The 114285-nt window shown below is 55.8% G+C and carries 102 protein-coding genes, 1 tRNA gene, 2 pseudogenes and 1 riboswitch (1 of these 106 only partly in view); of the genes and pseudogenes, 34 read left to right on the top strand and 71 right to left on the bottom strand.

Annotated elements, in window-relative coordinates:
* A protein-coding gene (locus VQ830_RS21065) for a KpsF/GutQ family sugar-phosphate isomerase (protein WP_337270115.1) crosses the window boundary here: on the top strand, positions 1–893 show its 3' portion. Its footprint begins 103 nt before the window's first position; only the last 893 of its 996 coding nucleotides appear in the window; the start codon falls outside the window, past its left edge; the stop codon is at positions 891–893.
* Positions 894–912: 19 nt separating this feature from the next.
* On the opposite strand, the gene VQ830_RS21060 is transcribed toward VQ830_RS21065, so the two are convergent.
* Both VQ830_RS21060 and VQ830_RS21055 read right to left on the bottom strand, forming a co-directional pair.
* On the bottom strand, positions 913–1368 hold the full coding sequence (locus VQ830_RS21060; RefSeq protein ID WP_337270114.1) for an NfeD family protein: 456 nt from the start codon (positions 1366–1368) through the stop codon (positions 913–915).
* Positions 1365–2420: an SPFH domain-containing protein gene (locus VQ830_RS21055; protein WP_337270113.1), complete on the bottom strand. Its 1056-nt coding sequence runs from the start codon at positions 2418–2420 to the stop codon at positions 1365–1367. Before VQ830_RS21055 ends, VQ830_RS21060 begins: the two co-directional genes overlap by 4 nt.
* Before the next feature lie 277 nt (positions 2421–2697).
* Between VQ830_RS21055 and queC the strand changes: the two genes are divergently transcribed.
* The gene (gene queC / locus VQ830_RS21050; RefSeq protein ID WP_337270112.1) at positions 2698–3417 is read left to right on the top strand and encodes a 7-cyano-7-deazaguanine synthase QueC; all 720 of its coding nucleotides are present in this window, start codon (positions 2698–2700) and stop codon (positions 3415–3417) included.
* A 4-nt stretch (positions 3418–3421) separates the two neighbouring features.
* Here queC and VQ830_RS21045 read toward each other — a convergent pair whose 3' ends face one another.
* The 3 genes from VQ830_RS21045 to rhtA are packed head-to-tail and all read right to left on the bottom strand — an operon-like array spanning position 3422 to position 7811.
* Positions 3422–4474: a siderophore-interacting protein gene (locus VQ830_RS21045; protein ID WP_337270111.1), complete on the bottom strand. Its 1053-nt coding sequence runs from the start codon at positions 4472–4474 to the stop codon at positions 3422–3424.
* Positions 4471–5559 carry a GNAT family N-acetyltransferase gene (locus VQ830_RS21040; RefSeq protein WP_337270110.1) on the bottom strand — a complete coding sequence of 363 codons (1089 nt, stop codon included), beginning with the start codon at positions 5557–5559 and terminating at the stop codon, positions 4471–4473. Before VQ830_RS21040 ends, VQ830_RS21045 begins: the two co-directional genes overlap by 4 nt.
* On the bottom strand, positions 5559–7811 hold the full coding sequence (rhtA, locus tag VQ830_RS21035) for a TonB-dependent siderophore receptor RhtA (RefSeq protein ID WP_337270109.1): 2253 nt from the start codon (positions 7809–7811) through the stop codon (positions 5559–5561). The genes VQ830_RS21040 and rhtA overlap by 1 nt, the downstream gene beginning before the upstream one ends.
* A 167-nt stretch (positions 7812–7978) precedes the next feature.
* Here rhtA and rhrA point away from each other — a divergent pair, with 167 nt between their 5' ends.
* Both rhrA and VQ830_RS21025 read left to right on the top strand, forming a co-directional pair.
* On the top strand, positions 7979–8926 hold the full coding sequence (gene rhrA, locus VQ830_RS21030; protein ID WP_337270108.1) for a rhizobactin biosynthesis transcriptional regulator RhrA: 948 nt from the start codon (positions 7979–7981) through the stop codon (positions 8924–8926).
* A 142-nt stretch (positions 8927–9068) separates the two neighbouring features.
* Positions 9069–10376, top strand: a complete 1308-nt coding sequence (locus VQ830_RS21025; protein ID WP_438618398.1) for a peptidoglycan L,D-endopeptidase MepK — start codon at positions 9069–9071, stop codon at positions 10374–10376.
* 77 nt (positions 10377–10453) lie between these two features.
* Here VQ830_RS21025 and VQ830_RS21020 read toward each other — a convergent pair whose 3' ends face one another.
* The 9 genes from VQ830_RS21020 to VQ830_RS20980 form a co-directional block, all read right to left on the bottom strand.
* Positions 10454–12262 carry an IucA/IucC family protein gene (locus VQ830_RS21020; protein WP_337270106.1) on the bottom strand — a complete coding sequence of 603 codons (1809 nt, stop codon included), beginning with the start codon at positions 12260–12262 and terminating at the stop codon, positions 10454–10456.
* Positions 12246–13586 carry a rhizobactin siderophore biosynthesis protein RhbE gene (rhbE, locus tag VQ830_RS21015; protein WP_337270105.1) on the bottom strand — a complete coding sequence of 447 codons (1341 nt, stop codon included), beginning with the start codon at positions 13584–13586 and terminating at the stop codon, positions 12246–12248. The genes VQ830_RS21020 and rhbE overlap by 17 nt, the downstream gene beginning before the upstream one ends.
* Before the next feature lie 2 nt (positions 13587–13588).
* Positions 13589–14176 carry a rhizobactin siderophore biosynthesis protein RhbD gene (gene rhbD, locus VQ830_RS21010; RefSeq protein WP_337270104.1) on the bottom strand — a complete coding sequence of 196 codons (588 nt, stop codon included), beginning with the start codon at positions 14174–14176 and terminating at the stop codon, positions 13589–13591.
* Positions 14169–15923, bottom strand: coding sequence for an IucA/IucC family protein (locus VQ830_RS21005; protein WP_337270103.1), 1755 nt, complete (start codon positions 15921–15923; stop codon positions 14169–14171). The genes rhbD and VQ830_RS21005 overlap by 8 nt, the downstream gene beginning before the upstream one ends.
* A complete protein-coding gene (gene rhbB, locus VQ830_RS21000; RefSeq protein WP_337270102.1) occupies positions 15913–17394 on the bottom strand; it encodes an L-2,4-diaminobutyrate decarboxylase in 1482 nt (493 codons plus the stop codon). The genes VQ830_RS21005 and rhbB overlap by 11 nt, the downstream gene beginning before the upstream one ends.
* The gene (gene rhbA, locus VQ830_RS20995) at positions 17391–18746 is read right to left on the bottom strand and encodes a diaminobutyrate--2-oxoglutarate transaminase (protein ID WP_337270101.1); all 1356 of its coding nucleotides are present in this window, start codon (positions 18744–18746) and stop codon (positions 17391–17393) included. Before rhbA ends, rhbB begins: the two co-directional genes overlap by 4 nt.
* A 41-nt stretch (positions 18747–18787) precedes the next feature.
* Positions 18788–20044 carry a RhtX/FptX family siderophore transporter gene (locus tag VQ830_RS20990; RefSeq protein ID WP_337270100.1) on the bottom strand — a complete coding sequence of 419 codons (1257 nt, stop codon included), beginning with the start codon at positions 20042–20044 and terminating at the stop codon, positions 18788–18790.
* Positions 20045–20224: 180 nt separating this feature from the next.
* Positions 20225–21862: an ATP-binding cassette domain-containing protein gene (locus VQ830_RS20985; RefSeq protein WP_337270099.1), complete on the bottom strand. Its 1638-nt coding sequence runs from the start codon at positions 21860–21862 to the stop codon at positions 20225–20227.
* Positions 21859–23271: an ATP-binding cassette domain-containing protein gene (locus tag VQ830_RS20980; RefSeq protein ID WP_337270098.1), complete on the bottom strand. Its 1413-nt coding sequence runs from the start codon at positions 23269–23271 to the stop codon at positions 21859–21861. Before VQ830_RS20980 ends, VQ830_RS20985 begins: the two co-directional genes overlap by 4 nt.
* A 276-nt stretch (positions 23272–23547) precedes the next feature.
* On the opposite strand from VQ830_RS20980, the gene VQ830_RS20975 reads away from it, so the two are divergent.
* The 3 genes from VQ830_RS20975 to cydX all read left to right on the top strand — a co-directional run bounded on the left by VQ830_RS20975 (position 23548) and on the right by cydX (position 26494).
* Positions 23548–25110, top strand: a complete 1563-nt coding sequence (locus tag VQ830_RS20975) for a cytochrome ubiquinol oxidase subunit I (protein WP_337270097.1) — start codon at positions 23548–23550, stop codon at positions 25108–25110.
* A 21-nt stretch (positions 25111–25131) separates the two neighbouring features.
* Positions 25132–26286, top strand: coding sequence for a cytochrome d ubiquinol oxidase subunit II (cydB, locus tag VQ830_RS20970; protein ID WP_337270096.1), 1155 nt, complete (start codon positions 25132–25134; stop codon positions 26284–26286).
* Positions 26287–26362: 76 nt separating this feature from the next.
* Positions 26363–26494 carry a cytochrome bd-I oxidase subunit CydX gene (gene cydX, locus VQ830_RS20965; RefSeq protein WP_337270095.1) on the top strand — a complete coding sequence of 44 codons (132 nt, stop codon included), beginning with the start codon at positions 26363–26365 and terminating at the stop codon, positions 26492–26494.
* Between the two features lie 38 nt (positions 26495–26532).
* Here cydX and VQ830_RS20960 read toward each other — a convergent pair whose 3' ends face one another.
* On the bottom strand, positions 26533–27270 hold the full coding sequence (locus tag VQ830_RS20960) for a response regulator (protein ID WP_337270094.1): 738 nt from the start codon (positions 27268–27270) through the stop codon (positions 26533–26535).
* 127 nt (positions 27271–27397) lie between these two features.
* Here VQ830_RS20960 and VQ830_RS20955 point away from each other — a divergent pair, with 127 nt between their 5' ends.
* The gene (locus VQ830_RS20955) at positions 27398–28138 is read left to right on the top strand and encodes a Crp/Fnr family transcriptional regulator (protein ID WP_337270134.1); all 741 of its coding nucleotides are present in this window, start codon (positions 27398–27400) and stop codon (positions 28136–28138) included.
* A 175-nt stretch (positions 28139–28313) separates the two neighbouring features.
* Here the strand turns inward: VQ830_RS20955 and VQ830_RS20950 are convergent, their stop codons facing one another.
* From VQ830_RS20950 to VQ830_RS20935, 4 genes are all read right to left on the bottom strand, one after another.
* Positions 28314–28796, bottom strand: a complete 483-nt coding sequence (locus VQ830_RS20950) for an Hsp20 family protein (RefSeq protein ID WP_337270093.1) — start codon at positions 28794–28796, stop codon at positions 28314–28316.
* Positions 28797–28952: 156 nt separating this feature from the next.
* Positions 28953–29831 (bottom strand): copper homeostasis membrane protein CopD, encoded by an 879-nt coding sequence (gene copD, locus VQ830_RS20945; RefSeq protein ID WP_337270092.1) that lies wholly within the window; start codon positions 29829–29831, stop codon positions 28953–28955.
* Complete coding sequence (gene copC, locus VQ830_RS20940; RefSeq protein WP_337270091.1) at positions 29828–30193, bottom strand: copper homeostasis periplasmic binding protein CopC; 366 nt, start codon at positions 30191–30193, stop codon at positions 29828–29830. The genes copD and copC overlap by 4 nt, the downstream gene beginning before the upstream one ends.
* 121 nt (positions 30194–30314) lie before the next feature.
* Positions 30315–30713, bottom strand: coding sequence for a hypothetical protein (locus VQ830_RS20935; protein WP_337270090.1), 399 nt, complete (start codon positions 30711–30713; stop codon positions 30315–30317).
* A 194-nt stretch (positions 30714–30907) separates the two neighbouring features.
* Between VQ830_RS20935 and VQ830_RS20930 the strand changes: the two genes are divergently transcribed.
* Positions 30908–33211, top strand: coding sequence for an FdhF/YdeP family oxidoreductase (locus VQ830_RS20930; protein ID WP_337270089.1), 2304 nt, complete (start codon positions 30908–30910; stop codon positions 33209–33211).
* 114 nt (positions 33212–33325) lie between these two features.
* Here the strand turns inward: VQ830_RS20930 and VQ830_RS20925 are convergent, their stop codons facing one another.
* Complete coding sequence (locus VQ830_RS20925; RefSeq protein WP_337270088.1) at positions 33326–34432, bottom strand: NADH:flavin oxidoreductase/NADH oxidase; 1107 nt, start codon at positions 34430–34432, stop codon at positions 33326–33328.
* A 301-nt stretch (positions 34433–34733) separates the two neighbouring features.
* Here VQ830_RS20925 and purU point away from each other — a divergent pair, with 301 nt between their 5' ends.
* The 3 genes from purU to VQ830_RS20910 all read left to right on the top strand — a co-directional run bounded on the left by purU (position 34734) and on the right by VQ830_RS20910 (position 37763).
* Positions 34734–35621, top strand: coding sequence for a formyltetrahydrofolate deformylase (gene purU / locus VQ830_RS20920; protein WP_337270087.1), 888 nt, complete (start codon positions 34734–34736; stop codon positions 35619–35621).
* Positions 35622–35796: 175 nt separating this feature from the next.
* Positions 35797–36942, top strand: a complete 1146-nt coding sequence (locus VQ830_RS20915) for a LysM peptidoglycan-binding domain-containing protein (protein WP_337270086.1) — start codon at positions 35797–35799, stop codon at positions 36940–36942.
* 11 nt (positions 36943–36953) lie between these two features.
* Complete coding sequence (locus VQ830_RS20910) at positions 36954–37763, top strand: hypothetical protein (RefSeq protein ID WP_337270085.1); 810 nt, start codon at positions 36954–36956, stop codon at positions 37761–37763.
* Between the two features lie 30 nt (positions 37764–37793).
* Here the strand turns inward: VQ830_RS20910 and VQ830_RS20905 are convergent, their stop codons facing one another.
* The 5 genes from VQ830_RS20905 to VQ830_RS20885 all read right to left on the bottom strand — a co-directional run bounded on the left by VQ830_RS20905 (position 37794) and on the right by VQ830_RS20885 (position 43170).
* Positions 37794–38705, bottom strand: coding sequence for an SMP-30/gluconolactonase/LRE family protein (locus VQ830_RS20905; RefSeq protein WP_337270084.1), 912 nt, complete (start codon positions 38703–38705; stop codon positions 37794–37796).
* Between the two features lie 14 nt (positions 38706–38719).
* Positions 38720–39667, bottom strand: coding sequence for an ABC transporter permease (locus VQ830_RS20900; protein WP_337270083.1), 948 nt, complete (start codon positions 39665–39667; stop codon positions 38720–38722).
* Positions 39664–40611 carry an ABC transporter permease gene (locus VQ830_RS20895; protein ID WP_337270082.1) on the bottom strand — a complete coding sequence of 316 codons (948 nt, stop codon included), beginning with the start codon at positions 40609–40611 and terminating at the stop codon, positions 39664–39666. Before VQ830_RS20895 ends, VQ830_RS20900 begins: the two co-directional genes overlap by 4 nt.
* Entirely contained in the window at positions 40608–42080 is a 1473-nt protein-coding gene (locus VQ830_RS20890; protein WP_337270081.1) for an ATP-binding cassette domain-containing protein, read from the bottom strand. The genes VQ830_RS20895 and VQ830_RS20890 overlap by 4 nt, the downstream gene beginning before the upstream one ends.
* A gap of 73 nt (positions 42081–42153) precedes the next feature.
* On the bottom strand, positions 42154–43170 hold the full coding sequence (locus VQ830_RS20885) for an ABC transporter substrate-binding protein (RefSeq protein WP_337270080.1): 1017 nt from the start codon (positions 43168–43170) through the stop codon (positions 42154–42156).
* Between the two features lie 249 nt (positions 43171–43419).
* On the opposite strand from VQ830_RS20885, the gene VQ830_RS20880 reads away from it, so the two are divergent.
* The 3 genes from VQ830_RS20880 to VQ830_RS20870 all read left to right on the top strand — a co-directional run bounded on the left by VQ830_RS20880 (position 43420) and on the right by VQ830_RS20870 (position 46684).
* Positions 43420–44667: a GAF domain-containing sensor histidine kinase gene (locus VQ830_RS20880; RefSeq protein WP_337270079.1), complete on the top strand. Its 1248-nt coding sequence runs from the start codon at positions 43420–43422 to the stop codon at positions 44665–44667.
* Positions 44664–45386 (top strand): response regulator, encoded by a 723-nt coding sequence (locus tag VQ830_RS20875; protein WP_337270078.1) that lies wholly within the window; start codon positions 44664–44666, stop codon positions 45384–45386. The genes VQ830_RS20880 and VQ830_RS20875 overlap by 4 nt, the downstream gene beginning before the upstream one ends.
* A 197-nt stretch (positions 45387–45583) precedes the next feature.
* A complete protein-coding gene (locus VQ830_RS20870; protein ID WP_337270077.1) occupies positions 45584–46684 on the top strand; it encodes a bifunctional transcriptional activator/DNA repair enzyme AdaA in 1101 nt (366 codons plus the stop codon).
* Between the two features lie 117 nt (positions 46685–46801).
* Here the strand turns inward: VQ830_RS20870 and VQ830_RS20865 are convergent, their stop codons facing one another.
* The 17 genes from VQ830_RS20865 to VQ830_RS20785 form a co-directional block, all read right to left on the bottom strand.
* Complete coding sequence (locus VQ830_RS20865; protein ID WP_337270076.1) at positions 46802–47488, bottom strand: CDP-diacylglycerol diphosphatase; 687 nt, start codon at positions 47486–47488, stop codon at positions 46802–46804.
* 208 nt (positions 47489–47696) lie between these two features.
* A complete protein-coding gene (locus VQ830_RS20860) occupies positions 47697–47984 on the bottom strand; it encodes a hypothetical protein (RefSeq protein ID WP_337270075.1) in 288 nt (95 codons plus the stop codon).
* A 799-nt stretch (positions 47985–48783) separates the two neighbouring features.
* A tRNA-Val gene (locus VQ830_RS20855) sits at positions 48784–48859 on the bottom strand.
* Positions 48860–49149: 290 nt separating this feature from the next.
* A complete protein-coding gene (locus tag VQ830_RS20850; protein WP_337270074.1) occupies positions 49150–50373 on the bottom strand; it encodes a DUF1501 domain-containing protein in 1224 nt (407 codons plus the stop codon).
* A gap of 2 nt (positions 50374–50375) precedes the next feature.
* The gene (locus VQ830_RS20845; protein ID WP_337270073.1) at positions 50376–51974 is read right to left on the bottom strand and encodes a DUF1800 domain-containing protein; all 1599 of its coding nucleotides are present in this window, start codon (positions 51972–51974) and stop codon (positions 50376–50378) included.
* A gap of 75 nt (positions 51975–52049) precedes the next feature.
* A complete protein-coding gene (locus VQ830_RS20840) occupies positions 52050–52499 on the bottom strand; it encodes a periplasmic heavy metal sensor (protein WP_337270072.1) in 450 nt (149 codons plus the stop codon).
* The gene (locus VQ830_RS20835; protein WP_337270071.1) at positions 52496–52930 is read right to left on the bottom strand and encodes a hypothetical protein; all 435 of its coding nucleotides are present in this window, start codon (positions 52928–52930) and stop codon (positions 52496–52498) included. Before VQ830_RS20835 ends, VQ830_RS20840 begins: the two co-directional genes overlap by 4 nt.
* A complete protein-coding gene (locus VQ830_RS20830) occupies positions 52927–53472 on the bottom strand; it encodes an RNA polymerase sigma factor (RefSeq protein WP_337270070.1) in 546 nt (181 codons plus the stop codon). The genes VQ830_RS20835 and VQ830_RS20830 overlap by 4 nt, the downstream gene beginning before the upstream one ends.
* 253 nt (positions 53473–53725) lie before the next feature.
* Entirely contained in the window at positions 53726–54196 is a 471-nt protein-coding gene (locus VQ830_RS20825; RefSeq protein ID WP_337270069.1) for a 6,7-dimethyl-8-ribityllumazine synthase, read from the bottom strand.
* A 119-nt stretch (positions 54197–54315) separates the two neighbouring features.
* A riboswitch (FMN riboswitch) is annotated at positions 54316–54464 on the bottom strand.
* Between the two features lie 54 nt (positions 54465–54518).
* Positions 54519–56237 carry a glycerol-3-phosphate dehydrogenase/oxidase gene (locus tag VQ830_RS20820; RefSeq protein ID WP_337270068.1) on the bottom strand — a complete coding sequence of 573 codons (1719 nt, stop codon included), beginning with the start codon at positions 56235–56237 and terminating at the stop codon, positions 54519–54521.
* On the bottom strand, positions 56234–57007 hold the full coding sequence (locus tag VQ830_RS20815) for a DeoR/GlpR family DNA-binding transcription regulator (RefSeq protein ID WP_337270067.1): 774 nt from the start codon (positions 57005–57007) through the stop codon (positions 56234–56236). The genes VQ830_RS20820 and VQ830_RS20815 overlap by 4 nt, the downstream gene beginning before the upstream one ends.
* A 3-nt stretch (positions 57008–57010) precedes the next feature.
* Positions 57011–58537: an FGGY-family carbohydrate kinase gene (locus VQ830_RS20810; protein ID WP_337270066.1), complete on the bottom strand. Its 1527-nt coding sequence runs from the start codon at positions 58535–58537 to the stop codon at positions 57011–57013.
* 343 nt (positions 58538–58880) lie between these two features.
* Positions 58881–59702, bottom strand: a complete 822-nt coding sequence (locus VQ830_RS20805; RefSeq protein ID WP_337270133.1) for a DeoR/GlpR family DNA-binding transcription regulator — start codon at positions 59700–59702, stop codon at positions 58881–58883.
* 199 nt (positions 59703–59901) lie between these two features.
* Entirely contained in the window at positions 59902–60855 is a 954-nt protein-coding gene (locus tag VQ830_RS20800; protein WP_337270065.1) for a D-ribose ABC transporter substrate-binding protein, read from the bottom strand.
* Positions 60856–60891: 36 nt separating this feature from the next.
* Positions 60892–62028, bottom strand: coding sequence for an ABC transporter permease (locus VQ830_RS20795; RefSeq protein ID WP_337270064.1), 1137 nt, complete (start codon positions 62026–62028; stop codon positions 60892–60894).
* Between the two features lie 23 nt (positions 62029–62051).
* Positions 62052–63593: a sugar ABC transporter ATP-binding protein gene (locus VQ830_RS20790; protein WP_337270063.1), complete on the bottom strand. Its 1542-nt coding sequence runs from the start codon at positions 63591–63593 to the stop codon at positions 62052–62054.
* On the bottom strand, positions 63590–64246 hold the full coding sequence (locus VQ830_RS20785) for a DUF2291 family protein (RefSeq protein WP_337270062.1): 657 nt from the start codon (positions 64244–64246) through the stop codon (positions 63590–63592). Before VQ830_RS20785 ends, VQ830_RS20790 begins: the two co-directional genes overlap by 4 nt.
* A gap of 593 nt (positions 64247–64839) precedes the next feature.
* Here VQ830_RS20785 and VQ830_RS20780 point away from each other — a divergent pair.
* The 6 genes from VQ830_RS20780 to derI all read left to right on the top strand — a co-directional run bounded on the left by VQ830_RS20780 (position 64840) and on the right by derI (position 71376).
* Entirely contained in the window at positions 64840–65793 is a 954-nt protein-coding gene (locus VQ830_RS20780) for a sugar-binding transcriptional regulator (RefSeq protein ID WP_337270132.1), read from the top strand.
* A gap of 117 nt (positions 65794–65910) precedes the next feature.
* Positions 65911–67530: an FGGY-family carbohydrate kinase gene (locus VQ830_RS20775; RefSeq protein WP_337270131.1), complete on the top strand. Its 1620-nt coding sequence runs from the start codon at positions 65911–65913 to the stop codon at positions 67528–67530.
* A gap of 2 nt (positions 67531–67532) precedes the next feature.
* On the top strand, positions 67533–69041 hold the full coding sequence (locus VQ830_RS20770; RefSeq protein ID WP_337270061.1) for a glycerol-3-phosphate dehydrogenase: 1509 nt from the start codon (positions 67533–67535) through the stop codon (positions 69039–69041).
* A 7-nt stretch (positions 69042–69048) separates the two neighbouring features.
* Complete coding sequence (locus tag VQ830_RS20765; RefSeq protein ID WP_337270060.1) at positions 69049–69981, top strand: sugar phosphate isomerase/epimerase family protein; 933 nt, start codon at positions 69049–69051, stop codon at positions 69979–69981.
* Positions 69982–70031: 50 nt separating this feature from the next.
* Positions 70032–70799 (top strand): triose-phosphate isomerase, encoded by a 768-nt coding sequence (locus tag VQ830_RS20760; RefSeq protein ID WP_337270059.1) that lies wholly within the window; start codon positions 70032–70034, stop codon positions 70797–70799.
* Between the two features lie 121 nt (positions 70800–70920).
* On the top strand, positions 70921–71376 hold the full coding sequence (gene derI, locus VQ830_RS20755; RefSeq protein ID WP_337270058.1) for a D-erythrulose-4-phosphate isomerase: 456 nt from the start codon (positions 70921–70923) through the stop codon (positions 71374–71376).
* Positions 71377–71569: 193 nt separating this feature from the next.
* Here derI and VQ830_RS20750 read toward each other — a convergent pair whose 3' ends face one another.
* The 4 genes from VQ830_RS20750 to VQ830_RS20735 all read right to left on the bottom strand — a co-directional run bounded on the left by VQ830_RS20750 (position 71570) and on the right by VQ830_RS20735 (position 73558).
* Positions 71570–71788: a hypothetical protein gene (locus VQ830_RS20750; protein WP_337270057.1), complete on the bottom strand. Its 219-nt coding sequence runs from the start codon at positions 71786–71788 to the stop codon at positions 71570–71572.
* 193 nt (positions 71789–71981) lie between these two features.
* A complete protein-coding gene (locus tag VQ830_RS20745; protein WP_438618370.1) occupies positions 71982–72239 on the bottom strand; it encodes a DUF2312 domain-containing protein in 258 nt (85 codons plus the stop codon).
* A 204-nt stretch (positions 72240–72443) separates the two neighbouring features.
* Positions 72444–72749: a DUF1244 domain-containing protein gene (locus tag VQ830_RS20740; protein ID WP_337270056.1), complete on the bottom strand. Its 306-nt coding sequence runs from the start codon at positions 72747–72749 to the stop codon at positions 72444–72446.
* Positions 72746–73558, bottom strand: coding sequence for an N-formylglutamate amidohydrolase (locus VQ830_RS20735; RefSeq protein WP_337270055.1), 813 nt, complete (start codon positions 73556–73558; stop codon positions 72746–72748). Before VQ830_RS20735 ends, VQ830_RS20740 begins: the two co-directional genes overlap by 4 nt.
* 182 nt (positions 73559–73740) lie before the next feature.
* Between VQ830_RS20735 and VQ830_RS20730 the strand changes: the two genes are divergently transcribed.
* Complete coding sequence (locus VQ830_RS20730; RefSeq protein ID WP_337270054.1) at positions 73741–74229, top strand: DUF1036 domain-containing protein; 489 nt, start codon at positions 73741–73743, stop codon at positions 74227–74229.
* Positions 74229–75668 carry a pyruvate kinase gene (pyk, locus tag VQ830_RS20725; RefSeq protein WP_337270053.1) on the top strand — a complete coding sequence of 480 codons (1440 nt, stop codon included), beginning with the start codon at positions 74229–74231 and terminating at the stop codon, positions 75666–75668. Before VQ830_RS20730 ends, pyk begins: the two co-directional genes overlap by 1 nt.
* Before the next feature lie 144 nt (positions 75669–75812).
* Here pyk and VQ830_RS20720 read toward each other — a convergent pair whose 3' ends face one another.
* The 8 genes from VQ830_RS20720 to VQ830_RS20685 form a co-directional block, all read right to left on the bottom strand.
* Positions 75813–76268: a TspO/MBR family protein gene (locus VQ830_RS20720; RefSeq protein WP_337270052.1), complete on the bottom strand. Its 456-nt coding sequence runs from the start codon at positions 76266–76268 to the stop codon at positions 75813–75815.
* Positions 76269–76355: 87 nt separating this feature from the next.
* Complete coding sequence (locus VQ830_RS20715) at positions 76356–77330, bottom strand: threonine ammonia-lyase (RefSeq protein ID WP_337270051.1); 975 nt, start codon at positions 77328–77330, stop codon at positions 76356–76358.
* Between the two features lie 251 nt (positions 77331–77581).
* Positions 77582–78658, bottom strand: a complete 1077-nt coding sequence (locus tag VQ830_RS20710) for an alpha/beta fold hydrolase (protein WP_337270050.1) — start codon at positions 78656–78658, stop codon at positions 77582–77584.
* A gap of 204 nt (positions 78659–78862) precedes the next feature.
* Positions 78863–79474 (bottom strand): tetratricopeptide repeat protein, encoded by a 612-nt coding sequence (locus VQ830_RS20705; protein WP_438618395.1) that lies wholly within the window; start codon positions 79472–79474, stop codon positions 78863–78865.
* Between the two features lie 86 nt (positions 79475–79560).
* Positions 79561–79686: a type B 50S ribosomal protein L36 gene (gene ykgO, locus VQ830_RS20700; RefSeq protein WP_337270048.1), complete on the bottom strand. Its 126-nt coding sequence runs from the start codon at positions 79684–79686 to the stop codon at positions 79561–79563.
* A 121-nt stretch (positions 79687–79807) separates the two neighbouring features.
* Positions 79808–80890 carry a 5-(carboxyamino)imidazole ribonucleotide synthase gene (locus tag VQ830_RS20695; RefSeq protein ID WP_337270047.1) on the bottom strand — a complete coding sequence of 361 codons (1083 nt, stop codon included), beginning with the start codon at positions 80888–80890 and terminating at the stop codon, positions 79808–79810.
* Positions 80887–81381, bottom strand: coding sequence for a 5-(carboxyamino)imidazole ribonucleotide mutase (purE, locus tag VQ830_RS20690; protein WP_337270046.1), 495 nt, complete (start codon positions 81379–81381; stop codon positions 80887–80889). Before purE ends, VQ830_RS20695 begins: the two co-directional genes overlap by 4 nt.
* A gap of 14 nt (positions 81382–81395) precedes the next feature.
* Positions 81396–81599, bottom strand: a complete 204-nt coding sequence (locus VQ830_RS20685) for a YdcH family protein (RefSeq protein WP_337270045.1) — start codon at positions 81597–81599, stop codon at positions 81396–81398.
* A gap of 232 nt (positions 81600–81831) precedes the next feature.
* Between VQ830_RS20685 and VQ830_RS20680 the strand changes: the two genes are divergently transcribed.
* A complete protein-coding gene (locus VQ830_RS20680) occupies positions 81832–82005 on the top strand; it encodes a YdcH family protein (protein ID WP_337270044.1) in 174 nt (57 codons plus the stop codon).
* A 186-nt stretch (positions 82006–82191) separates the two neighbouring features.
* Here the strand turns inward: VQ830_RS20680 and hemH are convergent, their stop codons facing one another.
* From hemH to VQ830_RS20655, 5 genes are all read right to left on the bottom strand, one after another.
* The gene (hemH, locus tag VQ830_RS20675; RefSeq protein WP_337270043.1) at positions 82192–83229 is read right to left on the bottom strand and encodes a ferrochelatase; all 1038 of its coding nucleotides are present in this window, start codon (positions 83227–83229) and stop codon (positions 82192–82194) included.
* A 352-nt stretch (positions 83230–83581) separates the two neighbouring features.
* Positions 83582–85528: a 5'-nucleotidase C-terminal domain-containing protein gene (locus tag VQ830_RS20670; RefSeq protein ID WP_337270042.1), complete on the bottom strand. Its 1947-nt coding sequence runs from the start codon at positions 85526–85528 to the stop codon at positions 83582–83584.
* A 212-nt stretch (positions 85529–85740) separates the two neighbouring features.
* Positions 85741–86121 (bottom strand): outer membrane lipoprotein Omp10, encoded by a 381-nt coding sequence (omp10, locus tag VQ830_RS20665; RefSeq protein ID WP_337270041.1) that lies wholly within the window; start codon positions 86119–86121, stop codon positions 85741–85743.
* A 191-nt stretch (positions 86122–86312) separates the two neighbouring features.
* Positions 86313–87764 carry a homospermidine synthase gene (locus VQ830_RS20660; protein ID WP_337270040.1) on the bottom strand — a complete coding sequence of 484 codons (1452 nt, stop codon included), beginning with the start codon at positions 87762–87764 and terminating at the stop codon, positions 86313–86315.
* Between the two features lie 347 nt (positions 87765–88111).
* The gene (locus tag VQ830_RS20655) at positions 88112–89005 is read right to left on the bottom strand and encodes an NAD-dependent epimerase/dehydratase family protein (RefSeq protein ID WP_337270039.1); all 894 of its coding nucleotides are present in this window, start codon (positions 89003–89005) and stop codon (positions 88112–88114) included.
* 224 nt (positions 89006–89229) lie between these two features.
* On the opposite strand from VQ830_RS20655, the gene VQ830_RS20650 reads away from it, so the two are divergent.
* Complete coding sequence (locus tag VQ830_RS20650) at positions 89230–90201, top strand: DMT family transporter (RefSeq protein ID WP_438618364.1); 972 nt, start codon at positions 89230–89232, stop codon at positions 90199–90201.
* Positions 90202–90347: 146 nt separating this feature from the next.
* Complete coding sequence (locus VQ830_RS20645; RefSeq protein ID WP_337270037.1) at positions 90348–91184, top strand: SDR family NAD(P)-dependent oxidoreductase; 837 nt, start codon at positions 90348–90350, stop codon at positions 91182–91184.
* Between the two features lie 618 nt (positions 91185–91802).
* Here VQ830_RS20645 and VQ830_RS20640 read toward each other — a convergent pair.
* The 3 genes from VQ830_RS20640 to VQ830_RS20630 are packed head-to-tail and all read right to left on the bottom strand — an operon-like array spanning position 91803 to position 95138.
* Positions 91803–92087 carry a YciI family protein gene (locus VQ830_RS20640; protein ID WP_337270036.1) on the bottom strand — a complete coding sequence of 95 codons (285 nt, stop codon included), beginning with the start codon at positions 92085–92087 and terminating at the stop codon, positions 91803–91805.
* Positions 92081–93292 carry an aminodeoxychorismate synthase component I gene (locus tag VQ830_RS20635; protein WP_337270035.1) on the bottom strand — a complete coding sequence of 404 codons (1212 nt, stop codon included), beginning with the start codon at positions 93290–93292 and terminating at the stop codon, positions 92081–92083. The genes VQ830_RS20640 and VQ830_RS20635 overlap by 7 nt, the downstream gene beginning before the upstream one ends.
* The gene (locus tag VQ830_RS20630; RefSeq protein WP_337270034.1) at positions 93276–95138 is read right to left on the bottom strand and encodes a M3 family oligoendopeptidase; all 1863 of its coding nucleotides are present in this window, start codon (positions 95136–95138) and stop codon (positions 93276–93278) included. Before VQ830_RS20630 ends, VQ830_RS20635 begins: the two co-directional genes overlap by 17 nt.
* 198 nt (positions 95139–95336) lie before the next feature.
* Here VQ830_RS20630 and VQ830_RS20625 point away from each other — a divergent pair.
* From VQ830_RS20625 to VQ830_RS20620, 3 genes and pseudogenes are all read left to right on the top strand, one after another.
* Positions 95337–96600, top strand: a pseudogene (locus VQ830_RS20625) (sigma-54-dependent transcriptional regulator); the annotation flags it as partial.
* A gap of 68 nt (positions 96601–96668) precedes the next feature.
* A pseudogene (locus tag VQ830_RS28840) lies at positions 96669–96887 on the top strand (helix-turn-helix domain-containing protein); the annotation flags it as partial.
* Between the two features lie 242 nt (positions 96888–97129).
* Positions 97130–99046 (top strand): peptidoglycan L,D-endopeptidase MepK, encoded by a 1917-nt coding sequence (locus VQ830_RS20620; protein WP_337270032.1) that lies wholly within the window; start codon positions 97130–97132, stop codon positions 99044–99046.
* A gap of 194 nt (positions 99047–99240) precedes the next feature.
* On the opposite strand, the gene VQ830_RS20615 is transcribed toward VQ830_RS20620, so the two are convergent.
* Positions 99241–100188: an HD-GYP domain-containing protein gene (locus VQ830_RS20615; protein ID WP_337270031.1), complete on the bottom strand. Its 948-nt coding sequence runs from the start codon at positions 100186–100188 to the stop codon at positions 99241–99243.
* Between the two features lie 663 nt (positions 100189–100851).
* A complete protein-coding gene (locus VQ830_RS20610) occupies positions 100852–101097 on the bottom strand; it encodes a DUF2934 domain-containing protein (RefSeq protein ID WP_337270030.1) in 246 nt (81 codons plus the stop codon).
* 480 nt (positions 101098–101577) lie between these two features.
* Here VQ830_RS20610 and VQ830_RS20605 point away from each other — a divergent pair, with 480 nt between their 5' ends.
* Positions 101578–103041 carry a phospholipase D-like domain-containing protein gene (locus VQ830_RS20605; RefSeq protein ID WP_337270029.1) on the top strand — a complete coding sequence of 488 codons (1464 nt, stop codon included), beginning with the start codon at positions 101578–101580 and terminating at the stop codon, positions 103039–103041.
* A 137-nt stretch (positions 103042–103178) separates the two neighbouring features.
* Positions 103179–104012: an endonuclease/exonuclease/phosphatase family protein gene (locus tag VQ830_RS20600; RefSeq protein WP_337270028.1), complete on the top strand. Its 834-nt coding sequence runs from the start codon at positions 103179–103181 to the stop codon at positions 104010–104012.
* A gap of 35 nt (positions 104013–104047) precedes the next feature.
* On the opposite strand, the gene VQ830_RS20595 is transcribed toward VQ830_RS20600, so the two are convergent.
* The 6 genes from VQ830_RS20595 to VQ830_RS20570 form a co-directional block, all read right to left on the bottom strand.
* Entirely contained in the window at positions 104048–105088 is a 1041-nt protein-coding gene (locus VQ830_RS20595; protein ID WP_337270027.1) for a sulfate/molybdate ABC transporter ATP-binding protein, read from the bottom strand.
* A gap of 10 nt (positions 105089–105098) precedes the next feature.
* A complete protein-coding gene (cysW, locus tag VQ830_RS20590) occupies positions 105099–105962 on the bottom strand; it encodes a sulfate ABC transporter permease subunit CysW (RefSeq protein WP_337270026.1) in 864 nt (287 codons plus the stop codon).
* Positions 105952–106809: a sulfate ABC transporter permease subunit CysT gene (cysT, locus tag VQ830_RS20585; protein ID WP_337270025.1), complete on the bottom strand. Its 858-nt coding sequence runs from the start codon at positions 106807–106809 to the stop codon at positions 105952–105954. The genes cysW and cysT overlap by 11 nt, the downstream gene beginning before the upstream one ends.
* An 8-nt stretch (positions 106810–106817) precedes the next feature.
* Positions 106818–107843, bottom strand: a complete 1026-nt coding sequence (locus tag VQ830_RS20580) for a sulfate ABC transporter substrate-binding protein (RefSeq protein WP_337270024.1) — start codon at positions 107841–107843, stop codon at positions 106818–106820.
* Positions 107844–108015: 172 nt separating this feature from the next.
* On the bottom strand, positions 108016–108657 hold the full coding sequence (locus tag VQ830_RS20575; RefSeq protein WP_337270023.1) for a response regulator transcription factor: 642 nt from the start codon (positions 108655–108657) through the stop codon (positions 108016–108018).
* Between the two features lie 5 nt (positions 108658–108662).
* On the bottom strand, positions 108663–109739 hold the full coding sequence (locus VQ830_RS20570; protein WP_337270022.1) for a sensor histidine kinase: 1077 nt from the start codon (positions 109737–109739) through the stop codon (positions 108663–108665).
* A 372-nt stretch (positions 109740–110111) separates the two neighbouring features.
* Here VQ830_RS20570 and VQ830_RS20565 point away from each other — a divergent pair, with 372 nt between their 5' ends.
* The 3 genes from VQ830_RS20565 (at position 110112) to VQ830_RS20555 (ending at position 113818) form a co-directional block, all read left to right on the top strand.
* Entirely contained in the window at positions 110112–111845 is a 1734-nt protein-coding gene (locus tag VQ830_RS20565; RefSeq protein WP_337270021.1) for an ABC transporter permease, read from the top strand.
* Positions 111846–111877: 32 nt separating this feature from the next.
* Positions 111878–113188, top strand: a complete 1311-nt coding sequence (locus VQ830_RS20560; protein WP_337270020.1) for an ABC transporter ATP-binding protein — start codon at positions 111878–111880, stop codon at positions 113186–113188.
* A 291-nt stretch (positions 113189–113479) separates the two neighbouring features.
* Positions 113480–113818: a hypothetical protein gene (locus VQ830_RS20555; RefSeq protein ID WP_337270019.1), complete on the top strand. Its 339-nt coding sequence runs from the start codon at positions 113480–113482 to the stop codon at positions 113816–113818.
* Positions 113819–113896: 78 nt separating this feature from the next.
* Here the strand turns inward: VQ830_RS20555 and VQ830_RS20550 are convergent.
* On the bottom strand, positions 113897–114285 hold a 389-nt coding region (locus VQ830_RS20550), incomplete at its 5' end, for a UDP binding domain-containing protein (RefSeq protein WP_337270018.1).

Here is a 114285-nt window from a genome sequence, read left to right as displayed (position 1 = left end):
TTGGCGATGAGCTTTCGGAAGGCTTTCTAAAAGCCGTCGAGGTGATCGGACGAATTCGCGGCCGTCTGATTGTAACCGGTGTGGGAAAAAGCGGACATATCGGCGTTAAGATTGCCGCGACAATGGCTTCCACGGGAACGCCGGCGTTTTTCGTGCATGCTGCGGAGGCCAATCACGGCGACCTCGGTATGATTGGCCTTGATGACGCCGTCCTTGCTTTATCAAAAGGTGGCGAAAGCGCAGAACTGCGCAGCATCACCGCTTATACCCGCCGCTTTTCCATCCCCCTGATCAGTGTGACGGCGAATGCCAGGTCGTCGCTTGCTCAGGCGTCGGATATCTCGCTGGTTCTACCGGACGAGGAAGAGGCTTGCCCTCACGGGCTTGCACCCACTACCTCTGCATTGATGACGCTCGCGCTTGGGGATGCCCTTGCGATCGCTCTTCTGGAAGCAAGAGGCTTTACGGCAACCGATTTTCATGTCTTCCATCCTGGCGGCAAACTGGGAGCGAGCTTAACGCGTGTGGCAGAAATTATGCACAAGGGCGACCGGTTGCCCCTTGTTCCACGCGGTACTCCGCTGCCAGAGGCAATCAGTGTCTTGTCGCGCAAGCACTTTGGTTGCGTCGGCGTTCAAGACGGGGAGGGTAGGCTGTGCGGGATCGTCACGGAAGGCGATATGGCACGTAACCTCGATCGGAACCTCAGCCTTCTTTGCGTTGACGACATCATGACGGAAAAGCCAAAGACGATTAAACCAACGGCTTTCGCAAGCAGTGCGCTTGCCTTGATCAACAAACACAATATTGGCGCCTTGATCGTCGTGGACGACGACAATTACCCCGTGGGACTTATTCACTTCCACGACCTTTTGCGCATCGGCGTTGCGTGAGCGAATGCTAAGGCGGTGATCAGGCCGCCTCTACCGTCAGGTCCCTGCCATGCGAGGCGATGATCCTGACCTGCGCGCCGGCCGGCAGGTTGGGACCCATGACCTGCCAAGTCGTATCGTCTAGACGGATGCGGCCTTTTCCATTCGTGATCGGCTCGACGAGAATGGCAGTTCGTCCCACCAGGCTTGCTCCCCGATCGTTCAAAAAGGGCTCGTCCGACAGTTTGTTTGCGCCTGTCCATCTTCGCCCGATCATGATGGCGGCAACAGACAAGGCCGCAAAGGCGAGGGCCTGCACTTGCCATGCCCAAATCGGCGTCTCCCATAAAAGCAGAGAGAGAGCACCGACGGCCAGGGCAGCGAGACCAATCCAGAACAGGAAAAAGCCAGGCACGACAATTTCGAAGGCGAGCAACGTCAAACCCAGCACCCACCAGCCCCACAGTCCAAGCTGGTTTATTGTGGATATGATCATTGCTCTTGCCCGTCCCGGGGAACCTGATAGGCAATGCCTTCCGGTGTCGATCGAATGTCGGAACTTGGACGCACTTCAGGCGTGGAGCGCTTCGGGCCTTGACGCTGCGGCTTGATCGGGGCGGAATTTGGGCCGTCGCCAAACACATCCCGCGCGATGGCGCCGATCCCTCCAAGCGAGCCGAGGATCGAGGATGCTTCCATCGGCATCAGAACGATCTTGGCATTTGTTGCGCTACCGATCGCAGTGAGAGCTTCGGTGTATTTCTGTGCAACGAAGTAGTTGATTGCCTGCACATCACCGGCAGCAATGGCTTCCGATACGACTTTGGTGGCTTTCGCTTCGGCTTCGGCAAGGCGTTCGCGAGCTTCAGCTTCACGGAAGGCCGCTTCCCGCTGGCCTTCTGCCTGCAGAATCGCTGATTGCTTCGCGCCTTCTGCGCGCAGAACCTGCGCGCTTCTAGAGCCTTCAGCCTCAAGAATTTGGGCGCGCTTTTCGCGCTCCGCCTTCATTTGGCGGGCCATGGCCTCCACCAGGGCCGGCGGTGGGCGAATGTCCTTGATCTCGATGCGCGTTACCTTGATACCCCAGGGATGTACGGCATCGTCGACCACGCGCAGCAGACGATCATTGATCGCGTCGCGGTTCGACAGAAGTTCGTCAAGATCCATCGATCCCATGACCGAACGAATATTCGTCATAGTGAGATTGAGGATAGCGTTTTCGAGGTTCGAGACCTGGTAGGCCGCCTGCGCAGCATTCAAAACCTGATAAAAGACGACGGCGTCAGCGGCGACCGATGCGTTGTCCTTGGTAATGACTTCCTGGGTCGGGACGTCAAGTACTTGTTCCATCATGTTCATGCGCGCGCCGACCCGCTCGATGAAGGGCACGATGAGATTGAGGCCGGGGTCAAGGGTGCTCGTGTACCGCCCAAAACGCTCGATTGTGTAGCGATAGCCTTGTGGTACCGTCTTGATGCCCGCTGCCATGACGATGAGCACGAAGATCACCAGAACGATGATCACTAAGCTGAAGCCATCTAATCCCATAATACCCCCATGAGTAGAAGTCTGCCGCACCATACCAGAACGGAACGGAAACACCAGAGGTCTCAAAAGCCGGGTAGGCGCAGTTCGAGATGGATGTTAACTCAACCGAGGCACGGCGGCGCCGAGCGTTCGTCAGCCCGTCTAAGCATCCAGAAATAAGTGAGAGTAGCTGCGCCTCACACGGCTGACCCTACGGAAATCAATTTCGTTTCGCCTGTCGATGCGATAGAAGTTTACCTCCGGTCGCAGCCCACCCGGTCAAAACAAGGGAAGTAATATGAAAACTGTTGTCGTATGTTCCGGCGGTCTCGATTCCGTATCGCTCGCGCATCGGATCGCTGCAGACCATGATTTGGTTCTGCTCCTGTCTTTCAATTATGGCCAGCGACATGTCCGCGAGCTTGACTACGCGGCAGCCTGCGCGGCGCGGCTTGGCGTTCCGCATGAAGTTATCGATATGCGCAACATCGGTAACCGGCTCACGGGCTCAGCCTTGACGGATGATGTCGATGTACCCGACGGCCATTATGCCGAGGAGACCATGAAATCAACGGTTGTTCCTAACAGAAATGCGATCATGCTGACGATCGCGTTCGGGATTGCGGCTGCCCGCAAGGCCGATAACGTCGCAATCGCGGTTCATGGCGGCGATCACTTTATCTATCCCGATTGTCGGCCCGACTTCATTGACGCGTTCCAAGCGATGCAGAACCGCGCGCTTGACGGTTATGCATCGGTGCGGTTGCTCGCCCCATACGTCAACCAAACAAAGGCAGATATTGTCGCTGACGGTGCAAGGCATCATACGCCCTTTGCCGAGACTTGGTCGTGCTACAAAGGCGGTCAGCACCACTGCGGGCGTTGTGGGACTTGCGTCGAACGGCGAGAGGCCTTTCACCTTGCCGGGGTGGAAGACCCGACGGAATACGAGGACCCTGATTTCTGGAAGGCAGTGACCGAGGATTTCGATAGAAGGGAAAATGAGACAAGCCGATAATGTTTTACGCTGGCTCCTTATGCCAATAGGAGAAAATGCGGAGGTTTCGAAAGCTATGGTCAATGCCCTGCAACTGCCTTCGAAGCGCTTTTGCTTCTCCGGCTTCACAGGCTACCCAGAGGCCTGTAAAATTCCTGTTCTTCTCTGCTTCTGAGAAAACATGATCGGCAAGCCTGCTTTGCCGACCGTTTCTGAGCAGCCAGTTGACCTCGACCTCTGCACGGCTAGGCATTGCCAGTATATCCGCCTCGGTTTCAGCTTCGCAGATCACCTTTACCGAGGCCTCTGGATCAAGGGACGCTAAGATGCGGGCGATTGCGGGAAGAGCGGTTTCGTCGCCCGCAATAAGAGCTGTATCAGAATGGCTGTAGCCGCCACCGCATGGGCCTGCAGCCCCGAGACATTCCCCGATCAATGCGCGCTTTGCCCATTCAGTGCCGGCGCCATCTTCGTCATGAAGAACGAAATCGACGACGAGGGTCGACGTCTGTTCATCGAATTGTCGAACCGTGTAAACACGCCAGATCGGTTTGATGGGACAGCCTGATTGGGACGCTTGCGACACCTCATTAAAGTTCATGAGAAGCCGAAGATGCATCTGCTCCATTGTGTTAAAGCGATGCACATGACGCGTTAGGAAGCTTATTCTGCGCAGGCGCGGGCTTATGTCTTCGGTGGACGCAACTGTTAAAATACAGAAACTTGGAGGCATGCCGGTGAGGGTGTGATCGTCCCATAAGATCTCAGCGACATCAGCTCCGCCAGCTTCCTGGATCGCTTCATCGAGCCAGACTTTCGTAAAATAAAGCCGTTCCAGATCCGCACTAGCGAGATCTATGCGAATGCCGTCATGCGCGGTGATTAAGCGCGCAGAGAGATCGGGAAGATCAACATTGAGGCCAGTTTTGTCTCTTCGCGCCACGATCTCATGGTCTTGAAGATGCCGGGAAAGACGGTCCAGAAGGAAGTCCCGCTCAAGCACGGGAATGGTTCCGTATAGATGGTGCGCGCCGAGTTCGCTCGCCTGATCACGGTTCTTAGTTACGAGCTTTTTCATGGCGAGCCCCTGTCAGCGGGATGCCACAACCTGCTGGAGAAAAAATGTTGTCGCGTTATCGACATGATGGCCGCCCGCTTCCCTGGCAGCTCGGCGGTGCGGATATGAGAAAACCCGGAGAGCTGTAGGTTCTTCAGTTGGCGATGATGCGAGGCGCTCGGCTCCTGCACCACCGCCTGGGTTCGCGGATCGGATAGAAACATGAGATGCAAGAGCGAGGGGAGCCAAGCGGTAAACCATTGCCTTCCGCGAAAACGCTCTTCACCCACGATGACGTGACAGCCACGATCATAATCACGGGCGCTGCAGTAAGGACCGATTATATCTTCCTTCGCCCAATAAATTTCAAAATAGGAGAAGGCTTCGTCTTCAAAGCGGCCTATCAGCGGGATCACATGCGGGTCCTCGATCATCCGCGTGAGATAGCGCTCGTGATCGGCAAGACTGCCGGCTTCATTCCAGAACTCATTGACGCGCGATTGATTGAGCCAGCCATGAAGACATGAAAGATCGTCCAGCGTGGCGACGTCAAACGACAAGCTACCATGCAGCCATGGGATATAGCGCTGGTAGAGCAGGCCCCTTGGTTTTGGTGGGCGTATCGGATGTTCGATCTGCCCCGTCACGATGTCCAAACGCGGATAGGGGGAGGATATGGCGGGCATCCACAAGGCCGCATGCTGCCAGAACATTTCAGCAAGTACACGCGCCACCGTACCGTCTCTTGACGGCGGAAGGGCAAGACCTGCTTCCAGCAGATGCGGAAGAAGAGCGTGCCAGCCCGACCCCAACAATGTCAGGCACCGAAGGTCTCTTTGCGTGGCAAACAGCGCTTCGATTACCCCGCAAGCCATGTGCAAAAGCAGATCGTCATTTGTGTCTTCGTCGATGAGAGCAAGCCCGTCATCGACGCGTTCGAATATCGCAGAGTTACCCTTGCCGGCAGAGACATGGATCATCCTTTCCGAAAGGCTGACCTCCACCGGCCCATCTGGATGGCGCAGCATGGCGCGAAAATGCGCTTGCGCCTTATCATCCAGCGTGTCCGGGCGATCCGTCGCCTGCCTTTGCAACGAGCGATCCATCAGAAGACCTTGGAAACCGAGATGGCAAAGGTCCGTCCGCGCCCCTTGTAGTCAAACACGGCTTCATTGGCGAGCGCACCGTACAGCGCTTTGGCGCGGGACCCCCAGATGGTGGTATATTCGGTATCGAAGAGGTTCTGAATGCCGAAATTCACCGTCGTATCGGTATTGTCGAAGGTGTAGCTGCCGGTAAGATCAAAAAGCGTATAGCCGTCGATCTTAAAATTATCGGCATCGGTGAGGTCAAAGACATGCTGGCCGGAAAGCTTTAGGCTAAGCGCGTCATTGGTCCAGCCCACATAGCCGCCGAGCTTCGAAACGCTGGCCGTTGCAATGGAACCTTTTTCCCATCCGTCAGACCCTTTGACGTCTGTGCGGACCCACTGGCCGAGAACACCGACATCGAAGCCGTGATCGAGTTTCATGCCGGCTTTGCCCTCAATCCCATAGACGCGACGATCCTGATTGACGACATCGATTGTCAGGTTCTGGCGGTTGAGGTTGATGGATTTATCGGACAGGGAATAATAGGCGGCGCTTTCCAGGTTGTAGGTGCCGTCGTCAAAGCGATAGCCGATCTCGAACGAATTTGTCTTGATCGCCTGCAATGCCGATTGGCTGACATTCACGCTGTCCAAGAGAGTATAGCGGCCACCGGAAAGCGAATAGACGCCCACCCCATAATATTTGGCCGGGTCGGGCAGTTCAAAGCCTTGGCTAAAATTTGCGTAAACCTGTTGGGTCGGTGTCAGTTCATAACTTACGCCTGCATTGAAGAGCGCATCGTCGTAGCTGACGCTGCCCCCTGGGATTGCATCCGCGGACTGAGCCCGTCCTTGCAGGATTGCCACCTGCTGTGCAGCCCCAACGAAGTCGGAGACCTCCGTGTGAACGAACTGATAACGGACCCCGCCGCTCAACGTCAGTTTATCGGTTGCCTCATAGGATGCTTCAGCAAAGCCTGCCACGGTCGAGACGTCGATGCCGGGATAAAGTCCGGTGATGCCCATCGTCTCGAATTTCATGCCGCCGGTGCGCGCCGCGGTCGCCATGTCGAACACATTTTGGCTGGAAGAGAATGAATCGTAGTCTGCGTCAATGCCGTATGTAATTTTGAGCCTATCGGTCGGCTCGGCAACAAGCGCTGCCTTGATGGCGTAGTAATCGGTATCTTGGGAGCTTCCGGCAAAATAGCTGCCTGATGGGAACGGGTTGAATTGAAGCCGCTCACTGCGGAACGAGCCTTGCAAGAGGAGTTGCTGGCCCAGAACATCTTCGTCTGTATAGGTGGCATTGATCATCGAGCGGCGCGTCGATGGATTGAAGTCGGACTCGTAGCCATCGCGCGTTTCGAAGAGTCTCGGATTGGTCAGCGCGGCGAAATTGGGTCCATAGTATAGGCCGTAATCGGAATCTTGCTTACTGTCGAAATACTGGCCCGTCAGTTCGAGTCGACGCTGATCGTCAAACTGCAAGCCGACCGATCCCATGAGGTCAAGCCGCTTGTTAAATGCCGTCGACGTTTGGGTAATATCAGGGATGAGCATAGTGCCGTTGCCATCATAATAAGCACCGGTATTTTGCGCTGCGATCGAAAACCGGCCGTCCCAGTTTTCTCCCTTGTAGGTCATCGCTCCCGCTACGTTACGATCGAAGTCTTTATGACCGGCAAAGCCGCTGCCTGCTCCAGCAGTCACCTCGGTATGAAAGCCATCGCCTGCATCCTTACCCTTCTTCGTTATAATATTGATGATCCCGCCCGTTGCGTTGCCGCCGTAGATCGCCGTTGCGCCAGACAGGACTTCAACGCGTTCGATGTTGAAAGGATCGATCGCATCGAACTGGCGGCTTAGACCGCGGGCCGAATTCATTGAAACGCCATCAATCAAGACAAGCGCACTGCGGCCGCGAAGATTTTGCCCGTAAGAGGTTCTCGCGCCTTCACTTGCGGGATCAAAGCTCGGCACCTTATCGGCAAGGATCTGCTGGAGGTTCTTTCCAGAACGCGCTTCTGCCTCGATCTCCTTGCTGTCGACGACGTAAATCGTTTTGGCGGTCTCGGAAATCTGCTGCGGCGCGCGCCCGCCCGTCACAACAATGGCATCCAGGCTGGTCGGGGACTGCGTGCTTCCGTCGTTTCCGCGTTTTGCAGGCTCTGAACTGCCTGTATCCTGCGCTTCAACGCCGGTGCTTACCAATGCTGCCAATGTCAGCGCAAACAAACCTGCGCCGCGACTTCCCGATCTACCCATAATGCCCCCTGACACAAAAACCGCACGGCAGCTTTGTCGACCGACGCGATTCACAAATACAAGACTATTTAAGTCATGTTTTATGAGGTAAGGAGCAACGTCCGCTTGGAGAAATGCGAACTCGATTTGGACAGATGCGAACGTCCACGGGAAACGGAGGTCACAGAATGGGAATGGTCAGACCGATGAAGTTTGGGGCACTTTCCCTTCCCGATCGCGAAAGCCGTATGGTTTGCCGCAGCATCTTGCTCGACATGCTTGGTGAAGCGACACTTAACGTGATGGACGGCGATCTCACAGGTGTGACGGGTCTGTTCTGGAAATATATTTCACTTTCCTTGACGACCATCTATTTTCCAAAATCCGCACTTCATCTGTCGGCGAGCGGCGTCAACAGCGCTGATATTGTCATTTTAAGAGCGATCGATGGGCCGCTTTCCGTACGCCATCGGAAGGTATTGGCGCAATTGCAGCCGCGTGATGTGATCTTCGTTCCGGCTGACGCTGCCTGCGAGATCACGCTGTCCAACGGCGGACGGCTGGATCTGGCGCATCTTCCAGGCTATGCGATGGGTGCGATCCGTGACCGCTTGAAACCCTTATGCATGCAGATTTTGCCGGCGGATTGCCTGCCGCTCGGGCTTTTGACGAACTATGCCGGCTATCTCCTGCGCCAAGAATATCAGAGCGAGCGCGAGGCTGCGATGATGGTGGCGCATTTCTACGATCTTCTTCCGATCCTGATCCGCCAGATCAGTTCTGATTCTCTCGAAAATTTACCGCAGGGTCGTCTTTCGTCGATCAAATCGATCATTGAAGCGAATATGGCAAGATCCGGCTTTTCCATCTCGGATGTCGCCGATGCGCAAGGAATCACGACACGCGCTGTGCAGAAATTCTTCAGTCGGGAAGGAACAACCTTTTCCAGATATGTGCTCGAGCGGCGTTTGGAGCTCGCAAAATCCATGATGCTGACGGAGGGCGGCAGCCTTTCCATCAGTCAGATCGCTTACAGCGTGGGTTTCAACGACCTCTCTTACTTCAATCGCACATTCCGATCACGCTACGGCGTGCGCCCCTCTGATCTGCGCCGCGCCGCAGCCTCGCAACTTTAGGAAGCATGCCTAACCGCTCATCAACGTCCTGTTAACGGTTCATTGACCATAATCACCGCAACCGCCCCGCATCCTAACAGTAACGGATGTTTGTTTTTCCTGCCGAGAACGGGTTTTTGTGGTGTCTGATTGTGCGATGAATATGTCCGGAATGAAGGCGTTTGCGGAAACGGCGGCCTCACTCTTCAATTCGCTTCGGCAGCGTGTAGCGCAAGCGGCGTTGACCCTTCTCTGTGCGGCTGCTGTATGTCTCGGTTCCACCGAACTCGCCTCTGCCGAAGAGAGAGCCTTGAAGCTCTTCTTCACTCATACCGGTGAGAAGGCCACGATCACCTTCAAGCGGGACGGACGTTTCGACCCGCGCGGCCTTACCCAGATCAATCGGTTTCTGCGCGACTGGCGCAAAAACGAGCCGGCGCGCATGGATCCACGCCTTCTCGATCTCGTCTGGGAGGTTTACCGCCGTAGCGGCGGGACAGACTATATTCATATCGTCTCGGCCTACCGCTCGCCGTCTACAAACAACATGTTGCGCTCGCGCTCACGAAACACGGGCGTTGCCAAGAACAGCCAGCACACGCTCGGCAAAGCGATGGATTTCTATATTCCAGGCGTGAAGCTGTCTACGTTGCGCGCCATCGCCATGCAGATGCAGGTTGGCGGCGTCGGATTTTACCCGCGCTCTGGATCGCCCTTCGTGCATCTTGATGTCGGTAATGTGCGAGCCTGGCCTCGCATGTCGCGTCAGGAACTGGCGCAGCTTTTTCCCAATGGACGCACGCTTCATCTGCCGGCTGCTGGCGGACCTTTGCCGGGTTACGAGCAAGCAGTCGCCGCTTCCAGAAAGCGCGGCGCTCGCTCGGCGATCGAGATTGCACGGGTGGACGATGCGGATGAAGATGATGCGTCCGCGACCGAGCGTCCGCGCCTCGGCCTTGCTACCGCGCTCCTTCCCGTCCCAGGAAATCGTAACCAGGCATTGAGTGAGGTCAATCGACAGTCGATCGTAAAAACAATGCCGACGGAAACAAAGCCAGACTTTGCCGTTCCCTTGCCATCCATGCGACCATCAGGTCTGACTGCAGTGCTCGAACCGGACAAGGCGCTCGTGACGGCGTCGATTGCACCAGTGACGGTTAAGCCTGAGTTCAACGATCTTGCAAAAGCTCGAAGCCAATGGGGCGCAACGCCTCGCAGCGCGACGCGCTCACCGCTTCACAAGCCCGAGATGATCGCCTTTCTGCCGAGCGCGCGGGCCGTAGAGGTTGATGGCGGCGTCGGCGATATCTCGGACAAGGCGCTGAAGAGTTGGGCCTTGCATAAGCAGGGCGCTGCCATCGGTCTGCGCGCCCCTCGTTTCTGGCGGGTTCATAAAAATCTGATCGAGACCCCTTCCAGCGGAACGACTGGAACCGCGCCCGCATCCTTCAAAATCGAGCGCTTCGGCTAAACGCCACCGCCGGCTAGACGGCGTTACGTTCCATCTTGAGCGCGGCGCGTTTGGCAGAAGGCGCCGCGCATCAAGCCTTAGGCTGCGTCGCTGCGCCGTTCAAAGGCGAGAAGGGGGTTTCTGACGACACCCTGAAAATCTGGGACCGGGCGCTCGTCATCATCAGCATAGCCATGGGTGAAGAGCCGGACGCGGTTGAGGCAAAGGCGCGGGTAATCTTCTCCAAACAAGTCGAAGATCGCAAATCGTTCCGATAGATCCGGAAAGCGAGCTTGATAGCGCAGGACGCTGTCTCTGGCGAGCGACCAGAATTGCGCTTCCGTCAGCCCGCAGCGCTGATCCAGAAGCACCGAAATATAGCGGAACACGCAAATGAAGAGCGTGGTTTGGATGAAATGGATCACAAAGTCGGCGGGCAAGCGCAAGAGAACCTTACTGACCTGCGGTGGCAGGGAGGCCGTTTCCGGAAAATCTTCGTCGCAGACGATCACGTCGTCGATGAAATCGCGCAGTGCCAGCCGTTGCGGAACGCCGTTCTTCAGGACCAGGATGGCGTTTTGACCGTGCGCCGAGAAGGCAAGACCGTGACGGGCCAGAAGATGATAGACGGGCGGAATGACGGTATCGAAGAATGCCTGCATCCAGTCAGAGAGCGAAAGCCCGGATTTTTCCGCCAGAGCCTGGACGACGGGTTTGCCGTCGACGCCCTTATGCAGCAATCCAGCAAGCGGCATGCCCATTTCACCCTCGCAGAGATGTGGGGTCAGGCTGTCACGCCACAGGCATCCGAGCATCTCGTTGAATTGGTAGGGTGCTCCATCGATCTGCGCATATTGCGGGTGAGCATAATGCATTCCCGCTCGTTCGCCGAGGAGAATGAGACCGCACTTTTCCGACAGGTAACGATCTTTCACCAGAAGCTCGTCGAGCCAAGTCGTCAATGGCGCGGCAGTCAGCGCTCGTTTGCCGGGGATGCCGCGATAGACTGCAGTGTTCAAGATCGTCATGCACAGCTTCAGCGTCGACTTTTCGGGATGCGTTGCATTCGAGAGCGTGCGAATGGATTGCTGCGGAAGATAAAGATCATCTCCCAATCCCAGCGGCACGATCTGACCGCTCGCGATGTCGGCAGCAAAATGCGGCACGATCATATGATCCCATTGCCAAGGATGGACTGGCATCATGAAATGGCTGGTTGTGGATCCGCCTTGTTGTTCAAGCTTTCCAACGAAAGCTTTGAAGCGTTCCGCACCGAGAGCCTCTCGAGCCAATCCGTCGTTCGACAGACCAGCCTCTGCTACGAATTTCGCTCTATCCTTGGAGACGCCGATCCAGAAAATCTGCGTTGGTGTCCGGTTTTCGGGCGTATAGGCAAGGTAGTCGGCATAGCCAAGGCCAATACGACCCTTGCTGACCGTGACCCAGGGATGGCCGGTCGTTTCGCCTTCCATGTGGGTATCATCGAGATGGGTCAGGGCACTTGCCGTTTTGTCGGCACGCGCCGCTATGTGAGCATCTGACAAGAGCGTATTGCCGAGCTCCTTAATGAAATGCGCGACGGTCATGGGTTTAACGCCTAGATGGGGCAGGATCTCCGCGCAAAAAGCAAGCGGATCGGCGATGGGTTGCTCCCCAGAACTGTCGGTTTTTCTGATGCTGTCAGGCTCGACCACGAGATTGTCGAAGACGTAGGCTTTCGCTCTGAAGCGATAGGATAAAGGACCGACATCAAAACGATAAAGTCCGGGCCGTTCAGTCTTCACATCGAAAACCCGCTCATAGGCAAATTCCTCGATCGTCTTGGCCAGCAGCTGCGCGGAAACCGTTCTCCAAAGCTCGGGTTTAAACGCTGCAGCGAGGAGTGTTGTGTCAGGACGCTTGTGCATAGAGATCTCCTTTCTGGGCCGGCAAGCCGAAGTTCTGGAACGACATGGACGTATCGACGCGGTAATGCGCGCGGCCCAGCAGCTGATTGAGGATGACCGCGTTGCGGAATGCGCCAAGACCAAGATCGGGCGCGCCGACACCATGGTGGAAGGTTTCGGCATTTTGGATGAAGACGTTGGCTTTGCCCTGCGTCCGACGCTTGGCGCGGAAGTCGGCATCCACGATGAGGTCGCCCCTGTCGCAGGTTTGCAAGAGGTCCTGTTTCAACCCCTCGATCCATGAGGGCCAGGCGTGACGGTAGCCGGTGGCTGCGATCACGGCATCCGTCTCAACCGTTGTACGCTGGTCGAGATGCCGGTGATGAAGGCCAAGCCGCAGGCTGCCGGCCGTCGTGGTCTCCAGCGTCTCTACGGCGCAGTTCGACACAAGCGAGAGACCTGGGTCCCGACCACCGACCGAGCGCTCGTACAGCAGATCAAAAATCTGGCCGATCGTGCCAAAGCTGATGCCTTTATACAGCAGGCCCTGATTGGCGACGATGCTGCGCCGCGCTTCTGGGGCAATATCGTGGAAGTGACGCATGTAATCGGGTGTGAAATACTCCAGACCAAGCTTGGAATATTCCATCGGGAAGAAACCCGGTGAACGGGTGATCCATTGAAGCGAGGCGCCTGCTGCAACAAGCTCAGGTGTCAATTCATTGAAGATCGACAGAACGCATTCGGCCGCGCTCTGACCCGAGCCAATAACGGTTATCCGCCGCCGCTTTCCCAGCTCACCGCGACGATTGGCAAATTCAGCAGAATGGAAGACAGGCGCATTCGTCTTGATCTTTGCCCATTCAGGCAGCCAAGGTGCTGTGCCGATCCCGACTGCAATATGTCGGGCGTGGTAGCGATGTGGCTGCCCCGCCGGCCCATGGCTCTCAATCGTGAACACATCATTGTTTGCGTCATAGTCGACGTGCTTAACCTCCTCGCCGAAGCGGCATGAAGAAAGACGCTGCGAAGCCCAACGGCAGTAATGATCATATTCCTCTCGCGGGATCATGAAGTTCTCGTAAAAATAGAACTTATAGAGACGGTCATGGACCGCAAGATAATTCAGGAAGCTGAGAGGGTGGGTTGGGTCCGCCATGGTGACGAGATCAGCCATGAACGGCACTTGAAGTGTCGTGCCGGGCAAGATCATGCCCTCATGCCAGCGGAAGGCCGGTTTGCGCTCAAGGAAGACGCCGTTCAAAGCGGCGTGCGATGACATCAACGCGGCGAGACCGAGATTGAAAGGTCCAATGCCGATACCGGCAAGGTCATAATGGATCATGATTAAAGTCCGAATTGTTCGATAAAGCGGTCGCGGTAGCAGAACATCAGCTTGGCGCGCTTGTCCGGCAGGTCGATTTCACCTTGCTCTTCGAAGCCGCACACAGGTGCGTAACGGAGCAAGCGACGTGCTTTAACGCTCGGCTCGCCTACCACCTTCTTGGTTCCAAGATCATCGAGGAAAAGATAGCGGGTGAAGGCACGAATAAGGGCAGGGGCAATACCCCGTCCGAAAAAGTCCGGCTCGCCGACCAGCATGTGCCAGCCGCGATCCTTTTCCTCCGCTGGATAATAGCGGCCCAAAATGTCGTCTTTGGCCCAATAGGCCTCCCAATAACTCATCGGGATACCATCGATCATGCCGATGTAAGGGTCCTGATGTGGATCCTTCAGGTTTGTATCGATGTAGGTGCCAATCTCTTCGATTGGCTTTGCCATCTTCCATTGCGGGACGACATGAGGGCGGTTCATCCAACGCCATAGAAGCTCAAGGTCGCGCTCTTTGTCGAGCAGCCGAAAGCTGATGGTTTTTCCAATATCAGCATCGAACCGCCGATAGGCGAGCCTGGCGCTGCCGCTGACGTCAAGCATTGGCAAGGACCTTTTCGCTTTGATAAAGGGGATTGCCGATTTCCAGGTACACAGATTGTGTTTCAAGCGGCCCCACCAGTTCGTCCATTTTGGCAAGTCGTGTGCGAAGGTTGGCTTTGCACTGGAGGACAGGGGCGAGCATCTTGCGGACGAGATGAGAGTTTGCGCCCTCAAGCGCTTCGAGGCGCAGGAGTTCCTCACGCAGCATGTCGAGCAGCTTTTCTTCTGCAATAAGGTGTTCACGGCCGATCGCACCGATCATTCCGAAAACCGAATTGATGAAGCCGTAATAGAGGAGGCGCTCGTCAACGGCCTCTTCGCCAAACACGGACTCGCTGCGATCACCAATTCCAGGCAAGTGCTCGACCAGCATTTTGTGGGCACGATCATGATGGAAAAAGCCCTGGTTGTCGCGATAGAACACGCCGAGCGGATACCCGTTTTCGATTTCCACCAGCGTATTTTGCTGGTGTGCCTCCGTTGCGATGCCAAAGCGCAAATAGATGCCGAAGACCGGCCGAACGAAAACCTTCAGAAAACGAGCGAACCAATCCTGCGCGACCGCGTCGGTCAGCCGTCCCTCTTGATAAGCTTTGCTGCGAATAAGTGCGCCCACCCTGCTGCCTCTACCAGGCAGGTGTTCGCAAAGCGCAGCCAGCAGGGTAACATTGCGACTGGCGTCGGCTCCGACGAACGGATTTTCGCGGAAGGACACGGAAAGCCCGTCAACGACCTCGCCATCGATTTTTACGCCCATGAAGGCAGGGTCTGGGATAAATGTCAGTCCAGGATATGACGAGGAGAACTCCTGCCAGATGCGATGACGGCGGAAGCGGTACATATCGTCGCCGCGATGCAGTTCTCGTGCGAGATTGATGCGCACAGAATTCGTGATTCCGATCCCAAGCGAGAGCTTCAGCATAAAGGGCGCGTCAGCACGATAGAGCGTGCGCACGGATGATGTCGCAAGCCAAGGTTTCCCAGCTTCGCCGCAGTCGACAAGATTTCCCGCCTGGGCGAGCGCAGCGATGGCCGGATCTTTCAGCATTTCCTCTGCCTGCCAGGGATGCACTGGCAGGAGCGCAAAATCACCCTTAGGAAGCCGTGCTTTTACGCTTTCCAGCTCCGACCCCAAACTTTCCGCTAGCCAATCTTCGGGGGATGGCGCGCCGCTGGAGTGACCGCTGTGGACGTAGCTGCGTTCAACAGCAAACCAACGCAGCGGAAAAGCGCCGCAAAATTCCGGCGAGTAACGCCTTGCTTGTGCATCCGTCATACCGTCGCGGCTCTTGGGGCAAGGGTGAATACCGTGACCTGCTATCAATCCTTGCTCTGCCGCGATGAAAGAAACTTCTTCGCCGATAAGTGCCTCGAGGTCCGTCGCCCGCCCTTCCAGCGCAGCGCTGATATTCCGCCGGCTTTCATGGGCGCGCCGAAGCATGTCGTCCTTGCCGCTACGGGCCTCGGCGGCGGGTTCCAACTCTTCAATCAGGATATCAATGGCGTCCGCAGCAGATAGATTCTCTTGACCGCGCGGCCCATGGAGGCGGACCGGCGCGCCGAAGAGGTGATGGCCTGTCTTCGAGCGATAAAGGATGGGAACCTCCATCTTGCCGCCGCTGGCAAAGTCGATGGTGAGGAGGTCGCCGGAGGATATCTTCGTCCAGCGGATTTGCTGCGCATATTCACGCGCCACGCAATTAAGAAGCGAACGAAGTGCAAGAACGGCAGCAGTTTCAGAATGCATGATGGGTCTCCAGATCGTGCAGGATGGTTTCCAGCGCGTCCAGCACGCCGGCAACGACCTCCAAGGTCGAGTTCGGGTTCAACATCGTCAGTTTGAAATGAACTCGCCCATCAAGGACCGTTGTGGCAATTGCAGCTATGCCATTTTGGAATAGGCGTGCTCTCGCCTTGAGGCTGAGCCCATCGGCGCGAACAGGACCGGCGGGCGACAGATACCGAAAGACGACGGTGGAAAGCTGCGGTGTCACGGCAAGCGCAAAACAACGGCGCTTTGAAATAGCCTCGGCTGCGTCTTTCGCGTTCTCCAGCGTCCTTGAAATCAGCCGATCAAGACCATTTCTCCCTAAGGAGCGGGCGGTGATAAGCAATTTCAGCGCATCGCTGCGTCGCGTTGTCTGAATGGAGCGTTCGACTAGATTGGGTGCATCCGCAAAAACGGGATCTTCGGGGTTCAGGTAATCGGCTTTGGTGGCAAGCGGCGCAAAGCTTGCACCGTCGGCCACGAGCAAGGCGCCGCAGCTGATGGGTTGGAAGAGCATTTTATGGAAGTCGAGTGCGACGGACTGTGCGCGATGAAGTCCGGATAATTTGTCACGATGCCTGGAGAAAAGAAGTCCGCCTCCATAGGCCGCATCGACATGCATCCAGATCCCGAAGCGGTCTGCAACATCAGCTATATCAGCGATGGGATCAATGGTGCCGAGGTCTGTTGTCCCGGCGGTTGCAGCAATAGCGACCGGCAAGCGGCCACTGTCCAATGCGGTGGCTATGGCTTTCGCAAGCGCCTCCACCCGCATACGTCCTTCTTCATCTGTTTCCACCTTCACGACGGCATCCGCCGGCATGCCAATGATGGATGCCCCTTTGGCAATGCTGAAATGCGAATGCTCTGAGGTGAAGATAACGCCTTTGCGCCGGGCCTCGGGGCCGCTTTTTTCTGCTGCCAGATGAAGTGCGGTCAGGTTGGACTGGCTGCCGCCGCTGGTAAAGCTTCCGCTGGCTTGCGACGGCAGGCCGGCCAGACCAACGAGCCAGTTGATCACATGGTCTTCGACAAGGGTTGCAAAGGGCGACTGATCCCATGAATCCAGCGACTGGTTCGTGGCAGTGATGAGAACCTCGGCCGCCAGGGCGGGGATGGCGACGGGGCAATGAAGATGCGCCATCGCGGCCGGATGGCCGACGTCAAGGCTATGGGCGATCGCCGCTGGCCCGATCTCCGCCAACGCCGCTTCCGTCCCGATACCGATCTCAGGCATTGGATCGAGTTCGCCGATAAAATAGCTTAGTGCAGGAATATCGGCGCCTGAATAAGGGCTTGTGGAGGTACTCGTCGCAGCTACGAGATCGGCGGCCAACAGAACGGCTTTGCGAAACGCGCGCCGGGAAATGTTGTCCTTGCTAAGGACTTGAAGCGCAAACCCCTCATGAGCGTCTTCCGCTATCCGCGATATGGCCAAATTAGTGCTCATGCTGCCTTGCGCTCCAGGCGCTGGAAGGCTGAGCCCAGGATGTCGACGACAAGGCCGAGGTCTTCGTCCGAAATTGTCAGTGGTGGCAGAAGGCGCAGCACGCTTCCATGACGCCCACCTGCTTCGATGATCAGCCCTTTGCGGAACGCATCCGCCTGCACGGCACGAGCAAATTGCGGCCCGAACGGAGGATGTCCGAGACCATCTGGCGCGCCATAGGGATCGACGACTTCAATCCCCAGCATCAATCCTTCGCCACGAACCTCACCGATGAACGGCGAGTAGGCTGCGATCCGTTCCAGCTCACTGCGAAGACGTCCGCCGGCCTCTGCTGCGCGCTCCACCAAGCCGGATTGGCGAATGACGTCGAAGGTTTTGGAACCTGCGGCCATCGCCATCTGGTTGCCGCGGAACGTGCCTGCATGAGCGCCCGGTTTCCAGGTGTCGAGCTCATCGCGATAGACGATGACGGCCAGCGGCAGACCACCGCCGATCGCCTTTGACAGAACCAGGATATCAGGAATGATGCCAGCCTTCTGGAAGGCATAGAATCTTCCGGTACGCCCGATGCCACTTTGTACCTCGTCGATGATCAGGGGAATGCCAAGGTCCTTGGTAACGCGCCGGATTGTGCGCAGCCATTCCACTGGTGCAGGGATGACGCCGCCTTCACCTTGAATAGCCTCAAGAATAACAGCCGCCGGCTTGTTGATGCCGCCTTCAGGATCCGTCAAGGCACGCTCGAAATAGTCCGCAGCAAGCTTTGCCGTTTCCTCCCCGCCTCGGCCGAACGGGCACCGATAGGCATAGGGGTAGGGGAAGAAATGCGTTCCGCCCAACAACTGACCGACAGCTTCCTTTGGCCCGAGTGACCCCATCAGCGAGAGGGAGCCCTGCGACATACCGTGATAGGCGCCGCGGAAGCTGACGATATCATTTCGGCCTGTTGCGGTCTTTGCGAGCTTGATGGCCGCTTCTACGGCATCGGTCCCACTCGGCGAGCAAAACTGAATTTTTGCACCAGCACGCAGTCCTGCCGGCAATGTGTCGAGAAGATCTGCGATAAAGCGGTCTTTGACGGGTGTCGTAAGATCCAGCGTATGGAGCGGAAGTCCGGACCGCAGTACATCTTGAAGAGTCGCGATGATCTCTGGATGATTATGTCCAAGCGCGAGCGTTCCTGCGCCGGCAAGGCAATCGAGGTAGCTATTGCCTTCGACATCGATCAAACGACTGCCCAAAGCTGATTTGAGCGCCAGCGGAAAACGGCGTGGATAGCTGCGTGCATTTGATTCAAATTGCGACTGTCGGTTGAGGTAGAAGTCGTTGCTTGTCGTTACGAAAGCATCCATGGGAAGCTCCTCACGTGTTGACCGGATTGTCGTATTCGGTGTCAGGCGGCTGCGGGCACAGGCGTCCTGGCCTTGATCATGCCCAGAAACCAAATTGAAATTCCCACCCCGACAAGGGAGATGATGGAAGCGAGACTGAACAGAGCTGAATACCCTGCGAGATCAGCCAGATAGCCAGCGACGGACGCGCCAATCAGGTAGATCACGAGTTCAGCGCAGGTCAGAATGGTAAAGTCAGTGCCGGGCTGGTCGCTGGAGGCAGATTTCATGAAGAAGGAGTAGATGGCGACCAGTTCCATGTAGCGGATCAGTGTCTGGAATGCCGAAGCGCTCATCGCCACGGCCACTCCGGGCCATATGCCAAAGGCATTCATTGTGAAGGCGACAAAGCACAGTGTTCTCAGCCCACCGAGAAGGACGAGCGTTGCCATCAACCCCATCTTGCGGATGGTCAGAGCGGCGAGCGCGACGCCTAGGAGGCCGGCCGTCGCCGCCGCTGCGCCCGATAGATAGCCGATCAAGTCGGTCGGGACCTTAATGTCGACGAGATAAGCGCCTTCCATGCCACGCACGAGACCTTCGCTGGCGCGATAGGTAAGGGCAAATCCCAGGATCATCCAGGCATTCGGCCGGCGGAAAAAGCGCTTCAGACTGGGCTTCTCACGCCGGTCCTGCGGCTCTTGGTCCTTGTTCGTTTCCTGCATCCAGAGCGTCGCCAATACTGGTAGCAAGGCAAAGAAGGCGACAATCAAGATGGTCGGACGCCAGCCGATATGATGGAATAGAACAAGCGCCAGCGTGCCGCCGACGATAACGCCGAGCGCGACGGCACCGGCCTGCACGGCATTGCCGAGGGACCTGTTGGCATCGGTCAGGTGGCGCACAGCATAGCCGTCCGTTGCAATATCCTGAACCGAAGACAGGATTGTGATGGCAAGGCAGATCGTAAAAAGTAGGCTTGCCTGCTGCGGTTCGACGAATGCCAGCGAGGCAATGCCGCCCGCCACCAACAGTTGAGTCGGCGCAATCCAGCCGCGCCTGTGACCAAGTCTCGGTATCAGCGACCAGCGATCAACAAGCGGCGCGACGGCAAATTTCAATACGAGCGGCAGCATCAAAAGTGAAAAGAGGCCGATCGCGGTACGCGATGCCCCGCTTTCGCGCATGATCGGCGGAAGGGCGACGAGCAGGAGATAATTCGGAATCCCCTGTCCAAGATAAAGAGCGCCCAAGACCGAAAGAAGCTTTGCTCCGCCATTGGCTTCGCGTGAGGCCGTTGTGCTGCGGATATCCATCATGAGGCTGCCAATCCATCATTTGCGACGCCCCTGACGGGGCTCGTCTTAAACAAGAGTATTTTTATCATGTTTAAGCGCATGTCATTACGATGGCTTGGAGAAATGCGAACCAGAATTGGACTGTTGCGAACCCTCGGCTGCACCCCTTGGGATAGGTAAGCCGGATGCAGACATATCGTCCTAGAGCCGAATTGTGCGCAATGCGTGATCTTTCGAAAGCAGCTGATGGCTCGAAAATATCAGGATTTGTCGATCAAAATGCTGGATAATCCTGCCGATGATCCTCTCGACCTGGTCTTGATCAAGATGTTCGCAAGGTTCATCCATGACGATGATCGGCCGCCTCGCTAAAAATGCGCGTGCCAGATTGAGCCTTTGTGCCTCACCGAGCGAGAGCATGTCCTGTTGGATCCAGGCATCAAGGCCGCCTGCGTCTTTGATCCGCTCGTCAAGTTCCACCTTTTGGAGCACTTCCCAACATTCACTATCACTGGCTGAGGGTGCGAATAGATTTTCACGGACGGTGTCAGAGAGGATGGCGGCATCATGGAGGGAAAAGTGCACAAGCGCGCGACGTTCCTTGCCAGATAAAGGCTGGCCATCGATTAGGATCCTGTCGTTCCCCTCTGTTTCAAACCAGCCTGAAAGCTGTTTGAGAAGCGATGTCTTGCCGCAGCCGCTGGCGCCTGTGATGACGATGGGGCGTCCTGTCCGCGCGCCGAAGGTCAGGCGTTTGCCGAGGCGCCGGCCATTCGGTGCGCAAAGCGGGAGATCATTGACTTCTATTTCCGATATTGCCTTGCCGGCAGCGCTCGGCGGCTCTTCATAGTCCAGAGCTTCTGCCGGCCAATCTTGAAGTTCCTCACTGGCAGCCTCCTTACGAATCCGCGCTAGCAGGATGCGTGAGCCACTTTGAAGGGCTTCGCCTGCGGCAATCCATAAAAAGGCAGTGAAGGCAGCAGGCAGTAGGCTTTCTGCGCGCAGTCCGTCAAACCATGCCGATGCCAGAACGCTGAAGGCGGCAAGAGGGCCTAGTGCCCCGGTCATGAGATCGAGCACTGCCAGCTGGCGACGCAAATTGAGCATCTGCTGTTCGCTTGCGACAAGATCGATGGACGCATCACCCAGCACGGCGCCCCAGACGCCTTCTGCTCGCAGGGCCGCAATAGAGCCAAGACAGGCGCCGAGCTCGCGACCCGCTCTGCGATGGAGCTTGCGTGACAGATGCCAAATCGCCGCACTGTGCGGCAGCAAAGCGAAGGCATAAAAAAGCGCCGTAGCGGCGATCGGTATAATCGCCAAAAGTGCTGCCGGTGCGATGAAGGCCGTTATGACGCAAAGCGCGATGAACCCAACGATCATGACCGTAAAGGGAAGATTTATGCGCAGCCGCGCATAATCCAAATCTTCAACATCGTCGATGAAGTCGGCCAGCTTGTCCTGATCGCCTAACTGCCATCCGAGTCGTCGGACAGCAGGCGAAAATGCCATGCCGGCAAACAAGCTCGTTCTGCGCTCAACTTGATCAAGCAGAGCAGCTTTATGACCGGAAACGCGCTCTCCATACTTTGTTGTCGTGCGCAGGATGGCAAAGAGCCGGATGAGCGCTGCTGGAATATGGAAGTTGAAGCTATAGGCTGCGCCGGCTGAGCCGGCGAGCGCGACGCTTCCCAACAGCCACACCGATGTGCCCGTCAGAGAGATCGTCGATGCAAAGGCAAGGAGTGTGAAGAGCATGGTCAAGCGCCACAGTCCGCCTGTGCCAGATGGTTGCTTATCTTGCTCCACAACAGGTTCCTTTGAGGTCGAAGCCGTCATAGCGTGTTTTCCTTCACCGGCACGTCGCTTTGTTCAAGATCTATGACTTGTGAAGCCATAGCTGCCAGTTGCCGATCGTGTGTGGCAACCACAACCAGACGCTCTCGTGCGCTGTCCGCCAGCGCGAGCCTGACGCGTTCGGCATTACAGGGATCAAGTTTTGCAGTCGGCTCGTCTGCAAAAATGTTACGATCAGATAACAGGCTTCGGGCAACGGAAAGCCGTAGTCTCTGTCCGCCGGAGAGATTAAGTCCTCCCGCCTCGATCCTGCTGTTAAGGCCCTCCGGGAGACTTGCATCATCGAGGAGGCCAACGCGGCTGGCAACCAGCAGGAGCCGTGTGGGACACACTTTCCCGCGATTCCAACCGATAGCTGATGCCAGCGTGCCCGCAGAAATATAAGTGTCTGTCGATAGCCAATCGACGGACTGTGGGTACGTCTCATTCCCACCTTCAAGACCGCACAAATGGCGAAGCAAGGTCGATTTGCCGATGCCACTGCGGCCAACGATGGCAACGAGGCCCTTCGGCGGTAGTTTCAGGGTCATGCTCGAAATGGACATGGATGAAACCGATGGCCTTTGCGCATCGGTCTCGAAAAGCAGCTTATCGAGGGTTTGCGCTGCGGCATGTCCCTCTGCCTTGGTGTGATACTGTTCCGCATAGCGGCGAAAAGGCGCAAAGAATTCCGGTGCCAGCATCAGGATCATCAGACTCTGCCATAGTGCGATATCAGAAAAACCGGGAAGAGCGATCAGTTTCAAATGCCCAAGGCCGAGGAACACCGCCAGCACTGCAATGGAGAGAGAGGCGAAGAAGTCGATCACGCCGGCATTCAAGAACGCTATCTTGAGAACGGCAACAGTGCTGTTGGCATAGGCTCCCATGCGCGCGTCAAGGCTTTCGCTTTGCCGCTTCAGCCCGTGGGAAGCGACAATGGTCGGTAAGGTCCGGACGCGGTCCTCGAACTGCGCAGCTAACCGGCCCAATGCCTTTTCCTGCTGAGACGCTCTGGCATGAATGACGCTGCCGAACAAAATAAAAAACGCAATCAGGACCGGACTTGCCAGACACAGCAAGAGAGCAGCTTGCCATGAGAATGGGGCGATGACGACCGCGGCGGCCAGCGGGCCGACAAAAAGCATGATCGATGCAAGCTTATTGCCCACCGCAAGCGCTGCAATAGCGCGCGGATGACGTTGCAGTGCTGTAATCAACGCTCCTGAGGGGATGGCCTGGAGAGCGCCAAGCGGGAGTCGCTCAAGCTGCTCGAACGTATTTTTCCAGATTTTCTCGGCGACGATCATTTCTGCTTCGGCCTGACGCCGCTCTGCGAAGAAGCCGATGACAAGAAGTAGCAGAAGGCTCGCGGCGCAGGCTGCTATGCCGCCAGGCGATAGCTTCGACATTTCGATCATGCAGCCAGTGACTACTGAAAGCGAGGCCGCAAGGCCGAGCCGCGCTAAGTGCCGGGCTGTGTGAAGCGCCGTTAAAGACCGCAAGAGCGGGACTGCGGCGTCTTGGGCAAAGGCGAGCATGCAACTTGATGGTCTCGGATTCGGAATTTTGCGATCTGATCTGGTCATGGTGATCCTATGCCATGTTCGCGACGAACAGCATTTGACCTGGATCAAGGACCCGACCGGGTGTTGCTCCTACACAGGCTTCATTGAAAGGAGCCAGTCATGGTCGATCCATTACTTGTTGAACTGTCGCGTCTCCAATTTGCGCTGACGGCTATGTATCATTTTCTCTTTGTGCCGCTCACGCTCGGCCTTTCCATCATGATCGCCATGATGGAAACCGTTTATGTCATGACGGGACGCGTCATCTGGCGCGAAATGACGAAATTTTGGGGCTTGCTGTTCGGCATCAACTTCGCGCTTGGCGTTGCCACCGGGATCACCATGGAGTTCCAGTTCGGGATGAACTGGGCTTATTATTCCCATTATGTCGGGGACGTTTTCGGTGCGCCGCTCGCCATTGAGGGGCTGATGGCGTTTTTCCTCGAGGCGACCTTTGTCGGCCTCTTCTTCTTCGGTTGGGAAAAGTTGTCGCCCCGTGCCCACCTTGTCGTGACATGGTTGACGGCGCTCGGCACCAATTTCTCAGCCTTGTGGATCCTGATTGCCAACGGATGGATGCAGAATCCGGTCGGCTCCTCCTTCAACCCCGATACGATGCGTATGGAAGTAACGAACTTTGCGGCGGTAATTTTCAATCCGGTCGCCCAAGCGAAGTTCGTCCATACCGTTTCGGCAGGCTATGTCTGCGGGGCAGCCTTCGTTCTTGGTATTTCAGCTTTCTATCTTCTCCGCGGACGGCATGTCGAACTTGCCAAGCGGTCTTTCGTCATCGCCGCGGCTTTTGGTGTTGCGTCCTCCTTGTCCGTGATCGTGCTTGGAGATGAAAGCGGATATGAAATCACCGACAACCAGAAAATGAAGCTCGCTGCCATGGAAGCCATGTGGGAAACCGAGCCAGCCCCAGCCTCGTTCACGGCCATCGGCCTTCCCGACATGGAGAGCAAGACAACCAAATATTCGATCCAGATCCCTTGGGTCATGGGACTGATTGGTACGCGCTCGTTTGAACAGCAGATCCCTGGTGTCTTCGATCTCGTCAAAAAGGCGGAAGGCCGCATCCGCAATGGTCTCATTGCTTACGATGCGCTGGAAGCGATTAAGGCGGACCGCAACAATGCGGAGGCACGGATTCGGTTCAATACTGCGCAAAGCGACCTTGGCTATGCGCTGCTGTTGAAGCGCTACATCGAAGATCCGCGTCGAGCGACGGAGGCGCAAATCAAAGAGGCTGCCTGGTCTACCGTTCCGACGGTGCCTGCGATCTTCTTCACTTTTCGTCTGATGGTTCTCTGCGGTTTCTTGCTGCTTGCGGTTTTCCTCGTCGCGCTGTGGTTCACGACAAGGGAGCGGCAGGCACCACGCTGGCTTTTTCAAATTGCGCTTTTGGCGATGCCGCTTCCCTGGCTTGGCGTAGAGTTCGGATGGTTCGTTGCCGAGTTCGGCCGGCAGCCCTGGATCATCGAGGGCGTTCTGCCGACATTCCTGGCGACATCTTCGCTCGGCGTGACGGATCTGTTGATTACGATCCTGGGCTTCACGCTTGTCTACGGAGCGCTCGCCGTCGTTGAAGTTAAACTCATGCTTCAGGCGATCAGCCATGGTCCGTCAGGCCTTCATCAAGAGCCTGAAGGCATGAGCATCAGCCTCGTTCCTGCCGAATAATTCCGAAGAGGGATGAATGAAATGATCGATTTTCTTTTTGACTATGCGACGCTGAGGTTGATCTGGTGGGTGCTGCTCGGTGTCCTTCTCATTGGCTTTGCTGTCATGGACGGTTTTGACATGGGCGTCGGCGCGTTGTTGCCATTCGTCGCTAAGACCGACATGGAGCGGCGGGTCGCGATCAACACAGTAGGTCCTGTCTGGGAAGGCAACCAGGTATGGTTCATCCTTGGCGGCGGCGCTATTTTTGCGGCTTGGCCGGCGCTCTACGCGCTGAGCTTTTCGGGCTTTTACCTCGCCATGTTCCTTGTTCTCTTTGCGCTTATCCTAAGGCCAGTCGGCTTTAAGTATCGCTCCAAGCGGGAAAGTGCGCGCTGGCGTTCGAATTGGGACCTTGCGCTTTTCGTGGGCGGCGCGATACCCGCCCTTATCTTTGGCGTTGCTGTTGGGAATGCACTGCTTGGTGTACCCTTCCACTTCACGAACGATCTACGCCCCATTTATGAGGGCAATCTTTTCGGGCTCCTCAATCCTGCAGCGCTCTTCTGCGGCCTTGTGTCCCTCACAATGCTTTTAATGCACGGAGCTGCATGGCTTGCTTTTAAGGCCGATGGTGTCGTTGCGGACCGGGCGGCCCTTGTCGGTCAGAAGATCTCGGTTCTTGCTGCTTTGCTCTTTGCTCTTGGCGGTGTGCTGGTCAAGATGGGCTTTCTTGGCGGCTATGAAGTTACGAGCGACATTGTCTGGGACGGCCCGTCTAACCCAGTGGGCAAAATGGTGAGCGCAAATGCCGGTGCTTGGATGCAAAATTTCCACCATTATCCGGTGCTGTGGATCGTGCCCGCCCTTGGCGTCATCCTGCCTCTTTTCGTATCAGTCGGGTTCCGCATGAGGAAGGAGGGGCTGACCTTCATCGTCTCCCAGCTGTCAGTCGCCTGCATCATCGGTACGGTCGGCCTTTCGATGTTTCCAGTTCTCCTGCCTTCCAGCAGCAATCCAGGACACTCGCTCATGATCTTTGACGCATCGTCGAGCCGCGCGACGCTACGCAACATGCTGGTTGCCACCGTGATCTTTCTGCCGATGATCCTTGCTTATACGGCCTGGGTTTACCGTGTGCTTTGGGGGAAAGTCGGTGAAGAGGACATCAGCAAGGCGGGGCACTCTGCCTATTAATCGAAGCGAAGCACAAAGCGATGATGGCTGCCCGATGCTTTCTGTCGGGTCAGTAGATGGGAAAGGATGAAAATCGATGTGGTATTTTTCTTGGATATTGGGACTTGGCCTTGCTGCGGCCGCCGGCATACTCAACGCCCTCTGGTACGAATTGCGCACGATGCGGCAGCAAGAGGAGGTTCGCCCGCCAACTTTGCCGACGCCATAATTTACGCCAGCACCTTTGGTCCGAGGCGCAATCCCCGGCTAGGCGAAAACTGGCTCCGGCTTGGCGGTGAAGACGTAGCCGACACCGCGCACCGATTTGATGAGCTGCGGCTTGCTGGGGTTCGCCTCGATCTTTTTCCGCAGGCGCACGATTTGTGAATCAATCGTTCTGTCAAAAGCTTCGAGCGTGCGATTACGGGTGAGATCCATCAGAAGGTCTCGAGATAGAACGCGGCCAGCATGCGCCACAAAGACATCAAGCATGTCGAACTCGCCGGTCGTCAGCTCGATCTCGATACCCTCGCCGTTCACCAGTTGGCGACGGGCTTTGTCCAGCCGCCATCCATCGAAGGTCACAACTTCCGGTGCGCTTGACGAGGCTGAAGGTCCGGAGGGTCGACGACGCAGGATGGTCTTGATCCGAGCATAGACCTCGCGCAAGTGAAAAGGCTTTGCGATGTAGTCATCGGCTCCAAATTCAAGGCCAACGACCCGATCGACGACATCGTCGCGGCCGGTGAGCATGATGACAGGAATGTCTGATGTCGACCTTAACTCGCGCAGGATATCAAGGCCATCCTGGCCCGGCAGCACCAGATCGAGCAGAATCATGTCGAATCTCTGCCGCGACAGCTTGGCGTGCATATCCTTCCCGTCGTCAGCGCATGTGACGCGACAGCCTTCGCCCTCAAGATAGCGAAAGAGCATCTGCTGGATGCGCGCATCATCGTCCACCACGAGGATATGCGTTGCTTGATTTGGTCCGTTTGATCCCAATTCTCATCCCCGACGTGCAGGCTGTTACAATCTGTCACAAACGCGCACCATCTTTGACGTGCGCAGCATTCCCACGTCACGTCGGTCTCGTCAATTGCGTCCATAGGACATATGAAGGACCGTGAATATGCTCGCAATCGATCTTCGTTCTGCTGCCAAATCTATACAGGAAGCCAAACTCGCAGCCGAAACATCAACATTGGCGTCCCTTTTCCAACGCCAGTCGGTCGAATATGCCGCATCCGGTCAGATCGTCTTTTTTCAAGGCGATCCTGCAAAACATGTTTTTACGGTCCTGCGTGGCACGTTAAGAATTTGTCGCATGCTGCCCGATGGCCGTCGCGTCATTAGCGGTTTTCTGCGCACCGGCGATATTGTGGGGATCTCTTTCAAAAGGCATTACGTCTACAGCGCCGAAGCCATCGGCGAAGTCGTATTCCGCCGCATGCCTCGCCGCGACTTTGATGAGGAGCTTGCGCTTTCGTCGCATCTTCATACGGAAATGGTCGCGCATCTGCGCGATGAGCTGGCCGCTGCACAAAATCAGATGGTGCTTTTATCTTGCAAGACGGCCGAACAACGCCTCTGCAGCTTTCTTCTTCAGGAGCTCAAGGCCTCCCGAAAGGAAGCCGCTGGCAATCTGATCCAATTGCCCATGAGCAGGCTGGATATCGCTGATTATCTCGGCCTTACGATCGAAACGGTATCGCGAACCATCACAAAGCTTTCACTCAAGAAAATCATCGCTTGCCGCGGACGTCACGGCATGAGCGTTCTTCAAGAACCCGCTCTTAAAGCCCATGCCGGCGATGGTGATGAGATTGACGAGATCGGTTTCTCAACAAGCTCCGCAAAGTGCCGTCATTGAAGACACAGCACGGCGTTTTGCGGATATTCACCGCTAATCTTGTGCGGCCCACGCCAGGGTGGGCCGCTTTTGACGAGCGCGCTGTATCTTCCGAGGGATGCATTGACGCGCCGCCATGGTGATTGTCCATCAGGCGTCACGACAATCCTGAAAGATTTTCACCTCACGCTGTCGTTCAAGCAGCGGTCTTTTCGCTCGAAATCTTCAGCGGTTCTGTCTGGCGATCCGCAAGAGCCTGATGCTTGTTGATTTCGATCCGACGCGGCTTCATTTCCTCGGGAATTTCGCGCTTCAGATCAATCGTCAGCAACCCATCAACGAGGTTCGCGCCGACAACTTTGACATGGTCGGCAAGCTCGAAGCGGCGCTGGAAGGAACGGCCCGATATGCCGCGATGCAGATATTGGCCGCCTTCATCCTGAGGGCGTTCACCCTGTACCACGAGCAGGTTCTGCTCCTGAGTCAAGCTCAGTTGATTTGCGGAAAACCCAGCAACAGCCATCGAGATTCGATAGCGATCATCGCCATCCTTGACGATATCGTAGGGTGGCCAGTTATCGATCGTATCGATGCGGCTTGCCGATTCCAAGGCACTCAACATGCGGTCAAAGCCGATGCTGGAGCGGAACAGCGGGGTGAAATCAAAATTTGTCCTCATAGCCATATCCTCAGTTAAGCAACATGGAAAGGAAGACGCCAAGAGCGCTTGGCGTCCTTGGTTCCGGCCCCACTTGGCGACCGGTACTCATCAGATAATTTTGCGATTTCTCTCGTTCAAGAGGCGCTAAAAATCGTGTTGCGATTTTTTCTAGGTTCATTCCGGCGGCAAGGTGCCAAACCAAGCGACCAAGCCGATGACAAAGCCTGCAATCAGTATTTCGGTCAGTGTGCCGAAGATCAGCGCCCGCTTCGCCCAGTTTTGCTCGACCATCTTAGCCACGAAGACATAGCGATTGGCAACCGCGAGACCGACCATCATCAAGACCAATGCGATCTTGAGGCAAAGCAGCAGCTGATATTGGCTGCTCCAGCGCAAGGGGAGGAAGCCTAGGACCAGAAATAGATTGATGACCCCCGTTGCGAGGACCAGCGCCACTGCGAAATGTCCGGCAGTCGAAAAGCGCGTCAGCGCCGTCTTTGCGGCGTGGTCGGAGCCACGGGTAGTCCGCAAAATGATGAAAACAGGCAAAAGCGAGCCAATCCAAGCACCGCCCGATAAAACATGCAGAACATCATTTGCCTGATGCGCAATTGCGATCCAGCCGTCATTCATAACGGCATGGCCCGTCAGCGAGAGGCTGATCAGCATCGAAGCGCTGCCGAAGGCTGTAACATAGATCTGTCTTGAAGCAGAAAGACGCAAAGAAACAAGCAACAAAGCCAATGCGAAAATTTGAAGAAGGAAGGCGGGACCCAGATTGGTGTCGGTGAGGACATCCCAGAGCATGTCCGGTCGAAGACCGTCGCCCCATCCACCACCGATATTGGCGGCCTGGGAGGCAAGCCCCGCCAATGTCGCGAAGATCAGGATTGGCAGAGCAACTGTGCGGACTTTCGAAAGGTGTGTCCATACCCGTCGCGACAAGTCATTGGGGACGAGGACCGACAGATAAGCCGCCGCGCCCCATAAAAAGAGAGCTGCCGCCGCGAAGAGCCAGCGGCAGCCGATAATAGCGGTCTCAGGACCGATCACGGCTTAACGGTGAAACTATAGCTGCCGTTTGTCTTATGCCCGTCTTTGGACAAGACATGCCATTCGATGGTATATTGCCCAGCCGGAAGTTTCTCATTGACCGGAGCCATCAACATTTTGTCGTCTTCCATGAGCATGGGCTCGCCGAGCTTGACGTCCTTGCTATCGGGACCGGTAAGCTTGATGCCGCTGAACTTCATGTTGATCGCCTCGCTGAAGCTGAGATCGATTTCTTCAGGTGAGCTGACCGTTTCCTTATCTGCCGGCATTGCAGCCTTTAGATGGGCATGAGCAAAGGCTTGGCCAGCAAGCGATAGGATAAAGCCGGTGACGACAAGCATGATGCGAAATGACTTTGACATCGCAGAACTTTCTATGAGTTAAAGGAAAGAGCGTCGATTGCCGCGCGAATGACCCATCCAAGATATCTGTTGCGGACGGGTAGGACCGAATGCAGAGCGAAACATCGACGTGAAAACGGCTTCAATACCCCTGAAGAGGCATCGGCGGGGCGCGAGGCCCTTTATGTGAAACAAGAAAACGCCCATCGCTTTGCCTGATCTCGGAAGAGAGCTTTTCCGAAACCGGCGGGCGGCCATAAAGTTCGCCGAATTCTGGAGGCGAGGGCAGCAGCGTCCCCGCCGCAATGCGGCATGCCTCGCATTTGTACAATCCCGAACCATCATGGCTATGCTGATGGTCGTGGATCTTTTCGGATCCGGTGATGCAAAGGCTCGGGACCGTGCCGTCCGGCAGGGAGATTTGCGTTGCTTCGGTCCCGGCGAATGCGGGCGGCTGATGGCCTAAGCCGAGCAACACCAACGCAAGGACGCACAGAAGCCGCGTTGCCCAGCGTGTTGCCATGCTTGAGAGATGCGTCAAAACCAAGCTCCCTTCCATCGCGTCACTGGTAGCTGGAATTGAACAGGGCCTCAATGCGTCATTTGTACCTGTTCATCATTGATTGATCGCGAAGATGTCTCGCCAGCGTTGACGGGGATTGCCTAACATCTAATTTAGGGGGTCTGGCTGCCCTATCTCCGGCAGCCGCGCCAACTGTAAGAAGGATGAGCGGCATGGCGAGAAAACGCCCCGAAGGAATAGAAACATACAAGGGGCCGGCCGGTGGCTGGGGCGCTCTCAAGGCCGTTGCCAAGACGCTTGCTCATCAGCAGATCGTGGCGCAGGGCAGTGCGACGCTGAGCAAAGCTAATCAGCCCGAAGGTTTTGATTGTCCCGGCTGCGCATGGCCTGATCCCCGCCACACATCCTCTTTCGAATTTTGTGAAAATGGCGCGAAGGCGATTACGTGGGAATCGACAGCAAAGCGCGTTCCGCCCAGCTTTTTTGAAGAACATCCCGTTTCAGAATTATGGACCTGGACCGACCATGCGCTTGAAGATGCAGGACGGCTGACGCATCCAATGCTCTATAATAAGCAGCGGGATCGTTACGAGGCAATTGACTGGGGCGACGCGTTCGGCCTCATTGGAGAAGAGCTCAACAAGCTCCAAAATCCGGATGAAGCGGAGTTCTATACATCTGGGCGTGCTTCCAATGAGGCAGCATTCCTCTATCAGCTTTTTGTACGGGCCTACGGCACGAACAATTTCCCTGACTGCTCGAACATGTGCCACGAGGCAACCAGCGTCGGTCTGCCAAAGTCTATCGGTGTTGGCAAAGGCACAGTGACGCTGGAGGATTTCGACCATACAGATGCGATCTTCAGCTTTGGGCATAACCCCGGGACAAACCATCCGCGCATGATGACCACTTTGCATGAGGCATCGCGCCGCGGCGTGCCGATCATTGTCTTCAATCCGCTGCGCGAGCGAGCGCTGGAGCGCTTTGCCGCCCCGCAAGACCCCATCGAGATGGCGACCCTTTCGTCAACGGCAATTGCGTCGGCCTATCACCAGGTCAAGCCCGGCGGAGATCTCGCTGTCTTGAAAGGCTTGATGAAAATTCTCTTCGAGCGGGATGATGCCGCGAAGGTGGCGGGTGAGCCGCCCGTCCTCGATCATACGTTCATTGCAGAACATACTATTGGGTTGGACGAGCTGCGCAGCGATATCGATGCCGCCTCTTGGAATGACATCTGCACGATATCAGGTCTGACGCGTGAGGCACTCGAAAGCGTTGCAGATATTTATATCAAGTCTGAAAGGGTCATCTTCTGCTACGGCATGGGCATTACCCAGCACAGCCGCGGCACCGAGAATGTCCAACAACTGGCCAATCTCCTGCTGTTGAGAGGCAATATGGGCCGGCAGGGCGCGGGGATTTGCCCATTGCGAGGCCATTCTAATGTTCAGGGCGATCGTACCGTCGGAATCACCGAGGTGCCTGGCGATTCTCTCAACCAAGGCATCGAGCGAGCGTTCGGCTTTCATCCGCCCAAGCACAAAGGCCACAACGCTGTTGAAGCCATTGAGGCGATGGTGGAGGGTCGCTCAAAAGCTTTGATTGCCTTGGGTGGCAATCTTCCCGTTGCCATGCCCGATCAGCAGGCCAGCTTCGCCGGCATGCGCAATCTCGATCTCGCCGTGCATATTGCCACCAAGCTTAATCGCTCGCATCTGCTGCTCGCCAAGACCTCTATCATTCTTCCTTGTCTTGGCAGAACAGACCTCGATATGCAGGAATCCGGGCCTCAGTCCGTCACTGTCGAAGACTCCATGTCGATGGTTCATGCCTCGCGCGGCTTTTTGAAGCCGCCCAGCTCAGCCCTTCGGTCCGAACCTGCCATTATTGCTGGCATTGCGAAAGCCACGCTCGGTGAACGCCACGGCATCGATTGGGATGGCATGATCGCTGACTACGATCGCATTCGCGAAAAGATTGAGGCAGTCTTTCCCATCTTTCACGATTTCAATCACCGGGTTCGCCAAAAAGGTGGGTTCCGGCTTCATATCGGTGCCTCTGAAAGACAATGGAACACGGAAAGCGGAAAGGCGACCTTCATTCCTGCGGCCGGCCTTCGCGAGGACCCGGCGCTTACGTCAGGAGAGGCCCTCGTGCTGACGACACTGCGCAGCCACGATCAATATAACACCACTATCTACGGCTTCGATGACCGCTATCGCGGCGTCTTCGGCCGGCGCGACGTTGTTTTCATGAACCGGCGAGATATGGAGGCAAGGGGGCTTGAAGAAGGCACATTGATCGACCTCGAAAGTGTACATGAGGTGCGCGGCTCGACCCGCATCGTGCGCGGCTTTACGGTCGTTGAATACGATATTCCCGCAGGCGCAGTCGCCGGATATTACCCGGAGCTGAACGCCGTGATAGCACTTTCCGACTATGACCGAAATTCCGGCACGCCCGCCTACAAGGGCGCTCCGGTCAAGATTAGCCGCTCAGCAGCTGCTGTTGCCTGACAGGATATCGAACCGATCCTCCATTTTTCAGCAAGGGTATCGCCGGTAAACATGGCCGACGATACCTTCCCGTTCGTGCCTCAGCTCAAGTTGCTCAAACGTAAAAAGCCATTGCTATTTGCTCTTGAACAATCCGCGAAATTGATGCGGCTGTGAGCGCAGATATTGAGGTGCAGCTTCGACTTGAGCGCCAAGGTGCGCGGCGGCGTGCCATGGCCAACGCGGATCGTAGAGTATGCCGCGTGCAAGGCCGATAAGATCTGCATCTCCCGTCGCGACAATGGCTTCGGCGTGATCATAGTTGGTGATCAAACCAACGGCGACCACGGGAATATTGCAAGCTTGCTTAACCGCGCGCGCCAGTGGGACCTGATAACCGGGGCTGGTGGGGATCGATTGACGAGGATCAAGGCCTCCGCTCGACATGTTGATCGCTGCACAACCGCGAGACTCCAGAGCCTTGCAAGGCGTAATGGTACTTTCGATATCCCATCCGCCATCGACCCAATCTGTCCCTGACAAGCGCATGGTAACTGGGCGATCGGCCGGAAACGCCGCGCGCACAGCATCGAAAACCTCAAGTGGAAACCGCATGCGGTTTTCCAGGCTGCCGCCATACTCATCCTCGCGTCGGTTCGAAAGCGGTGACAGGAACTGGTGCAATAAGTAGCCGTGCGCGCCATGGATCTGGATAAAGTCGAGCCCTAGCCGTGCTGCCCGCTTGGCGGCTGCGGCAAAGGCATTGCGGACCTCAATCAGCCGTTCTTTCGACATCTCAACCGGTGCGTCGTCACCTTCAGCAAAGGCAAGCGCCGACGGCGCTTCGGTTCGCCATCCATTCTGCCTGTCCGCGCTGATCTGCTTGCCGCCCAGCCATGGCTTTTCGGTTGAGGCCTTGCGACCGGCATGTGCAAGCTGAATGCCGATAGGCATATCCGACCAGGCGCGCACGCCGTTCAGCACACGCTCCATCGCCTTTTCCGAAGCATCGTCCCAAAGGCCGACATCGCCATAGGTAATACGGCCTTCCGGGACCACTGCGGTTGCTTCGATCGTCAAGAGCGCGGCTCCTGACAAGGCCAATTGACCGAGGTGGATCAAATGCCAATCGCTCATACAGCCGTTTTCGGCCGAATACTGGCACATTGGGGCTATCGTAATCCGATTGCGCAGCGTCATGCCGCCAAGTTCGAGTGGGCGGAAGAGGGCAGGCAGTGTCACAATGCGTCTCCTAAAAATCTGGACAAAGGTGGCGGGCGTTTCCGAAAGGCATGTCGTCGCCAGCGCAGTTTTGCTGCAGAACTCATGGCCGATTTAGAGCGTGCCGACGATCTCTCCAGGCCTTTTTGATGATCGTCCGTATTTTGCTGCTTCACACGAGATCCGCAGGCGGCGTCGAAGCAAATGCAGGATGTGACGGGAATGGACGAGCCAGCCGGTTGCTTCTGGGATAGGACGGCACTATCGCAGGAAGCAAGGCCGTATGCGCAGCGGCTGCTCGCCGGGCCAAGAGGAACGAACAATGACGAAGAACATCGTTTTGACAGTGACGTGCAAGTCGACCAAAGGGGTGGTCGCCGCCATTTCCGGCTATTTGACTAAGAAGGGCTGCAATATCGTTGACTCCTCCCAGTTCGACGACTTGGCCACCGGTAAATTCTTCATGCGTGTTTCCTTCATTTCCGAGGAAGGTGTATCGGAAGAGGAGATCGCAGATGATTTCGCCGCAATCGCGCCACCCTTCGAGATGGACTACCACTTTTATGGCGGCGACCACCGGATGAAAGTTTTGCTGATGGTCTCACGTTTTGGCCACTGCCTGAACGATCTGCTCTATCGCTGGCGCATCGGCGCTTTGCCGATCGATATTGTCGGCGTTGTCTCCAACCATTTCGATTATCAAAAGCAGGTGGTCAATCACGATATTCCTTTCCACCACATCAAGGTGACGAAGGACAACAAGCCGCAAGCGGAAGCTCAACTGCTCGACCTCGTCAAGCAAACCGGCACCGAACTCATCGTCCTGGCGCGTTATATGCAAGTCCTCTCGGACGATCTGTGCAGAGCAATGTCAGGCCGCATCATCAATATCCACCACTCCTTCCTCCCGAGCTTCAAGGGGGCCAATCCCTACAAACAGGCCTACGAGCGAGGTGTTAAGCTGATCGGCGCAACCGCCCATTATGTCACCGCCGATCTTGATGAAGGCCCGATCATCGAGCAGGACACGGTGCGCATTACCCATGCCCAATCGGCGGATGACTATGTTTCGCTGGGGCGCGACGTAGAGGCGCAAGTGCTGGCACGCGCGATCCACGCCCATATCCATCATCGTACCTTCATCAATGGGAACAAGACAATTGTCTTCCCGGCAAGCCCCGGCTCTTACGCGTCCGAACGCATGGGCTGAGGCACGCCGATAAAATTTCTGCTCGTTGTAGTAGGCATCTTCCCATTTTGGCAGACAACGCTAAGTTCGACGCCGTAACTGAGGCGGCCGGCATCTGTGGATGCGGGCCATAAGCGTAATGGAACGGTAAAGATGCGATGCGCCCTTTCGGCGCTCTGACAACGAGGAGGGAGTGATGGCTCAGCCCCGCCATACAGTGGTTTCTGGCGATACGCTGTGGGATATCAGCAAGGCCTATCTTGGGAATGCCAATGAGTGGCCAAGGATCTGGCGCTATAACAACAGACGCGATGTGATCGCTGTTACGGGTAGAGAAATCAAAAATCCCGACCTGATCTATCCCGGTCAAGTCATCCTCATTCCGGTCACTCAGGGCATCGGTGCTCACCGCGCGGTCTCGCCGAACAAGTCCACTGCGCCGCATAGACCGCCTCACCACGAGACGGCACCTGGAAAGCAGCAGGCATCGACACCAAGCCCTCAGCCCATGCGGACGAACGAGCCGCAGACGGCTCCCGCAGACGGTCCGCTCTCGCGGCAACTTCCTCATGTGAAGTCGCCAGTCGTTTTCAAGTACAAACTCGATGACATCAAGTTTCCGCCGATCGCCCAGCCCGGCGTCATCATCGAGATGAAGATGACCGGCAGCGTGCTTCTGTCGACAAAGGAAAATTATCCCGCCATCTATGTGACGCAGAGAGAGGTTGAGGTGGCCGTTACCCAGGCCGCAAACAACAGCTTCAATCAACTCGTTTCAAAAACCAATATGATTTACGAGCCTGGGCAAAATAAGCTGACATTGCGCAGCATGCTGGTCTCGCAAAGCAAGAATCCGAACTTGCCCACCTTTGCGGTGGGAACGCAGGTGGATTCGCATAGCCCGATGCCCAAGCTTCGCTTTGAGATCAAGTTGCCCAAGCTTGAAGGAACGATCGGCAACTTTCTCTATCTGGCAGAGGACGTGGCCTATGTCATCGAATTGACGCCACAGCCGACGGGTCCGCGCGGACCGTCTGCACAACCGGTCCGCAATGAGGGTACCAATTGGCAAAAAGTCATCGGTACGGGCTTGATCGTGGTTGCCGGCGCAATCGTGGTCGGCACCTTGATTGAAGATTTGAGCGGCGTTGGCATCGCCGATGATCCAGCTTCCTTTGCGGCTGCAGGGGCATCCTATGCGCGCGGTATATCCATGCTTCGCGGCTTATCCGGTGCGCGGATGGCTGGAACGGTCCTGCCGCGTGCGGCAATTCCAGCTGCCTTAAGGCTAGAATTGGTCTTCAAGGCAGGAGCGGGCGTGACGCCGGCTCTGGTTCACTGATAGAAGAACGAATGGCGCGATACCGCTATCTCTTTGCCGTATTGCTTTTAATTGCCGGGGGGCTGCTTCTTTATGGCAGGCTCCCGGCCTCGGAAAGCTCCAAAGAAGATGTCTCCGGACTTTTGGCGCAGATTGAAAAGCAAAGCGGCACGTCGATCCTGATTGGTGACCCAGCAGCCATGAAGGTGGGAGGCTCGCAACAGAGTGTCGCGAGCCTTCTTCCAGGTGTGAGTCTGGAACCAGTAAGTCGCGACCACTTGCAGCCGACGCTTGAGGGGATCGCAAAGTCGCTCTCGCTTTATCCAGACCATCTTTTCGCCCGGCTATGCCCGGCGATCATTCTCGCCAGTCACATCAAATTCGATGGCGTCGACGGTGGCGGAACGGACGGGCCTAACTTCATTGTTCTCGTCAGCAACGCGGATTATGATCAGAAAACGAATTTCGATACGGCGCGACTTGGCGTTCATCATGAGTTTTCGTCGATCATCTGGCAGCGCCAACCGACGATCGCCATGCGCTGGGGGCTTTTGATGCCGCCGGGATGGCAGCCCGACCCGACGGCTGCGGCTGCGATTGGTCAATATGGTAAGAGCGATCCAGCGCCAGAGACCGGGATCTTGACGGCCTATGGCGCGACCTCCACCGAAAACGACTTCAACACCTATGCCGAAACGACGGTTTCCGATCCTGAGCGCATGCGCAAGCTTGCGGCGGCAACCCCCATCGTCGCCACCAAGCTATCCCTTCTGATGGAAGCCTATATTGCAACCGATCCGGGATTTCGCGTCATGTTCGAAAAGCTCGGATATAAAACATAAAGCCCGCATCTTCACGCGCCGCGTCTTCGCTTATGGGCGCTGCGCGCCATTGGTCGCAAGATAGATCGAATAGATCGACTGCGTTGCGGCGATGAACAGCCGGTTGCGCCTTGTGCCGCCGAATGTGAGGTTAGCCACCGTTTGGGGCACCTTGATCTTGCCGATCAGAACGCCGTCTGGCGCAAAGCAATGCACACCATCTTGAGCGCTGCACCAAAGATTGCCGCTGACATCGAAACGAAATCCATCGGGAACGCCGCTGTCGATATGGCAGAACACCCGCCCGTTCAGGAGGCTGTCGCCTTCAACATCGAAGACGCGAATATGTCGTGGTGCAGATGGCGCGTGGCTCGCCCCGCTATCGGCGACGTAAAGTTTCGTCTCATCTGGTGAAAAGGCCAGACCGTTCGGCTGCAGAAAATCAGTAGCGACAGCCGTCAACGCACCAGTTCTTGGTTCCAGACGATAAACATTGCGGGTTTCCTGCTCGGGCTCGGCCTTATAACCCTCATAATCCGACATAATGCCGTAGGTGGGATCCGTGAACCAAATCGTATCATCGGAGCGAACAACGACATCGTTGGGCGAATTCAGGCGCTTTCCCTGATAGCTGTCTGCCAGCACGGTGATGCTGCCATCAGCTTCTGTCCGCGTGACGCGCCGTGTTCCGTGTTCGCAGGAAACCAGTCGTCCTTGGCGATCACGCGTATTGCCATTGCTAAAGTTCGACTGCGTGCGAAACACTGAGACACCGCCGTCGGGAACCCAGCGCATAATCCGCTGATTGGGAATGTCGCTCCAAAGCAGCTGCTGGGCGTCTTCGAACCAGACGGGGCCCTCTGCCCAGCGACATGTCGCGCAAAGTTCTTCGAGCCGCGCGCTGCCCACGATAAGGGAGGCAAAGCGCTGGTCATGAATTTCAAAAGGAGAAACGTCCTGCATGGAATGATCCGCAATTAATTGTTTTTAAGGCTGCGTCCGCCGGCAAGGATGATGACGGCGATGATGATGAGGCCAGTCATGACAAGGCGAATGCCTGCGCCAAAGCCATAGGTATTGAGCATTGACACAACGAGAAACATGAAGAGAGAAGCGCCCCAGATGCCCGGCACATTGGAATCTCCGCCTGCAACGGCCGTTCCACCGATGACCACGACGGCAATCGACATCAAAAGATATTCCTGTCCCATGTTCAGGGCAGCGCCGCCGGAAAAGCTGGCGAGCAGATAACCACAGACCGCCGCTAAAACCGCGCAAAGGACATAGGTGGTCAAACGAACGCCATCGACGGGAATGCCAGCCATTCTTGCCGCGTTGATGCTTTGCCCGATCGCGGCAATCCAACGCCCATAGACGCTTTTTTGCAGAAGGATGTAGGCCAGAACGGAAACCACCAGCGCGATGAAGGCAAGGTTCGGCATGCCGAAGGTCGTTGCAGTCGCGAACCCGCCAAGCGCATCCGGTGGCTTGATCCGCAAACCACGATTGGTCCAGATTGCCATCGACAAAACGATAAAGCTCATGGAGAGCGTCGCAATGATGGGTGGGATACGCAATAGCTTGATCAGCCCGTAGTTGCCGATCCCAACCGCAATGCCGATTGCGATCGCGACCAGCAGGCCTGGCAGGATCAGCGAGGCATCGCCATTCATGAATTTGAGCGCGATCGTGCCCGACAGGGTCATTGTGGCTGGTACACAAAGATCGATATTGCCGGGACCAAGCGTGATGACGAACATTTGGCCGATACCCACGAGGATCGAGAAGGCGGCAAAGGTGAGCGCCGCCTGCGTGAGGCCGATCGTACTTGCGCCGCCCGTGAACAAAATTGTGATAGCCCAGACGATCAACGCGGCGAGGAAAGCCCATATCCAGGGCTTGCGGAACAATCGTTGCAGGATCATGCGCGCTTCTGCCTCTTTTCCATACGGTTCAGAAGAAGCCTGAGACCGAGTACGATAATCAGGATTGCTCCTTGCGCCCCGATCTGCCAATCCGGTGAAATCCGCAGGAATGAAAGAAACGAGCCTGCGAGCGTCAGCGTCAATGCGCCGATGACAGCACCGATCGGCGAAACGCGCCCGCCCACGAATTCACCGCCGCCAAGGATCACACCGGCGATCGATAGCAAGGTATAGCGCAGTGCAATGTTGGCATCTGCCGATGTGGTCAGGCCGACAAGCGCAATGCCGGCCAAGATGGCGAAGAAGGCTGCCACGGCATAGGTTGCGGCACGCGCCGCAAGGATCGACCAGCCGGCGCGCTCGACGGAGCGAGCATTGCCGCCCACACCACGCAGGATGACGCCAAAAGATGAGCGCATGATCACGAAATGCGAAACTGTCGCGATGATGACGCTGGCGATGATCGCCATTGGGACGAAAGGAGGCCGTGCCGTCATGATGTCGCGCGCCCATTGCGGAGCCTGGCCACCGGGCGAGGGAAGAAGAAGAATGGCAAAGCCGCTCCAGACGAAGCTCATGCCCAGTGTAACGACGATCGATGGCAGATCGCGAAGATGGATCAAAACCCCCAAACCGGCATAGATCACGATCACGCCGATGAGGATGACTATTCCGAGCAGCGGATTGGACTGGAGGAAGGTCGCCGCGACACAGGCAATGAAGCTCACGAATGAACCCATCGAAAGATCAAGATCATTGACCGTCATGATGAGCATCTGCGCGATGGTTGCGAGCGCGATGGGAACCGCAAGGTTGAAGAGGAGGTTGAGGCCGAGATAGCTCATTGTTCTCGGCTGCAGATAGAACACCCAAAGGAGAAGAATCGTGAGCGAAAGGGCTGGAATAACGAGCCGGATAGTGTCGGAAGAAACGCGTATTTTCATGCCGCGGCTCCCATGAAGGAGGCGGCGAGGATGTTTTTTTCCGTGATTTCATCTCCCACGAGTTCGCGGACGATCACGCCTTCACTGAAAACATAGACACGGTCGCATAAGGTGACCTCGTCCATTTCCGTTGAGTACCAGACAAATGTGCGACCCTTTTCCGCTTCGGACCGAATAATGGCGTAGACCTCTTGCTTGGTGCCGATGTCGACGCCGCGCATTGGATCATCCATCAAAACGGCAGGCGCGGCAGTCGCCAATGCGCGCGCAAACAGCACCTTCTGTTGATTGCCGCCTGAAAGCGAAAGAATGCGGTTCGACATATCTTTCGTTCGGATTTCGATCCGCTCTTTCCAGTTGGCTGACAAAGCTCCTTCTTTTTCATCGCTCACAATCCCGCGACGCGACAGATCACCCAGATTCGCGATGGTGAGGTTCTTCATGATGCTCCAGAGAGGAAAAACCCCATTCAGCGACCTGTCTCCCGCGACAAAGGTGACGTCCGGTCGCGGCTGTTTTAACCAACTGCTGGTCTTCGATAGATAAAGATCCAGCAGAAGCTCGGTCTGGCCGTGGCCGCCAAGACCCGCCAGACCGATCAGTTCGCCGCGAAATGCGTTGAGGGCTAAGCCTTTTCCCTTGCGCGGGGAGGCGGTCAGGACCGGCTTGTCGTCGGCGTTCAGGTTGCGGCGCGAAACCGCATCGCGGCCCCGCACAACACTCCCCATCGCCGCAACAAGGCTGTGATGGTTGAAGTCCTCGGAAGGCTTTTCCGCAACGACCTTACCATCCTTCATGACGATGATCCGGTCCGTAGAGGATAGAATCTCGCTCAGAATATGCGAGATCAACAGGATGGAGCCGCCCTGCGCGACGAATTTGCGGACATAGGTCAGCAATTGAGATGCTAGTTTCGCATCGAGCGAGGAGGTCGGTTCATCGAGGATCACCAGTTTGACGGGGTTAGCCTGCGAAATAGTCGAAAAGGCCGTGGCAATCTCGACCATCTGCCGTTCGGCGATGGACAGATCGCCGACAGTCGCATCTGGAGAAATCGTGTTGCCGGGGAACATTTCGTTCAGCGTGCTTGAGATGATAGCGGCAGCCCGCCTTCTCCAACCCCAGCCTTGAAGCGCGCGATGCATGACCCGCGTGTTTTCGATCACCGTCAGATTGGGGCAGAGCGATAATTCCTGAAAAACACATCTTATGCCGGCTGCGCGAGCAGCGGTAATGCCATAGCGCTCTATGGGCTGGCCACCGCAAAAGATGGAGCCAGAATGTGCCGTCAGCCCGCCATTGATAACGTTGACAATTGTTGATTTTCCGGCGCCATTATGGCCAACGAGGCCGACACTTTCGCCAGGGCGGATGCTCATCGTAACGCCATCCAGGGCTTTGACGGCGCCGAAATGAACCTTGGCGTCAAGGACATCGATGACGGCTGGTGGTGCTGATCCGTGGGGCACGCTTGATCTCCCGCAGGCAAAAAGGCCGCCCGATCCCTATGATCGGGCGGCGTAGGGGCTTGGGAGCCTTCGACTATTTGCTCTCGGCAATGATTTTCTGTGCGTCGGCCTGGGTATACTCGACATTGGCGACACCGCCGGCCGGCGTATTGGCGAGGTTCGCCTCAAGGTTATCCTGGTTGATCTGCAGGAACGGAACGACCAGATCCTTCTTTACCGGCTTGCCATCGAGAATCTGCTGGGCGACCCAAAAGGCGAGCGTAGACACGCCGGGTGCGATCGATACCGACATCGTCTCGTAGTTGTTGGCGTCTTTCTGCTTCTTCCACCAGACCAGCTCGTCCTGGCGATTGCCCATGACGATGGTCGGTATCGGACGCTTGGCAGCTTCAAATGCCTGCGCGGCACCATAACCGTCACCGCCTTGCGTCACGACGGCTGCAATTTCCGGGAGGCTTGGCAGAATACCGGCAACAGCTTTTTGCGCCACGTCCTGAGCCCAGTCGCCATGAACAGAGCCAACGATCTTGAACTGCGGATACTTCTTGACGGCATCGTGAATGCCGGCGGAAATCTCGTCGTCGACGGACACGCCTGCAAGACCACGAATTTCAAGAAGGTTGCCACCCTTCGGCAGCTTCTTCGCAAGATACTCGACCTGGCTTGCGCCCATGCCCTTGAAGTCGACCGCAATGCGCCATGCGCACGGTTCGGTCACGATCCCATCGAATGACACGACCGTAATACCGGCGTCACAGGCTTCCTTGACGGCACCGTTGAGGGCTGTCGGCGAAGCAGCGTCGATGACGATGGCATCATAGCCTTGCAGGATCATGTTCTGGATCTGCGCTGCCTGCTCGGTCGCTTGGTTTTCAGCCGTCGTGAAAGGATCGGCAGCGGCAACTATGCCTGCCTTCACGGCGTCACCGGTAACCTTCTGCCAGCTCGTCAGCATCGCCTGACGCCAGGAGTTGCCCGCATAATTATTGGATAGCGCGATCTTTTTGCCAGACGTGTCGGCAAGGGCCGAAAAAGGCATGGCGGCACAGGCAACGGCGACCGATGCCAGAAGCATGGTTCTAAATTTCACTGTCTCTCTCCCTCTCGACCCCAATATCCCTCTTGGGCGGGTCTATGTTCTCAATGCTGAGATCCTCCTCTCAGCTTTTTCAGGATGTTCCAGACGGGATCATTTGTATAGTAAGAAAACAGCAGCGACGTTGCACTAACCCCTGTAAAAGATGCGGGATCACGCAAGACGCGGCGGTCCATGTCGGCGCTAACTGTGAAGGGAAGGCAGAGCCCGGCAAAGAGGCAAATCCGGCGGGAGGAGGATCACGTGCTCAAGATGGCGCCGTCGGCGCTGCTCGACCATTATCTCGGCATTTCGCGCCTGCTGGCAGGACAGCTGGAGTTCCGCTCCGCAATCCGCGCCGTGGCGGCCGAGATCGCGCACATTATTCCTCACGACCATCTCGACGTCTGCATCATCATGCATGGCGGCAAATACCATACCGCCTATGAAACGGGTATTGAAACTGCCTGGGGAAATGACCCTCCGGCGCTCGTTTCCAATAGTCCCATTCGCTCGCTGTTATGGGGTGAGACCTCTTACCTTCTGACCGATGACGCTTGCGCCGATCCGCGATTTGATTTCGAAGGCGCTTTCTTTCGGCCGATTTTCGAACAGGGGCTTCACAGCCGGATCCATGTGCCGCTGAAGGTACAGGGCGAGATCATCGGCGCCCTAAGCTGCTCCTCGCATCAGGTCGGGCTTTATAGTTTGGACGATGTTGCGAATGGTCAGGCGATCGCCGATTTGCTGGCGCCATACTTCTTTGCGCTCCGCACGGCCGAACAAGCTCAGCAATCGGCAATTGTTGAAGCTGAGGTGCGGGCGCGTGAAGAAGGGCTTCGTCTTGGAGCGCTGAAACTGACGGAGGCGCTGGAGGCAGAACGCCAGCGGATCGGCATGGATTTGCACGACCAGACCCTTGCCGATTTGACTCGCCTATCCCGTCGCTTGGAGCGCCTGACGCATGAGCCGGAATTGAGCGGTGAAGCGCTGGAGCCGCTTGCCCGCAGTCTGCAGCATTGCATGCAGGATCTTCGCCAGATCATCGAAGAGGCAAAGCCCTCCGTCTTGCAGCTATTCGGATTTGCAGAAGCCGTTGAAAACCATCTTGGACGCTCGATCCGAGACAGCGGCGCGACTATTGACGGGACGATTATCGACAAAACGCATGGCGTGATCGATCAATTGGAGCCTTCCGTTTCAGTCGCGTTGTTTCGCATTACGCAGGAAGCCATCAACAACGCGGTCCGTCATGCGCAGGCCGAGACGATCACGGTAAGTCTGTCAGACGCCCCAGACGGGGTTCTCATAGAGGTTGTTGATGACGGCATAGGCATCGATAAAGCGCGTCGACGACATGGCGGGGGTATCAACAACATGAAGACACGCGCAAGGCTGATCTCGGCTCGATTTTCGATTGCCGAAACGACGAGACGCGGAACGCGGATTAGCATCCATCTGCCGCGTGATTTGCATCCACAACCCCATATCACAATCGGCCAAGAGACATGAAAGTCCTGATCGTCGAAGACGACCCTCTCCATCGCTCCTTTCTGCGCGAAACCGTTTCGGCATCGTTGCCGGAATGCGACGTCGTAATCGAAGCAAAGAATGGTGAAGAAGGAGAAAAGCTAGCGCGCGATCATAAATCGGCGCATGTCGTGATGGACCTGCAAATGGCAAGCCGCAACGGCATCGAAGCTGCTCGCACCATCTGGAAGGAAAGACCGGATACGCGTATTCTTTTCTGGTCCAACTACTCGGATGAAGCCTATGTTCGTGGGGTCTCTAGGATCGTGCCGGATGGGGCAGCCTATGGCTATGTGCTAAAATCCGCATCCGAAGAGCGCCTGCGACTTGCGCTGCGCAGCATCTTTATCGAGGCGCAGTGCGTGATTGACCGGGAAGTCCGCGGCATGCAGCAAAAAAGCCTCGGCCAAACCAAGGGTTTCACCGACTCCGAATATGAGATCCTCATCGATATCGCACTTGGATTGACCGATCGCGCCATTGCCCGGCGAAGGCGTCTATCGCTGCGAAGCGTGCAGAACCGTCTGCAGCAGCTTTATGAAAAGCTCGATGTTTATCAAAGTGCTGGTGAAGACAACGAAGATGGACGCTTTAATTTGAGGGCGCGTGCCGTGACGGTGGCCATGCTGCGCAAGCTGTTAAACTACAGCGCTCTCGAGCGCGCCGAAGCCGAGCTTGCGGACTGGCTTGCCTCCCATTGAGCTTGGTTTGGTCCTGAACGTTCGGTTACGTGTGAGGCGATCAGTTTATAGCGTGTGAGTGATACCTATTAGCGCCTTGCCGATGGCGCCGATCACTGGAAATTGGTGTCGCTCATAGCAAACTGCACGTTATCTACTGTGAAATAGACGCCCGATTTTCGACGGACAAGCCGGAGCGGAATTGTTAGTGAAACAGCATGCTTTTCGATCTTCCAAACCACGACACACTTTACCGCGCGCTGCTCGACAGAGATGCACGCTTTGACGGACAAGCTTATGTCTGTGTTGCCTCAACCGGCATCTTTTGCCGATTGACCTGTCCTGCCCGCAAGCCACTGCGAGACAATTGCACCTTTCACGCGACAATCGGAGCATGCATTGAGGCGGGCTTTCGCCCTTGCAAGCGTTGCCATCCACTGCAGGCGGCAGCATCTGCCGATCCCACCATCGATCTTTTGCTGAAGGCACTGGACGCCCGGCCAGACTACCGATGGTCAGAGCAGGATATCGAGGCGCTGGGCTTGGATCTCTCCACCGTGCGACGCAGCTTCAAGCGCCATTTTGGGATGACGTTTTTGGAGATGGCGCGGCAAAGGCGGCTGCGCGAGGGGTTCGAGACGCTGTCGGCTGGCGGACAGGTGATTGCCGCGCAATATGAAGCTGGCTTTGAATCGCCGAGTGCGTTTCGGGCAGCCTTTTCCCGTATTCTCGGTTGCGCGCCGGCGGACCTCAAGAACGATAGTCTCCTGAAGGCAAATTGGGTCGCAACACCTCTCGGCGACATGATCGCAGTGGCGAGCGAGACGCACCTTCATCTTCTGGAATTTGTTGATCGCAAAGCGCTTCCGGCTGAGCTGCGCAAGCTTAGAACCTCAGCCAAAGGCGGCATCGGTGTCGGCGAAAACAAAGTGATCGAACACGCAAAAGCGGAATTGGGATCATTTTTCTCAGGTCGCTTGTCACGGTTTGAAACGCCGCTCTTTCAGGAGGGGAGTTCGTTCGCCCAAGCAGTTTGGTTGGAATTGAGATCAATTAAGCCAGGCACGACTCGAAGTTACGGTGAGATTGCGAGGCGGATCGGCAACGTGTCGGCCGTTCGCGCCGTTGCACGCGCCAATGGCGCCAACCAGATCGCGTTGATGGTGCCGTGCCATCGCGTCATTGGAGCGGATGGTTCCTTGACCGGTTATGGCGGAGGGTTATGGCGAAAGCAGCGTCTCCTTGAGATCGAGCGACAGTATAGATTCTCCGATGAAGGCGGATCAGAGACTGGACTTGTCGCTCAATCAAGCCGCTGATGTGGCTTCATAGTGACGCGATGGTCATCCTCGGTCAGAACTCTAGTTGTTCCCAGTAGAAACGTTTTGCGCTGCGACCAGAGCAGCGCCAAATCGAGGAGCCGAAGCCAGAGCAGTTCATGAGCCGCATGTCGGGTCAAGGAGTGTTTCAGCGGCGGCGAGCGATTTCGGCGGGTTGGACATGACGGTTGCCAGGAGATAAAATCCTTTACCGCCATCAGCCGATCGGCCGCCGATAACGGCGATTGTCGCACCGCCCATATTGGCGCGAGCGCCAGGCACACCTTCTGCGACCATCTTGAACGGGTTGATTCTTTCGAGATCATCCCCGGGCACGAAGCGTGCCCAGAAGGTTTGTCGCTCAAGCTTGACTGTCATTCTTGCGAACGCGCCCGTCCCAATCGACCTCGGCGAGAGCGCATGCCTAACATCAGGGTTGATGCAGCCGAGATGGATATGAAGATGATCTTGGGTTCGATAAACGGCCGCATTGATTGCAAGAGCAGCATCGTCCCAGCGGTCCCTGTTCGCAGGCAGGACAGCTGAGATTTCGCCCCAGGCCATCGCGAAGTAGTTGGGAGCATCCGACTTCAAGAGCCTTGGGTCCTCGACCCCTCTGACGGAAGCAAGCGGCGTAAAGATCGTTCGTCCCTCGCTCGAGGGCTCTCGGAGGATGGCATAGGAATCCAGCGGCGAGGGCGCTTCGACCATTTTGAGGCATGGAAATGCCGCGCCTGTGATCCGGTAACTGATCTCGCAGCTTTTCAAGACAACAGCAAGTGCCGAGCGGCTGCTAAAGGACATGGAGCCGCCAGCGACGAGGAAAAGGGCACATGAAAGATAAAGAACCCGCATCATCAACGCCCGCGCTCTGTCAACCTGATCCGACCTAAGAAAGCCCGCCGTCTTTTGAATGAAGAAGACGGCTAAGACGAGTTTACTCTTTACATGCTTCTAGACAAAAAAGAGGCGCCCGGAAGCGCCTCTAAAACATCAACTCTGTTGCTGTGCATCAAGCAATTGCAACATCATCCTTCCGACGACGCTTCAGATAAAGCGCCATACCGCCGAGTGTAAGAGCTCCGATTCCAGCGCCGGCTTCAGGACCAGGGACAGCGGTAACATTTGCTGTAGCGTGCACCTCGTATCCGGAGCCAGAAGTCCCGTTTGGCAGCTTAACAATCTGGGATGACATAAAGTAAAGGGCGGTATAACCCTTAAATGTTTCCACGCCATTAGCAGCCTTGCTGGTCGGCGAAGCCGTCACGTGGAGCGTCCAGTCATAGACAGTACTCGACACCGAACTCAACCCTGTTTCAGGAAACGAGACCGGGGTGCCTGTATCGGTCCAATGTCCCGAATACGTCCCTACACCGAGCAAAGAGGCCCAGTTCGATCCGAGGCTAGTGAAGAACGTTTTCAGTGAGGTATTATAGACTGTGCTCTGACTAGGAGGGGTAGGGGCGGCAAGCGCTGGCGTGGACAACGCCGTAACAACCGCGACGGCTAAAAATCTTATCTTCATAAATTATTCCTTATAAGGGGATGTTAACGCTTATTTAATACCTGTGAAATTCTTTCTAAGTCGAGATTTACTTACGATCTTTAGTGGATTTGGTAAATGCCGATGCGCGGAAACAACAAAACGCAGCGCCGAGGCGTAATTTCAAAGATTAAACATGTCCCACTAGAAGTATAAAACGGACGTGAGCGTTGACTGGTGAATTCACGAGCAAAAAGCAGTTACCGGTGGTGTCCGACGCGAGAAAAATTCCGGTCTGGTAAATGCAGGCCGCCTTGTTACCGCATCTTCCAATCGGCTGACTCATTTTGTACGAGAATATAAAATCGTTTTTTGGAAGAGTGGAAATACGGCTGGAGATGGAAAGCCTGACGGGACAGCATGTCCTGATGGCTTGGCAAAGTTGAGTGCTGTTATAACAGAGCGTCGAAAACCAGATCCAGGAACATCGCGTCCCTTCCACGCCGGGTTGTAGACGCAGGGCATTCGCACCGACCAGCAGAAACAGGCGATATCAGGCTTATTTCAAACCAATATCCAGCTTCATCGCAAAAGGAATAAAAATTCAGAAAACGAATGGTGGGCGATGAGAGACTCGAACTCCCGACATCCTCGGTGTAAACGAGGCGCTCTACCAACTGAGCTAATCGCCCTCGGACGTGCCGTCCGCTTCGATGGCTGCTGTCTAACTATATCCGTTTCGGATCGCAAGTGGTGTTTTTAAAAAAGAACAAAATTTTTGACCTTTGAAAATGTGCCGGCTGTTGTTTGGCCGGCATGTCGGGCAGAGCAATCATCGGCTGCCGCTTTCAAGAGAGAACTTAAGGTCAGGGGTGCAGGGTTCTTTCAGGTCGTGGGCGTGCGTGGGCAACCTTGTGAACAAGGACCCAGACCTGTCTTCTAGAGGAAGACAGGTCCTTGCAAAAGCATCGCTCGTCTAAAACTAGACGATCAGCCCCTTCATTGGTGCCACTTTTTCTGATCCTGGGAAGACCGCTCCGGCCAGTGGTCCGGCATCCGCTCCAAGAAGATCGACAGCGATGCCTTTGATGACAGAGCGCAGATCTGTCGTTGCAGCCAGGTCGCGTTTGTCTTGGAGCTGATTCTCTTTCAAGCCAGGCCAGTCGGTGATCACGCGTCCGCCGCGCACAGCGCCGCCAGCCAGAAAAGCTGTCGTTCCCGTCCCATGATCCGTTCCTTCTGTCCCATTGATTCGGGCGGTGCGGCCGAACTCTGTTGCGACGAGAACCACGGTATCCTTCCACGCTGGGCCCAATTCCTGTTGGAAGGCCGCGAAGGCATTGTCGAGACCGCCTAGCAATTTGGACAGACGTTCGACTTCCTGCGCATGCGTGTCCCAACCTTCGAAAGCAAGGGCGGCCACACGCGGACCGTCCTCCTGTGCCAAAAGACGAGCGGCCCCTCGCGCCATCTGCTCCATGCCGGAGGGGTCGCCCGGACCGCCTTTTGCCTTCACGTCAAGGCCCGAGGCGATTTTCCCGGTTTCAATACCCTCCTGCAGCAGGTGGGCGAGCATTGGATCGGTTTGTCCGTAAAGATCGGCAAGGCGCGGCGCGAGATCGGGATCTGCTTGACGCAGCACCGAGGGCGACCAGCCGAGCACCGGCGCTTGGCCGCGGATAACCAGCGGCGCGTTGGCACCGACGGCAAGACCGCGCGTGCGCTCGGCCGAACCGGGCGCTATCTTGTCGCCGGCCGGCAGCTTTTCAATCAATCGGTTCAGCCAGCCGCTGTCGACGTGACCGGGTGCGGCAAAGCCGGATTCGAGCACATCCTGGCCGTCGAAATGCGAGCGGTCACGGTACGGCGTGCAGCTTGCGTGAATGACAGCTGCCTGCTTTGCTTGGAAGAGTCTTTGAAAATTCGGCATGGACGGGTGAAGGGCAAAGAAACCGTCGAGCGGCAATGCCGGATTGTCGCCGTCCATCCGCATGGCGATCGACTGCCGCAAGCCGGCATAATCTGGATCGCCAACCGGCGGCACCGCTGTCAGACCGTCAAGCGCACCGCGAAGAATGATGGTGATAAAGCGCGGGTCTCGCGCACCAGCCGCCTTAACGAAGCTCGGCATGAAAGCCCAGGCGAAAAGTGCGCCGGAAGCGCCGAGTACGGCACGACGAGTGGGGGTAAGGTTTTCGCACAACATGATCAACGCCTCTGGAATTCGGGGGAAAGGAATGCGATGGAGAGCCCTTGCTGCTTGGTTTCGGCGCGCGAGACTGCCGTCAGCGTCTCATTGGACAAAAGTGGGCCAAACCGATCGCTGATGAAGCTCCGCGGATCCACATTGCCCTGTACTTGATGGGCAAAAAGATTGGCGGCGTCTATCCGGGTTGCCAACCCTTCGGACGATGCCCAGGCGTCTGTTCCATCGGAAAAGCCATTGGGGCCCGCAGGGTTCCACAAAGGTTGACCGAGAGCGTTGAGCACGGAGACCACCTGCTCGGGCTTGGGCATGATCGAGGTGCTGCGGATGATCGCGCTGACATAGTCGAGCGGCATGCGCATCTTTGTCAGTTGCGGATTCCACGCATCGTCTGAGGCAAGCATTGCTTTATAGACGGCGGAAAGATCGCCCTTGGTCTTGGTATAGGCCGCCGTCATGGCATCGACCAGTGATTGCGGCGGGTTATCTGCAACGAAATGCCGCGCCAGCTTGAAAGATAGATGACGGGCTGTTGCAGGATGGCGCGCTAGATCGGCAAGAGCTTGTCTTCCTTGCTCAAAGCCGCCCTGTCCATAGGTGATGCCCATTACAGTCTGATCGCCCGGCTCGTGCGCATAGCTATTGAAGGAGAACGTGCCCCAGCCATCCGGCTGCTTCTCGTTCCGATAAACGGTCCATCCGGTAATGATCCGCGCCAGCGACGTCACGTCGGCTTGACTATATCCGCCATTCACACCGAGTGTATGTAACTCCATGATTTCGCGGGCCAGGTTTTCGTTCAGGCCGCGTTTGCCGTTTTTGTTGGCTTGCGAATTCGGTCCGATCGACTGCTGGTTGTCGAGGAAGACAAGCATTGCAGGATGGGTCTCCACCGCATCGAGCATATCCTCGAAACGGCCGAAGACATGAGGGCGAATGGCCTCTCTTTCGAAAGCACCGGCCAGGATATGAACATCGCCTCCCTTGCTGATAGCAATGGAGAAATGGTTCGCCCAGAACATCGCAAGCCGCTCCCCAAAGCCGATCATCGGCTGATGGATCGTGCCGTTAAAACGGGCATTGGCTTCCGCCAGGAGAATTTCCTGGGGGAAATAGCGGCGTTTTGAGGCCGGGGTGTCCTGCTTTTTATCGTTGGAACCGCCCTGCATTTGGCCCGTTTGCATGGGCTGCATTCCCATTTGGTTGGTGGGCTGGTTGTCCTTGGGCGGTTGTGGATGTTGGGCGTCTTGTCCCGGGGTAGCTTGAGTGCCGGCTGTTGCCGCTGGTTGTCCAGCATTGCCCGGCGCTGCCATCATCGTCTTGTCCGCTCCCATGACAGCGCCTGCAGTTGCCGACACCTGAGTGGGTGCGGGCCGCTCCCGCTCTGCTTTCACCTCCTGCTGATATTCTCGCAACGCGATCAGCAGGCTTGGAGTCGAATGAAGGGAAGGGCCGGCGGGAACTGGAACTGCCTTTTCAGCAATCTCTTCCCGCAGGTAGTCGCGTGGATCGTCTTTGATAGCCGCGAGGCTATCTTGCTTTGCGCCGAGGCCAAATCGCCAGAGCGCCAGTGCTGCATCGATGTCTTTGCTGTTTGCCATTGCCGATACGAACTCCGTTTCGCAATCGGCTGTTCAACGGTGGCGGCGGAGAATTCCGTCGCTTACCGATTGTGATCATTTCGTGGCAGGCTTTGGAACCTCGCGCTCGATTAGGCCTTCTGCAAGGCGCCGCCGCTCGTCGACCGACAGGCCAGCAACATAATCGACCGCTTTTGCCTCCGTCGCCGCTCTCACTGCATATTCTGCGTCTCTCGCTTTTTTCAGCGCATCGGCGAGCGCTTGCTTGTCGAGGTTGGGTTCACCCATCAAAGCGGCAGCCTCGAGCCTTGACTGCCGCGCGTCCTGTGCCGTCGACCTAACATCGCGGCGCGCATCCGAAAGCGCTTTTTGAAAGTCACCGCGTTCTTTGCCCGGCAGTTGCTCACCAGCAAGAGGCAGACGCTGGACGGCGGGTGCCGGTTCAGTTTTAAGGTAAACGAGGCCAGCGCCGATCATCGCGCAGATGAGGAATGTGTTTGACGCCAATAGACCCAGCATCAGCCTCTTATAATTCTGATCGTTCATTGGGCCTCCTGCATGAGCTCACTTTCGGTGGGCACCTTGCCGAAAGCAGTGATCGTGTCGCTCCCGTAGAGCTGAGGTGCCGGAGCGATTGTCGTGACTGCAATCGCCCCTGTCAGACCTCCGGCAAGGCCAACGCCCACCAAGCCTGCGCTGATTAAAAGACGCCGCAGACGAAGGCGGCGCTTTTCCAGCCGAGTCCCGGCTGAAAGAATAGATCCGATCAGCGCCGCTGAAGGTCGGGGCACCTCATAAAGATCGAGTGCTTTGTCGAGTCGCTCCGCGTCGCCAAGACTACGATCTTGGTGATGGGTCTCAAAGTGGTCTTGCGCCTTGCGGCGGATGTCCTCCGGCCAGCGTTGAAGGTCGCCGCCGTACGTCGCCGCCATTCGCCTGAAGAATTCCTCGTTCATCTGCTCGCTCTCAGCTCTCACGATTGCAGTTCCCTTAGGATCGATTGAAGAGCACGCCGACCGCGCGATAGAAGACTTTCAAGGGCGTCGACGCTTACTTGCATCACCTCAGCGGCCTCTTTGTTGGACATTTCCTGGTAGTAAACAAGTACGATGGCTTCCCGTTGGCGCGGAGCGATCGATTGTAGAGCAGTTTTCACCATCGCCTCCGTAATCGTATCATCGAGCAAGGCCGCACCCGGTAACGGTCCCTCATCAACAATATCGGGCGGCTCTGCCATGAGCTGCTCTCGCCTTTTGCGAAGTCGGTCGTAACAGAGATTGAGCGCCACGCGGTGAGCCCAAGTATCGAAACGTGCACCACGCTGTCGCCAGCTTCCGGCATGCCGCCAAATTCGCAGGAATGTTTCTTGCGCAACGTCTTCGGCTTCGGCTTTATCGCCCAGCATGCGCGTGGCGAGCGCCAAAAAGCGCGGCAACTTTTGCTCGACCATCATTCGCATGGCCGTTGGGTCGCCAGCTGCAACGCCTCTTACAAGTGTTTCGTCAGGGTCATTGCTCATGTCAGCGGCCGCAACAACAATGCCTTTCAGCCCACCGTGAACGTTGCCGCCGGCAGGCTTTTCCCATTCCGGATAAACAGCGGTTGCAAATCAGCGAAAGCTTTTCTCCTTCAGCAGAACAAACCTAAAGGCAGGCGTGCGTCGTCATTTTGCATCTTATACGGATGGACGAGAGATATCCGTCGCGGCCCAAGGAAAAAAATCAACGACGAAAACGACCGCCGCTATGCGGCGGTCGCTGATGAAAGAGGATCTAATGCGCGGCAACAGCCGCGCGGGCGGCAAGGATGGATTTGCAGGCATTTGCCGCTTCTTTTCCCTTGATCACGAAGTGATCGCGGAAAAAGTTGATATGGGCATCCGTCTCTTGAAAATGATGCGGCGTCAAAACGGCGGAAAGGATCGGGATGCTTGTATCGAGCTGAACCCGCATGATCCCCTCGAGCACCGTACCGGCGACGAAATCGTGGCGATAAATGCCGCCATCGACGACGAAGGCGCATCCCAAGATGGCGCTGTAGCGGCCGCTTTTTGCCAATAGCTGTGCATGAAGTGGGATTTCAAGTGCGCCTGGCACGTCGATGAGATCGATATCGGCCTCAGAACCGCCAAGTGCTGTCCATTCTGTCACAAAGGACGACGTGCATTGGTCGACAATGTCGGAGTGCCAACGCGCACGAATGACCGCTATGCGGTTTGCGGTAGGTTTGGTGGCGATAGTCATAGTCTTTGCCTTTCAAGGGTTACGCCGGATGTCCGGCTTCTCATGCCTGCCTTTTCAGCAGGCGCGAAAATTCCCTTGGGCGAACAAGCGCCGAACGCCCCCAGCCGAGGGCGTTTTTGTCTTGCTCTCTTTCATCCGGACTTTAACCGTCGGCTCCGGCATCTCACCGGATCTGCTGACCCTCTGGCTTTCACCTGAGGCGCTCGCGGGCTCCGGGATTTCTCCCGATACCGCCGGTGGGGAGTTTCACCCCGCCCTGAGAACGCCGTCAGATAAGTACAGTTTTGCCTGGATGGCAAGCCGTAGATAATACGGGCGCGACTTATCCTGCCGCGTAAGCCTTCTGCACTGGCTCCAGCTGCATCAGGTTGCGCGTGGTGAGTTCATCCACCACCCGTTCCAGTTCGGCGCGCTTCGTTTCGTCACTCCAGTGAAGCACTGTCGCAGCAAGGTTAGCTATCTGTTCGAGATCACGCCGGGTCAGTAAGCCGGTAATGGCCAAGGTGGTACGGCGCATAACAAGATCCGAAAGATGGACCACCTGCTCGTTGCGCAAAATGAAATCGACTTCCGTCAAGCTGTAACCTGAATCAGGCAACAGACCGGCCTCGTTGGTCAGCGGATGATGATGTGCAATTGTTTCCGCTGTTGTGCCATATCGCACGAGCAGTGGCTCGATATCACTGATCGTCTTGCCCGCCGAACCTGCGATACGCGATAGCCAGTGACGCCGTTCCTGTTCGGTCTTTGGGAAATTTCTTCCGCCACCGATCGGCAGGCTCCGCGTGCTGATCCGCCGGCTGCGTTGCAGGCGCTTGAGCACGGTATCAGCCACCTCTTCAGAAAATCCCCGAAACGTCGTCCATTTGCCGCCAACGAGAGAGATGATCGGGAAGGAACGATCTGCTTCGGGCTCGAGCACAGGCGCAGAGTGGTCGCGACTGATAAGGCCGGGGATTGCAGCGTTCGAGGCGGGCAAAGGTCGGATGCCGCTATAGGCATAGACAATTTGCTCACGCCCAAAGCGCAGACCAGGCATCAGCATGCGTACGCTGTCGAGCAGGTAGTCTATTTCCGCATCGGTGCAATGAACGGAATCCGGATCATCCGCCGGTATGTCCGTTGAGCCGATCATGGCCAGCCCCAGATACTCATAAACGAGGCATATACGGCCGTCGTCGGCTTCGAAATAGATCATCCGACCAGCGAGGCTTTTCAGAAGCTCGTCATGCTTGATGAGAATATGAGAGCCCTTCGTACCACCGATCATTTTCGAAGGCGCACCGAGCTTCTTATTGACGTGGTCGATCCAGGGGCCTGCGGCGTTGACAACGAGCTTCGGCCTGACCGTCAAAGTCTGTCCATGCGGATCATGGAAGGTCAAGACGCCGTCCTTGGCCGTCACTATATCCGTATAGTTTGCCGCCGCCGCCGCCGGGTTTGCCTTGATCCCATCGGCAATCAGCTCGTAAACCAGACGCTCAGGATGACTGACTGCGGCGTCATAATAAGTACCGCCGGCAACAATAGCGGGCGTAAGGCCGGGCGTCTCCATCAGCGCCCGTCGCCGGCCAACAAGCTTGTGGCGTGGCATAACGCGGTCGCGTGACCCGTAATAATCGTAGAGGGCAAGTCCTATCTTGATCAGCAAGGCGCCTCTGCTTCGCGGCGCTGTCTTCGAACCGAACAAGGTTCGAAGCGCTGCACCTACCCCTTTCGTCCAGGAGAAAATCGGGATGAGCGTCGGTAGCGGCCGAACCAGATGTGGAGCGTTTTTCAACAGAAGATTACGCTCGAGCGTCGACTGCGCAACAAGGCCAAACTCCCCTGTCTCAAGATATTTCAAGCCGCCATGGATAAGCCTTGAGGGTGCGGCGCTCGTACCAGACCCAAAGTCACCCTTGTCGGTAATCAGGCAGTTCACACCTTGTTCGCAGAGATCGCGGAAAAGGCCGGCACCATTGATGCCGCCGCCGAGGATGACGACGTCATACTCCTTCACGTCGGTTGGCTGACTGATCTTCTCTTCTGAGACGTTCATGATGCTGCCTTTACGATTTTCAAGGAAACGCCCGCTTCTTCAAGCTGACGACGATGAGGTGCCGCGATGCCGTCTGTGACCAGGACCGCATCAAACGCCGTGAGATCCGTAAACACGTTGAGGGCCGTTCTCTCGAACTTTGTATGGTCCATAAGCAAGATTCTCTTGGTTGAAGAGGCTATCATCGCTTGCTTGACCCGAACAATCTGTTGATCCTGGATGAAACAGGTTGTTCCCCGGATAGCCGACGCCGAGCAGATCAAGAGATTTGCCCTCAATTGAGCAATGGCACGTTCGCAAAGTAGACCGATGCAGGCGTGATAGGTTGCATGGTAATGGCCGCCAAGGCAGATGAGGTCGATCTCATCGCAGACAGCAAGTCTTTGGGCCGTATCGAGATTGTTGGTGACGACGGTGAGCGGGCTTACTTCGGCAAGGAGAGAGGCGCAGGCATTGGCTGTGCTGGAATCGTCCAGCATCACAACTTGTCCTGCCTCAACATAGTCCATCGCCGCGCGAGCCAATGCATCCTTTTGGGCCTTGGCGAGCGTTACACGATAGCGGAACGCGCTTTCGTAAATGCCTGACGGTTGGACGCTCACCGAGCCATGGAGCTTACGCAGCATGCCCTGGCGAGCAAGTTGGTCGATGTGGCGATGGATTGTCATTCGGGAAACGCCGAAATGCTCGGCGAGATCGTCGATCCTTACCTGTCCAAGCTGCATCACGTAGGCAGCAATCTCTTCACGGCGGTCTTCTGCCTTTGCCATCTCTCAGGCCTCGTCTTGGTGGCCAAGCTGCTCGATGTGCGGCCATGCCGGCTTGAGAGCATCGACAATGCGATTGAACGTCGCGAAACGGTCGTCGAGAACGGCAACGCGCTGAGAATCCGGCTTGAAAACGCGGGGTGGTGTTTGGTCTGCCAATTGTCGTGCCTGATCGAGCCGGAAAAGACCGACGGCGCTTCCAGCGCAGAGCGCTGCGCCGAAAGCAGCGGCTTCATCAACGCCGGTGACAGAAACCGGAGCATTCAATGCATCGGCAAAAAGCTGCGCGAAGGCGGGATTGCGCGAGGCACCGCCGGTCAGCCGGACCTCACGAATGCTGAAACCATCGCGAAGTGCTTCCACATGGTGACGATGATTGAAGACAATGCCCTCGAGCACCGCTTTGAGCATATCGGCCCGGTCGTGCCAGCCATGCAGGCCGATAAAGCTGGCGCTTGACTGGTTGCTGTGCGGCGAACCGAAGAGATAGGGGTGAAATAGGATTGTCGAGCGTCGTTCGAGTGCTGCATCGATATCCGCCGCTAGGATGCCATGAATGGATTGGCCTGCGTCCGCTGCGAGCTTCTGATCCGCCTGGCAGAGCGTATCCAGAAACCAATCGTAATTGGCAGCCGATGCCGGCGAAATCGACATGTTGTTCCACAGTCCGGGTTCTATCGCATTTCGGCAGAACCAGCGCTCGTCGGTTTTCGGCACAGAAGAGACGACTTCGTTGATCGAGTAGGTTCCAGCGACGATGGCTGCAACGTCGCGGTCATGCCCTCCAATGCCGAGTGCCGATGCCGTAACGTCATGTAGCCCAGCGGCAACGGGCGTCCCGGCAACGAGCCCCGTCAGGGAGGCCGCCTCTTCGGTCACCGTTCCCGCGATCTCGGCAGAATGAAAAATCCCCGGTAAGGCGTCGATCAGCTTTTCCAGTCCATATGCTGCAAGGATCTCAGCAGAATAATTTTGAGTATGGACATCGGTAAAGGAGGTGCTTGCCTCCGTTCTGTCTGTGCCGACGACACCGGTTAGGCAAAAGCGCAGCCAGTCCTTGCAGGCGAGGATATGACCGATGCGGGCAAAACGCTCTGGATCGTTTTCCTTAATCCAGGCAAGGATCGCAGAGGGCGCAGATGCATGTGGAGTTTGGCCCGATAACCTGCAAAGATCTCCAAACATCCCCTCTGCCTGCCATCGATCCACAAGGTTGCCGGCGCGGCTGTCAAGCGATAGAATACCAGGCCCAAGCGGCCTTTTTTCCCTGTCTAGAAGATAAAGGCCGTCACCATGAGCCGTCGCTGCGACAGCGACAATATCACTGGCCGGCCGGCCGGATAGCGTGATTGCTTCTCGGATTGCTTCGGCGGTTGCTTGCCACAGCCCCGCCATGTCTCGTTCAACCTGTCTCGGGCGAGGCATCAACTGAGGCACCCGGCGCCGAGCGACGGAAAGCTGCCGGCCGTCCTGATCAAACAAAACGGCTTTTGTAACAGTCAGCCCATTATCGATCCCAAGCACGCTCGGCATAGCTCTTTCTCCTCCCGGTATAGACATCTGCGCTGCCTTCACTGCGCAGGCGTCTAACGTGATGTCATATAATATATCTCATATAAAGATGTTATTATCACCTCAAGCAATGTTACACTGAGAAGAAAATCATAAAATTCTGTTGCAGCAACGCACATCGGTGAGGGTTGTCTAACCCTGAGTGTGCTCAGTCAGGGAGGCTTGATTTCCAGAGGGTCATGAAAGAGGCGTGGTGGACGTAAGAGAGATCTGCGGTAGACGCCTATGAAAAGGTCGCTCCATATGACCCCCGCAAGAACGCCTGCCGTGATCAAACTGAATGGATGTTTAGGCGGTGGCGTCTTTAAGCGCCGCGAACGCTTCCATGTGTGGGTGCGATGACGACGTTGATCTTTTTAGCGCGCATACGGTCGATGTCAGCCTGTGGTGTTTTGTCATCGACGATCACAACATCGAAGGCGGTCAGAGGAGCAAGCGCGTAAAGCGCGCGGCGACCGAACTTAGTGTGGTCTGCCAGAAGAATTTTCCTTGCCGCCGAATCCAGCATGGCGCGTTTGGTATCGACCATCTCCAATGACTGGTGAAACACGATGTCGTCGGTAATTGCCGACATCGACATAAACACGGTATCGGCGCGCAATTGAGAAATTTCATGGGTCGTCATGCGACCCATGAAAGCATTGCACCAGTTGAAATACTGTCCGCCCAACCCAATCAGAGACAAATCCCGAACCCCGCGCAGCTCGCCCATGAGCGTCAGGGAATTGGTAATGACAGTCAGCGGTGCGGAAGAGGGCAGATGCTGGGCCATCTGTAGCACGGTGGTCGAATCGTCGAGAAAGATTGCCTGTCCCGGCTCCAGATACTGCATGGCCGCCATGGCCAGCGCGTTTTTTTCTCGCGCCTGCTTGTTGGAGCGGTAAACGTCGCTTGATTCGATCAGGCTGGTCGAGGCGGCGGAGGCAATGCCACGCGTTTTGCGCAAGATGCCGCGCATTACAAGTTCATCGAGATCGCGATGGGCCGTCATCAGGCTTATGCCGAAGCGTTCAGCGAGATCTTCGATCCGAACCGATCCCTCGTTCATGACAGCTTCGGCGATGGACTGGCGGCGTGCAAGCTGCCTGAACTGCCGACTGTCGCTCGCTATCTGGTCTTGAAACAACTCGCTGTGATCGGGCTCGCTTGTCTCAGCGGACGAAGGACTATCGGTGCGCGGCGTCACGTGAATTCTTGCCTTTTTCGCACGAAGGCGTCTTGAATATTGATAAGCTCTAAAACGTATAGCAGGCCTTAAGGGCGATGCTAGACCCAGCTTTGCGTAAAACGACGCCTGGCAAGTTGCCAGGCGTCGCGTTGCTCACTTACTCGGACAGGACGAACGGTGCCGTGTACTTGTCGACATTGTCCTTCGTGATGATGAAGCAATCGAAGAGCTGCTTTTCAGAGGAAGCGCCCGTTGAGCCCTTCTTGATGAAGTTGTCAGCCTGCTCGACCGCCTTTGCCGAGAAAATGGCAACTGGCTGAAGGACCGTGTATTCAAGTTCGCCGGCCTTGATGGCGGCCACCGCATCAGGCGAACCGTCGAAACCGCCGACCTTGACGTTCTTCAGCTTGCCGGCTTCTTTCAGGGCGGCGATTGCGCCAAGAGCCATTTCGTCGTTGCCGCTGATGACGCCCTGGATGTCCGGCGTTGCCTGCAGCATGCTCTGCATCTTGTCGTGGCCCTGGGTCCGGTTCCAGTTCGCAACCTGCGAGCCAACTTTCTTCAGGTCTGGATACTGGCTGAGAACCGATTCATAGCCGTTGGAACGCGTTGCGGCGTTGTTATCGGACGGCGCGCCGAGAAGCTCGACGTAGTTGCCCTTTTCGCCGATGGCCTGAACCCACTGCTGCGCACCAAGTGCTGCACCCTGCGCATTGTTGGAAACGAGCTGAGCCTTTGCCAAACCTTCCTGGTTGATTTCAGCATTGACCAGGATCACAGGAATGTTTGCTGCAACAGCCTTCTTGACCGCGCCAACCGAACCGTCGGCATTCGCCGGGTCGAGAATGATGGCGACCGACTTATTGGTGATGGCGGTGTCGATCAGCGTGCTTTCTGTATTTGTGTCGCCCTTGTGTGCCGAAACATTGGCGTCATAGCCAAGCTTCTTGGCTTCGGCGGCAGCCACATTGCCTTCGGTCAGCCAGTAGGGGTTGGCCGGATCGTTGACGATGATCGAGATCAGGCCGCCGGCCCAGGCGCTGGTCGCGCCCATCATGAGTGGCGCGCTGACCGCAAGAGCGGCGAACAAGACTTTCGTCTTCTTGAGCATTGCAAATTCCTCCAAGGTTTAGTCGTTTCTCCCGGCTCAGCCGGCTTTCTTCTCGCGAACGGAATTCGCCGTTGGGGCTGCCCCTCCCGGTTGCGCAGAAGTTGTTTGGCCACCGGCAGCTGCTGGCTGCTTTACACGGCGGCGATACTGGATGGCGTTCAGCAACACCGCGAGCACGATGACCGCGCCGGTGAAAACCGTCTGCCAGTAAGATGAGATACCGATGATCACGAGACCGTCGGACAGAAAGCCGATAACGAAGGCGCCAAGCATCGTGCCGCGAACGGTACCTCGACCGCCTGTCAGTGCTGCGCCTCCGATAACAACTGCAGCGATTGCCGTCAGTTCGTAGGATGTACCAGCCGTTGGTCCCGCCGAAGTGAGCTGTGAGGAGAGGATCAGGCCTGCAATTGCCGAGCAGATACCCGATAGAACGTAAACGGTGATCTGAACACCCTTGACCGGAACGCCAGAAAGCTCGGCGGCGCGCTCATTGCCTCCCGAAGCATAAAGCCAGCGTCCGAAGGCGGAGCGGGTCAGGATCAGGCTGACAACGACGGCAAGCAAGGCCAGAACGATCACGCCGAAAGGAACCCCGGCGATACGGTTGAAACCAAGCCAGTCAAAGCCGGTGTTGCCCAACTCCGGACGGCCGCCAAGGTTGTTGTAGGTCAGGCCGTTGGTCATCAGGAGCGCCACGCCGCGCACCATATACATCACACCGAGCGTGGCGACGAAGGCAGGGACATTGAAGCGGGCGATCAAGATGCCGTTGATGAGGCCTATGACCGCGCCGAGCGCGCAGGCCAGGAGCGCGACCACCCAAACCGGCGGATAGAGAATGACGCCGAACCAGTGAAGCGTAACGCCCTGCATCATGAAGCCGGCGACGACACCGGCCAACCCAAGTGTCGAGCCGACGGACAAATCGATACCGCCATTCAAGATGACGAGGAGCATGCCAATCGCCAGAATGCCAAAGATCGCGACATGCGACGCCATGGTCAGGAAGTTTGCCGTCGAGAAGTAGTTTGGCGATAAGAACGAGAACACGACGATGATAACGATCAGCGCGAGAAATGCGCGCCCTTCGAGAAGCAATCTACCGATATCCAGTCCGCCGCCTGCCGGTCCGGGTTTTGTCGTTTTTGGGGAAGGACCAGCATTGGTCATGGTCGCGGCTCCGTTCTTCATAATCATGCGTGGACCACGGCTTCGCCCGAGGCGGCCATGATCTGCTCCTTGGTGACGTCCGATCCGAATTGTGCCGAGATTCTGCCGCGGCTCATCACGACGATGCGATGCGCGATGCTGAGGCATTCGGTAACTTCGGAGGTTGAATAGATGACGGCAAGGCCCTGCTGTGCCCGCTCGGCCAACAAGCGAAAGACTTCCGCCTTTGCGCCGATATCGATCCCGCGGCTGGGCTCGTCCAGCATGATAACGCGAGGATTGGTGGCCAGCATCTTTCCGATGACAACTTTCTGCTGGTTGCCACCCGATAGCGATCCGATTGCAGCGCCGCCGCCTGCCGTTTTGATGTGTACTTTGTCGATCGACGTGCTGACGATCTGTCTTTCGCGGCTGCGCGATAAAATACCGCGACGCAGGAACGAGCGGATGCTTGCCAGAGACAGGTTTTCGCCAACCGACATCGTCTGAACGAGGCCGTCCCGCTGACGATCCTCCGGCACAAGGGCAAGACCGGCTGCGATACGCTCGGCAATGCTGAAGTGCGACACGTCGTTGCCTTCGAGGATCACCTGTCCGCCAGCCATTTTGACACGGCCGGCCGCAGCCTCGAGAAGTTCGGTCCGCCCAGCGCCCATCAGACCGTAAATACAAACGATTTCTCCCGCGCGCACATCGAGCGACAGACGATCGACAAGGGCATGGGCCGTGCCCGCCGTATCGAGAACCGTGACGTTCTTGAGAGAAAGCGCGACCTCGCCGAAGTCGTAGCCGGTTGGCGGCGAGCCGAGATCGAAATTTTCGCCGACCATGTTACGAACGATCCATTCGAGGTCGATATCTTTGGCTTCCGCAGTCGCCGTCATCGCCCCATCGCGTAGAACGACGGCATAATCAGTGATCTGCAGAGCTTCTTCCAGGTGATGGGAGATATAAACGATTGCAACGCCACGGCTTTGCAGGTCTCGGATGACCTTGAACAAAACTTCGACTTCGGCAGCGCTCAGCGCCGAAGTGGGCTCATCCATGATGAGGATACGTGAATTCACAGATAGGGCGCGAGCAATTTCAACGATCTGTTGTTGGCCAAGTCTGAGATCTTCGACCTTGGTCAAAGGATCGATGTCCTCTTCAAGTTCGTGCATCAGTGCCGCTGCTTGACGCGCTTCGTCAGCGAAATCGACACCCGTCGCGTTGCGGATCTCGCGTCCCATGAAGATATTGTCGCGCACCGAGAGGTTGGGCGCCAAACTCAGTTCCTGGTGAATGATCGAGATCCCGTTCTCACGCGCATGCGTCGAGGAGGAAAAGGTAATCGGCTGTCCGTCCAGAATAATCTCGCCGGCTGTCGGAGAGATCACGCCGGACAGGATCTTCATTAGTGTGGATTTTCCAGCACCGTTCTCGCCGAACAATGTGGTCACCTTGCCGCGGCGAATGTCGAAATTCACGCCCTTGAGAGCATGAATGTTTCCGTAGCTCTTGGAGACGTTGCGGGCTGATAGGACGACTTCACCTACCGCGGACGAAGAAGGGTTCTGGCTCATTTCACATCGAGCCTCACCGGCGTTACAAGCCAGTTCTTCGGGTTGATCAACCGGAAGGCGCCAACAATGGAAACTGTCTTGCCGGTGAGATTGGCCGTATCGACCTTCGACAGAACGGCTTCTTTCATAGTCTTGTTGATGGCGACGCCGGCATTTTGATATTCGATCTGGTTCTTGAATGCGCCGAACTGGATCGTTCCCGTAGCGTCGCGAAGTTCCGTACCGTTGATTGCTGGCCCGGTTTGGACGCGGATGCGGATCTCGTCGGGCACGCCATCCACCTTCACGTCATAAATGCCTGACGTTCCCGAGCCGACCACACCAGTAAAGCTGACGGAAAAGACCGGACCGAGACCGCCGGCGATGCCATATTGCTTAGTGGCGGCATTTTTATCTTTGGCAAGTTCCTCAGCGAGTTTCGGAGCAGGAACCGCGCGGCCTTCGACCGCGGACTGAATCTTGGGAAATTCAGACGCGCCGTAGGCATCGGGTGAGAATGCGGCAGTTTGCACATCATCGGCCGAGCCAATTTTGACGACCTTCGTATCGAGGGCCATCGCCGCAATCACAACGATGCCCGCTCCGGCAAGAATGATGGTGCGCAAGCGCAGTTTTCCGGGGCGAAAAGAGGGCGCGGAAGCTGTGGAACTCATGATGAAGAAACCTGTGTGGGAATGGCTTTTGATGCCAACAGATGCATGGAAAGACTGAACCAGGTCGCGGCGAGCTTTGACCTATCGGATATGGCCTGAGCTTTAGTGCAGACGGCGGTCGCGCTCGATGATGTCTCAGACGTTGTTGCTGATCGCAGCATGTCAAGCCTCCTCTCTCGACCAGATAAGCTGCTGAAAATTAGCAGCAGACCGCTGTCGTTCGATCCCTCATCCCGATCGATTGATGATAATGTTGTGTTATCAGTCTCATTCAATATGTGATAACTTCATAACGCTGTCAATCAGGTAGATTGGACACGATCACGTTAGTCAAATGAGGCTTCATGACGTTGTGGCAGGCTAGGGTACACCTAGAACGCTTTCGATCCCTAGATATAGTGATGTGATTTAAAACCCATCGTTGCTCCAGGGCAAAGGAAAGCAGTTGCCACATTTTTCACCGTTTCCCACGCTGTGATAAAGATGTGTGATAATATTTGACATGTGTTATAAGAACGTGCAAAAAAATGCAGACACTATGAATTATTTCATGCGCGTGGGACTCGGGAGGAACGATGTCACGCTTGCCGGAGATCAAAGAGGGAGATGACAGTCTGTCCATCCGGGCGGCCTGGCTCCACTATGTCGCCGGCATGACGCAAGGAGAAGTTGCGGCGCGGTTGAATGTCACTAATGTCAAGGCGCACCGCCTGATTGCGCGCGCTAATCAAAACGGTGCTATCAAGATCTCAATCGAGGGTGACATCGCAGGATGCATGGCTCTCGAGCGCCAGCTTGAAGCGACTTACAAGCTTGGCTGGTCGCAGGTCGTGCCAGAGCTTCATGAGCACGGGATGCCCATCAAGGCGCTTGCTCTTGCCGGCGGCCGCTTTTTGCAGCTCGAGATTGAGGGCGGACAATCGTCCCTGATTGGCATTGGCCATGGCCGGACGCTGTCGGCGGCCGTTTCTTCTATGCCGAAGGTCGATGCGAGCAAGGTTCGGTTTGTGTCTCTGCTTGGCGGTGTGACCAGAAATTACCGGGCGAATCCACACGACGTTATGCATCGCCTGACCGAAAGAACGGGTGGCGCGGCTTTCGTTATGCCGGTTCCTTTTTTTGCGAATTCGGCGGAGGATCGAGAAATTCTGATCGCTCAACGCGGGGTGCGAGAAGTTTTCGATCTGGCATCGCGGGCCGATACAATGCTGGTCGGCATCGGAACGACGGAACTCAGCGCGCAGCTTGTCGCCTCCCAGATGATCGAGGCATCGGAGATTTCCGAAGTGCGTGAGGCGGGCGGCGTTGGTGAGATGCTGGGGCACTTCTTTGATCGTGACGGCAAGCCCATCGAAACTTCCTTATCGGCGCGAACGCTCTCGCCCGATCTTTCCGTGTTGCGGGCAGGCCGAATTATCGCGATCGCAGGTGGTGACGATAAGCTTGCAGCGATCCGCTCTGTCTTGCGCAGCGGTTTCTTAAGCGGGCTCATTACCGATGAGCGGACCGCAGAACGTCTTACTCGTCAGGATGAGGGCTGGTTGTGATGATGCATTCACAGCGGATGAGGATGATGGCCATGTCTGTTATCAGTTCGAAAGTTCGATGGGATCTTTGCACGTTGCATGGTTTACGGTCTGGGAGGTCAGCCAGTGAGTAAGGATATGGCTGATATTTTGATCGGCATCGACGCAGGCACCACGGTTGTCAAAGCGGTGGCGTTCGATCTTTCCGGAAATCAGGTCGCCAGCTCAGCCATCCCCAACAGCTATAAGACCGGATCCGACGGATCTGCAACGCAGTCGCTGGAACAGACCTGGAAAGATTGCGCAGCGACCCTGCGTGATCTTGGTAATAAGGTAGATCGTCTTGCCGAAAGGACGGCAGCTGTTGCCGTGACCGGGCAGGGCGACGGCACCTGGTTGATCGGAGCCGAGAACAGGCCGGTGGGCGAGGCATGGCTATGGCTCGACGCGCGCGCAGCTCCGAGTGTGGCCCGCCTGAATGCAGAACCGTTGTCCCGGCCCCGCTTCGAAGCGACGGGGACTGGCTTGAACACGTGCCAGCAGGGCGCACAGATGGCGGAGATGGACCGCCGTTATCCGGAACTTTTGGATAGCGCTGAAACGGCGCTGCATTGCAAGGACTGGCTTTTCCTCAATTTGACCGGCGTCAGAGCGACGGATCCTTCAGAGGCAAGCTGGACTTTCGGGAATTTTCGAACGCGGCAATATGACGAAACTGTTCTTTCCGCGCTTGGCCTCACACATCGTCGCAGGCTGCTGCCAGACATTATCGATGGGACGCAGGTTACCTATCCTTTATGTGCCGACGCGGCGGCGGCAACCGGCCTGAAGATCGGAACGCCGGTCAGCCTTGGCTATGTCGATATGGTCATGACCGCGCTCGGCGCTGGCGTCCATACTGGCGATCCAGGTGCGGCCTGCACGGTTATTGGATCAACGGGCGTGCATCTGAAAACCAAGCCGGTGACGGAGGTAACGCTGAATGCCGAAGGAACAGGTTATGTGATGGCCATGCCCCTTGCGGGGCTGGTTACCCAAATGCAGACCAATATGGCGGCAGCGCTCAACATCGACTGGATGCTCAAGCTCGCGGCCGATCTCGTTAGCGAAATCGGAAGCCCTGTCGCCGCGCAGGAATTGGTGGCCCGGATCGATCCTTGGCTTGCTGCATCCGCTCCCGGTGCCCTTTTGTATCACCCCTATATTTCAGAGGCGGGTGAACGTGGTCCGTTTGTGAATGCCAATGCGCGTGCAGGCTTCATCGGCTTGTCCAGCGGTCATCGGTTTGCCGATATGATGCGGGCTGTGGTCGAAGGTCTGGGGCTTGCCACGCAAGACTGCTATGCCGCGATGGGCGACATGCCAAGCGAATTGCGTCTTTCGGGCGGCGCTGCGCGCTCCCGCAGCCTAAGGCGCATCATGGCAGCTTGCGTTGGCGCACCCGTTCGGGTGTCCGCGCGCGAGGAAGCCGGCGCCGCTGGAGCTGCGATGATGGCAGCCGTCGCAATCGGCGCCTATGCCGATATGGACGCCTGCATTGCGAAATGGGTGACGCCGCTGCTTGGACCCGCGGAACAGCCTGATCCTGAGCTTTCAGGCCTCTATGCCGGGATGTTTCCAGCCTATGCAAAGGCGCGCCACCTTCTGTCGCCAGTATGGGAGGCGATGGCTGAGATAAGAGAAAAGCGCATCAACGGGCCGGCGAGCAAAGTCAATGCCAACATAGCCGCTGCGCCCCTTAGTGCTACAGGAGAATGAAGATGGATAGTCAGATGGTCGATCTTTTCGTGATCGGCGGCGGCATTAACGGTGCGGGAATAGCTCGCGATGCTGCCGGACGTGGCTTGAAGGTGGTTCTATGCGAAAAGGACGATCTTGCCGAAGGTACCTCGTCTCGATCTGGTAAGCTTGTCCATGGCGGTTTGCGCTATCTGGAATATTATGAATTCCGCTTGGTGCGTGAGGCTCTGATTGAGCGCGAGGTTCTGCTTAATGCTGCTCCGCACATCATCTGGCCTATGCGTTTTGTTCTGCCACACAGCCCTCAGGATCGACCGGCCTGGCTCGTGCGGCTTGGCTTGTTTCTTTACGATCATCTTGGTGGACGCAAGAAGCTGCCTGGAACACGCTCGCTCGATCTGACGCGCGATCCGGAAGGAATCCCGCTTCTCGATCAGTACGAAAAGGGCTTTGAGTATTCCGATTGCTGGGTGGACGATGCGCGCCTTGTCGTTCTGAATGCTGTGAGTGCTGCAGAAAAAGGTGCCCTGGTGTTGACGCGGTCGCCTGCTGTCACGGCTCGCCGTGAAGATGGCGCTTGGAGCGTCACGACAAAAAACAAACAGACGGGAGAAACGAAGAGCTTCCGCGCCCGCTGTCTGGTGAACTGCGCCGGTCCATGGGTCAGCGATGTGATCGGCCGCGTTGCAGGTTCGAATTCGGCCCGCAATGTGCGCCTGGTAAAGGGCAGTCACATTATCGTTCCGAAGTTTTGGGCCGGGTCGAACGCCTATCTGGTACAGAACCACGACAAGCGCGTCATCTTCATCAACCCCTATGAGGGCGACAAGGCGCTGATCGGCACCACCGATATTGCGTATGAAGGCAGAGCCGATGACGTCAAGGCGGACGAAGCTGAAATCGAGTATCTCTTGAAGGCTGTAAACCGCTACTTCAAGGAGAAGCTTCGGCGCCACGATGTCCTGCATAGTTTTTCAGGCGTACGACCGCTCTTTGATGACGGAAAGGGCAATCCTTCGGCAGTGACGCGTGACTATGTCTTCGACCTGGATGAAAGCGGCGGTGCGCCTCTTCTCAACGTGTTCGGCGGTAAAATCACGACATTTCGCGAACTGGCTGAGCGTGGTATGCATCGCCTCCAGCATATCTTCCCGAACATGGGCGGCGACTGGACCCACGGCACACCCTTGCCGGGCGGTGAAATCGACAATGCGGATTACGAGAGCTTTGCGAATGCTCTGCGTGACACCTACCCATGGATGCCGCGTAAGCTCGTGCATCATTATGGCCGGCTCTATGGCGCGAGAACAAGAGACATTCTCGGCACGGCGAGCAGCCTTGAAGGCCTGGGGCGCCATTTCGGTGGTCAGTTCTACGAAGCCGAGGTCAATTACCTTGTTCGTAAGGAATGGGCGCAAACGGCGGAGGATATTCTTTATCGCCGGACCAAGCATTACCTCCACCTGACGGAGAGCGAGCAAGCCGGTTTCATCGACTGGTTCGCTTCTGTCCAGCGCACAGCAGCCTGAGGCCCCCATGCCGCTTACCCTTTCGCTCAACACCAATCCGCTCGTCAATCGCTTCGCGGATCCTGACGATCTCATCGAGACCGTGGCGCGGCATCTGAAAATCCGCGATTTGCAGCTGACCCATGAGTTCATCAATCCAAGCTGGCCTGCGTCCGTTGTTCGTCGCTTCACAAGGCAGATGCACTCTGCATTGCGGCGGACCGGCGTGCGTGTGACATCCGGAATGACGGGTCCTTATGGCCGCCTCAATCACTTCGGCCATCCCGACCGCGATGTCCGTCGTTACTACGTCGATTGGTTCAAGACTTTTGCAGACATAACTGGGGATCTCGGCGGCAAGTCCGTCGGCACGCAGTTCGCAATCTTCACGTACAAGGATTACGACGATCCCGTACGCCGGGAAGAACTGATCAAGATTGCGATCGACTGCTGGGCAGAGGTCGCTGAACATGCCAAAGTGGCCGGCCTCGACTATGTCTTTTGGGAGCCGATGAGCATTGGCAGGGAGTTTGGCGAGACCATTGACGCCTGCATGTCGTTACAAAGCAGGTTGACGGCTGCCAATATGGCGATCCCCATGTGGATGATGGCAGATATCGACCATGGCGATGTCACGAGCAACAATCCCGATGACTACGACCCCTATGCCTGGGCGCGCGCTGTACCCGAAGTCTCGCCGATTATCCATATCAAGCAAAGCTTGATGGATAAGGGCGGTCATAGGCCTTTCACCGCAGAGTTCAACGCGAAGGGCCGCATCCAACCGGCCGAATTGCTTGCCGCCTTTGCAGAAGGGGGCGCAACGGACAATGAGATCTGCCTTGAATTGTCGTTCAAAGAGCGTGAGCCAAACGACCGGCAAGTGATCGAGCAGATCGCTGAATCGATTGCTTTCTGGGCGCCTCATATCGACAGCGGTGTGAAGGATCTGTCGATCTAAAAAGGCCAAATGCGCGATGCGATGTGGCGCTGATGATAAGGAGATGGACGATGGCAAGCACGCCCTTTTGGGTCGGCACAAGCTGGAAGATGAACAAGACCCTGGCGGAAGCGCGGAGTTTTGCAGAGGCGCTTTATGCGGCAGAGCCTGACATCGACGAGCGGATACAGACATTCGTCATTCCCCCCTTCACCGCGATACGCGAGGTCAAGACCATATTGGCCGGGGGTCGCACCAAGGTCGGTGCTCAAAATATGCATTGGGCTGACAACGGCGCCTGGACGGGCGAAATCTCCCCGCCAATGCTGGTTGATTGCGGCATGGATCTCGTTGAACTTGGACATTCCGAGCGCCGCGAACATTTCGGTGAAACAGACGATACCGTCGGGTTGAAGGTCGAGGCTGCGGTTCGTCACGGTCTGATCCCGCTGATCTGCATTGGCGAAACGCTTGCCGATCGGGAAAGTGGACGCGCCGATGAGGTTTTGGCTCGTGAGGTTGAAGGAGCGCTGAGCCGCCTGTCGATGGAACAAAAGTCTGCTCCAATTTTGCTTGCCTACGAACCGGTGTGGGCAATTGGCGAGAAAGGCATTCCGGCAACGGCCGATTATGCGGATGCGCGACAGGCCAATATTGCCGCGGTGGCGGAGAACATGCTCGGCCGCCGGACACCATGTCTTTACGGCGGCTCGGTCAATCCTTCGAACTGCGCGGAACTGGCTGCCTCCCCGCATATCGATGGGCTGTTCATCGGTCGTTCGGCATGGGACGCCGCCGGCTACATCGACATTTTGGGCCGCGTTGCGCGGGCCATCTAAAGTGCCAAACGGCCCGCGTGAGGGCCGGTGATGCTCATCATCTGTAAAGTCGGAACACTGCTCGTTCAATCGCAACAAACGGCGTTCCCAATCTGGAAAACAAGATCTGAAGGAGACGAACATGAAACTTGCAATTGCTGGCGATAGCGCCGGGTCCGGACTTGCCCATACCCTGGCAGAATACCTCAAGGACAAGCACGAAGTTGCCGAACTTTCAGACGCGCCAGATGGCAGCAATGAGTTCTATGCCAACCTGTCCGAGCGCGTTGCCTCCGAGGTTCTGGCTGGAAAATATGACCGCGCGATTCTTGTCTGTGGAACTGGGATTGGCGTCTCGATTTCTGCCAACAAAGTACCCGGCATTCGCGCAGCGCTATGCCATGATACTTACTCGGCAGAACGCGCAGCGCTCTCGAACAATGCACAGATCATCACGATGGGCGCGCGCGTGATCGGTTCTGAACTCGCAAAATCCGTCGCGGATGCCTATCTGCGCGAAACCTTTGACGAAAACGGCCGAAGCGCTTCCAACGTGAAGGCGATCGATGACGTCGACGCCAAGTACCGCGGTTGCTGATAGCCGCTTTGATCATCGATCGAGCATGGCTCGTCAGCACTAAGCGATAGATCGGCGCATTCGGATGCGCCGATCTCTTACTCTATACGCGGTGTGAAGCGGCTCTAAGGCCGAAGGAATCGGCTGCTGAATTTCTCTTCGGCCTCAACCGTCCTGAGCGAGCGCCGCGATCGCCAGCGTTATTCCTGTCCGATCACGGCCGATGGGAAAAGGTCCATTTAACGACCATTTTCCCATTGGGTTTCAGCTTCGTCTTGATCTTGAACTCAACCGGTCCACCGAGAGCCGCTTCTGCTTGCTCAAAAAGTTCGCGGGCTTTCGACATTGCGAGATGATAGCTGCCGTTGTCGCGTTTCGGGCTTTCCACAAGCGATCGAAAAAGGGCTGCTTCTTGCTCGTCATCCTTTGGCATGCGCCGCCTTCATCTTTTTGCTCTGCAAGTGTCGGCTCAACGGAGAAATGTAAGCTTACATCATGCGAGCCGGTGTGGCAGATGTCTCGCGTTAGGATTGCCAGCTGAAACGTCGCCGCTTGGCTGGCAATTGAGTGAACTAAGAGCATCGAGCATTTCGTCGATTCGGGTTCACCGAAATGCCTATGGCAGTTTACTCCATTCCAAGAGCAGCCATATAAGTCTGGAGGATTGATTCCTCTTCAAGGCGCTCATTGGCGTCCTTCTTGCGCAGGCGGATGATCGTTTTCATGGCTTTCGTGTCGTAGCCACGACCCTTGGCTTCTCCAAAAACGTCCTTAATGTCGTCGGCAATGGAAGCTTTCTCTTCTTCCAGGCGCTCGATACGCTCGATGAACTGGCGAAGCTCGGCGGCCGCTACGTTTTCCACGCCCGTGTTATTTTCTTCCATGATAAACTCCTGATCAATTCTTCTTTGTTCGATGACTTGCGCCGGACGACAACCTAGCTCCGCTTTGCCTGCGGCTTGTGGCGACACTAAGAACACCCTGCTCGCTGAGGGCGGCTTTCATCTCCTGACGATGGCTCAATTCGGGATCGGGTGTTGAGTGCCGTGAACAGCACGCGCGGTCAAGCCCTTGGCAGAATATCAGTGCTATTTATGCGCAGCCTGGTTGCTGAAGCTCGCCTTTTGATCGTCGCTCGCCTCTTTCTGGTAGAGATCCTTCCAGGTTTCATAAGGCATGCCATAAATGGCTTCTCGCGCGTCGTCCTTCGTGAGCAATTGACCATCGTTCTCGGCAGCTTCGCGATACCAGTTCGCAAGACAATTACGGCAGAAGCCCCCAAGGTTCATGAGGTCGATGTTCTGAACGTCTTTCCGTTCTTGAAGGTGCTGAATAAGGCGGCGGAAAGCCGCAGCCTCTGCACGGACCCGTTGATCTTCCGTCATGTCAGTCATTGAGTATGCTCCACAGTTTTCCGGTAAGGTCCAGTACGTGACGCGTAAATCTTATAGTCGTGCAAAGTCGGGTCGGCGTTCAGTCGCTCAAAGATGGGAGTAAGCCGATCGGCCCAAGCTTCAATGCCTGCCTCGTCGGCGATCAAATCCTGCCGTACTTCGATAAGCGCGTGGGCTATGCCCTTTGTCATGCAGTGACGATACATCGTATCGCCAACAAGTGCTCCGTCATAGGGCTCGTTATCGCCGATGAGGAGATCTTTATCCTGCCGCATCATGTCAAGAAGCGGAACCACAGCTCTCGGGTCGCTGTCCCAAAGCACAGCCGCGTGCCAAGGCCTTGCAACATCCTTCCAGAAGGGCGTGAATGAATGCATGGAAAGAACAAGCGGCGCGCGGCGACCCGCCTCCGCAACGCTTTTGATCGTGGTACTAACGGCATTGTGATAGGGACGATAATAGGTTGCTATCCGGTGATTGCGTTCATCCTCAGACAGAGGATGGTTCGCTGGAATGATCGCCCCGTCTGATATCCTCATGATCAAAGTCGGATCATCTTCGCCTCGGTTCGGATCGATCAAAAGGCGTGAAAAACAACCGAGCACACCCGGGACCTTAAGGCGCGCGCAAAGACCGCGGACGAGGCCCTCGATGCCGATGTCATAGGCGATGTGCCGCTGGAATGCCGTTTCCGCTAGGCCGAGTTGACCATATTCACTTGGGACCCGGTTCATGGCGTGATCGCCGAGAATCACCAAGCCGCGCTCAGGCGCACCTTCAATTTGTTCGAACGGAGAAAAGTCGGTCATCAAAAAAACTTCATAAGACCCATTTCAAGGCCTTACATGTCATGCGTTAACGCCCGGTTCAAGCCTTAACCCTATGGAAAGCAACCTGTTTTAAAGAGGTCATATTAATCGATTAGGCTTGCGTTGACATTCGGCGGGGGGCGGAGCAAGAAGACGGTCGGAACGAACAACCGTGGAGCCCATTGGAAGCCGTGACGATCAACGCCTCACCAAGTTTCCTGAACCGCTCGGGATCGTTGGGCCGTGCCATGCTTTTTATGGTCGCAGCCTTTGCTCCCTTTTTCATAGCCGATGTGGCGCGTGCCGATTTCAGAGTGTGTAATGCGACGCAAAATCTGGTCGGTGTGGCAATCGGATATAGAGCGAAAGAAGGTTGGATTACTGAAGGTTGGTGGCAAGTGCCAGCAACAACATGTGCGACTTTGATCGAGGGAGAACTTCAGTCGCGCTATTATTACCTCTACGCGGAGAACGCGGCTCGTCAGGGAGGGCGATGGGCAGGCGACGTTCAGATGTGCGTAGCGGAAAACGAATTCAAGATCACGGGCGTCAATGATTGCATCGTCCGTGGTTATCAAAAGGTGGGGTTCAAGGAATATGACACGGGCCGGCAGGGTAGCTGGATGGTCCAGCTTTCCGACGCCCCCGGTAGCCAAGAAAGCCCGAATTGATGAGACGCAACAGAAAAGTAAAGATCCTCGCTACGCTCGGTCCTGCCTCCTCTGACGAGCAGATGATCGAAAAGCTCCACCTGGCCGGCGCAGATGTGTTCCGCATCAATATGAGCCACGCAAGCCATGATGTGATGCGCTCACTTATTGCGAAGATCCGAGCTGTTGAAGCGCGCCTGGGGCGTCCCATCGGTATCCTAGCAGACTTGCAGGGACCAAAGCTGCGCGTCGGTAAGTTCGCAGACACAAAGGTCGAGCTGAAGATCGGGCAAACCTTCACATTGGATAGCAATGAAGCGCCGGGCGATGCGACGCGCGTCTATCTTCCGCATCCGGAAATTCTTGAGGCCGTTAAGCCAGGCCATCGCCTGTTGATTGACGACGGAAAGCTCGCGTTGCGCGCCGAAAAGTGTGACGGCAAGACCATCGTGACGACGGTTGTTTCTGGGACGCGTATTTCTGACCGTAAGGGCATCAGCCTTCCAGATACACTGCTCGGCGTCGGTGCGCTCACGGAAAAGGACCGTGCCGATCTCGATGCGGTTCTGGCAACAGAAGATGTCGACTGGGTAGCGCTTTCCTTCGTACAGCGTCCCGACGATCTGGCGGAAGTGCGCAAGATTGCTCGTGGCCGCGTCGGCGTGATGTCGAAAATCGAAAAGCCGCAAGCCCTCGACCGAATCGATGAGATCATCGAGCTTTCCGACGCATTGATGGTGGCCCGCGGCGATCTCGGTGTCGAGCTTCCGCTGGAAGCGGTTCCCGGTATTCAAAAGCAATTGATTCGCGCCTGCCGCCGTGCTGGCAAGCCGGTTGTCGTCGCGACGCAAATGTTGGAGTCGATGATCTCCTCGCCGGTGCCGACCCGCGCGGAAGTCTCCGACGTCGCTACCGCGGTGTTTGAGGGTGCAGATGCGGTCATGCTGTCAGCGGAATCCGCATCGGGCGACTATCCGGTGGAAGCTGTTTCTACGATGGCGTCAATCGCCAGCACGATTGAGCGAGAGCCCCATTATCCTGGGATTATCTACGCACAGCGCGCACAGCCGGAAGCCACTGGCGCAGATGCGATATCGCTTGCGGCCCGCCAGATTGCCGAGACGCTGAAGCTTTCCGCCATCGTATGCTATACGTCGTCGGGTACCACTGGGCTTCGTACATCACGCGAGCGCCCGCAAGTGCCGATCATCGCCTTGTCGCCGATCATCAAGACAGCACGTCGGCTCGCCTTGGTTTGGGGCCTGCATAGCGTTGTGACCCATGATGCGACAGACCTTGACGATATGGTGAACCGCGCTTGCCGGATCGTTGCTGGTGAAGAATTCGGAAAACCTGGTGATCGCATCATCATTACGGCCGGTGTGCCGCTCGGCACGCCCGGCGCCACCAATATGTTGCGCATTGCCTATATCGGATCCGATGGCCAAAGCGGGATTTGAGTTTAAGAGGGTCTGATCTTCCTCGCGTTCTTTGGAACCTGATTAAAAAGCCTGCCGCTCTTTCTGCGGCAGGCTTTTTTTATCAATGATGTTCTGCGCTTCCGTCACGTGCATGGCGTCAATAGGCTGACTGGTCGTGATCAATTACCGGTTCAAGAGGAAGATCGAAAAGTTCAGCACGGTCGCGAAAGACACCCAAAGTGCATAGGGCCAGAAAAGGATCGATGCTGCCCGGTCGCTTTTCCAAGCGGCCGGGATGTAGGCATAGATACTGAGTAGCAGCGGTATGATGACGGCAAGGCCGAGAGCCGCGCTTTCCTGTCCGAAAAAGGCCGGCGACCATAGTAGATTAAGTACCAGGGATAAAAACCACAGCTTCATGGCCCATCCATGCCGGTCCAGCATCCAAAGACGCGCCCCTGCGATGCCAATCAGAACATACAGCGTGGTCCATACCGGTCCAAAGATCCAGTTTGGCGGATTGAAAGACGGCTTGTTCAGCGCGCGATACCACTCGCCTGGAAGATTGTTGAGGCCTGAGAGCAATCCCAGGCCGACGACGATGCAGATGAAGATCAGGTAGATGACAGGCTTTTTCATAGAGCGCTATTTAGAGCGTTAAGGCTCTTGAAGAAGATGCTGCAACGCAGATCTTCCGGTTCGCGCGGCAAGCCGCACTTGCGTGCATCATCCATATTTGCGCAACAGATCGGCGAAGAGTTCGGCATCGACATTGCCGCCTGAAGCCACTGCAATGACGGTTTCGCCATTGAGCTCGTCGCCATGAAAAAGGGCTGCTGCCAAGGCTGCGGCGCCCCCCGGTTCAACGACAAGTTTGAGGCGGGTAAATGCGAGCGCGGCGGCGTGAAGTGCCTCTTCATCGCTAACGACAACGCCGCTTCCCGACAGCCGGCTGAGGATCGGGAAGGTGATGTTGCCCGGTTGCGGTGTCACGATGGCATCGCAGACGGAGCCCGAAGGTGCCACGTTGCGTTCGATCTTTCCAGACGCGAGAGATCTTGCCATGTCGTCGAAACCTTCCGGCTCGCAAGGTCTTACCTTGAAGTCGGGTGCGCTCGCTTCCAGGGCAAGTGCGATCCCTGACGTTAAGCCGCCACCACCGCAAGGCGCAAGCACCTCGGCCGACGCGATTTGCTCTTCTGCGGCTTGCTCGGCAATCTCAAGGCCGATCGTGCCCTGACCTGCAATAACCTGAGGCTCGTCGAAGGGGCGGATGAGAGTGAGTTCGCGTTCCTCTGAAAGCCGTGCACCAATTTCATCCCGGTCTTCACGATTTCGGTCGTAGAGTACGACTTCCGCACCAAGCGCTCTGGTATTGTTGATTTTCACCTTCGGGGCATCGTTCGGCATGATGATGACAGCCGGCGCACCATGCTTCTTTGCCGCCAAGGCGACGCCCTGTGCATGGTTGCCGGAAGAAAAGGCGATGACGCCGCGCCGGCGCAGTTCCGGGTCAAGAGCCGATACTGCCGCCCATCCGCCTCTAAATTTGAACGAGCCGGTATGCTGGAGGCATTCGGCTTTTACAAAAACGCGCCGACCGGCGATTTCATCCAGGAAGGGCGAAGAGAGGAGGGGCGTACGGCGAGCCTGGCCACGTAAACGGGCGCGAGCGGCGACAATCATTTCAATACTGACCATAGTTGCTTCTTCCTGCTTGATATGACCTATGCATAAGATGGGTCTGGGAAGAAATGAACAGGTGCTTTTGTCACCGTGACACGAAAGCAGTGTCGACGTGGACGTGCTTGATTATGCCCATCAGAAAATACGCATCCGTCGGATCCTCTAATGCTTCGAGGCGCCATTTAGAAGGCTCGACTCGTTTTCGGTTTTCATTTGATCAGGCCGAAATCCTGTGCTTGCGCAAAAAGATCAGCGCACCATCCGTATCAGGCCGACGACGGGGCCGCTCCCGTCGTCACTTCAGCGTCAGGTAGGCCAGAGGCTACTGATTCCCGTTGAGGTACGCTGCTCGCTTGTCTCACGCGCTGCTCGGTTTGTCGTGCGATCCGCTCGAGATCCCTTGGAAAGCCTGCAATCTTCTCCAAGGCGGCAACTGCAAGGTCTGTGGCGAGATAATCTGGCTTGTGGCCGATCCCTCGTAAGCGCACGAGCTGCGAGCCGGCGATATCTCGTGCAAGCCCTTGGGCATGAAGATGCTCCCAAACGATCGCGTCGCTATCGCCAGTCACAATGACGGTGGGTGCCTTGATCGTCTTATAGTAAGGCGCGTTCGCCTCGAAGTACGCAAGAAGCCCGATAAAATCACGCGCGTTGTGCGCAAATGTTTTTGGCCTGAGCACCAATGTCGGGCCTGTACGCGCCAAATAATCATCCGGCCGTAGATTAGGGGCAAAGACGTTCTGCGTTGCCTGCTCCAGCCGCGCCAGGCCCATCGGGACAACAAGAAGATGGTTGAACAACCAACCTAGGAAGGGAGCGGCAGAGACGTGGTAATACCAATCGATGCCGCCTGGCCAGGGGTGCGAGGCAGGAGCGAGGAAGAGAAGCCCCTTGGTCTTTTCCGGGTGACGGACACCGAAGGCGGCCGCGATGGCACCGCCGAATGAGTGTCCAACGATGATCGCCTGGTCGATGGCATGTTTTTCCATCAGTAAGGCAATTGCGTCTGCCTGACCGGACGGGAGGTCATTTTCTGGTCCGCCGCGCTCTGAATAGCCATGGCCCGGCCGATCGACAAACAGCATCTCTGCTCTTCCCTCCAGCGGAGCGAGAAAAGCGCCAACCTGATCCAGCAGGTTGCCGCTTGCACCGTGGATAAAAACGAGCGGAGGGAGATCGGCCGATTCGCTTGCAGGAATATGAAGGGCGTTCACCTTATAGCCGCCGATATCGGTTAGTGTCCCGATATTGGGATGCTCTTGCTCAAAACGACGCGCTTTGAAATTCGTGAAACTGAAGCCTGCTGTCATACATGCAAGGAACGCGGTAAGAGAACCAATCATCGACACAAACCCGTCAGGTCAGCATTCGCTTGTGAGGATCAAGCGGAGGAGACCTATGCATGTAGTGCGAGACTCTGCGCTGGAAATAGTTCCTGCCGGAAATTTAAAAAACGTGCCGAGCAGCAGTGAATCACGGGTTATTGAGGGCTAGATATGGCGAAACCTCAGCATGCTTAAAGGTAGCCATTCGAACGACAAGAGGGATCAGGTTCGGCTTCCCGCCAGTTTTTCTGAAAGGGTACCAACCTGCTCTTGTGCCGTGCGATCTGCGGGAAAGACGTCCAAATATCGTTGCCAGGCTTCAAGAGCCATACGATCTTCATCCGTCGCCTGCAAAAGGGCCGCCATTCCAGCGAGGGCGTCGAGGTTGCGAGGGTCGATCGTGAGGATCTGTCTGACGTCAGCCATGGAGCGCCGGTAATTCCCGAGCGTGAAATTCAATGTCGCCCGTTTGTTCCAGCTTCCAGTGTAGCTGGGCTTCAGGGCAATCGCCTGATCCAGAAAGTCGAGCGCAGCTGGCGTCTTTTTGTCTTGGATCGCCTTGTCAGCCCATTGCATCAATAGAGCAATCGTCGCACTGCCAGAGTCTTCAAGTTGATTTCGAATCTCTTCGGCAATCGCCGCAGCTTTATCGGGATCGCGCTCTTTCTTCAACGACCGATACAGGTCATCGATCCGATCCTGAGGGGCGGAGGACGCAGCGGCGCCTGCCGAGGCGGACTTGGTTGGCTCGTCGGCCAAAGCCGTTCCAGTCGTAAGACTGGATGCTGCAAGAAGACAAAAAATAGCCGGTATAAAAAAACGCATGGCGAGCAACTTAGCTCGCCAACGCAGAAGATCAAAGCGATTTCGCATTTTACTCATTTCGGCAGCCATCCTAAACGACAGCTACCGAGAGCCAATCAGCCCTGACGAGCCTTGTAACGCGGATTCAGCTTGTTGATGATGTAAATGCGGCCCTTACGGCGCACGAGACGGTTTTCGCGATGACGCAGCTTCAGCGACTTGAGCGAATTTTTGATCTTCATTGTTGTAATCCGCGATGTTCATGGGGCGAATAATGTTCTCGCCCGTATCCTCAACAATCAAAAGCGCGCCATGGGCGCGCTTTCAGGTTGGCCGTGCAGATAACCCGCAGAGCCTATTATGTCAACCATGCGACCTTGATTTTCCCGTAATCGTGGTGACGTGTCCCATCTTTCTGCCAGCACGCCATTCGCTCTTTCCATAGAGATGAACGAGTGTATCGGCGCGTTCCAGCCAGCTCGGCACAGAGAGAATGTCATCGCCGATGAGATTGTGCATGACGCAGTCCGAATGCCGATGGGTGATACCGAGAGGTAGGCCCGCAACAGCTCTGATATGTTGCTCGAATTGCGAGACGATGCAGGCGGCTTCTGTCCAATGCCCGGAATTATGGACTCGCGGCGCCATTTCATTGGCAATGAGGGTGCCATCTGCGAGCACGAAGAATTCGATGCCGATCACCCCAACGTAATCGAGAGCGTCCAGGATTTTCTCGGCAATGCTCGCAGCTGTTCGGCTCGTTTCGACCGAAATCGCCGCCGGAACGGTCGACGTGTTAAGGATACCGTTTCGGTGAATATTTTCGGCCGGGTCGTAACAAACAACGGCTCCGGCTTTATCGCGGGCAGCGATAATGGAGACTTCACGCTCGAAGGGAACGAAGCTTTCAAGAATCAGTGGGACGCCGCCGAGCGCCTCGAAAGCATTTTTGGCCTGCTCCTCACTGCTGGCGGCGCGGAACAACATCTGCCCCTTACCATCATATCCCATACGTCTTGTTTTCAAGACGCCTTCACCTGCAAAAGCAGTAAGAGCCTTTTCCAGATCTTTTTGACTGTCGATCGCCTCGAAGCGCGCTGTCGAAACGCCGCACTCATTAAGAAAGCGCTTTTCTACCAAACGATCTTGGGCAGCTTCCAGGGCCTTGGCAGGCGGATAGACGGGCCGATCTCGCGCAAGTCTCTCTACAGCATCGACAGGAACGTTCTCAAACTCGTAGGTGATGACATCGCAAAGGTCGGCGAGTTCACCAAGCCCGGTGGCATCGTCATAGGCAGCGACGATCTGTTGGTTTGCAACCTGCGCGGCGGGACAGTCTGTCTGAGGCTCCAGAATAACGGTGCGGAAATTCAGTCGCGCGGCGGCCATGGCGAGCATGCGCCCAAGCTGGCCTCCGCCAATAATGCCGATCGTTTTATCCGTCATTGATCGTCCATGGGATATTCGGCAATCGAATCGCTTTGCCGCGCACGCCACTCATCCAGCCTGTCGGCGAGGTCCTCGTCTGAAAGGGCAAGAACCGCAGCAGCAAGGAGGGCGGCATTGATAGCGCCAGCCTTTCCGATCGCCAGGGTGCCAACCGGGATGCCGCCGGGCATCTGTACGATCGACAGAAGGCTGTCTTGACCGGACATGGCTTTGGATTGAACTGGCACGCCAAAAACCGGCAGAGGCGTCATAGACGCTGTCATACCGGGAAGATGTGCGGCTCCGCCAGCGCCTGCGATAATGACCTTAAAGCCTTCGGCCTTTGCATTCTTTGCAAAACTAACCATGCGATCGGGTGTGCGGTGTGCGGAGATGATGCGCGCATCATACTCGATCTCCAGCGCTTCCAGCGTATCGGCTGCGTTCTTCATGGTTTCCCAATCGGATTGGCTACCCATGATTATGGCGACGGGCGGGTTCCCAGTCATATCTGCCCTCATTCTTAAGCGATGATGTCGGGAATGATCTGGTCTTCCATTTTTGTCAGCTTGTCCTTGATCACAAGCTTCTTTTTCTTCATGCGCTGGATGCGCAATGCATCGCATCCCGTGGCGATCATGGCATTGATGGCAGCATCATAATCTTCATGTTCTTGGCGAAGTCTTGCCACCATGAGCCTGATTTCTGCCTGTTCCTGATCAGCCATGTCGTCATTCCCCGAAAATCAACCGCCGGTACCCTCTGCTAGGCCAGCATTTGTGGCAAGCTCCTACCACCAAATACCGTTAACCGCTAGTTCGCCTTAGTCACGAAATTGCCGCTCAGTTACCCCCTTTTTGCCTTCGACAAGGTTTCAAAAATGTGTCACACTTTTTTTGCTTAAGCCGGAACTCCAGCGATGGATGGCTGGAGAAGGCAGAACGAAGGAAGGGTCTCAAATGACTGTTCAAGCACACCTTGAGTCACTAGAGAAAAAGCATGTAGCCCTGGAGGAGGAACTGCATGCAATGATGGCATCTCCCTCCGTAAGAGATAACGAAATCGCAGAGTGCAAGCGTCGTAAATTGCGTATCAAGGACGAAATTGAACGGTTGAGGACATCCATCCACTAAACCGTGAAGGTAGACGCATCGGCAAATCGGCCGATCATTGAGCTGTAATAGGCTTCATTAAATGCAATGACGGTCGCCGCCGATCGCTCCATCAAGTGGAGATGTGTCGGCGGCGCCTCTCGTTAAAGCAGCTACTGAGGTTAGCTTAGGTTTGCGCCTCATCATGACCTGTCGTTCAACCAGCTTTCAGATCCAGCCTTGTAATTCTCTTCGGACGACTTTCTCGAGGACATCCATTCCTTCTGTGCTGTCGTTAAGGCAAGGAATGTGCACAAATTTCTCACCGCCATGCTCATAGAATGAATGCGCAGCTTCGCCCGCAATTTCTTCAAGAGTCTCGAGGCAGTCCGAGACAAACCCGGGATTGACGACAGCGATCCGCTTCACGCCGTCCTGCGCCAATTTTTCAACGGTCTTGTCAGTATAGGGTTGAAGCCATTCTTCAGGACCGAAACGCGACTGGAATGTGACCATGAAGTTATCTTTGGTGCGGCCGAGCCGTTCTCGTAGCAACCGACCTGTCTTGTGACAGTAGCAATGATACGGATCGCCCTGTTTGAAGTAAGACATCGGAATACCGTGAAAGGACGCGATGAGCATCTCCGGCTCCCAATCCAATGTCGCCAGATGTCGTTCGATCGAAACTGCGAGCGCGTCGATATAGGTTTCATCGTCATGATAGGTCGGAACTGTGCGGATCGCCGGCTGCCAGCGCATAGATAAGAGCTTTTCGAAGACCTTATCGTTGACTGTTGCGGTGGTTGCTGCGGCATATTGTGGGTAAAGAGGGAAAATCAGGATGCGGTCGCATCCGTCAGCCTGCAGCTCCGCAATTTTGTCCCCGATCGCTGGCTGTCCGTAACGCATCGCCCATTCGATCTTCACGTTGGCCAAATCCTTTAGGCGTTCTGCCATCAACTCGCCTTGGCTGCGCGTATAGGTCCGCAAGTAGCTTTCGTTGCGGTCCTTGTTCCAGATCGTTTCGTAGGCTTTCCCCACTTTGCGCGGCCGCGTGTTCAGGACAATTCCGAACAAGATGGGATACCACTTCCACCGCGACCATTCGATCACACGGCGGTCTGTCAGAAACTCCTTCAGATATCGACGCATCGACGTAAAATCAGTGCCGTCAGGGGTTCCAAGATTGACAAGCAGAACGCCGATCTTGCCGAACTTCACCGGGGGGTGGCTCGGCGGAAAGTGTGTCGTATCCGAATGGGTCATAAGCTTCTTCAAATCCAATTACATTTACCGTCATATACGCCGCGGATGCGGCGCGGTTCACTTCCGCATCGACAGATCGTTTCGTTCTGGTAGTGGCCTCACAGGTCTTGCGCGACCAGTCAAGACGCCGCACTGGCCCCACGACAATATCAGCCAAGCGATCCGTCAAGATTTGGGAAACCGCGTTATGTCGTTCCTAGGTGTGAGAGGCTCGTCCAGCTTGCCCAGTGCTGCGATCATGCACTGATACTGGCTGCCGGCAACACATGATTCCCAACACGGCCGCGGGGTTCATACAGATAAAGACCGGCGTGGAGGGCCGCGCCGGTCTAAGATCCGAGGCTCAATAAGCCTATTTTGCAGGGATCTGGAGTTCCTTTCCTACCATGAGGTGGCGCGGTGCCGGCTTGCCATTGGCATTCGAGATTTTCCGCCAGAGATCGCCGTCGCCGTAGAACTTCTCAGCTAGGTCCCAAAGCGTATCACCGGCCGCGATGACATGGGTGGTAGGTGCTGACGGCGCGAGCGCTGGTTCTGTTTTTTGCGGTTCTGCCTGCGTCGGAGCGGTGGCGTTTGGAGCTGGCTGACTAGGGGCAGGGGACGCACCAGTTGAGGGTACTGCCGGCGAGCTTGGCGCCGCGGGCGCAGCCGGAGAGGTGCCTTGGGGCGCCGTCGCCTGAGCGGTCGTTGTTGCTCCGACTTCCTTGATGCGGCCATCGGTATAGGGATTATAGGGGCTGTTCTTGGAAATGTAGTCGGCAACCACAGTCTCCAGACTCGGGCCGTAGTCATAGGCATTCTGGGCTTTTTCCGCAAAGACCTTATAGCCGTCGCCGCCCTTGCGCGTGTAGTCGTTTGCGACCACGCCGTAGGTCTTGTTGGGGTCAAGAGGGACAAACTGGCCGTTTTCCTTGACCTCAACATCGGAAATACGGCTGCCAACGGGTTTGCTGCGGTCAAAGCTGTACTTGAGGCCGGAAACCTGGCTGAAGCGGCCGGCACCTTTTTCGATCTGGCTTGCGCCGTTTTCGAGTGCTGCGATGACATCAGCACCCTTCAGTTCAAAGGTTGCAAGGGTATTCTGGAAGGGTAGCACGGTGAGAACCTCGCCCATCGAGACATCGCCCGCATCGATCGAAGAACGAAGACCGCCGCCATTGGCAAAGGCGATCTCGATTCCTTTGTCCTTTACACGGTCGAGCATAGCGTCAGCCACGAGGTTGCCCATCGAGCATTCGCGCTGTCGGCACACTTCCCGCCCTCCGTCGATGACGTCGCTGGAACTGCCGACGACCTTCTTCTTCAGCTCCTCGATCGGTCCGGCCAGTTCCTTCACGCGGGCGAGGACCGCCGCATCCGGAGTGACAGAGGCGTCGAGCAGGATGGGATCGCCCTTGGCCTCCTTGACAACGCCGTTGTCATCGAAGGTGACGACGAGATCGCCAAGATACTTGCTGTATGACCGTGCGGTTACGATTGGAACGCGATAGCCACCTGGATTATCGACCCAGGTCGGATAGGGTCCTTCCGCAGCTTTATCGGTGTTCGACAAAAGCGTGTGCGAGTGTCCGCCGACGACGACATCCACATCCGGTATCTTTGCAATCGCCTGTTGGTCGCGCAGGTAGCCGACATGCGTCAGAGCGATGATCTTGTTGACGCCTTGCGCTTTGACGTCCTGCACCGCCTTCCTCAGAGCGTCGACGTCATTGGCAATCATGACATTCGGGCCGGGAGAGGCAAGTTCTTCCGTATCGTTGGTAATTGCGCCCACGATCCCAATTTTCTGCCCGCCCACTTCAACAACGGTTGACGGGGCGATTTTGCCTTTGATTTTGGAGCTGTCGCCAGCAAGGACATTGGCGCCCAGCACCGGAAACTTGACCTTATTCAGAAAGATCAGCAAACCATCTTCGCCGTCGTCGAACTCATGATTGCCTAGCGTCATGGCGTCGAAGCCAATCAGAGACATGAATTCTGCTTCGGCTGCTCCTTTGTAGGTCGTGTAGAACAAAGAACCCTGGTAATTGTCGCCAGCGTTGAGGGTCAGCACGTTTTGTCCGGCGAGCGCCTGGCGGCGCTGGTCGATCGCGGTTTTGATGCGCGCGATACCGCCGAAGCATTCTTTCTTGTTTTCTTCCTCTTGCGAGCAGGTTGAGTCGTACTTGTTGATCGACTCGATCCGCGAATGGAAGTCATTGATGTGCAGGATGTTCAACTGGTAGTCGGCAAAGGCTGCGCCTGCGGACAAAGCCAGGATCGATGCAGTCATTACCCCAAATCGAAAAGATCGCGCCATTTCTTTCTCCTGATTGAAACTGCCGGAACGTGCAGCCTACTCGCTTCATGCGCCCTCTGGCAATTTCGAATAATTGGAAGAAGAAGCTGTGACACTTCTTCGTCTTTCCAAGGGAAAACGAAAAAAGCGCCCGAAGGCGCTTTATCATGGCATGAGATGGATTGCCGCGATGTCGGCAGTGATGACCTGCGTCACTGAAAACCGACAGAGCATCAGCCGGCGTGCATGCGGCGCGTGAGTGAGAATTGCGGTCCGCTGTCAGGCGTGCAGTTAAGCTGTTGCTGGCTGACCAGCGCACAATTGACCTTCGACTGCGTCTTGCGCAAGAGCGAGGTCACATTGATTTCGACAAGCGTCGGAGACAGGCTGACATAATTACCGGATGCCAGCATTTGATTGGTATCGGTGGTGCGCGTCGTGAAGTTGCCGCCCTGGAAGGTCGAAACGATCCCGTTCTTGTCGACCCACTCGCCCTCGACCCCCGTCGGCTGGACGGGACTGGCCGTGACCGGAATCGGACGCGGATTAGAGCTGACGCAGGCCGCAAGGGCTGTTGCTGAACCTATAAGAACGACGGCGGTTCTCAATCTCATAAAAGTCTCCCGGCTGCTTGAGCAGATATTTAAGTTTCCGGCGAACCATGGCGCGCAGTTGTGGGCAAGGCAAGGCTTCCGGCGTCAATAAGAAATTTATAAAGAAAGCGTTACAAAAATGCCCTGCCAACGCAAGAGGCCCGCGGGAAGCGGGCCTCATTCTTCTGTTCAATACGGGCTGTGTTCGATTCTTACCGAACCAGAATGTTGCGGAACTGCCAGGGATCGCTTTCGTCGAGATCCTCGGGAAACAGGCCCGGACGGCCATCCAGCGGGGTCCAATCCGTATAATGACCTTCGACAGGTCCGAGATAGGGAAGCTGGACTTCAAGGCAACGTTTGTAGTCGATTTCGTCGGCTTCAACGATCCCGGCTTTGGGATTTTCAAGCGCCCAGACCATGCCGGCCAGGACAGCAGACGTCACCTGCAGGCCAGTTGCGTTCTGGTAAGGAGCAATGCGGCGGGTCTCTTCGACCGAGAGGCGCGAGCCGTACCAGTAAGCGTTTTTGTCATGCCCGTAGAGCAGAACACCCAATTCGTCGATACCGTCTTCCAATTCGTCTTCATTGAGAACGTGATGAACCGGCTGGGCATTACCGCCGTTGCCGAACATTTCGTGCAGCGACAAGACGGCGTCGTTGGCTGGATGATAAGCGTAATGGCAGGTTGGACGGAATGTAACGTTGTCGTCCTTATCGCGAACCGTGAAATAGTCGGCGATGGAAATGGATTCGTTGTGCGTTACGAGGAAGCCGTATTGTGGGCCAGGCGTGGGGCACCATGAGCGAACTCTGGTATTCGCACCGGGCTGTTCCAGATAGATCGCGGCCTTGGAACCCTTCTTATGCTTCTTGGCGTTCTTCGGCATCCAGTTCTCATGGGTGCCCCAGCCAAGTTCTGCCGGCTGCAAACCTTCCGAGATGAAGCCTTCGACAGACCAGGTGTTCCAGAAGACGTTGAGTGGCTTCGGATGCTTGGTGCGCTGCGTGTCGCGTTCGGCGATATGGATGCCCTTGACGCCGACCTTTTTCATCAGCTTGGCCCAACCTTCGCGATCGTTCTGATCCGGCTCTTCGAACTTGAGCCCGATATCGTTCGCAAGGTTGACGAGCGCCTGCTTGACGAACCAGGACACCATGCCTGGATTTGCGCCGCAGCAGGAGACGGCCGTCGTGCCGCCTGCATTCTTCTTCTTTTCATGACGAACGGTTTCACGCAGCGCATAGTTGGTGCGCTCTTCGTTCTTCATATTCTTGTCGAAGTAAAAACCGAGCCAGGGCTCGACCACGGTATCGATGTAAAGCACGTCGAGCTTGCGGCAGAACTTCATGATGTCGAGCGAGGAGGTGTCGACCGAAAGGTTGACGCAAAAGCCCTGACCTTCGCCTTCCGTGAGAAGCGGCTTCAGCAGTTCCTTGTAGTTCTCCTTCGTGACGTGCTCTTTGATATGGCGCACGCCATGCTTAGCCAGAATTTCCATGTCGGAGGGTTCTTCACGCGGATCAATGACGACCAACCGGTTTTTGTCGAACTTGAAATGGCGCTCGATCAGCGGCAAGGTTCCGCGACCGATGGAGCCAAAGCCGATCATGACGATCGGTCCTGTTATTTCGGCATATACCGGATGATTTTCTTGCGTCATTCTTTTCTCCTGTCTGGACGACGAAGGTGCTCCACGCACGGAACGTGGCGCATTTTTCGCTAAAGTTGACCGGCTCTAACCATAAAACCGCGTCACAATAAAGAGCGTTTACGACAATGACCTGCAAAGACCTCTCTGCCAACATTGCAAAGGTCCCGCAAATCGTGGCGATGCGGATTTAGCAGTTCCTCTTTATAGGGATATTACAGACAGAGCAGCGTCGAAAGCCCGATCAAAGAAGTGGCTTGCGCATCGTCCTGAAGCTAAGCATCGCCCTTTAAAAAGTGGCGCATTAAGGATGCGCCACTATGATCGGTTCGACATTGATCAGGATCGCAATCGAGCCTTCAGCGTTTCACGTATTTTTTCCAGGGATGGGCTTCCTTGAAGCCGAGAACTTCGCGCGCCTTACGATTGGACAGCGGTGCCTCGTCGGTACCCATTTCCCGTAGAACCGGCGTATTCGGGCAATATTTTGCAAGGAATTCAGTCGTCGGCAGATCTGCTGTGATTGTATCGTTCACGGCATTGAATACCTGATAGCCTAAGCCGCTTTTTTGCAGACAAAGATGGACGATCTCACCAAGATCGCGTGCGTCGATATAGCTCCAGGCGTTTCGCTTGCGTGATGGAGGATCAGCGAGGAAGTCATTGAATTTGGCGTATTCATGCGGCTCAATCACGTTGCCGATCCGTAAGGCGTAAATATCCGCGCCATAACGCATCGCAAAGGCCCTGGCGGTTTTCTCGTTTACGACCTTGGAAAGACCGTAGCTGTCCATAGGGTCCACATCGTAATCTTCCTCGAGTGGGAAAGAATGGAAGTCCTTATCGCCCTCTGCAAAGCAGACGCCGTAAGTTGTTTCGCTCGAGGCAATGATCACCTTGCGCACGCCGAGCTTCATTGCCGCTTCGATGACATTGTAGGTGCTGACGACGTTCTTGGAAAATGTCGCGTTGTCCGGCTCGATCATCACACGCGGAATGGCAGCAAAATGCACTACGGCATCGGGTGCTGAGGGCGGTGCGCCGTCATTATAGCCATCAAAGCCAAAATGGGTTGTCAGCGCATTGAACACCTGGCCGCTGTCGGTCAGGTCCGCCACCAGCGTGTTGACTTGAGGATGGTCAAGCGGCTTCAAATCGACATTGAGAACCGCATAGCCCTTTTCGATGAGGTGCGGCACTGCGTGGCGACCTGCTTTTCCGCTGCCGCCTGTAAAAACGATACGTTTCGTCATTTTGTTCTCCATTTCCCAACCAAACCTGTAAGCGCGATCTTTTTCGTCAAGCCATCGGTAGGACCGTCCTTGCTCCCGAGCGCCAAGATATGTGAGCACATCCGCGGCGAGCTTAAGCCCCGAATTTTGTTCGTTCTACGCAAGTGCATGCTTTCGAGCAGAAAATGAATTAAAGCATCCTGTAGGGAATCATAGCTGATGCTCGAAAAGACCGATCAGCGAATATGTTTTGGAGCGCCTTCGTCCGGACATCTGGACGAACCGCGCGCCGGGAGGGGTATGTGGGGTCAAAGGAAGTTTCGACCACGGCCAATGCGGTGGCGTTGGGCGTCGGTCTGATGTTGCTTGGCGATTTTCTATTTTCGCTTAATGATGCGATGGGGAAATGGCTGGTCGCAAGCTTTTCCGTCGGCCAAGTTCTTGTGATCCGTTCGCTGGGCGCCTTCCTGGTGCTTGCGCCGATGATCGCTCGGCAGGATATGCGTGCTCTGGTTCATGTTGAGCGCCCCTCTCTCCATATTTTGCGGGTCATATTGTCGACCATCGATGTGGGGTTTTTTTACGCTGCCGTTGCGTACCTGCCGCTTGCGGACGTGATGACCTTCTATATGGCCGGACCGATATACGTTGCTGCTCTCTCGCACCTTCTGCTCGATGAGAAAATGGGATGGCGAAGATGGCTGGCTGTCCTGATCGGCTTCATCGGCGTTATTATCGCTTTGCGTCCCTCATCGGCCATGTTGTCCTTTGCCTCGATTTTCGGCCTGGTCGGCAGTCTTGCCTTTGCGTTGACGCTCGTCCTTGGGCGTTATCTTCGGCGAACCTCGGATGTTACCCTGGTAAGCTGGCAAACGCTCGGCGCGCTTCTGATCGGTATTATCTTTAGTATCGGTCACTGGCGCACGCCGTCCTTGCTTGATGTTTGCGGCATGGTAGCGCTCGGCGTCGTTGCCAGTGCCGCGCATATGCTGATCACGCGATCACTCAAGCTCGCGCCGGCGTCCCTGCTCGCGCCTATTCAATATACGTTGCTCTTATGGGCAATCATTTTCGGTTTCGTTTTCTTCAATGATGTGCCGGATGTGCAAATGATCGTCGGCTCGGCCGTGATCATCCTTGCAGGCTTGTTCATTTTTCACCGTAAGGCCGTCAACAAACAGAGCCTTGAACATGACGTGCCGGTTAACCTACCATAACTGACGGTGGAAAATTCGGCGCTCGCGGATCGCGCGATGCGTCGAGGAACTATTCCTCACCGACTAAGGTTCGCTTGGTTGTGCTTTGAGGGCGCATCCATCCAATACCGATTACGTGGCTCATGACCGTGCAGGGAGGCGATGACATGAGGTTGAAAGATAAAGTGGCCGCGGTGACTGGCGCTGGTCGAGGGATCGGCCGGGAAATTGCACTTCATCTCGCGACTGACGGCGCAAAAGTGGCGGTCATCTCCAGGAATGGTCACGAACTCGGCGAAACAGTATCGATGATCGAGAAAGCGGGCGGTTTGGCAGAAGCCTTTCCGGTCGATCTGATTGATCGACATGCCGTCGAGACTGCTTACAACGAGATTGCACGAAGGCTTGGCCGCATTTCCATCCTCGTTAACAATCACGGTGCCTTCAACGCGTTCGGCCCGATCTGGGAATGCGATCCCGACATATGGTGGAAAGATGTTGAAATCAACGTGCGGGGGACATTCAATTCCTGTCACGCTGCCATCCCTGCAATGATAGAAGCGGCAGAAGGGCGGATCGTCAACCTCGTTGGTGGCGGGACAGGCAACAGTTTTCCCCATGGATCGGGCTATGCATCCAGCAAGGCTGCGATCATGCGCTTTACTGAATGCTTGAACGACACGACTGCAGAACGCGGCATCTTTGCCTTTGCGGTCGATCCGGGGCTTGTAAGAACGGCGATGACCGAACTGCAGCTTAATTCCGAGGCTGGCAAGCGCTTTTTGCCGGCAATCCAGACATTGTTCGAGCAGGGTGTCAATGTGCCGCCCTCCCGAGCGGCCGCCCTCATTGCCGATATCGCTGCGGGCCGCTTTGACCCGCTTTCGGGGCGGCTGCTCCGCGGGGTCGATGATAGAGACGAGTTGGAGCGCGATATGACTATGATCGTCGCTGGAGACGGTCGAGCATTGCGCTTTAGCCAAGTCGACCAAGATAAAATCTGAGCGTCATCAGGTGCCAGTAAAGCAACCTGTACGGAATCAATTGGTTATTGGTGCAAGGGCGTCTGCGAGTTCGTTATCGAACAAAGTGCGGAAAGTTTGAGCAAATGTAGAAAAATGGATCAGTCCTTGTGCGGCGAGCTGCATCTTTTTGCAGCGTCATGCGTTTCTTCTCTCAGAAAGGGGCTCTCATGACTGATACCAGAGACACTGACCGCCGCTTGAGCGTAGATCCGGCGGTTAATTTTGAGCAACGCAAGACCCAGGAACAAGACGAAGCAGGCTTGAGACGGTCTATTCCTGGGACTCCGACATCAGAAGAACAAGCTGTCAGGACAAAAAGCACGATCGCAGATCGTCGCGCAGCCTTTGAGCGAACATCTAAGATTGCGAAAGACGCGATTGATCGTGAACAGCGGTTGCGCCGAGAAAAGAATGAGCGGTTACGCCAAGCAAGGCTACAGGCGGAACAGCAAGGTCGCCAACTGTAGACCTTGCTCCGGCATTTATGACGGTGCGGCGGGGACATCTCCGCCGTATTTTTTTAGGATGAGGTCGTTATCTCCGCTTTGCCTTCGTAAAGGTCCGTGCGACATTACGGAAGAAGATCGTCTTTTTCTCTTAGGACCTAAGCTGTTCAAAGCCTTCAGTTACTGTCGTGATGTCAACTTCCACAACATCGTAAGATGCAATGCCTTCTGTCGCAAAGGGGTCGATATCGAGGTAAGCCTGAATATCCTCTTTGTTGCCTTTCGCTAGGATAACGCCGCCGGTCCTCGGCACTTTTCGCCCTGAGGCGATAAAACCCTTTTCCAGATAGCCGCGCTTGACCCACTCCATGTGGCCTTGCATGAAGCGGTCTGCCTCTTCTGTGCTCTTCAGATATGTCAGTGAGATAATCAACATTTCGGCTCGGTTCCTTCAGCGGTCGGTGTTGTGATCGTTTGATCGCCAATCGCGAAGCGGGCCTTCAACAGGCACTCTGCATATTCAGCCTCTACAGTGGAGTCGAGGACGATACCGCCACCAACATTGAACACCGCATGGCCGTCCTCGAAAAGGCTGATCGTCCGGATGGCTACAGAAAACCGCATTGCACCCGTCGGCGACATCATGCCGATTGCACCGCAATAGACATTGCGCGGGGCCCGCTCAAGCCGATGAAGAATGCGCATTGCACTCATTTTCGGAGTGCCAGTGATCGATCCGCAGGGAAAGAGCGCGGCAAATATATCCTTGATAGATAGGTCATTGCGCAACCGTGCCTGAACAGTGCTGACCATTTGATGGAGCGTTGGATAGGTCTCGATGGCGAAAAGTTGCGGGACCTCAACGGTTCCGGTCTTGGCAATCAACGACATGTCATTGCGCAGTAGGTCGACGATCATCCGGTTTTCGGCTTGTGTCTTGGGATCATCGCGCATGCTGGTTATGATCGCCGCGTCTTCTTCTTCAGTGCCGCCGCGGCGAGCTGTGCCTTTCATCGGCTTTGTTTCGATCCAGCCCGCTTCATCAGTGCGAAAGAACAATTCCGGTGACCGGGAGAGAATGATCGGACCCCCAAGGTCTACATAGGCTGCGTAGCGAACCGGTTGCCGCTTGGCGAGCGCCCAAAATGCCGCCAGCGGATCGCCTTGCCAACGCGCTCTAATCGGCATCGTCAAGTTGGCCTGATAACAGTCCCCCTGCATCAGGTGGCGGTGGAGGAGTTCAAAACGCTGACGATACTGTTTGAATGACCACAGCGCTTGTGGTTCCGAAAGAAACTGATCGTCATTTCGTCTATCACCCGGCAGCGCCAGAGCATGATCATCAGGCTGCGGCGCTTCGAAGACACCAAAAGACAGAAGAGGAGTCTGACGGCCGTTCTCAATGAGTGGGGCGAGCTTTTCTTCGAAAACGAAGCCGGCTTCGTAGGATAGATAACCGGCTGCCCAAAGGCCGCGTCGACGCACTTCGTCCAGACGATGAAGTGCCGGCACCACATCGGCGCCTTTCATCGCGACAATTTTCTCGACCGGATCCGTAAACAGCATTCTTTTTCCAGCGACGTCATCGCTGAAAAGAACACCGTTCACGCCGGATGCCTGACACTCAGGCGGGTTGACCATCGAGCGCTTCCAACTCGTCAATCAATCCCTCGATCATCGACAGCCCTTTGCTCCAGAAGGACGGATCGCTGGCGTCGAGCCCGAATGGCTTTAGCAATTCGGCATAGTGCTTCGATCCGCCTGCCTTCAAAAGCTCGAAATACTTTTCCTGGAAGCCCTCCGCCGCATTCTGATAGACGGAATAAAGAGAGTTCACCAGGCAGTCGCCAAAGGCATAGGCATAGACGTAGAATGGCGAGTGAATGAAGTGGGGGATGTAGGTCCAGAAGGTTTCGTAACCCTCAGATAGGCGTATGGCGGGACCAAGGCTCTCAGCTTGGACCGACATCCATAACTGGCCGATGGCCTCCGCGGTTAGCTCTCCGTCCTTGCGCGCCGTATGCACCTTGCGTTCAAACTCGTAAAAGGCGATCTGTCGCACGACCGTGTTGATCATGTCTTCGACTTTTTGCGCAAGCATTGCTTTTCGCTCGCGTGGGCTTTCCGTCTTGTCGAGAAGAGCGCGGAACGTCAGCATTTCGCCGAAAACCGAGGCTGTTTCGGCAAGCGTCAGCGGCGTCTGGCACATCAATGCGCCTTGGCCCCCGGCCAATACCTGATGAACCCCATGGCCTAGCTCGTGCGCAAGCGTCATCACGTCACGCGGCTTTCCGAGATAATTCACGAGAACATAAGGATGGGCGGAAGGAACGGTCGGATGGGCAAAGGCGCCAGGCGCTTTACCCGGACGAACCGGCGCATCGATCCAGCCTTCATCAAAGAAACGCTTGGCGATGGCTGCCATATCCGGCGCAAAGCCATGATAGGCATCAAGGACGGTTTTTTGTGCATCATCCCAGGTAATCAGGGCGTCGGGCGTCTCCGGCAGAGGCGCATTTCGGTCCCAGTAGTCCAGAACATCCATTTTGAGCCACTTCGCTTTCATCGCATAGTAACGATGCGATAATCTCGGATAAGCTGCCTTTACAGCAGTAGCGAGTGCGTCGACCACCTCTCGCTCGACACGATTGGCAAGGTGACGACTGTCAGCGATATCTTCAAAGCCGCGCCAACGGTCTGCAATGTCCTTGTCTTTCGCCAGCGTATTGGTAATCAGCGTAAAGATCCGCAAATTGGCGTTGAATGTTTGAGTAAGTGCCTCCGCTGCCTTGCGCCGTTCATCGGGATTTTGATCTTGAAGCTTGTTCAGCGTCATTTCGAGCGGCAATTGTTCGCCGTCAAGATTGAAGCGAAGCTCTGCTAAAGTCTCGTCGAACAGCCGATTGAAAGCGGCCGCGCTGGTCATCGACTTTTCAAGGAAGAGCTGCTCGAGCTTGTCGTCCAACTGGTATGGCTTGTCCTTGCGCAGGTCGAGGATCCAAGGGCGATAATGGGCGGCCGCGGGATCTCGCTGAAGGCATTGATCAATGACCTCATCGGCGATCCGATTAAGCTCCAAGGCGAAGAAAAGCAGGTTTCCCGACAGGTCGGTGATTTTCGCCTGCACGTCACCATAAAGCTTGCCGTTCGCAGGGTCGGTGGTGTTGGAGAAGTAGGTGAGCCCTGCAAATGAGCCGATGCGGCCGACAAGATCGTCGAGAGCCTCATATTCCTTGATCGCTTCTCCAAGACCATCCGGCCCAGTCTTTCCGGCAGCTTCGGAAAGTCGTCCCTTCCATTTTGTCTCGAAATTGCGCGCGTCTTCGAGCGCGCGAGCGAGATCGCCTTTGAATTCTGGAGAATCGGACGAGGGATAAAGATCTTGAAGCCGCCACGTTGGCAAGTCGGTGAGGGCGGCCTTGCCGTTCGACGATGACGAGGTGCTCGCCGAATGGAGAACGTTCGGGTTGAAGAACGAGGTTTTCATCGGCGTCCTTTTCAGTCTGATCGAGGTCGGGTGCTTTGTTTAGGCCTGCTGATCGACCGGTTCAAGGCTGCCTGACAAGACACTTTAGCGCTTTTGCTGAATTCGTCACAAAAGTTAAAATACGATTGTTTCTCAAAACTGGATGTTCAAGCCTTGATGACAGATTGCGGGTCAGGTTTCGCATGAGGTGAGGCATCCATGACCGGTTTTAGCGAGCTCAAGGGCGCAGCCCAGATTTTGGTCGTCGAAGACGATCCAGTACAACGTAGGCTTCTGAGGAGCGCCATCGAGCGCAGCGGCCACGTCGTGCATCAGGCCGAAAACGGCCGCATCGGATTGGAAATGGTCAAGCGCGGCCACGATATCTACAACGTGATCGTGCTGGATCTGATGATGCCCGAAATGACGGGCATTGAATTTCTGCAAGCGCTGAACGGTTTCGGCACCAGCATTCCTGTTATCGTGCAGACGGGGCAGGGCGGAATCGAGACGGTTGTGCAGGCCATGCGCGCCGGCGCCTTCGATTTTGTCGTCAAGCCCGTATCACCTGAGCGGATTACAACATCGATCAGCAACGCGCTTCGGGTCGATCAGCGCGAAAGCCGGGCTCGGGCTGGACGTAAAGGTCGCCCGTCATCGGTCGGCTTTGGCGACATCGTTTCGGCAAGCCCAGCCATGCTGCGGGTGATCGATCTTGCCCAGCGAGCCGCACAATCGAACATACCCGTGGTTCTTGAAGGCGAATCTGGCGTCGGCAAGGAGCTCGTGGCAAGGGCGATCCAATCCGCCAGCGATCGGGCCGGCAAGCCCTTCATCACCGTCAATTGCGGAGCGATACCCGGCAATTTGGTCGAAAGCATTCTATTTGGCCACGAAAAGGGTGCCTTTACCGGGGCAGGCGAGCGTCATGTCGGTAAGTTCATGGAAGCCGATGGCGGGACGATCTTCCTTGACGAGATCGGCGATCTGCCGCTTGAGGTGCAAGTGAAACTTCTTCGCGCCGTCCAGCAGGGCGAAATCGAAACGGTTGGCGCACGCGTTGCGCAGAAGGTCAATGTCCGTTTGATCTCCGCGACCAACAAAGATCTGATCAAGGAAGTGAAGAACGGACGCTTCCGCGAAGACCTCTATTACCGCCTCAACGTTTTTCCGATCACCATTCCCTCGCTGCGCAAGCGCAAGGAAGACATTCCGCATCTGGTGCGGGTCTTTACCGAGCGCTTCGCTGCAGAGCAGAAGGGCGGGCGGCGTATGACTGTCAGCGCCGGAGCGCTGGCGCTTCTGACGGCCTACGACTGGCCAGGAAACATTCGCCAGTTGGAAAATGCAATTTTCCGTGCTGTGGTTCTTTCCGAGGATATGGAACTCACCGAAGCCGACTTCCCGCAGATCGGCGCACAACTTGGGGATTACGACGTCGTCGATCATCTTGCCCTCGTTGCCGATAACCGCGGTCGCGATGCTGAAATGCGCGTGCTGGAAGAAGAGGATCGACGATCGGAGCATTTGATCAACGACCCTGCCGCATCTACTGAAGCGTCGGAGAATTCGATTTCCAGCGTGGGGCCGTCGGGGGAAGTTCGAAAGCTGGCGGATGTTGAGGAAGAACTGATCCGCTTTGCCTTGAAATTTTACCGCGGCCAGATGAGCCAGGTTGCACGCAAATTGGGAATCGGTCGCTCGACTCTCTACCGAAAACTGAAAGACTACGGAATCGATCCGGACAATCCGCTCAAGGATGCTGCGTAGAAATCGTACATTCACAACTTCGAAACGGCGCGTTCTTCGGGTTCGCGCCGTTTCGTTTTGCTGTTTCGATATGAAATAGCTTAAGAATCCGGAAACTATGTTCTGTTACGAGACGGTAACCACTTGTTAGGGCGATGTTCACCCTGTAAGGAAAAGGTTGCACCGCTGTGGCATTTTTGCCATCGTGCGACCGCATTGTGCAGTCATTGATTGGCAAGGTAGGGCGTCTACGGGGATTTGTGTTGCCGGATATGAATGGGAATAAAAGACCTTCAAGCTTGAGCTGGCGCGCCCGTTGCGCCGACCTGTGCAAAAAGGCGGCAAGAACAGCGGCGGCAGCGCTTATTCTATTTGCTGTGTCCTCTCCCGTTTTCGTCGGGACCCAATCGGAGGCGGCAGGGGAAACCCGCAGCCTGAAGCTTTATTTCGTCCACACTGGCGAAAAAGCGATCATCACCTACAAGCGCAACGGAAAATTCGACCCGAAGGGTTTGGAGCAACTGAACCGCTTTTTGCGTGACTGGCGAAAGAATCAGCCCACGAAAATGGATCCTCGGCTCTTCGACCTGATCTGGGAGGTCTATCGTCAGAGCGGCTCATCCGAATATATCAATGTCGTCTGCGGGTTCCGGTCTCCCTCGACAAATGCCATGCTCAAGAACCGGTCCCGTAATTCGGGCGTTGCCGAGAAGAGCCAGCATATGCTTGGCAAGGCAATGGACTTCTTCATTCCCGACGTCAAACTCGCCAAACTCCGCGAAATTGGTATGAAGCTTCAGGTTGGCGGTGTTGGTTTCTACCCACGCTCGGGATCGCCATTCGTTCATATGGATGTCGGCGGTGTTCGCTCCTGGCCTCGCATGAGCCGTGACGAGCTGGTTCGTCTGTTCCCGAATGGCAATACTCTGCACCTTCCGGCCGACGGGAAGCCGTTGCCTGGTTATGACCAAGCCGTTGCGGACTACAAACGGCGTGTGAATGCATCTGAAATTGAAGTTGCAAGCAGCGGGGCCTACAGTGGCTCGTCGTCTAGCCGCGTCGGAAAGTCCAGGACCCTCTTATCCATGCTGTTTGGGGGCGGCGGTGAAGATGATGCTGAGGATAGCGCAGAAGATTCGACACCATCTTCTGCAGCACCTGTTGCTGTGGCCCGTGCAACGCCGAGCAAGCCGGAAGCGCCTGCCGCGGCACCGGCAGCAGAGCCGGCTGAGCCTGAAGTAGCCAGCATTGCGGCGCCCATTCCTCAAGTTCGCCCCGCATTTGCAGGTCAACCGGCAGGCAGCGAAGTTGCTACGGCATTGGCGCCTTCTCAATCTGGTAATGCGGCTCAGCAAGCGCTTGCTGCAGTCACGCAGGATCAGGCTGCATCGGCAAACCAGCAATTTGCGGATTTGAGCAGCTACCGCGTGCCAGTTCCCTCGTTGATCAACCGGCGTTCTCCAGGCGACGCAGAAGCGCCTGATCCACAGCTCGCTGCTGTTCCCGTGCCTGCCGACCGTCCTGAGCTGGCGGAGAAGTTGTTGGCTGCTGCTGATGTGAAGGATCAGACTGAAAGCCAAAATGCTCTGAAGCCACAACAAGGTAGCCTTTCGCCTGCTATGGTAACTGCAATGGCGAACGAACAAACGCCGAAGCAGGAGACGAGTGATGTTGCGATGGCCATCCAGGCTGCGATGCCAGCAGAACGGCCGCAAGTACAGCCTATGCCGTCAGCTCAACCTGTGACGCCACCACAGCCCGCCACACCGGCACAACCTCCTATGCAGGTTGCTGCACTGGCGCCGTCTACGAAGTCGCCGAACTTTGGCGATGCGTTTGACATGCCGAAGGAAGCGCCAACGCCTCTTGCCCAAGGAATGCCTGCAAAGGGTGGGCGTCCAACCGAGCACGAGGCCGTGGAAGCGGAAGCTGCCCGTGCGACCGTTCGCGGCGAGCCGAAGCTGACGGAGAAGATGATTTCCCAATGGGCTCTGACAAACGCCCGAATGGAGATGGTTACGAAGCCCGTGAAAGCTCCTCGTTTCGTTAGCAGCGCAATGCGCGCTCAGCCGAAAACGGTCTATGCGGAGGGCTTCACCAAGACGGCGTCATTTGATCCCGCCCGTTTCAGCGGGTCAGCCGTCAATTTCATGGAAGTTCGTAAGTTCAATACGAATTGAGTAAACGAAACTCACGCAATCATCCGTGACAGGGTGCCCGTTCTTGCCAGCAAGAACGGGCGCTTGCCGGTTGCGGCAATCGCAGCGAGCCCTTCCTGTCGATCAATAGCCGTATGCATCAGAAATGTGGGGCCACTGCCTGCCCCAAACCAAACGCGCGATCTCTGTCCGTAAACCTTCCAAGGCTAAAGCGGCTAAAGGCAAGCGGCAGTGTTCTTAGTGTCCTGGTTGAAGAACGTCTGTTTCACAAAGAGTCTAAATTGGTTGAACAGCTCTTCGTCAAAATAGTCTAGTGTTTGAGACATTGACGATAATGCGTCTGCAGAGCTCCATGCCGGTTTATAGGATCTCTTGCTGGTCAGCGCTTCATAGACATCGCAAAGCGTTGCAATCTGGACCGCCAAGCTAATCTCACCGGCTTTCAATCCGTGCGGATAGCCCGCGCCGTTCAGCTTCTCATGATGATGGAGGCAAATATCGAGAACAAGTTCGGGCATGGTTGGGTCTTGCGCTAAAAGATCATGACCTCTTTGCGGATGAAGCGCGATTGCGTTTCGTTCTTCCTCGGTAAGAGCAGCCGTTTTTGCCAGGATATCTGAAGACAAATAGATCTTGCCAATGTCGTGAAGCAAGCCGCCAACTCCGAGGACCTGCACTGTGGGCGGGGCGAGGTCCAGAAATTCCGCGAATTGCATCATCAATCCGCTCACGGCCATGGAATGACGCTGAAGATCATCTTCATCGTCCTTTACCCTACTCATTTCGATCAACGCGGTGGGATCTGCTAAGATCGAGCGATAAATTGCTCTCACCGCACTGTCGGCTTCGTCAAAAGACGAGACGCCCAGTCGAGCATCTGCAAACAGTGCGCGTACCCGTGCCTTTGCAGCTCCCAAGAGATCGATGTGGCTTTCGCTCTGCAACCAAACCGTGGGGGCCGTTGTCGACGCGCGATAATCTTCGACATCCATGCCAAGACCGGTATCGATGACAACCGTCTCGAGATTGCTCCTTTGTACTCTTTCAAGGTCTTGATTGGTCGTAAGCAAAAATCCACCAACCCACCGATCTAATCTAGGTAGATGCGGATCGTGGATAAACATTCCAAGTTTTGCGTTACGACGCTCGATGCGTTTCAACATTCGGCAGAATGGCTTCCAATAAAGTTTTGCGTAATATTATATAAATGTCAGTATTTGTCGATGATTAACACTCTATAAAGCATAAAATACTTTTTGCACAGAACAAGTTATTCATAATGATGCCCTAGGCTTTAGGACGGCAGAGGGATGTTTATTAGCGATAAGCGCAAAGAGACGACTTCAACCGCGTTTATGCGGGTTGTCAGAGCTCAGCCTCAAGGGATTGAACTATTGGCAAAGCTTTCGCTCAATCATGGCGCTGATGCGCGGAATGCAACTCGCTACAGACCTATTTTTCAATTGGGTCATATAGGCTTGTGGCTGTCGGGAGGGGAGGGAGAGGGGCTCGGCCGGGATGCTCATCGCGAAATAGGTGACAGACAATCTTATCGACGACAACAACGAGCGCTACAGCGAGTAGAGCATAGGCGACAAGAGCGATTGTGAGAGCGAACATGGTTACGTCACGCCCAGATCAGACGTGGGGCGACGCCTGCGGTTCGGAAGCAAGCTATAATGTCATCCAGATAGCTTTTCATAAACTTCGCCTCCGCCAGCCCTCAGCGTGAGGGCAGTGTCCCGTTCCATATTTTCCTACTGCTATTCCATGAGGATTTTATAAAGCAGCGATGCGTTGATCGCACATCGCTGCTGGTCGTTCGCTTAGGCTGATTTCCTCAGCCGAACACGATCCATTGGCGGTTTGCGTGAGGCAGTGACGACGAGCGCTAATCTGTCTCGAATGCGTGTTGTCACTTCTCCACCGTCCACGGACGCGGCACTTCGCTCAAGTGCGTCGCGCTCTAAATTTGCCTGCTGCCAATGCTCTACATCTTTTCCTACCGGTCTGCCTGCTTGTTCCCAAAGCGCATAGGCACGCCTTTGGATCCACTCTTCTCTATTTTCCATTTCACGTTCTCCCGCAACGAATATAGAACGCACGGAAAAGAGGAAGGTTCCTCCTAAATCATGGATTTTCCACGTAAATTAGTCGCCTAAGGTTTGTGCAGTGCACTCGGATTAGAAGAAAAAGTTGCCGCCAAAATGGCCTCCACCGACCAGGACACCGGATATTCACCGCATATTCGCGCTTCATATATTATCGCACCAGCAACCTTGTCTGCCCTTACTGGAGAATAACGCGATAAACGGTCACATAACCTCTGACCGTTAACATGTTTTCGCTTCAACATATTTCCCACTTCTCCAAATTCGCTCGACGTTGCTTTAAGCGCACTCTTGCTGATGAAAAGGCAGTTTGCGACGGTCGCATTTTCCTGCAATCAATCGCCTTGAAAGTGACTTGATCTGGTAAGGGTTTAGAGGTGACCTATTGGAAGCGCCATCGCATGCTCTAAGTGCTGCACGTCGTCCCTCAAAGTCAGCCTCATGATCGATATGCTTTCAAACTACTGGCCTTTCATCTTGTTCAGCCTTTCAGTCTTGATGGGAGCGGCGGCTGCGATTCACGCCGCTATGACGAAGGAAGAAGTACGCGCCGCCATCGGTTGGGTCGGGGTCATCATTCTATCGCCCCTTATTGGCGCGTCTTTGTATGCCATCGCGGGCATTAATCGGATAAGGCGCGCCTCGTTGAGTTTACGCCGCGAGGCGCTGTTGTCTTCCGTAGGTCTCACAGAGATCGAAACCTTCAATGCAGAGCAAGACGCTGTCATAAGCCGTTTTGGCCGCCGTTTCGCCGCTCTCCAAACACTGGGCGATCGCGTCGCGCGCAGCCCGCTGACAACGGGAAATTCCATAGATCTCCTCGAAACGGGAGATGACGCATATTCTGCAATGTTGTCAGCGATCAAAGAAGCTACGCGCTCGATTTTGCTTGAAACTTATATCTTCGATCGCGACGTCATAGGATTGCGGTTCGCCGAAGCCTTGAAAGAAGCCGTAGCTCGAGGCGTGGAAGTGCGTGTTTTGATTGATGCCGTGGGCGCGCGTTATTCTGTTCCGAGCATCCTTGGATATTTTTCGGAAGCCAATGTTCCCGTTGCCGTCTTCAACGGCAATGTGATCATTGGGCTGCGTTTGCCTTACGCAAATTTGCGGACCCACCGTAAAATTCTCGTCGTCGATGGCAAAGTCGCCTTTACAGGCGGAATGAATATTCGCGAAGGCTTTACAAAGGAGATCAGCGGCGATTCATTTGCGCGGGACACGCATTTCGTCGTTGAAGGTCCCGTGGTCGCTGATCTTTTTCATATCGCCGCGGACGACTGGCGTTTTGCAACCGGTGAGAATCTAGACGGCGACACGTGGGCAATGGTCCCGCCAGACCGGAATCCTGGCGATCCGGTGTTTATGCGCGTTGTCGCATCTGGCCCCGATAGACGCCTTGAGACTAATCATAAGATGCTTATGGGCGCGTTTTCGGTGGCCCGCGATTCCATCAAAATCATGTCGCCTTACTTTCTTCCCGACCGCGAACTTATCAGTGCATTGAGCACCGCGGCCAGGCGCGGCGTCAGTGTCGACATTGTGGTTCCTGCAACAAACAACCTACTCCTGGTCGATCGCGCCATGACCGCTCAGTTCGACCAGATGCTCAAGAACTATTGCCGGATCTGGCGAGCCACTGGCCCATTCAACCACTCTAAACTTCTCACCATCGATGGCCAATGGGCCTATGTCGGTTCCTCGAACATCGATCCTAGATCTCTTCGCTTGAATTTCGAGGTTGATATGGAGGTTCTGAACGAGGAGTTCGCGAGCGAAATCGACGAACATATCGATGCGGCAATTGAAACCGCTTCGGCGGTGACTTTGGAGGGGCTTCGGAACCGACCTTTCGCGCTTCGCCTGTTGGAGAAGATACTGTGGCTTGGATCTCCCTATTTGTGATGAACTCCGTCTCGGCCATGAACTTTGCTTGGTCTCGTCGAAATATTTGCCCGTCGCGATAGTCTGATTGGGCCAAGCGCCTATACTTATCGGTAGAGCTTTTGTGTGAAAACGGAAGATAGTTGGATTCAGGTCTGATGGAGAAGAATTCGAAGCGAAGCCTGCGCGCCAGCATCGTGGCGTCAATTCGCGACAGGAAGAAGCGACTGGATCATCAGCCATCCGACCGGCGCGAAGGTACTTTGATCGCGACATACAACGTGCACAAGTGTGTTGGCATCGACCGTCGCTTTGATCCTGAACGCACAAGCCGGGTTATCCACGAGATCGATGCCGATGTGATCGCGCTACAGGAAGCCGATACGCGCTTCGGCGAGCGCACCGGCATCCTCGATCTTGGACGCCTCGAGCGCGAGACAGGTCTTGTACCCGTTCCGATCAGCGGAATGGCCAAAGCACATGGTTGGCACGGCAATGTCGTGCTTTTCAAAAAGGGTGTCGTGCGCGACATTCACCAGATCGATCTCCCGGGCCTGGAGCCGCGTGGTGCCTTGGTGGCGGAACTTGAGCTGGAGAAGAATGGGATTTTGCGCATCATTGCAGCGCATTTCGGCTTGCTGAGGCATTCGCGGGCCCGGCAGGCCAAGGTTCTCATCGACCTGATGACGGATGAACGAGAGGTTCCTACCATTCTCGTGGGCGACTTGAACGAATGGCGCTTGGGAGACAAATCATCGCTTCATAGCTTCCAACTCGCCTTTGGCCCGCAGCCTCCAGCTGTTCCGAGCTTTCCTGCAAGGCTGCCGATGTTGGCTCTGGACAGGATTATTGCCAATCGGCGGGGCATGCTTACCCGGCTTGAAGTGCACGATACACCGCTTTCGCGCGTGGCGTCCGATCATCTGCCCGTAAAGGCTGTCGTTGATCTCATACCTGCACGAAAGGAAAAGCAAAGCGCCGACCTCAAATGACGCCGGCGGTTGTAATGCAGTTGAAATACTTCAATTTATGGACGGAACAGCTTCCAACGCGTTGGGCGAAATCCAATGCGCGCATGGTCCATGGCATCGGCCTGTTGAGGCGAGAGCTCGATCTCGATCGGCGCCTGCCCAACGCCAATGTCGAGTTCGACGTGCCGCGTTCCGGCCACGCGACGACTGGCGAGTGCGGTGCCGCTGATTGATGCGCTTGAGCCTTCGAGTAGTTCTATGTCGTGCGGTCTGAAATAAAGCTTTGCTAGGCCCTCTTTTTCTCCCGGTGCGGCCAGACCAAGAGGGCGATCGTTGAACCAGACTTCTTCCGACTTGACGATAACCTCAAGACAGTTCGACTGTCCGACAAACCCAAATACGAAGGGAGAGACAGGGTTATCGTAGATCTCGTCCGGGGTGCCGACCTGTTCGATCTTGCCGTGGCTCATAACCACCACGCGGTCGGCGAGTTCCATGGCTTCGTCCTGATCGTGTGTCACGAAGACCGTCGTGTGGCCGGTTTGATCGTGAATTTCACGCAGCCACTTGCGAAGATCTTTGCGCACCTGCGCATCCAGCGCGCCGAATGGCTCGTCTAAAAGCAGCACGTTAGGTTCGACCGCCATAGCCCGTGCAAGTGCCACGCGTTGGCGCTGACCGCCTGATAGTTGCGTGGGGTAGCGCTTTTCAAGACCCGACAGTTGAACGAGATCAAGGAGTTCAGTCGCTCGGCGGCGGATTTCTGCCTTGGATGGACGGCGCGACGCTTTGCGCACTGTCAACCCAAAGGCGACGTTGTCGAGCACGGTCATATGGCGGAAAAGCGCGTAATGCTGGAAGACGAAGCCGATATTGCGTTCCTGAACCGGCTTGCTCGATGCATCGTCGGCACCAAAGAAGATTTTGCCTTCGGTCGGATGCTCGAGACCTGCGATCAGTCTCAAGAGCGTGGTCTTGCCTGAACCCGATGGACCCAGGAGCGCGATCAATTCACCTGAATGGATCTTGAGGGATACATTGTGCAGCGCGGCGAACCGGTCGAATTCCTTGCGCAAATTCTCTACGCGAACTTCCATAGACATTCCTTCAGTGACGCCGGCTCGCTGCGATCTCCGCGCTGTAGCGAATTTCGAGAAGCGTCTTCAAAACTAGGGTGACCAGCGCCAGTAGCGCTAGCAGAGTTGCGACAGCAAATGCGCCGGTAAAATTATATTCGTTATAGAGGATCTCGATCTGGAGCGGCATTGTCGTCGTCTGACCGCGTATGCGTCCAGACACCACAGAAACGGCGCCGAACTCACCCATAGCGCGCGCGTTGCACAGCAGAACGCCGTAAAGCAGGCCCCATTTGATATTGGGTAGCGTCACATACCAGAACGTTTGCCAGCCGCTCGCGCCAAGAGAAAGCGCGGCCTCTTCGTCGGCCGTTCCTTGCTCTTGCATGAGCGGGATGAGTTCGCGTGCGACGAAGGGAAACGTAACGAACATCGTTGCCAGAACCAGCCCCGGCACCGCGAACAAAATTTTGATGTCGTGGGCGCTGAGCCATTTGCCAAGATAGGTGTTTGCTCCAAAGATGAGGACGAAAACAAGTCCTGAAATGACTGGTGAAACCGAAAAGGGAAGATCGATCAATGTGGTCAGGAGCGCCTTTCCCTTGAACTCAAATTTGGCGACGGCCCAGGCCGCAACGACACCAAAGACAAGATTGAGGGGAACGCTGATACCAGCCACGATCAGCGTCAGCCAAATTGCCGAGGCGGTTTCAGGATCTTGCAACGCTTCGAGGAAAGGAGCTGCCCCCTTGCGGAATGCTTCCACGAAAACTGCAGCAAGCGGCAACAGCAATATCAGCAACAGAAACACAAATGTGATGCCGATTGAGATCCACCGCGCCGCCTTGCTCTCCGTCGTCACCGAGCCGATACGTTTGGTCACGTCATGCGCCATAACCATACCTCCGCCGGCTCCAGCTTTGAACGAGATTGATGATCAGCAGCATGGCAAAAGATAAGATCAACATCACTGCTGCAATTCCCGTCGCGGCCGCATAATTATATTCTTCCAATTTGATCACGATGAGCAAAGGCGCGATCTCGGATTTGAATGGAAGATTACCAGCAATGAAGATGACCGAGCCATATTCGCCGACACCGCGCGCAAAGGCGAGAGCAAACCCGGTCAGCACGGCGGGTAACAAGCCGGGCAAGAGGACACGGCTGATGGTCTGAAACCGGCTCGCGCCAAGCGTCGCAGCAGCCTCTTCGACCTCTTTGTCAATTTCCTCGATAATCGGCTGCACAGTTCGGACAACGAACGGTAATCCAACGAAGACGAGTGCAATCACAATGCCGATCGGTGTGAAAGCGATCTTGATGCCGAGAGGCGTCAAAAACTGACCAATCCAGCCATTTGGCGCATAGAGTGTTGTGAGTGCAATGCCCGCTACCGCAGTTGGCAAGGCAAAGGGGAGATCCACCATTGCATCGATGACGCGCTTTCCCGGGAAGCGATAGCGAACCAGGACCCAGGCAAGAACGACGCCGAAAACCGCGTTCACGAGGGCCGCGATGAACGCGGTCGTGAAGCTGATGCGCAACGCGTTGAGCGTCCGTGCATCGAGCGCAATCGACCAGAATTTATCCCAGCCCAAGTCTGCCGAACGCCAAGCGAGCCCGGATAGAGGTACGAGTATGAGGAGGGTGAGCCATATCAACGTAAAACCGAGCGTCAATCCAAAGCCTGGAATGACGCTCGGCCGTCTAATACGCCACCGTGAGGTGTCGCTTGTTGTCATGAATGATATTATTGTGCTGGCTTGTAAATTTGGTCAAATACACCGCCATCGCCGAAGAACTTTGGCTGTGCGGCGGCCCATCCGCCGAAGTCGTCGATTGTCGCGAGCTTCAAGGGTTTGAAGCGCTCGATATCTGCCTTGTCTGCTACTTCCGGCTTGATGGGCCGATAGAAATGCTTCGCGGCAATCTTCTGCCCCTCATCGGAATACAGATAGTTGAGATAGGCTTCTGCCACCTTGCGTGTGCCCTTCTTGTCGACCACGCCATCGACGACGGCAACCGGCGGGTCAGCTCTGATCGACAGTGAGGGCGTGATGATTTCGAATTGATCGGGGCCAAGCTCTTCCAAGGACAGATAAGCTTCGTTCTCCCATGCCAGAAGCACATCGCCGAGACCGCGCTGGACGAACGTGGTTGTCGCGCCCCGAGCGCCGGTGTCGAGGACAGGTACATGCTGCAGGAGTTTCGTTACATACTCCTGAGCCTTTGCGTCATCTCCGCCATTGGCATTCTTCGCCCAAGCCCAGGCAGCCAGAAAGTTCCAGCGCGCCCCGCCGGACGTCTTTGGATTGGGAGTAATCACCTGCACGTCGTCGCGAACAAGATCACTCCAGTCTTTGATGGCTTTCGGGTTTCCTTTTCTTACCAGAAAAACAATGGTGGACGTGTATGGCGTCGAATTGTTGGGAAACTTGGTCTTCCAGTCGGCGGAAATTTTTCCCGTCGCCTTCGCGATCGCATCAATATCACCTTCGAGCGCGAGAGTGACGACATCAGCATCAAGGCCGTCAATCACAGAACGCGCTTGAGCGCCCGAGCCCCCGTGGGAAGACTTCACTGTGATTGCTTCACCTGTGTCCTGTTTCCATTTTGCAGCAAAGGCTGCATTGAAGTCTTTGTAGAGCTCACGCGTCGGGTCGTAGGACACGTTTAAAAGCTGCTCGGCGGAAAAGGCCGGCGTTACAACGCCAATGGCAAGGCTTCCTGCGATTGCTGCGGCCATCGCCAATAACGCCATTTTGAAAGACTTCATGAAAACCTCCTCAGTTGTACGTGAAGTCTATCAAGTTAGTCGCGTAAAGAAACATAGATTGTTCTGGATGATGGCCTGTAGAGGGAATGTCTTGCCAAATGTCGGAGTTTTGCAGGATTGGTGTGGCGCGAGAGGTGCTATGGTGTCGCAGATTGTGCGGAAGGCCGTTATCCTAATCGGCGGCCGGCTTAATCTTGTCCCAGATACGAATGAGCCCGGCAAGATTTTGTACGCGCATTTTACGCATGACCTGGGCCCTCCTCACCTTAACGGTAATTTCGCTCACACCGAGCTGGCCAGCGATCTGCTTGTTGAGGAAGCCGTTGACGACGAGCCGCATCACCTCTTGTTCACCCTGGGATAGAGTTTGCCAGCGAGAGTGGAGCTCCGCGAGAAGCTGATGCTCGGTGCGTTGCTGCTGATCGATTTGAAGGCCGCGTTGGACAGCATCGAGAAGCTCCTGATCGCGGAAAGGTTTTGTAAGAAACTCAATTGCACCCTCTTTCATGGCCCGGACAGACATTTCGATGTCTCCATGTCCGGTAATGAAGATGATCGGGATATGGACGTTGCGGGTCGCCAATCCACGCTGAAAGTCGAGCCCACTCTGACCAGGCATCCGAATATCGAGCACAAGACAGGCTGGCGCCTCCGGGCGGGCTTGATCAAGAAACGCCTGCGTCGAGGAAAATGACGAGACGCGCAGCTCGACCGATGTCAAAAGATCCTCCAGCGCTGCCCTTACGGATGCGTCGTCATCGATGACGTAAACGATCGGCTCTCCCTGTTGTTGCTTCGTCGGCGCTGCCTTCATTTCGCTTATTCCTTCGGCACGGGGAGGGACACCGTAAATTCGGTGCCTATGCGTGGCCTTGAGGAAACGGAGATTGTTCCCCCATGTGCTTCGACCATGGTGCGCGTAATTGAAAGACCAACACCCATGCCATGCTCTTTTGTGGTCCAGAAGGCTTCAAATAGATGTTCGAGAACTGCGGGCTCTATGCCGGTACCGACATCTGCCACGACAAGGCTGAGCGTATCATCCTCCTGACGAAATGATGAGATCGACAGCACACGTTTGAAGCTCGGTAAATGCCGCATGGCGTCTATAGCGTTGAGCAGGAGGTTGATGACAATCTGAATGATTTGGATCCTGTCGACCGGAATGAGCGGCAGGTCTTCCTCAAGCGAGAGCTTCACCAGAATATTATTCTTCTCAAGCTCGCCTTGCGTAATCGCCACAGCTTCATGAACAATAGTATTGAAGTCAGATAGCTTGCGATCCGGCGCGTCGCTTTTTGCGAGGCTGCGCACGCGCTTTATAACTTCGCCCGCCCGACTTGCATCTTCGGCGATGCGTGCCAATGCCGAAACTGCCTTTTCTATATTTGGGGGATCGCGGTCGAGCCAGCGGCGCGAGGCGTCGGCGCTCGTGACGACGGCAGCGAGCGGCTGATTGACTTCGTGTGCGATTGAGGCCGTCAGGGCCGCGAGGCTCGCTAAACGCGTTGCGCGGGCAAGCTGCGTCTGTGCCTCGAACACCGTTGCTTGCGCGTTCAGCGTTTTCAGTACCAGATAGGTCGTAATGCCGATCGCCGCTGTGCTGATGATAGCGTTGAGGACGCCCGTGTCAAAAGAACCGTGCTGGGTGAGGAAAAGGCTGAGAGCCGTTAGCCCGACGCATAATCCCGCAAGGCGAATTACACCGCGTATACTGAGGTATCCGACCGCGAGCACGATAACGACAATGTAGAATACGGCAATTGCCACTTCATATTGCGTCACGGTGTCTGCCACAAAGACCGCGACAATGAGAGAGGCGAGGGCAAAGCCTCTTAAGCGGAGTCGTCTGTCTTGTTGATGCTGAGTGGCGTTGTGTTCACCGCGGGACGACATGGGCTTCCTCGCAAATAATCCAGGTCTTTAACGCTAGCGCGAAGGCGTTGCCAGTCTCATTCATCGGACCGCGCTCAAACTATACCAAGGTATATTCTGGATGTCCCTTAGCAGGCTGCCGATGTCCTCATGCATCGTCGCGTCGGCCCGCGGCTGGAGCTATGCTTCTTTCACTCCAGATTGTTGTCCTGAGCTACAGACTAACCAGGGATTTACGCACCGCAAAGCTAATGGCAAGCGACAGTGATGGGAGCGAACATTCTCTCGGACGGTCAAGAACCGTCCCTCTAGACCAAAAAGCAATTTACGAAGCTTGGCGCTAGGAAGCCGATCTGCGCCGTGGTTTCGCCACCAAATTTCCTGGGGCTTTTCATGGCGCAGTACAAATCGACTCCTCTTGCTCTGCATCGTTCCATCATGCCCACGGTCTGGGACGTCTTGGCGCTCAGCATCGTCTTTGGCTTCATCATGCTGTTTGCCTATGGCGCCAAGGTGACGACTGTCCCTCTATCCGCGCTTGATGCCTCTCCCATGTCGTTGGATCCAAGTCATCTTCCGGTCTATGCGATGAGGACGACCTTACGGATGCTGGTCGCCCTTGCGTTCTCGTTTCTCTTTACGCTGATTTACGGATCGATTGCCGCCAAGAGCCGACGGGCCGAAATGGTCCTGGTGCCACTTCTCGATATCCTGCAGTCTGTGCCGATCCTCGGGTTTTTGACCTTCACCGTAACATTTTTTCTCAATCTGTTCCCTGGCACCGTCTTCGGCGCTGAGCTGGCGTCGGTTTTTGCAATATTCACTAGCCAAGCCTGGAACATGGCCTTCAGCCTTTATCAATCGATGCGAAGCCAGCCGAAGGATCTGGAGGAGGTGGCTTCAGCCTTTCATCTTTCCGGCTGGCAGCGGTTCTGGAGACTTGAAGTTCCTTTTGCCATGCCGGGACTTGTCTGGAATACCATGATGTCAATGTCGGGCGGATGGTTTTTCGTCGTCGCCTCCGAGGCTATTACCGTCGGTAATACGACGATCACGCTACCGGGCATAGGCTCCTATGTCGCGCTCGCGATTGAGCAGCAAAACATCCTTGCAATTTTCTATGCGGTTCTAGCAATGCTGGCAGTGATCGTTCTTTACGACCAGCTGATGTTCAGGCCGCTTGTTGCCTGGGCTGATAAGTTTCGCTTCGAAACCACGGCTTCGGGCACCGCTCCGACTTCCTGGGTGCTCGATTTATTTCGTCGAGCCCGCTTCATGTATGTCGTTGCGGCTGCTTTTGGCTTCCTGACACGCCTCGTTTGGCAGCTTCGTATTCCCCAGATGCCGCACGTCGTTCGCGCCTCTGGCAACCGTGCTGTGACGCGCGTGTTCGACATTCTTTGGCTTGCAACCATTGCCGTTGTTGTGAGCTGGGCCTGCTATTCCAGTTTTACCTATCTGAGAGCAACGCTGAGCTGGTCAGACCTTGCAACAGCGATTTCAGACGGGATGATCACCTTGTTCAGGGTCGCCGTCCTTATGGCCATAGCAACATTGATATGGGTTCCCATCGGCGTGTGGATCGGACTGCGTCCACGGCTGGCGGAGAAAATACAACCGCTCGCACAATTTCTCGCGGCGTTTCCGGCAAATATCGCCTTTCCTGTCGTGGTGATATTGATCGTGCGGTTTCACCTGAATGCGGATATTTGGCTGAGCCCGCTCATGATACTCGGCACGCAATGGTACATTCTATTCAATGTCATCGCTGGCGCCAGCGCGTTTCCGGGCGACCTTAAGGATGCGTCCAGGAGTTTTCACGTCACCGGATGGCGGTGGTGGATCAAGGTCATCCTGCCCGGCATTTTTCCCTATTACATCACCGGCGCGATAACAGCCTCCGGCGGATCCTGGAATGCGAGTATCGTTTCCGAGGTCGCCAGCTGGGGCGATACGAAACTATCGACACCAGGTCTTGGGTCTTTCATCGCCCAAGCCACGGCAAACAGCGACTTCCCGCGGGTCGTTCTGGGGATCGTCGTGATGTGCGCGATCGTGACGCTGTTCAACCGCCTGTTCTGGCGACCGCTGTACAGGTTCGGCGAACGTCGCCTGCGTCTCGACTGAAAACGCAAATCTCAACATCAAGGATCATTACAATGAGAGCACAGATCGAGCAGGTTCCGCTCATCGACATCAAAGCCGTGTCGCGTTCCTTTCCAAAGCCGACTGGAAAGGATGTCGTGGTTCTTGCCGATGTCGACCTGACAATCAAGGAAGGCGAAATTGTTGGCTTGCTTGGTCGATCGGGTTCGGGCAAATCCACCTTGCTTCGCATTATAGCCGGCTTGATGTCACCATCTTCGGGTCGAGCCGAGTTTCGAGGGCAGAGCATCAGTGGCCCCGCTGTCGGAATATCCATGGTATTCCAGTCCTTCGCGCTCTTTCCCTGGCTCACAGTGCTGCAGAATGTGGAACTGGGTCTTGAGGCCAAAGGCGTTGAGCGTAATGAGCGACGCAAGCTTGCGCTCGAAGCGATCGACCTCATCGGCCTTGATGGTTTCGAGAACGCCTATCCGCGGGAGCTTTCAGGAGGAATGCGCCAGCGCGTAGGCTTCGCACGCGCTCTGGTCGTTCATCCTGATCTTCTTTTGATGGATGAGCCATTTTCTGCCCTCGATGTTCTCACGGCTGAAACATTGCGAACGGATATGATCGACCTTTGGATCGAAGGCCGCCTCCCGATTCAATCTGTGCTGATCGTCACGCATAACATCGAAGAAGCCGTTTTGATGTGTGATCGTATCCTTGTGTTTTCGTCCAACCCAGGGCGTGTGGCGCGAGAACTCAAGGTAGATCTTCCGCATCCGCGCAATCGTCTCGATCCTGCGTTCCGCCAACTTGTCGACAGCATTTACACCCTCATGACACAACGTGCCGAAACGCGGAGTGTAGAGTTGGAGGGCATTCCCGGCACTGGCATGGGGATGGTCTTGCAGCCGGTTTCAACCAACATTCTGTCCGGCCTTATAGAGGCGCTTGCCGCTAGCCCCTATCACGGAAAGGCGGATTTGCCCGTTCTGGCCGGCGTTCTGCAGTTGGAGGCCGATGAGTTGTTTCATCTCGGCGAAACGCTGCAACTGCTTCGATTTGCGCAATTGAGCGAAGGTGATATCGTTCTAACCGAGGCCGGCAAGCAATTTGCTCATCTGGAGACCGACGAGCGTAAGAGGCTTTTTGCCGAGCATCTCCTGACCTACGTTCCCGCCATCGGTCTGATACGCCGGGTCCTTGACGAAAGGCCCAATCACAAAGCTCCTGCCGAACGGTTTCGCAGTGAACTTGAAGACTACATGACCGCCTCTTATGCCGCAAACACCCTTTCTGCGATCATCGCCTGGGGACGCTATTCCGAACTTTTTGCCTATGACGAACAAACGGAGATGTTCAGCCTGGAAAATCCTATCTGAAGCGGGAGGTCGTTACTTTGGCCACATACAATGGAACAACCATGCTTAGCGACCTCCGCGCGCTCGACGGAATATGTCGCTTCATGTTTACGGGCACGAATGTTCGGGGCGGAAAAGGGACTTCCGTCGCTTTTGTCCTACGATAGGACATAAAGCGCATCATATCTAAAATTCGATCTTTTCGCTTAAGCGGATAGAAGACAAAGCCATGTAGTCTCCAGTCATGAAGGTTGTGAAGCAGCCGTTCCGATTTGACGAGGCCTGCTTTCCGCTCATGCAAGGGAGATCGACATGCTGAAACTACTCGTAACATGTGTTGCTTTGGCTGCCACAACCGCTGCAATGACAGAGCACGCTTTTGCGTTTGGACCTGCCGGCATGGGCCGCGATCTTGTCTATAGCGTTTCCGCCACGAAGAAGTCGGATACGCAGATGTCAAAGGCCGGTTTTGTGCGGCCGAATGTGCCCGATGCCATTGTGCAGCTGAAAAAAGACGCAGAGGTAACAGGGTCAATTCCAACCTCTGACCATCCGGCTTTGCCCTCAGCTATCCTTGAGGCAATTCTTGTTGAGGCTGCCGACCTCTTGGCTTCGGCGCATCTTCCAAGTCTTTCCCAGGGGCAACCATAACTTCCGACGAGAACGGATTTGTCGGAAATAACCGATCGTTTGATCGCTTTGTCCGACGCCAAAACGCGATGATTTGCGTTAGCGAAATCTCTTACCGATCGGGAAGTATGTGAAGCCGTGTTTGGTGACATCTGCATTGCTGTAGATGTTTCTGAGATCGACGATCACGGGGTTCTTCATGGTTTTCTTCAGGCGCGGCAGATCGAGCGCGCGGAACTGATCCCATTCCGTGACGATCACGACAGCATCAGCCCCATCGGCAATATCGTAGGCGTCCTTGCCGTAGGTCACATCGCCCAGCATGCCCTTGGACGCTTCCATGCCCTCTGGATCGAAGACATGCACCGAGGCGCCGCCATCGAGCAGAGCCTGGATGATCGTGATCGAGGGCGCATCGCGCATATCGTCGGTATTGGGCTTGAACGTCAGTCCAAGCACGGCAATCTTCTTGCCCCGCACGCTGCCCT

Source organism: Oryzifoliimicrobium ureilyticum, from assembly GCF_037199735.1.
Taxonomy (GTDB): Bacteria; Pseudomonadota; Alphaproteobacteria; order Rhizobiales; family Rhizobiaceae; genus Rhizobium; species Rhizobium ureilyticus.
This window is presented reverse-complemented; position numbering and strand designations above follow the sequence as displayed.

What these genes read in the sequence shown, in the direction of transcription:
- purE (WP_337270046.1), bottom strand. Translation starts at nt 81,381, where the DNA reads ATGACTGGGAACCCGCCCGTCGCCATAATCATGGGTAGCCAATCCGAT.
- VQ830_RS20825 (WP_337270069.1), bottom strand. Translation starts at nt 54,196, where the DNA reads ATGACTATCGCCACCAAACCTACCGCAAACCGCATAGCGGTCATTCGT.
- VQ830_RS20915 (WP_337270086.1), top strand. Translation starts at nt 35,797, where the DNA reads ATGGCTCAGCCCCGCCATACAGTGGTTTCTGGCGATACGCTGTGGGAT.
- derI (WP_337270058.1), top strand. Translation starts at nt 70,921, where the DNA reads ATGAAACTTGCAATTGCTGGCGATAGCGCCGGGTCCGGACTTGCCCAT.
- VQ830_RS20560 (WP_337270020.1), top strand. Translation starts at nt 111,878, where the DNA reads ATGAGAGCACAGATCGAGCAGGTTCCGCTCATCGACATCAAAGCCGTG.
- VQ830_RS20815 (WP_337270067.1), bottom strand. Translation starts at nt 57,007, where the DNA reads ATGGCAAAGGCAGAAGACCGCCGTGAAGAGATTGCTGCCTACGTGATG.
- VQ830_RS20715 (WP_337270051.1), bottom strand. Translation starts at nt 77,330, where the DNA reads ATGGTCAGTATTGAAATGATTGTCGCCGCTCGCGCCCGTTTACGTGGC.
- purU (WP_337270087.1), top strand. Translation starts at nt 34,734, where the DNA reads ATGACGAAGAACATCGTTTTGACAGTGACGTGCAAGTCGACCAAAGGG.
- VQ830_RS20555 (WP_337270019.1), top strand. Translation starts at nt 113,480, where the DNA reads ATGCTGAAACTACTCGTAACATGTGTTGCTTTGGCTGCCACAACCGCT.
- hemH (WP_337270043.1), bottom strand. Translation starts at nt 83,229, where the DNA reads ATGACCCATTCGGATACGACACACTTTCCGCCGAGCCACCCCCCGGTG.
- VQ830_RS20830 (WP_337270070.1), bottom strand. Translation starts at nt 53,472, where the DNA reads ATGAGCAATGACCCTGACGAAACACTTGTAAGAGGCGTTGCAGCTGGC.
- VQ830_RS20575 (WP_337270023.1), bottom strand. Translation starts at nt 108,657, where the DNA reads ATGAAGGCAGCGCCGACGAAGCAACAACAGGGAGAGCCGATCGTTTAC.
- VQ830_RS20950 (WP_337270093.1), bottom strand. Translation starts at nt 28,796, where the DNA reads ATGAGGACAAATTTTGATTTCACCCCGCTGTTCCGCTCCAGCATCGGC.
- VQ830_RS20865 (WP_337270076.1), bottom strand. Translation starts at nt 47,488, where the DNA reads ATGTCCTTTAGCAGCCGCTCGGCACTTGCTGTTGTCTTGAAAAGCTGC.
- VQ830_RS20635 (WP_337270035.1), bottom strand. Translation starts at nt 93,292, where the DNA reads ATGGTCAACCCGCCTGAGTGTCAGGCATCCGGCGTGAACGGTGTTCTT.
- VQ830_RS20695 (WP_337270047.1), bottom strand. Translation starts at nt 80,890, where the DNA reads ATGACGGATAAAACGATCGGCATTATTGGCGGAGGCCAGCTTGGGCGC.
- VQ830_RS21025 (WP_438618398.1), top strand. Translation starts at nt 9,069, where the DNA reads ATGTCCGGAATGAAGGCGTTTGCGGAAACGGCGGCCTCACTCTTCAAT.
- VQ830_RS20795 (WP_337270064.1), bottom strand. Translation starts at nt 62,028, where the DNA reads ATGACCAATGCTGGTCCTTCCCCAAAAACGACAAAACCCGGACCGGCA.
- VQ830_RS20565 (WP_337270021.1), top strand. Translation starts at nt 110,112, where the DNA reads ATGGCGCAGTACAAATCGACTCCTCTTGCTCTGCATCGTTCCATCATG.
- VQ830_RS20680 (WP_337270044.1), top strand. Translation starts at nt 81,832, where the DNA reads ATGACTGTTCAAGCACACCTTGAGTCACTAGAGAAAAAGCATGTAGCC.
- VQ830_RS20790 (WP_337270063.1), bottom strand. Translation starts at nt 63,593, where the DNA reads ATGAGCCAGAACCCTTCTTCGTCCGCGGTAGGTGAAGTCGTCCTATCA.
- VQ830_RS20655 (WP_337270039.1), bottom strand. Translation starts at nt 89,005, where the DNA reads ATGACGAAACGTATCGTTTTTACAGGCGGCAGCGGAAAAGCAGGTCGC.
- cydX (WP_337270095.1), top strand. Translation starts at nt 26,363, where the DNA reads ATGTGGTATTTTTCTTGGATATTGGGACTTGGCCTTGCTGCGGCCGCC.
- rhbD (WP_337270104.1), bottom strand. Translation starts at nt 14,176, where the DNA reads ATGCTTGACGTCAGCGGCAGCGCCAGGCTCGCCTATCGGCGGTTCGAT.
- VQ830_RS20990 (WP_337270100.1), bottom strand. Translation starts at nt 20,044, where the DNA reads ATGATGGATATCCGCAGCACAACGGCCTCACGCGAAGCCAATGGCGGA.
- VQ830_RS20930 (WP_337270089.1), top strand. Translation starts at nt 30,908, where the DNA reads ATGGCGAGAAAACGCCCCGAAGGAATAGAAACATACAAGGGGCCGGCC.
- VQ830_RS21040 (WP_337270110.1), bottom strand. Translation starts at nt 5,559, where the DNA reads ATGGATCGCTCGTTGCAAAGGCAGGCGACGGATCGCCCGGACACGCTG.
- pyk (WP_337270053.1), top strand. Translation starts at nt 74,229, where the DNA reads ATGAGACGCAACAGAAAAGTAAAGATCCTCGCTACGCTCGGTCCTGCC.
- VQ830_RS20800 (WP_337270065.1), bottom strand. Translation starts at nt 60,855, where the DNA reads ATGCTCAAGAAGACGAAAGTCTTGTTCGCCGCTCTTGCGGTCAGCGCG.
- VQ830_RS20900 (WP_337270083.1), bottom strand. Translation starts at nt 39,667, where the DNA reads ATGATCCTGCAACGATTGTTCCGCAAGCCCTGGATATGGGCTTTCCTC.
- ykgO (WP_337270048.1), bottom strand. Translation starts at nt 79,686, where the DNA reads ATGAAGATCAAAAATTCGCTCAAGTCGCTGAAGCTGCGTCATCGCGAA.
- VQ830_RS20710 (WP_337270050.1), bottom strand. Translation starts at nt 78,658, where the DNA reads ATGATTGGTTCTCTTACCGCGTTCCTTGCATGTATGACAGCAGGCTTC.
- VQ830_RS20570 (WP_337270022.1), bottom strand. Translation starts at nt 109,739, where the DNA reads ATGTCGTCCCGCGGTGAACACAACGCCACTCAGCATCAACAAGACAGA.
- VQ830_RS20745 (WP_438618370.1), bottom strand. Translation starts at nt 72,239, where the DNA reads ATGGAAGAAAATAACACGGGCGTGGAAAACGTAGCGGCCGCCGAGCTT.
- VQ830_RS20660 (WP_337270040.1), bottom strand. Translation starts at nt 87,764, where the DNA reads ATGACGCAAGAAAATCATCCGGTATATGCCGAAATAACAGGACCGATC.
- VQ830_RS20605 (WP_337270029.1), top strand. Translation starts at nt 101,578, where the DNA reads ATGATCGATATGCTTTCAAACTACTGGCCTTTCATCTTGTTCAGCCTT.
- VQ830_RS20810 (WP_337270066.1), bottom strand. Translation starts at nt 58,537, where the DNA reads ATGCCGAGCGTGCTTGGGATCGATAATGGGCTGACTGTTACAAAAGCC.
- VQ830_RS21045 (WP_337270111.1), bottom strand. Translation starts at nt 4,474, where the DNA reads ATGAAAAAGCTCGTAACTAAGAACCGTGATCAGGCGAGCGAACTCGGC.
- VQ830_RS21060 (WP_337270114.1), bottom strand. Translation starts at nt 1,368, where the DNA reads ATGATCATATCCACAATAAACCAGCTTGGACTGTGGGGCTGGTGGGTG.
- VQ830_RS20685 (WP_337270045.1), bottom strand. Translation starts at nt 81,599, where the DNA reads ATGGCTGATCAGGAACAGGCAGAAATCAGGCTCATGGTGGCAAGACTT.
- VQ830_RS20905 (WP_337270084.1), bottom strand. Translation starts at nt 38,705, where the DNA reads ATGCAGGACGTTTCTCCTTTTGAAATTCATGACCAGCGCTTTGCCTCC.
- rhrA (WP_337270108.1), top strand. Translation starts at nt 7,979, where the DNA reads ATGGGAATGGTCAGACCGATGAAGTTTGGGGCACTTTCCCTTCCCGAT.
- VQ830_RS20580 (WP_337270024.1), bottom strand. Translation starts at nt 107,843, where the DNA reads ATGAAGTCTTTCAAAATGGCGTTATTGGCGATGGCCGCAGCAATCGCA.
- VQ830_RS21055 (WP_337270113.1), bottom strand. Translation starts at nt 2,420, where the DNA reads ATGGGATTAGATGGCTTCAGCTTAGTGATCATCGTTCTGGTGATCTTC.
- rhbB (WP_337270102.1), bottom strand. Translation starts at nt 17,394, where the DNA reads ATGAGCACTAATTTGGCCATATCGCGGATAGCGGAAGACGCTCATGAG.
- VQ830_RS20735 (WP_337270055.1), bottom strand. Translation starts at nt 73,558, where the DNA reads ATGACCGACTTTTCTCCGTTCGAACAAATTGAAGGTGCGCCTGAGCGC.
- VQ830_RS20760 (WP_337270059.1), top strand. Translation starts at nt 70,032, where the DNA reads ATGGCAAGCACGCCCTTTTGGGTCGGCACAAGCTGGAAGATGAACAAG.
- VQ830_RS20910 (WP_337270085.1), top strand. Translation starts at nt 36,954, where the DNA reads ATGGCGCGATACCGCTATCTCTTTGCCGTATTGCTTTTAATTGCCGGG.
- VQ830_RS20775 (WP_337270131.1), top strand. Translation starts at nt 65,911, where the DNA reads ATGGCTGATATTTTGATCGGCATCGACGCAGGCACCACGGTTGTCAAA.
- VQ830_RS21020 (WP_337270106.1), bottom strand. Translation starts at nt 12,262, where the DNA reads ATGCACAAGCGTCCTGACACAACACTCCTCGCTGCAGCGTTTAAACCC.
- VQ830_RS20785 (WP_337270062.1), bottom strand. Translation starts at nt 64,246, where the DNA reads ATGAGTTCCACAGCTTCCGCGCCCTCTTTTCGCCCCGGAAAACTGCGC.
- VQ830_RS20770 (WP_337270061.1), top strand. Translation starts at nt 67,533, where the DNA reads ATGGATAGTCAGATGGTCGATCTTTTCGTGATCGGCGGCGGCATTAAC.
- VQ830_RS20895 (WP_337270082.1), bottom strand. Translation starts at nt 40,611, where the DNA reads ATGAAAATACGCGTTTCTTCCGACACTATCCGGCTCGTTATTCCAGCC.
- VQ830_RS20600 (WP_337270028.1), top strand. Translation starts at nt 103,179, where the DNA reads ATGGAGAAGAATTCGAAGCGAAGCCTGCGCGCCAGCATCGTGGCGTCA.
- cysW (WP_337270026.1), bottom strand. Translation starts at nt 105,962, where the DNA reads ATGGCGCATGACGTGACCAAACGTATCGGCTCGGTGACGACGGAGAGC.
- VQ830_RS20650 (WP_438618364.1), top strand. Translation starts at nt 89,230, where the DNA reads ATGTTTTGGAGCGCCTTCGTCCGGACATCTGGACGAACCGCGCGCCGG.
- VQ830_RS20980 (WP_337270098.1), bottom strand. Translation starts at nt 23,271, where the DNA reads ATGTCGAAGCTATCGCCTGGCGGCATAGCAGCCTGCGCCGCGAGCCTT.
- rhbA (WP_337270101.1), bottom strand. Translation starts at nt 18,746, where the DNA reads ATGGATGCTTTCGTAACGACAAGCAACGACTTCTACCTCAACCGACAG.
- VQ830_RS20985 (WP_337270099.1), bottom strand. Translation starts at nt 21,862, where the DNA reads ATGACGGCTTCGACCTCAAAGGAACCTGTTGTGGAGCAAGATAAGCAA.
- cydB (WP_337270096.1), top strand. Translation starts at nt 25,132, where the DNA reads ATGATCGATTTTCTTTTTGACTATGCGACGCTGAGGTTGATCTGGTGG.
- VQ830_RS20975 (WP_337270097.1), top strand. Translation starts at nt 23,548, where the DNA reads ATGGTCGATCCATTACTTGTTGAACTGTCGCGTCTCCAATTTGCGCTG.
- VQ830_RS20820 (WP_337270068.1), bottom strand. Translation starts at nt 56,237, where the DNA reads ATGAACGTCTCAGAAGAGAAGATCAGTCAGCCAACCGACGTGAAGGAG.
- VQ830_RS20720 (WP_337270052.1), bottom strand. Translation starts at nt 76,268, where the DNA reads ATGAAAAAGCCTGTCATCTACCTGATCTTCATCTGCATCGTCGTCGGC.
- VQ830_RS20595 (WP_337270027.1), bottom strand. Translation starts at nt 105,088, where the DNA reads ATGGAAGTTCGCGTAGAGAATTTGCGCAAGGAATTCGACCGGTTCGCC.
- copC (WP_337270091.1), bottom strand. Translation starts at nt 30,193, where the DNA reads ATGTCAAAGTCATTTCGCATCATGCTTGTCGTCACCGGCTTTATCCTA.
- VQ830_RS20840 (WP_337270072.1), bottom strand. Translation starts at nt 52,499, where the DNA reads ATGAACGATCAGAATTATAAGAGGCTGATGCTGGGTCTATTGGCGTCA.
- VQ830_RS20740 (WP_337270056.1), bottom strand. Translation starts at nt 72,749, where the DNA reads ATGACTGACATGACGGAAGATCAACGGGTCCGTGCAGAGGCTGCGGCT.
- VQ830_RS20645 (WP_337270037.1), top strand. Translation starts at nt 90,348, where the DNA reads ATGAGGTTGAAAGATAAAGTGGCCGCGGTGACTGGCGCTGGTCGAGGG.
- rhtA (WP_337270109.1), bottom strand. Translation starts at nt 7,811, where the DNA reads ATGGGTAGATCGGGAAGTCGCGGCGCAGGTTTGTTTGCGCTGACATTG.
- VQ830_RS20750 (WP_337270057.1), bottom strand. Translation starts at nt 71,788, where the DNA reads ATGCCAAAGGATGACGAGCAAGAAGCAGCCCTTTTTCGATCGCTTGTG.
- VQ830_RS20955 (WP_337270134.1), top strand. Translation starts at nt 27,398, where the DNA reads ATGCTCGCAATCGATCTTCGTTCTGCTGCCAAATCTATACAGGAAGCC.
- VQ830_RS20845 (WP_337270073.1), bottom strand. Translation starts at nt 51,974, where the DNA reads ATGGCAAACAGCAAAGACATCGATGCAGCACTGGCGCTCTGGCGATTT.
- VQ830_RS20640 (WP_337270036.1), bottom strand. Translation starts at nt 92,087, where the DNA reads ATGTTGATTATCTCACTGACATATCTGAAGAGCACAGAAGAGGCAGAC.
- VQ830_RS20850 (WP_337270074.1), bottom strand. Translation starts at nt 50,373, where the DNA reads ATGTTGTGCGAAAACCTTACCCCCACTCGTCGTGCCGTACTCGGCGCT.
- omp10 (WP_337270041.1), bottom strand. Translation starts at nt 86,121, where the DNA reads ATGAGATTGAGAACCGCCGTCGTTCTTATAGGTTCAGCAACAGCCCTT.
- VQ830_RS20670 (WP_337270042.1), bottom strand. Translation starts at nt 85,528, where the DNA reads ATGGCGCGATCTTTTCGATTTGGGGTAATGACTGCATCGATCCTGGCT.
- rhbE (WP_337270105.1), bottom strand. Translation starts at nt 13,586, where the DNA reads ATGATCCATTATGACCTTGCCGGTATCGGCATTGGACCTTTCAATCTC.
- cysT (WP_337270025.1), bottom strand. Translation starts at nt 106,809, where the DNA reads ATGACAACAAGCGACACCTCACGGTGGCGTATTAGACGGCCGAGCGTC.
- VQ830_RS20630 (WP_337270034.1), bottom strand. Translation starts at nt 95,138, where the DNA reads ATGAAAACCTCGTTCTTCAACCCGAACGTTCTCCATTCGGCGAGCACC.
- VQ830_RS20610 (WP_337270030.1), bottom strand. Translation starts at nt 101,097, where the DNA reads ATGGAAAATAGAGAAGAGTGGATCCAAAGGCGTGCCTATGCGCTTTGG.
- VQ830_RS20765 (WP_337270060.1), top strand. Translation starts at nt 69,049, where the DNA reads ATGCCGCTTACCCTTTCGCTCAACACCAATCCGCTCGTCAATCGCTTC.
- VQ830_RS20875 (WP_337270078.1), top strand. Translation starts at nt 44,664, where the DNA reads ATGAAAGTCCTGATCGTCGAAGACGACCCTCTCCATCGCTCCTTTCTG.
- VQ830_RS20870 (WP_337270077.1), top strand. Translation starts at nt 45,584, where the DNA reads ATGCTTTTCGATCTTCCAAACCACGACACACTTTACCGCGCGCTGCTC.
- VQ830_RS20615 (WP_337270031.1), bottom strand. Translation starts at nt 100,188, where the DNA reads ATGTTGAAACGCATCGAGCGTCGTAACGCAAAACTTGGAATGTTTATC.
- VQ830_RS21005 (WP_337270103.1), bottom strand. Translation starts at nt 15,923, where the DNA reads ATGCATTCTGAAACTGCTGCCGTTCTTGCACTTCGTTCGCTTCTTAAT.
- queC (WP_337270112.1), top strand. Translation starts at nt 2,698, where the DNA reads ATGAAAACTGTTGTCGTATGTTCCGGCGGTCTCGATTCCGTATCGCTC.